Genomic DNA, 115,343 nt, shown 5'->3' on the forward strand with positions numbered 1-115,343 from the left:
TTCTCGTGCGAGCGCAATTCGCATGCGGTTTACATAGTCAGTCACGCTCATGCCGGTGTGCTCGTTGAAAAGCCGTGACAGATTGCGCGGGCTCGTCGCAGCGATCTTGGCAAGCGCCTCGACGGACCAGTTCTGCGACGGATCGGCACCGACGGTATCCTGAGCTCTGTGGATCGCCGGATGGAGGTGGTTTCGCCCTTCCAGCCACGGCGATAGCTGAGGATCACCGCCGGCCCGTCGCAGGTAGATGACCAGAGTGCGTGCCACGGCAAGCGACACGGCGTGGCCGACCTCTTTTGCGACAACGGCAAGCATGAGATCGATCCCTGCAGTGACGCCTGCACTGGTCAAGCGCTCGCCGTCCTCGACATAGAGCCGGTTTTCGCGGACGCGAGCGGTCGGAGCAAGTCGGACGAGATCCTGCAGCATGGAATGGTGGGTGGTGCATTCGTGTCCCTCGAGCAGTCCCGCGCGCGCCGCAAGCAAGGCACCGGAACAGATCGTCGCAAGCCGGATACCAGGACGAACGATCCCCCTCAGCCATTCAACGATTTCCGCTTCGAGAGCCGCGTCTCCCGGCGCAGCCTCAACCGCTCCGGCGAGCGGTTCATCCACCGCACCGGAAACAACGAGAAGTGCGTCATCGGGCAGGCGCGCTGGATGCGGGGAAATCCTGGCAAGGTCGAGACCGGTCGAACTTCGCACCTCAGCGGCAGGCCCGATGTAGGTCGGCACGAACCTTATCGATTCCTGTTCGAGATTGGCTCTGCGCAAGACTTCCATCGGACCTGCGATATCGAGCAGGAGCGCCCGCGGCGGCACGACCACGAAAACCGGGATGATGCGCCGGGGGCCTTCCCCCATTATGCGGCCGCCCGTGCTGCAAGCCCGTTGAGCACCTGCTCCACTGTAACGATACGAGCAAAACGATCGGCAAGAACCAATTCCGTGCGCGCCCTGATCTCGGCGGCACTCCACTCGCGGCCGGATGTATCGGTCATTGGAAAGGTCAGTGTCGCCTCGCCGACATAGTCGACCTCATAACCGAGGTCGGAGGCGTGCCTGGTCGTCGTCTCACAGCACTGCTCTGTGCGAATGCCGGAGATGATAACGCGCCGGATGTGGTTTTCAGTCAGCCAGACGTCCAGGCCGCTGCCAACGAGCGCGCTGTGGCGACGCTTGCGAAACACCGCATCCGCCTCGATCTGAAGCGGTGTCAGCGGTCGGACGAAACCCGAGCCTTCAGAGAAAACGCCTGACTCCTCGACGTGAAATATCTGGACGACCGGAAGACCGGCCCTTTTCGCGCCATCGATCAGCGCCTGCTGAGACGCGATGTAAGTCCCGATCTCATCTTCGCGAAAATAGGGTCGATGACGGAAGGATTCCTGGGCATCGATGACGAGGAGTGCGGTATCTGCAGACATGTGATTATCTCCAAGGATGAGCGTGAAGACAGCCTACCGACAACACCATACTGCGAAATGCCGATTGCGGACAGATAGCGGACAGATCACGCCAACACGAAGACCGAACACCGGAGGTTCCCATTCGTCGAATGGCACTCACACAGATTTGCTGCGCAATCACATCATCGGGCGTCCCGACATGACCGGCATCCGATGCGGAAGCGTCCGTCGGAAGATACGGATGCCGCGGATCGTTCTGTCCTTGATGCGCAGATTTCGCGTCGGCTGCCCATGTATCACCTCGTGCTGCAGCGATCCGTGCCAGGCAATCAACCAGCTTCGGAGCGCGATGACGACAGGGTCGTGCCGGGTACAAGCGCGCCAGTGTGTGAAGGCACATTGATCGCGAAGCGCCATCAACACGACTGACGGCGCGCTATCGGTCAGAAGGCGAGTTGGACCTTCATCGACCGATTTCGGTCGCCGGCCACCTCAAAGGCGCGGATGGCATCGTCCAATGGATAGGTCTCAGTCAACAGGGGCTTGAGATCGACGCGACCTTTGTTGATGAGGTCGATGGCAAGAGCGAATTCCTCGTGAAAGCGGAAGGTTCCCTTCATCTCGATCTCCTTGGCGACCACCGTGTTCTGCGGGATCGAAACATCTCCGCCAAGGCCGAGCTGGACGAGGATCGAGCGGGGCCGGAGAACTTCAAGCCCCGCACGGACTGCGCGTTCGTTTCCAGACGCTTCGAATTGGACGTCAAAGTAGCCCTTGTTTTCAGCGTATGCCGACAGCTTCTCAGGACTTTCCGCGACGTTGATGACGCGATCGGCCCCCACTTCCTGAGCCTTGTTCAAGACCGTATCCATAACATCTGTTGCGACGATCTCGCGGGCGCCGTGTGCCCTTGCAGCAATGATTGCGAGCGCACCGATCGGACCGCAGCCCGTCACCAGCACACGTTTGCCCGTCAGCGAGCCTGCGCGGTTGACGGCGTGCAGCGTCACTGCAAAAGGCTCGGCCATGGCGGCTTCGCCGATCGACACGCTTTCGGCGATCTTGTGGCACTGCCACGCCTCTGCAATCAAGCGCTCGCGAAATGCGCCCTGGATGTGCGGCATCGGCATGGCGCTGCCGTAAAAGCGCATGTTAAGGCAATGGTTCTGCTGGCCCTTCAGGCAATAGTCGCAGGCATTGCATGGCCGGCTTGGCGTGACGGCGACACGATCCCCCACCGCGAGATCCGAGACACCGCCGCCAAGTGCCTTGACGACCCCGGCCACCTCATGCCCGAGGATCATCGGCTCGCGAAGGCGCACCGTCCCGAAACCGCCGTGATTGTAGTAATGCAGATCGGAACCACAGATCCCTCCTGCCTCGATCGCCACTTCGACCTGACCGCGCCCCGGTGCCTCGACAGGCCGCTCCTCTATGCGAAGATCCTTGGCAGCGTGAATGACGAGAGCTCTCATTGATGTGGTCCTCAAATGACGGGGGTTGGAGGTGTGGCGCCGGCGAAGTGGGCGGCGAGATTGTCTCGCACCAGCCTGCCCATCGCCTTTCGGGTTTCTATCGTCCCGGAGGCGTGATGGGGCTGGAGGAGTACGTTGTCGAGCCCCAGGAAACGCACATTGAGCTTCGGCTCGCCTTCGAAAACATCGAGCGCCGCCGATCCCAGTGCACCACTTTCAAGTGCATCGAGCAACGCGGCTTCATCGATATTGGAGGCACGCGAGATATTGATGAGCATACCGTCGGGACCGAGCGCTTCGATGACATCCTTCGAAACGATGTGGCGGGTCGCCTGCGATGCGGCAAGCGTCACGAACAGGAAGTCGGAACGCGCCGCAAGTGCGACAGAATCGGCGACAAAGGCCATGCCCGCGGCATAGGGCTTCTCACTCACGTCTGAATAGGCAATGTCCATGTCAAACCCGCGAAGACGCTTGGCGACCTCGAATCCGATCCGGCCGAGCCCGAGAACACCGGCGCTGCGACCCCAGACTCGTCTCTTCAGCGGATAGAGCCCACGGTTTTCCCAGCTGCCGCCCCTGACCCAGGTCTCGGCGCCAATCATGCCCCGCGACTGGACAAGCATCATCGCAATGCCGAGATCGGCCACATCGTTGGTCAGGACGTCGGGCGTATTGGTGACGCGCACGCCTCTTGTCCGGCATGCACCAAGGTCGACGGCATCATAGCCGACCCCATAGACCGAGACGATTTCAAGCCCGGGCAGCTTTTCGATCATCGCCGCCGACGCACCGAGTTCGCCGCGTGTTGCGACGGCGCGGATACCGGCACCGTGGTCGGCAAGGAACTTCTCCTTGTCCTCGGCCTCGTAGAGTTTGTGGACTGTATAATCCCGCTCGAGTTCGACCAAGTCCCATTCCGGATAGGGTCCGACCAGAAGGATTTCAGGTTTTGTCATGGTTTCCTCCACTATCTTGATTATTCGTGCCGGCGGTTGGCAAGCGATGCGACGCTTGCCAGTGCAACCGAGACCATCCGTGCAAGCGGCTGGTCGATTTCGATCGTTACGACGTCGCGCTCGCCGAGAGGCAACTCCAGGGTGGTTAGCTGGCTGTCGAGGAGTGCAAGCGGCATGTAGTGACCCTTGCGACCACTCAGCCGTGCGGCTAGCGTCGAGCGATCGCCCTGCAGGAAGATGAACGAAAGAGGTCGGCCTGCCCTCGCCCGCAGGAGGGTTCGATAGGACCGCTTCAGTGCCGAACAGGAGATCACCGTCTCTTCGACCGCAGCAAGTTCGTCGCCGAGGGTCTGTAGCCATGGCCAGCGATCCTCGTCGTCGAGAGCCACGCCCGCCGTCATTTTCTCGATATTGCTCGCCGGATGACGGCTATCGCCTTCGACGAAGCGGTAGCCGAGATGGGATGCAAGAAGCTTTCCCACCGACGTCTTGCCGCATCCCGATACGCCCATCACCACGATGGGGCCGAGATGCGAGCTGGCGTTAAAGGCAAGTGGTGATGCCGCCGTCGACATAAAGCGTGTGTCCATTTACAAAGGAGGAAGCCTTGCCGGCAAGAAAGACAGCCGCGCCGACCAATTCCTCGACATTGCCCCAACGGGCGGCGGGCGTGCGCTTTTCAAGCCAGGACGAAAACTCCTCACTGTCGACGAGCGCCTGATTGAGCGGCGTCTTGAAATAGCCGGGCGCTACGGCGTTGATCTGGAGACCATATCTCGCCCAGTCGGCGCACATGCCGCGCGTCAAATTCTTCACAGCGCCCTTCGTCGCCGTGTAGGGCGCGATCCCGGGACGGGCGAGCTCGCTCTGAACGGAGGCGATGTTGATGATCTTGCCTCTTTTGCGCTTTATCATGTGGCGGGCGACCGCCCGACCGACATGAAACACGCTGGAAATATTGGTGCGCAGAAGCTGGTCCCACTTCTCGACGGGAAAGTCCTCGAGCGGCGTGCGGAACTGCATGCCGGCATTGTTGATGAGGATGTCGATCGGGCCGATTTCGTCCTCGATGCGGTCGACGCCAAGGCGTACCGCCTCGGCATCGGTCACATCGAAGTCGCAAGCCGACACAGTGGCGCCAGCCTCTTTTACGCTGCGTATGGCAGCGTCAAGTTTTGTCCGGTCCCGACCGTTGAGGACGATGTCGGCGCCGTGATCGGCAAGGCCTCTGGCGAGCGCAAGGCCGATGCCTTGCGACGAGCCGGTGACGAGCGCTCGCCGTCCGGAAAGGTCGAATAATGGAAAGCTCATGGACTGTCTCCGACCGCGTATGCGGCAATGCTGGACCGGCGCGTCAGATGTCGACGACCAGACCCTTCGCCTTCAGGACCGGCTCCAGCTTGCTGACCTCGATGACCGACTTACCCTGCTTGTAGGCCGCGATGTAGCCGGCTTCGGCGTCCTCGCGGGCCTGCGAAAGCCTGGCGGCTTCCTGCGCTTCCTGCCTACGCACGACCACTAGTCCATCGGCATCGCCGACAATGATGTCGCCGGGATTGATGATTTCGCCGCCGACGATGATCGGGTCGTTCACCGCCGCAATGGTTTCTTTAACGGTCCCCTTGATGCAGACGCTGAGCGAGAAGACGGGGAAACCAAGTTCCCTCAGCTGAAGCGTGTCGCGCACGCCGGTGTCGGTCACGAGACCTCCGATGCCCTTTGCAAGGCAGGCATTGGCAAGGACGTCGCCGAAGGAGCCGGCTTCTTCGTATTCGCCGGCCGAAACGACGATGATGTCGCCCGGCTTTGCGTAGTTGATGGCGAGCTGCAGCATGATGTTGTCGCGCGGCGCGCATTTCACCGTAAATGCCGGACCGCACAATTTCATGCGGTAGTCCACGGGCTTGAGGCGGGACGAGAGTGCGCCGCGGCGCCCCTGGGCTTCGTGGATGGTCGCGGGCGAAAATTTCGAAACGGCCTCGATGTCAGCTTTGCTGGGCCGTTCAGCGATATCTTTTATGTGGATCATGGATGCCTCACATCGTTGGCAGACGGCGGGCATATCCCGCCGTCTTTTCTCGTTGAATTGTCATCGGGAGGTTCCGAGACCGGTTGGTCTACGGGATCGGGTCAAACTTCAGCTGCGCGAGCGGCACGACCTTGTCGGTGCGGGTCATCTTGTACTCGGTGTTCAGGCCGAGCCACTTGTCCCAGATCTTGTTGATCTCGCCGGACTCGTCGAGCTTGTGCAGGATCTCGTTGATCTTGGCGGTCAGCGCCGGCTGATCCTTGGCCATGCCGATGCCGATCGGCTGGTAGAGCATCGGCTCCTCGATCATCCGCATTTCCTTGCCCTTGCTCTTCGATTCATTGACGAATTTGGTCGTCGTCATGGTGTTCGCCACCATGCCACGCGCCTTGCCCTGCTGAACGGCGAGATAGGCAGAGGCGGTGTCCTGGAAGGTCAGCGGATCGGATTTGTTGAGCTTGATCGACATTTCCGAGGTCGAACCCTTCGTCGAAGCGATGCGCTGGCCTGCATAATCGGCCTTCGTCTTGCCGGCATCGTCCGCCGGCACGATCAGCATTTCCTTGGCGAGATAATAGGGGTCGCTGAACTGGATCTGTTCGGCGCGGCTCAGCGTATAGGCCAGGTTGGCAACGGTGATGTCGACACGGCCGAGCTTGACCTCGGGCACGCGGGCTTCGACCGACACCGGCTTGATTTCCGCCTTGACGCCCAATTCCTTGGCGATGGCGCCGCAGAGATCGACGTCGAAACCAGCCATTTCGCGCGTCTTCGGATCGGGCGAAGCGAAGGGAGGAACGTCGGCGAAAGTCGCGCAGCGTAGGGTCTTCGCCGACATGATGTTGTCGAGCTGATCGGCTTTCGCGGGTACGGCGGCGGCCAATCCGGCGAATGCGACGGTGAGGCTTAGGCATTTCCAGTTCATTGCTGTTCTCCTTTGTTTTTGATGGTTGGTATCAATGCCTGAGATCAGCGAGGAAGCGCTGAGCCCGGGGATGGGCCGGATTGCTGAAAAAGTCTTCGGGTGTCGCCATTTCGATGATCTGGCCGGCATCGATGAACCAGATCCGATCCGCGACCTCGCGCGCGAAGCCCATTTCGTGGGTGACGCAGAGCATGGTCATGCCTTCCGACGCCAGGCTCTTCATCACGGCGAGCACCTCGCCGACCATTTCGGGATCGAGCGCGCTGGTCGGTTCGTCGAACAGCATCACCGGCGGCTCCATGGCAAGCGCACGGGCTATCGCCACACGCTGCTGCTGGCCGCCCGAAAGCTGGCCGGGATAGGCCCGTGCCTTGTCGGCGAGGCCGACGCGGTCGAGAAGCTTGAGCGCCTTTTCGTGTGCGACATCGGGCGCCACGCCTTTTACCCGGATCGGCGACATCGAGACGTTTTCAGCCACCGATAGATGCGGAAACAGGTTGAAGTTCTGGAATACGAAGCCGATCCGGCTGCGCATCGCGTTGAGCTCCTTCGCCCGCATCGACGCGTGGATGTTTTGCCCCTCGAGCGTGATCGATCCGCTGTTGATCTCTTCCAGGCGATTGATCGTGCGGATCAGCGTCGATTTTCCCGAGCCCGACGGGCCGCAGATGACGACCACCTCGCCGCGTGCGACCTGCGCATCGATGTCCTTCAGGACGGGATAGTCGCCGTAGCTCTTGCAGACCTGCGAAAGCCGGATTGTCTGCGATTCCTGCGCGGAAACTGACATGGTCATAGCTGCTCCGATACGATTTTCGACGGCGCGACCAGGGAGGCCGTGGGAACGTTGAGAAGTCCCGCACGTCGCCGCGTGATGCGTCGCTCGAGGCGATTTGCGAAGTAGGTGAGCGTCCAGCAGATGATGAAGTAGACGATCGCCAGGATGAGGAAGACCTGGAAGGGCTGCGTCAGGAGCTGGTTGTTGACCTGGCTTGCGGCAAAGGTCAGGTCCGGCACGTTGATCACATAGCCGAGTGTCGTGTCTTTGATCGTCGAGACGAAGGTGGAAATGATGCTCGGGATCATGTTGTAGAGCGCCTGCGGCAGGATGATGTAGCGCATCGCGCCCATATAGCTGTGGCCCAGCGCACGCGCGGCATCCATCTGGCCGGGTCCGAGCGCGACGATGCCGGCGCGGACTACTTCGCTGAGAAAGGCACTCTGATAGACCACGAGCGTCGTCAGCATCGTCACGAAGCTCGGCACATCGGCGCCGGTCATGAGCGGCACGAGGAAATAGCTCCACAGGATGAGCATCAGGAGCGGTACGCCCCGGGTGAAATAGACAAGCGCGGTGACCGGCCAGCGCAGCAGCCGCGATTTGGAGAGCCGCGCCACTGCGAACAGGATGCTCACCGGAAAGGCGAGAGCGATGCTGAGCGCGGAGAGGATCAGGGTATTGGCGAGACCGCCGAGCGGCCCGTTCGGATATTGGCCGATCAAGAGCAGCAGCCAGTAGTCGCGGATGATGGCGATCATGTCCTGGATCATGCGCGGGCACTCCTGGCAGGATCTGCGCGCATCGACAGATAGGCGCCGATGCTCATGATCACGAGCGAGAAGAAAAGGTAGAGAACCGTGCCGATCAGGTAGATCTCGAAGGTCCGGAAGCTGAGATTTTCGATTTCCTTGACGGCGTGCGTCAATTCCGACGCGCCGATGACGACCGCGAGACTGCTGTTCTTGAACAGGGAGACGCTGTGATTGATGAGCGGCGGCAGCGCATTGCGCACGCCCTGCGGCATGATGACGAAACGCATCGCCGAGACGTAACCGTGGCCGAGCGCACGGGCCGCCTGCATCTGGCCGTCACCGACCGAGCGCACGCCCGAACGAAGATCTTCGCTGAAATAGGCCGCCTGGCAGAGCCCCAGCCCGACCACCGCGAAGATGGCCTCCGCATTATGGCTTGCAAGCCATGTCGCGATGCCGCTCGGCATCAGCGTGAAGATCCCGAAATACCAGAGCATGAGCTGCACCAGGGTGGGGACGTTCCGGTGATAGGAAACGTAAGCGGCGACCAACGGATCGCCGAAGCGGAAGGGTGACAGGCGCAGGCCCAGCAGCAGAAGCGCAAGCGTCATCGCCAGCGACCAGGAACCGGCATAGATGATGAAGGTCATCTCGATACCATGCAGCAGCATGGCGGCATATTCCGGATTTCCAAGGATTGCCGAAAGGTCGAAACCGCTCACGGTTTTGGCTCCCCGGACCGATCCGTCTTCGCCGCGGGCTGCGGCTTAGCCGTTTGCAGACCGCCCATGACCTGCAGGGTCGGCGTGATTTCCATATGCCCGATGTTGACGGCGACGGGGGCTGAAATTGCGAAGGCGATCGCGTCGGCGATATCGCTCGCCTGCGGTAATTCGAAACCGTCGATGAACCGTTCCCGAACGCTGGGGTCATTGCCGTGGACGTGGTTGAAAATGTCGGTGGCGACACGGCCGGGGCAGATTTCGGTGACCCGCACCCGCTTGCCGAAGGCATCGATGCGCAGCTGGTTGGACAGCATGCTCACCCCGGCCTTGGTGGCATGGTAGGACGAGTTGCCGCCGAAATTGTAGGCGCCAGCGATCGACGAGATATTGATGACATGGCCGCGGTCTCGTGCCACCATGCCGGGCACCACGAGACGGCAGATGTGCAGGACGGCACGCAGGTTGACGTCGACGAGAAGATCGATGTCGCCTTCGTCGGCTTCGAGGAATTTCTTCGGCCGGTCGACGCCCGCATTGTTGACGAGAATGTCAAACTCAACGCGGCCGGCAAGGTCGGCAATCGCCTGGCGATCGGTCACGTCGATGGCGTGGGCGATGCAGCCTGTGCGGGCAGCAAGTGCTGCCAAGGCGTCGCCACTGCGGGCGACCGCGTGCACCTCGATGTTTTCGCGGGCGAACCGCTCCACGATCGCTGCACCGATACCGGAAGAGGCGCCGGTCACCAATGCTGTCTTGTAATCTGCGAATGGCATCTGCGTTCCCTTATTGTTGGCTTGGACCTTAGCGGAGCTTTGAACCCTTGCCTAAGACCGATTATGTCTGGAGTAATAAGCAACTCTTATGGATGCGGCTCAGGCGTCGACCCCCCCTCTCGCGCAGGGCTCCGCGCGATCGTTGTGGCCTGACGAAGCCGGCGGGCGGGCGCGTTGCAAAAGCGCGGCAGCTCTGTAAACATGCATCGCAAAGCCCGTAACGCACCGTCGCAAATGGATATAAGACGCCTCAAGTCCTTCATCGTCATCGTCGACAGCGGCAGCATCACGCGTGCAGCCGACATTCTGCATCTCGCCCAGCCGGCGCTCAGCCAGCAGCTTGCGGCGCTGGAGGACCATTTCGGCCAGAAACTGCTGATCCGCAGCCAGCAGGGCGTCAGCATGACGGATGCCGGACACGCTGTGTATCGACATGCCCAGATCATCCTCAGGCAGATGGAACAGGCCCAGGCCGATGCGGCCGCCGCCGGCAATTCGCTTGCGGGGCGTGTCTCGGTCGGCCTTGTCCCCTTCAGCAGCGCGGCGATGTTGTCGGTCGATCTCTTGTCCGAAACCAGGAAGCGCCATCCCGGCATTCTCCTGCATCTGACCGAAAGCGTCGGCCAGACCTATAGCCAGTTGATCATGAACGGCCGGCTGGAAATGGCACTGATCCATGGTGTCGGTCCGATCAAGGGCGTCCGTTTCGACCCGATCCTGAGTGAGGAATTCTACCTCGTCGCGCCCCAGGACTTCGCCATAGAAGCGGATGCCAAGCCAATCCCGATCGGCGCGCTTGACGGCATCCCACTGCTCTTGCCGCCGGCCTACAACTTCGTGCGCCGAGCCGTAGACACGGCATTTACCCGTAGCCGGATCAACCTGAAAGTTGTCGCTGAAGTCGAGGTCGTCAGAACGCTGGCGCGTGCGGTTGCAAGCGGCCTTGGGGCGACGATCATGCCGAAAGCGATCGCCGACCGTATCGTCGCGGAAGCAAGCGAGCCGCTCGTCTGCCGGCTCGTTTCTCCCCGCATCGAGGAGACCCTGTCGCTCTGCACGTCCGATCAGAATGCCCTGTCGGAACCCGCCCTTGCCGTTCGGGGCATTCTCGTCGAACTAACCGAACGCCTGAAGGTCTGAAAAGCCCGCCAGAGACGGGCCTTTCGAGCGCATCTGAACCGTCAGCGCATGTTGGCGCAGAACTCGGCAATACGCGCGCATCCTTCGCCCAGCATCTCCATGCTCGTCGCATAGGAGATGCGGAAATACGGGCTCATGCCGTAGGCCGCGCCCTGGACGGTTGCGACGTGGTGCTCGTCGACGAGCCCCATGACAAAATCGACGTCACCCTCGATCTTGCGGCCCCCCCTGGTGGTCTTGCCGATCAGGGAGGCCATGTTCGGGTATACGTAGAAGGCGCCTTCCGGCTTGTGGCAGCGCAGACCGTCGATCTTCGACAGGGCATCGACGACGTAGTCACGTCTTTCCCGATAGATCGCCGCCCTTTCCTTTAACAGCTCCTGAGGGCCGTTAAGCGCAGCGATCGCGGCGGCCTGGGCGACCGTCGAAATACCGCCGCCATTCTGGCCGTTGACGTTGCTGATGGCCCCGATCAGCGCCTTGGAGCCGCTGGCGCAGAAGCCCAGTCGCCAGCCGGTCATGGCATAGGCTTTCGAAACGCCATTCATCGTCAGCACCCGGTCGTAAAGTCTGGGTTCTACCTCGGCGATGGTGCAGAACTCGAAGTCGTCATAGACCAGATGCTCGTAGATATCGTCGGTCAGGATCCAGACATGAGGATGGCGCAGCATCACCTCGGCGATCGCCGCCATGTCGGCGCGCGAGCAGGCAGCCCCCGTCGGATTGTTGGGAAAATTCAGGATCAGCCATTTCGTGCGTGGCGTGATCGCGGCCTCGAGGTCTTCCGCACGCAGCTTGAAACCGGCCTGTTCGAAACAAGGCACGGCCACAGGCACGCCGCCCGCAAACTTGACGATGTCGGCGTAGCTCACCCATGACGGCGTCGGGATGACAACCTCGTCGCCGGGATTGCAGGTCGCAAGCATCGCATTGAAGATCACCTGCTTGCCACCGCCCGAGACGACGATCTGGCTGGCGTCATAGTCGAGGTTGTTGTCGCGCTTGAACTTTCCGGCGATTGCCGCCTTCAGGGCCGCGGTACCGTCCATCGGCGGATATTTCGTATCGCCGGCAAGTGCTGCGGTATGGGCCGCCTCGATGGCATGGGCAGGTGTTGGAAAATCCGGCTCTCCCGAAGACAGGCTGACGACCTTGATCCCCTTGGCGGACAATTCACGGGCACGCTGGGTCATTGCGGCTGATGCGGATACGGAAACGTTCTTCAGACGGTCGGCTATGGATGACATGGAACAGATCTTTCGCTCTTAGGATGGATTCGACGATCAGCGGGCGACGTCACGAGGCAAGTTCGGATGCGGGTGCCAACACTGCGCCGACGGCTTCGATTTCGTTGCGGATCAGGCTTGCGAGTTCGAGCGAGCCGGGGGTGTCGCTATGCACCAGGATGGACCGCGCCGGCGTCGCGATGACGCTGCCGTCGATCGCCTCGACGGTGCCCTCGAGAAGAAAACGGCGTACGCGTGCGCGCACCGACACCTCGTCCTTGACGAGCGCCCCGGCAAGGCCGCGGGCGACGAGATTTCCGGCCGCATCATAGGCGCGGTCGGCAAGGAAGAGCGCCAGCGTCCTCAGCCTGGCCCGCTTGGCCGATTTCTCGATCTCGCTGCCGGGCGTGACGAAAATCACCAACCTGTCGTCCACCTTTGCGATCGCGTCCATCATCAGGTCGGCCAGCTGCGGGTCCCGGTTGACCATGTTGCCCATCGCGGCATGGAAGCTGAAGTGAGCAACGCTCATGCCCTGCGCCCTGGCGATCGCCGAAAGCGCGCCGAGTTGATAGAGCAGTTGCTGGCGCAGCTCGTCCGGCTGGAACGACATCTCGCGGCGGCCGAAGCCGGCGCGATCGGGCAGGCCCGGGTGGGCGCCGATGCCGACGCCGTTTTCCTTTGCAAGACGGACCATGCGCCCCATCGTCTCGGGATCTCCGCCATGGAAACCGCAGGCGATATTGGCCGACGAGACGATCCTCATCATCGCTTCATCGTCACAAAGCCGATAGGGCCCAAACCCTTCGCCCATGTCGGAATTCAGATCGATCTTCATCGCGTCCTCCATTTCAACCCACCCGCCCCGTCAGCCGATCACACCGAGCGCTCGTTTGACCATCGCTGCGGTGCGCCTGACATCATCGACATAGCGGGTGACCGCCTGCTCGATTGCCCTGGCCTCGGCATGGGTCGCGCGAACGAACCTTACCCTGCTGCCGATGCGCGCCTGGCCGAGCCGCCACAGGTCGCTTTCGATCACACCCGCAATCTTCGGGTATCCGCCTGCCGTGTTTGCATCGCTCATCTGAATGATGGGCTCACCGCCCGGTGGAACCTGAACCACGCCAGGAACCACGCCGTGCGAGCGCATTTCGACAGGCACGCCCGGCTTGATCGGTTCGCCGGACAGCCGATAGCCCGTCCGGTCGCTCTGCGACGAGATCCGCCAGGCCTGGCTCCAGAACCGGTCGGCGTCGGCGCCGTAAAGCTCGTGCTCGCCGGCGACGATGGCACGAACCGAGAGCTCTCCATCGATGGGCTCGAGAAAGAGATCGCGCAGGGCGACCTCCGGCTCGATGACAGAGATGCCGCCCTTCGGGAGCGGCAACGCCTCGTCGGCGGCCGCGATCGGGAGCGTGTCGCCGGCAGTCAGCGGCCTGCCGCAATTGCCGCCGAACCCGCCGCGCAGCGTGGTGCTGCGCGATCCCATGAGGAGAGGCACGTCGAACCCACCGGCCACCATGATGTAGGCGCGTGCCAGACGACGGGGCTGCTCGATTTCCAGGACATCGCCCTTGGCTGCGCGATGTGTACACCATGGCGACAATGTACGTCCGGTGAGGCGTGGCCTGCTTTCCGCGCCGGTGACGACAAAATCCGCGTCGACGGCAAAACGAAGTTTGAACGGAAAGGTCTGCACTTCGATGGCGGCAGCACTCTCTGGGTTGCCAAGCAGAATGTTGCCGATCCTGACGGCGAGCGGATCCATGGCGCCGCTCGCCGAGACGCCGATGTCGCGATAGCCGGGCCGGCCGAGATCCTGGATCGTATTGAAGGGACCTGTCTGGACGATCTCGATCACAGTTCGATCCTTTCCGGCACGAAACGCACGCGGTCGCCGGGTGCCATCAAGGCGGGCGTCGACGACGTCGGGTCGAACATCTTGAGATCGGCATGGCCGATCGAATTCCAGCCGTTTGGCCCGGTCAGCATGGCGACGCCGGTTTGCATGCCGCCGATCGTAACGCAGCCCTTTTCCATCCGAAGCGACGGCACGGTCTTGCGTGGCATGTAGATGCGCGGGTCGAGGCCGTGCAGGTAACCGAAGCCCGGCGCGCTTCCGAGCGCAAAGACCCGGTAGGACGCTTCATGGTGGATCCGCACGATCTCCCGGTCTTTCAAGCCCGACAGGTCGCAAAGGGCGGGAAGATCGGTAGCGAATTCTCCTCCGTATTGAACCGGGATTTCGATCGTCTTACCGGCCAGATCGATGCTGCGGGCCTCCTGCCACGCGGTCTGCAACCGCTCGACGACAGGGGTCGGATCCTCCGGCGTCTCTTTCAGGATCGCCAGCAGATTGGTCATGCCCGGAATGACTTCCGCCACGTCATGCCATGTCGAAACCAGGCGCGACGTCGCCCAGATGAGGCGCTGCGCGGGAAGATCAAAGTCGCCCGGCGCCTCGAGCAGGAAGGATTTCGCCCCGATGAAGGAAACCCGCGCCCCGTCGCGAACGGCCGTCAGCGTCTCATCTCGCGGGGCATGGTTGTTGGGCTGTATCGTCATGTAAATTGCTCGAGTTCGAACAAGGGTTCGCCAAAGCCCACCAAGGCATCGGCATCGGCCAGGCGTCGCCGCACGATGGCCGCGCGACCGGCAGACAGAGGAAGGAGGATCGGCCCGACAGCAATGAAGCCGAGGATGTCGTCTTCGCTGACCTGGCGCTGCGAGCTGCCGTTTGCCTCGTCGCCCGGCTCCGACGGTCGAAAATGGCCGGCCAAAGGCGCCTTGAGGAGGAAAGTGGAAGCGGAGGCCTGCGGGGTGGTGGCCGAACCGGAAACCGCAACGTCCTTTCCCTTGGCAATAACGATCCGCAGATGGCCGCGGGGCGTGGTGATCTCCAGCCCCTCGACCCCTGCCCTTGTCAGCGCATCGGTGAGCGTGGCAATCGTTTCGGCGTCCGTAAGGTCGATTTTGCTCATGTCGACCTCCGCCGTGCGAGCCATTGTTCGAGATAATGGATATCCGTCTCGCCGCGGCCGAAGGCCTCGTCATCAAAGAGCGCGCGCAGGAAGGCAAGATTGGTCGAAATCCCACCGATCTCGGTTGCAGCCAATGCCTCGCGCATCCTGGCGATCGCCGCCGGTCGGTTCGGTGCATGCACGATCAGCTTGGCGATGAGGGAGTCGTAGTAGGGGGAAACCCTGTAGCCTTCACAAATGTGCGTATCCACCCGCACGCCCTCACCCCCGGGAAGTGTCAGACGATCGATCATCCCGGCTGACGGCAGGAAGCTGTCCGGATCCTCGGCATTGATGCGGCATTCGATCGAATGGCCGGTGCATCGGACCTCGGCTTGATCGATCTCCAGGCGGCAGCCCTGGGCGACCTTGATCTGCTCCTGGACGATGTCGAGACCGCTCGTCATTTCGGTGACAGGATGTTCGACCTGCAGGCGCGTATTCATCTCGATAAAATAGAATCTGCCGTCCTCGAAGAGAAACTCGAAGGTCCCGACGCCGCGATAGCCGATCTGACGGCAGGCCTCTACGCAGGCCAGCCCGACGGGATCGATGATCCGCGGCGAGATACCCGGGGCTGGAGCCTCCTCGACCACTTTCTGGTGGCGACGCTGCATCGAGCAGTCCCGATGGCCGAGCCAGAGGGCATTTCCGTAACTGTCGCAGAGGACCTGGATTTCGATGTGACGAGGATGTTGAAGGAACTTTTCCATGTAGAGCTCGGCCGAGCCGAAGGCCTGTCGCGCTTCTTCGCGGGTCAGCGCGACGGCCTCATGCAGCTGCCCCGCATCCGCAACGACGCGCATGCCGCGACCGCCACCACCGCCGGCGGCCTTTATGATGACGGGATATCCGATCTTACGAGCGGTGCGTTCGATCACATCCCGCTCTTCCGGAAGGGCCGTGTCCGGCCCGGGCACGCAGGGAACGCCGGCTGCGATCATCGCCCGCTTTGCGGCAATCTTGTCACCCATCGTTGCGATGGCCGAGGCCGGCGGTCCAATGAAGACGAGGCCGGCTCTTTCGATCGCCTCCGCAAAAGCCGCCTTCTCCGACAGGAAACCGTATCCGGGATGAATGGCGCCGGCACCGGTCAGCCGGGCGGCAAGCAGGATCGCATCCTGATTGAGATAACTCTTTGCCGCCGGAGCAGGTCCCACGCAGAGGAAGTGTTCAGCGTCGCGCCGGTATGGCGCCTGCCTATCGGCTTCCGAGCAGATCATGACGGTCTTGATCCCAAGAGCATGGCAGGCACGCTGGATCCTCGTTGCGATCTCGCCGCGGTTGGCGATCATCACGGTATCGAACCGGAGAGGCGCCGCTGCACTGTCGGAAGACTGCCTCATGCCGCGATCTCCGCAAGGAGGTCCCCGGTCTCCACCTCGCCGCCGTCGATCTCGGACAGATCTGTGATGCGTCCCGCGCACGGAGAGGTAATGCGGTTGAAGACCTTCATGGCCTCGATGATGAACAGCGTCTGACCTTCCTCGACCGTCTCGCCCAACTGCACGAACGCCGGTTCGCCGGGAGAGGGAGCGCGGTGGAGGATGCCAAAGACGGGCGCCCTGACTGTCACCGCGGCAGCGTCGGCTGTTACCGGTGCCGTAACCTCGTCCTTGGAAGGGTCAGATAAGACCGGAGCGGGAGCGGCTGCCTGGTCGTTGAGGCGAAAGATCCGGACTGTCGTGTCCTTCTGTGTGACCGTCAGCTCGGTGACGTTCGATCGCCCGACGAAGTCGATCAAGGTCTTTATCTTTTCCAGATCCATGAGCATCTCGGTATTTTGGAATGCAACTTCCAGCCGCGCCCGACGGCGACGACTGCATGACCATTCCCTAGCATGATGCTTGTGACGATGGGGTCAGACGAAGTTTTGATGACCGGCAATTTGCGCCGGCCGGCACCGGTGAGGCGCAGCTCGCAGAGAGCCCAATACTCGTCGGCTCCGACCTTTCGATGCGGAGTACATGTCTAGTCGGAGGTCTTTGAGAGTATCGCAACGCCTTGCGATCTCGCAGGATGATGAGACCGCGCCCACGGCCAGCCTATGGTTAAAAAAGCCTTTTCGCACAAGGGGTTGTGATGAACGAAACGGGAAAGTGGCAATGTCTTCGGTTCGTCGGCGATTCGTTCTGGCTTTGGTCGGATCGCACACAAGCCGATCCGCGGGGGCCGCCAAAAGAAATGAAGCGCAGCAGAAGCGGGAGCAACCGTCCGCGATCCAGGTCCTCCGCTTTCCGGTCTTACGCTTGCGATCCGACAATTTTTAGAGAGAGCGATGCTCGAACCGGCCGCCATTGGTCGATGCACCATCCAACCGACCCGCACATTGACGGGCCGGTTCGGTTGGGTGGCGAGACCAAGCCTCTCATTGGCATTAATGGCCTGTCATCTTAAGGACCGCTTCGGGAAGACGCCCCCCCCGTACCTTGATCTTCCGATTTGTCAGGCGGCTTAGCCGAGTTACACCCGTGGCGGAGCCTCGACGCCGGAATAGACCAGCACTTGATCCGGAAGACGCGCGCCCTTGATCTGGATCGCCGCCACGGCCTTGTTCAGTTCCGCGATCTCGTCGGGAACGAAGCTGACGAAAGCGGCACCGATGTTTTCCTGCATGTGCGGCATCTGGGTGCTGCCGGGGATCGGAACGATAAATGGCTTCTGCGCCATCAGCCATGCCAGAGCGATCCGAGCAGGCGTCACGCTCTTGCGTTCGGCCCACGTCCTCAACAATGCGACCAGAGCAAGATTGTTCGGCAGGTTGTCCGGTGCGAAGCGGCCTTCGATGCCGCGGATATCGCCCTCGGCAAACCGCGTCCGCTCGTCGATCGCGCCGGTCAGGAAGCCGACGCCGAGCGGACTCCATGGAACGAAGCCGATGCCTAGCTCCTCGCAGAGCGGCAGGACGGCGTCTTCCGGTCCCCGCCACAGCATCGAATACTCGCTCTGGATCGCGGTCAACGGCAATTCTGCGTGGGCGCGGCGAACCGTCTGGAGACCCATCTCGGAGAGACCCCAGTGGAGAACCTTGCCTTGCGCCTGAAGATCCTTCACGGCGCCTGCCACGTCTTCGATCGGAACGGCCGGGTCGACGCGATGCTGGTAGAGAAGGTCGATGCGGTCGGTCCGCAGGCGCTTGAGCATGCCGTCGACCGCGAGCTTGATGTGAGCCGGCCGACTGTTGAGGCCCGGCAGCCGCTTGCCGGTCTCCAGGTCGATGTTCCAGCCGAACTTCGAGGCGATGACCACCTTTTCCCGAAATGACTGCACGCCCTCACCTAGAATTCGTTCGACCTCGTGCGGCCCATAGGCTTCCGCGGCGTCGAAGAGCGTGACACCGTTCTCGTAAGCCGTCCGGATGATCGAGTGCATCTCCGTGCGCGTTGGAATGGTCGTCTGATAGGTGCGGCTCATGTTCTGGACGCCGATGCCGACGCTGGACACCTCCAGCTGTCCGAGCTTTCGTTTGCCGAGCGCCGCGCTCCCGGAAGCCGGGCTTGCAGTCATCGCCGATTGCGCCGCCGCTGGAGAGAAGCTGGCCTCCACCAGAGGCATGGCAGCGACAGATCCCGCCGCGCCGAGGAAACTGCGGCGGCCCATGTTTAACGTCTTCTCGTCCCTCATCGGAAATCCTTTCGAGCTCATGAGCGGTTCACGGGCCCGCAACATAGCCCTCGCCGATCTCCAGGATTAGATGGTATAATCCGCATCTCCCTATAAGCAGGACTAATGAATGCCGCACGAGAACTACAACGACCTCGCCGCCTTCGTGACCGTCGCGCGCGAAGAGAGCTTCACCAAGGCGGCCGTGAAACTGGGCATCTCGCAGGCATTGAGCCAGACGATCCGCGGTCTCGAGGAGCGTCTCGGCCTGCGGCTCTTGACGAGGACGACGCGACGCGTGTCTCCGACGGCCGCGGGCGAGCGGTTGCTGCAAACCGCCGGACCTCGGTTCGAGGAGATCCAGGCCGAGCTCATCGCCTTGAGCGCGATGCGAGACCAGCCGACCGGCATCGTCAGGATTACGGCAGGCGAGCATCCGGCGATTTCCGTCCTTGCGCCCGCGCTGGACCGGTTCCTTCCGGACAACCCCGACGTCACCGTCGAAATCATCGTCGACTACGGCCTGACCGACATCGTGGCCGAACGCTTCGATGCAGGAGTGCGCCTCGGCGAGCAGGTCGCCAAGGACATGATCGCGGTCCCGATCGGCCCGGAGGTGCGCATGGCGGTGGTCGGCTCGCCCGCCTATTTTCGGCAGAACCTGTGGCCGGAGACGCCGCAGGATCTCACGGCCCACAATTGCATCAACATGCGCCTGCCGACGCATGACAGCATCTTCGCCTGGGAGTTCGAGAAGGACGGCCGCGAACTTCGGGTCCGCGTCGAAGGACAGCTCGTCTTCAACAATCTGGCAATGCGCCGCGAGGCCGCCCTTCGGGGACTGGGGCTTGCCTACATGCCTGAAGATCAGGTGGACGCCGAGCTCAAGAAGGGAGAACTGATCCGGGTGCTGGAAGACTGGTGCGAACCCTTTACAGGCTATCATCTCTATTATCCGAACCGGCGGCACCCCTCGCCCGCGTTTTCTCTCGTTGTGGAAGCGCTCCGGGTTCGCAGATAACGCGCTAATCAACGCATCGTGATTGATAAGACAGACTTATGAGCACATGCGGATTTCAGTCGCTAATCCGCCCGCGTCCGCTCCTTTATTCTTCTCCGACGACCGAAGACTGCGGCTCTGCCTTGGGAGTGTCCCATACCCGCAGTCACTAGCAACGGGGAAGACATGACGAAGCAATCAAGAGCGCAGCAACTGATGGGGATGATCGCGCCCAAATTGGCCGAACTGACCGACAATGTCCTTTATGGTGACGTTTGGGAGCGGCAGGAGTTGTCGAAGCGCGACCGCAGCCTGATCACGGTCGCCGCTCTCATCGCCCTGAACCGTCCCGATCAGCTTCGATCGCATCTCGGCATCGCGCTTCAGAACGGAGCGACGAAGGAAGAGCTCAGCGAAGCCATAACCCACCTCGCCTTCTACGCCGGCTGGCCGAATGCGGTCACCGCAGCGAGTGTCGCAAAGGAAGTGTTCGAGGGCGTGTCCGAATGAAGAACGTCGCAGGCATTGTCGCAGGCGCATTGCTTTCCGGCTGCGCGGTGACCTTGATCGGATGGCAGGTCCACGCGGAGCAGAACCGCACGACCTTCCCGAATCTCGACAGCTTGATCCATTACACTACCGTCACGCGTGGCGAGGTCACCGAGCACATCATGACATCGCGCGAGGCGATCGAGGCTGTCAAGAACGGTCAGCCGGTTCCACCCGACACGCACGTCGTGCTCGTCGACTATAGGGAAGGTCAGGTTTTCCGCTACTTCGTCATGGAGAAGCGCGAGGGCTGGGGCGCGGACTACGACGACACCCGCAGGACTGGAGACTGGCAATTCCAATGGTTCAAGCCCGACAAGACGATCAACATGGCCGAGAATACGGCGCGCTGCCAGTCTTGCCATGCCTCGCGGGCCGACCGGGACTTCCTCTACACGCACAGCGACATGCGGCGCTTCGAATTCGAATGATGCCGCTTCCCGTTCGCCTGCTCCTTCATCTTGCCGCACTTGGCCTCCTCGTTGCGTGCCTCGCCTATTGGTGGCTGGGCAACCTTGCCCACGAGATATTCGGCACGCTTCTCTTCGCGCTGTTGATCACCCATATCGCCGTCAATCGCCGCTGGTACGGTGCCGCCCTGCGCGGCCGCTACGGCGTAACAAGGGTTTTCAACACGGTCACGATCGCAGGACTGGCCGTCACGATGGCGACGATGCTGGTGACAAGCGTCCTGATATCCCGCGATGTCTTCGCCTTCGCCTCCCTCGACGGGGCGTTCGGTGTTCGGGAGATCCACATGTTCACCGCATACTGGGTCGTGCTGATCGTCTCGGTGCATCTGGGTTTCCGATGGCGGATGGTAATGACGGTGCTTGCCAAGATGTTCTGCATCGTCAAGACGAACATTTGGCGCTCGGCGCTCTTGAGGGCGATGGTGGCCATCATCGCGGTGTTCGGCGTCAGGAGCTGCTTCGAGATGACCTTCGGCTCCAAGCTGATGCTGACCTACACGCTCGACATGTGGGATTTCAACGGTTCGACACTGGGCTTCTTCGTCAACTACGCTTCGATCATGGCCCTTGTCGCCACCCTGGCGCACTATAGCGCCGCGTTCATACACCGGCGCGAGCGTTTGTCAGAGGCGCGCGCCAACACTGCAGACGCTGGCGTCAGGCGGTCGTGAGGCGTCGGAGGTTTTTGCCGGACGAGCGCATCGACGCGCTCTTCTATTTCCTCGGCCGCGACCGCGTACAGCATGGGACAGAGACGGCAATCGCCGCGATGCGGACATTCGGCCGGGATGGCGGCCTCGCCATTTGGTTTGCACATAGGTCTTCTCCAGAAATTCTGGACCGGCAGCGGGCGAGCTTCTCCCGCCCGCTGCCGGCCTTTCAGGCGGCCAGTTGCAATGCGCCGGCGAGCTGCGCGAAGTCGCCCACCGAAAGGGCGGGGCGGACAGCGAAATCGATGACCGCTTGGAAGACTTCCGGTGGCGCATCCTTCTTCATGGCTCCGAGCAGCGCAGCACGCTCGGCCGGATTGATCGCCGGGATCATGATGCGCATAAATGCCATGCTCTTTTCCGGCGACAGGGAAGCGATGATCCGCATCTCGATACCCAGCATTTCATGGTCGGTGAAGTTGCGCCACAGAAGCGGCCCGGTCACCGTTTCCTCCTCATGCATATGCGCGAAGTCGTCGGCGATGTAAGCCGCGAAGGCGAGGTAAAGCTTACGCCCGCAGGCCGGCTTGTGCAGCGGCCAGGCATTTTCCCAGGCGACGACGAGTTCTTCCAGTTCACGGAAGGCAGTGCGGTGATCGTCGTGCTGTTCGTCGAGGGTGGTGGTGGAGAGGCCCTTGGCGGCGAGCGCTTCGTGGATGTGGTCATCTTCATGACCGACGTGGGAGGCGGCGAGCATCAGGTAGTGGCGCAGGTCCTCGATCAGGAAGCCGGTCTCCTCGGCATTGTGGAAATCGGCCGTGCCGAGGCGTCCGAGCAGGTCACAGCCGGCCTTGCGCAGGCCCTTGTGGACGGCGCCGTAGATATCGTAGCGGCTATTGAGATCGGGAATGCTGGTAAGCGAAAATTCGTGACTCATGACTGGTTTTCCTCTCTTTAGCCGGCGCCGCGTCTCTGTGCGCCGGGCGATGGGGAGGGGATAATCGAGGTACCTGCGAGGAGCATCCTAAAACCATCCTAAGCGATCGCCGCGATTGCTAAGAATATCCTAACTACTTATTATGACTTCGTAGTGGGGAGAAAAGCATTGCTGGGCTCGAAACTTGCGGAATTCATCGAAAGTCCCGTCATGATGCTGTTTGCGACGCGAGACGGGAGCGGCCGACCAATGATCGGCCGTGGGTCGGGCGTACGTTTAGACCGGTCGAGCGGACATCTGCAATTTCTTGCCTCGCGCTGCCAGTGGCCGAAGGCCGTGGGCGAGGCGTTGGTCGGGCGCCCGATCGCCACGACCTTTGTTCGGGCGGCCGACTACAAGGCCTGTCAAATCAAGGGCCAGATCCTGAATGCCGGCCCCGCGGACGCCGCCTGCCAGACGCTGGGCGAGGCCTATGTCGCCGAGCAGCTGGCGCGCATGCTAGCGCTCGGGGTCACCCGCATGCAGCTTTCCAGCACGCTGTCAGACCAGGATCTTGTCTGTCTGACGATTGAGCCGCAGGAAGTCTTCGAGCAGACGCCGGGGCCGGGCGCCGGACGCAGGCTGACGCGGGAAACCATGGCATGATCCCTCTCGAGCGGCTGCGTGACAGTTTCGAAGGCGTCATCCCCTCCGTTATCGCCACCACCGATGCCAATGGCATGCCCAACGTCTCCTATCTCTCGCACGTGCACTATGTCGACGAGACACATGTGGCGCTTTCCAACCAGTTCTTCTCCAAGACTGCCGCCAACGTGGTACGCAACGGGCTCGCGACCGTCATGGTGGTCGACGGCTATAGCGGCCAGCAACACGTGCTCGAACTTGTTTTCGAGCGCTCGGAGACGGAGGGCGAGGCCTTCGAACGCGTGGCAGTCCATCTCGCGATCCTCGAAAGCCGGATGGGCGGGATCATGAAGCTGCGCGCCCTCGACATTTACCGGGTGGAGGACTGCCAGCCGGTTCCGGCCGCCAATCCGCTCGTCGCGCCCGAGCCGCTGGTGCTGCCCGACCTGATGGGCAAAGTGGCGAGGCTTGCGGCGCGGATGTCGGGCTGCGCCGACCCCGAAACGCTGCTCGACATGACGCTCGAGGGGCTGGCCGAGCACTTCGGCTATGGCCATTCCATAGTCCTGGTGCCGGACGGCGAACGCGGGGGCCTGACGACGATCGCCAGCCGTGGCTACGAGCAGTTCGGCTTCGGCGCCGAGGTTGCAGCCGGGAGCGGCATCATCGGGGTCTCCGCCGAGCGCAGGAGCGCCGTCCGGATCACCGATCTCAGCCGCGGCCAGCGTTACGTCCAGGCGGTGCGGGCCATGGCCGGTATCGAGGACGCCGCCTCCATCCCGCTGCCGGCTCTCGAAAAGCCGCTGAGCCAGATCGCTCTACCGCTGGTCGCGCACTCGAGGCTCGTCGGCGTGCTCTTCCTGGAATCGACGGAACGCTTCACCTTCCGACATCGCGACGAGGAGGCACTGACCGTAGTGGCAGCACACCTCGCCACCGCCCTCTCCTTCCTGTCCGATGAGCGCGAGCGGGCCGAGACGGGCCGGCGCGACAGGGCCGGGCCACAGGTGGAGCACGTGCCGGCCGGTCGGCGGATTGCGGTGCGCTTCTACCAGCGCGATGGCTCGCTGTTTGTCGACGACGACTACCTGATCCGCGGCGTGCCGGGGCGGCTGCTGCTGCACTTTCTCGAAGACTATACGCGTAGCGGCAAGCAGGAGTTCCTGAACCGCGAGATTCGCCGCGACCGGCGCTTGCAGCTGCCGGATTTCAAGGACAACCTGGAGACCCGGCTGATCCTGCTGCGCCGGCGGCTGGAGGAAAAGGCCGGGCCGATCAAACTGGAACGTGCCGACCGGGGCCGCCTGCGGCTGACGCTCGCCGGTCGGCCCGAGATCGAGGTGATCGAGGACTAAGCCTTCAGCATGTTCCTTCGCCAAGGCAGCCACATTGGCGCGGTTTCGGGTGCAGCGAACCAGCCGGTTTCGGTCCTGACCGTCACCATCCTTTAATAGCCACCTCCATCTCGCAGACGAGGCTGAAGTGCTCCCTCCGCTTGGCGACGATCCGTAGGGCAGAAGCTGCCGCGAGTGAAGACAAGTCCCACGAGACAGCGGCCTCGAAGCTTGGAAAGCATCCGGCGTTTTCCTGAGTGATCGCTCGCAATCGGCGAAAAAACTGCCCGGTCACGATATCTGATCGCATCCGGCTCTGTCACATATCGATGACGAGCTCGCCTTTCGGCTGCGAGCAGCACAGAAGCACATTACCGTCCGCCGGGGCATCGATCGGATCGGGACGGTAGCACACTGCACCGGAAATCAATCCGGTCTCGCAGGTGTGGCAGACGCCTGTCCTGCACGACCAGCGCACCGGCACGTCGCATGCCTCCGCGAACTCCAGCAGATTGTTGAACTTCGGGTTCCAGGCGACGCTAAGACCACTGCGGGCAAACGAGATCAAGGCGCCAGCACCGAGAGGCCCGTCCGGCTGATGCGGTTGCCGGCTCAGCGAGGCCGCGATCCCTGGAGTGATGGACGCGGCCGATCCGAACATTTCGGTATGAATTCGGCCGAGCTCCACTCCGAGCTTCTCAATCCCTGCTGCAAGATCGTCCATGAAGCTTGCCGGCCCGCAGAGATAGAAGTCGCCGTCCAGCGGCAGGCGCAGCGACTGGATGACCGCCAGATCGAGGCGAGATCGCCTGTCGTAGTCAATACCTGGCTTATCGGCCGGATCGGGTGCGCTGTAGCAGACAAGGCTTTGCGCATCCGGAAGGATTTGTAGAAGCCCTCTCACTTCGTCCGCAAACGGATGTTCTCGTCCATTCCGGGCGCCATGGAGCCACCAGATTTTTCTGCCCGAGCGATCGACTGCCAGGGCGTGGAGCATGGCAAGGACGGGCGTCGCGCCAATCCCGGCGCTGAGGAGGACGATCGGCGTCTCGCCCTCGGCCAGCGTAAAGCTGCCGCGCGGCGCGCTTGCCTGCACCACCTCGCCGATGCCCAGCTCGTCATTGACATAGGCGCTGGCGACGCCGCGAGCTTCCCGCTTGATGCTCACTCTGTAATAGGCGTCATTTGACTGGCCCGACAAGGAATAGCTCCGCAGCAAGAGAGGAGCCCCTCTGGGCTGGAAACCGAGCACGATGAACTGTCCCGGAAGGAAGGCGGGCAGCCGCTTTCCATCCGTCGGCTCGAGCTCAAGAGACTTGACGCTTTCACTCTCGAGCGACATGCGCGACACTTTGAACGAGCGAAATCCCTCCCACGCCAACTCGAGACGCTTCTCCCCCGTAAGGCCAGCGTTTCCGGGCGAAGCCCCGTTTTTTGAAGATTGCTCCAGCAAGGACTGAAACGAGCGACGCCAACCGGGACTTAATGCGCGGATCCGCAATGCACGTTCCAATCGATCGCGAGGGTGACCAGGCTTGTAGAGAAGATCGTTGATGTCGGCGACCGTCATGCTGTCCTCTGCCGAAGCCACCTGTTCGACTTCGTCGCCCGCCTGAACTTTCCCTTCCTGCAGGACACGGAGGTAGAATCCCGGTCTTCGGTGCGAGACCAGCAGAGCAGCCATTTCTGGCAACCCCATCCGGATACCGAGCCGATAGCAGGTGACGCGAGGCTGGCTCACCTCGAAGACAGCTTCGCCGATGCGGTAACGGTCGCCGATGCAGACTTCGGCGTCTGGAAGACCATCGAGCGTGAAGTTCTCGCCGAACTGACCATAGACGAAATCACGTCGGCCCAGATGTTCCTCCCAATACCGGTAGGAATCCGTCTGGTAGACATAAACTGCGCGGTTCTCGCCGCCGTGGCCAGCGCGATCCGCCTGGCCGTCGCCGTCGATATTGAGGCGGCGCACCATGCAAGCTCCTTTGACCGGCGTCTTCCAGATCGCCGTATTCACCAGTTTCCCCTGCCACTCGATATCACGTGGCAGGCCGACGTTGACCGAAAGCAGATGAACCATAACGTTCCCTTTCGAAGATCATGACGATATTTCTCTGCCAGAAGACCGTCGCCCATGAGTTGAAATCCGCCCATGGCGCCCAGCAATCTCGGGTTCTGAAAGCTCAGTGCGTCGCACTCAAAGATGGTCAAAGGTTCCCGCTTCGTCTTTGTCCATAAGTGCTGAGCATCTGACCACATCGGCGGCCAGGATTGCAGATAATTTGCGCTCCATGTCTTGGCTCCCAATATGAACTCCGCGCTACAAATCGTATATGATTTTACCGCATGTTTCACGCGCGCCTGAATAGTCGCCCCGACGGGCGGAGTTACGATCCACAGAAGCGCGGTGGTGTTCCAAGCCTCTAAAGTCTCGTTTCACTCGAATCGATGCCAACTCATTTGATCCTCCAGTGGATCCGTAAAAGCGTTGCACTCAACAGCTGCAAATATAAGTAGGAGCCAAATCTCCGATGGAAATGCCAGATCAACTCCTGGTGGAAATCAACAGATTAGCTATACTTTACAATTCTTTCTTAAGGGACATAGTGCAGCAGGAGATGGCCGAGTGCCGGCGGCTGAAAGTTGGCGAAATCGATTTGGCCCAGCGTCCAAGGAAGTGCACGTGAACATGAAACCCTGCGAGCGCGTCAGTGGCGTAAACTACGCCATGGGCGCAAACAGTCGCTCAGGCGGCAGCTTGCCCAATTCATCCTTGCTTGGAGATATCCGTTGAGTTCCCTATTAACCGCAATGCGCTCCGCCACGAATGCGCCGACGGTTTTGACAGTCGAAGCTATTTTGGAAAATCGCTTTTACGCGCTCGCCCTGAAGGATGCGGCGCTGAAGCTAATTGCCATGCACGATGCCGCACCTCGTATCGTCCGCTATACCGCAGATATGAAGCGATGGTTGCTGACGCAGTCAATTCTGGCTTTTCATTTTCAGCGTGTCACGTCGCCGTCTCATCCGGGCCTTACGGCCGCCAAACTGAACGCCCTCATCGCCGAGAGTGACGTTGCTTCCAAGAACACGGCGTTCGCGCATCTCGCAGAGATGCGCAACTACGGTCTCTTGGTTGATACTCATGAAAGCGGGGACAGGCGTGTTCGCCAGCTCAGAATTTCCGAAACTGCCGAAACCTTGATTCGCGAGTGGTTCGACGAACATTTGAAATCACTCGACATGCTCGATCGGGGCACACGATTCTCACGATCATCCGCCGATCGGCGCCTGCTCTGGTATGCGCAGCCAAGAATGTCCCAGAGCCTCTTTCACGATCCAAACTGGACCAGCCCTCCGCAGACGGTGGACGCTTTCGTCCGAACTGCTTCCGGCAGCAACATCCTGCATGACCTGATGTCTCGCTTGCCCCCGGAAAGGGAACTGGAGCCGCGCATGCCTATTGGTCCTTTGCGCATCGGAGAATTCTTCAAGCGCTACGCCATCTCCCGGACCCACGCGCGGCGCCTTTTCGATCGCGCTCACTTGCTTGGGACTTGTGGATGGGAGCTCTCCAGCAACAGCGGTGATTTCTGGCTTGGGGCAGAGCTGATCCGCGACTATCGACATTGGCAGGCAGTCAAGTTTGCGGCCATCGACGAAGCGTTCGAATGGGCCTGTTGCCATGTACCCGAGCCGACCAATGAGCAACGAGAGGGTTGAGCTCTTGGCGTGGTCGCAATTCGCAGGGCCTGCGCAAGACCTAGAGGGCTTACATCCAGCTCAAACTACCTGCTAGGCCGAAATAGGCCTTGGACCAAATCCGCCCGATGGACTCAGCACCGCCAACCGGGCGATGTCTTATTCGGCCCCGCGCTCCCAATACCAGGCCACATACATATTCTTCCTGTCATGCCTTCGTGCCTTCAGGAACGTCCGCATGGCGCGTACATCTTCCTTTTCGCAGGCAAACCAGACGAAGATCTCACCCTCGGTGGCGGCAATGGCTTGTTTGGCTTCTTCCAGCAGAATGTCCTTGGCGCCGTCTGCGTAATAGCGCCGATGCAGCCAGCGCACGTCGAGTGAACCCGCCGAGAAGAATAGCTGCTCCTCCATTTCGTCAGCGACCTCGATAATTGCCTGCAGGCGCGTCCCTGCCGGCACTTCCTCGGCGATGCGGGCGATCGCAGGCAGCGCGCTTTCATCGCCTGCAAGCAGGATGGATTGCGCCGCCGGCAGATCGCCGCCGCCGGGACCGAGCAGTGCGACCTGCTGACCGGGCTCGGCGTCGCGGGCGAAATCGGCGCCGGGCGTTTTGATGCCGGGTGTCGGATGCTGCAGGAAATCGATCCAGAGTTCGCGCTTTTCAATATCGACAAAACGGATCGTGTAGACGCGCACCAGAAGTTCGTCTTTGCCTTCGGGCCAGGCGACACGGCCATCGGCCCGCAGACCCGGCCAGACCGGCGCCCTGCCCTTCGGCGGTACGAGCAGGCGGACATGCATGTCGCCGCCAATGAAAGGCGTCACGTCGGCGCAGGCAAATTTCACCCGGCGCATATGCGGCGTGACATCCTCGGCCGAAACCACCGTGGCCTCATGGATATTCGGCAGGACGGCAAGCGCTGCCGGATCAGACCAGGTGAGTTCAAGCGGGTCTTCGCCGGCAAAGTAGAACAGATGCTCTGCCAGCATGGTGCGGCTCATCTGCAGCGTCTTTTCCGAGGGGCAGGAAAGCTCGATCATGAGCTTCTTGTCCCGAATGCGGATTTCGGTCGTGCCCACCTTGCTCGTCAGAAGTGCGAGATCGGCGCTGCGCTGCACTTCGGCATGTTCGACGAAATGCTCGCAGATTTCGCCGAGCATGGCAGCAGCGTCCCTTGGAAGGGCAACACCCGAGAGCTTGAATTCCTGCGCCGTCGTCATCTGTTCTCCTCGTGGAATGCCTGTTGCGCCTCGTCCCCGCCCGCCGCCATCCGGTGGCGGCCGATCGGCAGCATGATCGGGCGGCCGGATGTGGGATCGGTGATAATACGGCTCTCGAGAGCGAAGACATGCCGCATATTGTGCTCTGTCAGCACCTCTTGCGGCGTCCCGGACACGTGCACGCGGCCCTCCGTCATGGCGACGAGATGGTCGGCATAACGTGCTGCAAGATTGAGGTCGTGCAGCACCATGACGACGGTCGTGCCGCGCTGATGGTTGAGATCGGTCAGGAGATCGAGCACCTCGACCTGATGACTGATATCGAGAAAGGTCGTCGGCTCGTCGAGCAGCAGAATTTCCGTCTGCTGGGCGAGCGCCATGGCGATCCAGACCCGCTGGCGCTGACCGCCGGAGAGCTCGTCGACGGGCCGCTCGGCGAGATCGGCAGTCTTGGTCGCGTTGAGTGCAGCATCGACAGCCTCGTCATCCCGACGCGTCCAGCGCGAAAACAGGCTGTGGTGCGGATGGCGCCCGCGGCTGACGAGATCGGCAACGGTGATGCCCTCGGGCGCGATCGGCGATTGCGGCAGAAGCCCGAGTGTCCGGGCAAGCTCGCGTGGTGGCGTGCGGTGGATCGACTTGCCGTCGAGCAGGACCTGCCCTTCGCGCGGCGAAAGCAGCCGCGACATCGAACGCAGCAGCGTGGACTTGCCGCAGGCATTCGCCCCGACGATGACGGTGATCTTGCCGGGCGGTACGGCGAGATCGAGCCCGTGCAGGATCTCGTCTTCGCCATAACCGGCCGAAAGGCGGGTGGCTGCCAGGGTGTGGATGGTCATAGCGAACCTCCTGTCCGGTTGACACGCACGATCAGGAATAGGAGGTAGGGAGCGCCGAGCGCACCGGTGACGACACCGACTGGATAGCGGCTCGGCAGCAGGAACTGGCCGGCATAATCGCCTGCCAGCACCAGCACGGCGCCGACAAGCGCTGCGGGAATGAGGATGGAGCCATTGTTGCCGACGATGCGGGCCGCGATTGGTCCCGACAGGAAGGTGACGAAGGCGATCGGGCCTGTCACCGCGGTTGCCGAAGCGATCATCCCGACCGCTGCGACGATGATAAGGATACGGGTGCGCGACACGCCGACGCCGAGGGCTGCTGCCGTATCATCGCCAAGCCGCAAGGCTTCAAGATCACGCGCGCGGCTGAGCAGGAGGCCGCCGAAGACGACAAGCGCAAGCAGCAATGGTGCTACCTGGCCAAGCTGGGCACCGTTGACGCTGCCTGTCAGCCAGCGGATCGCCTCCTGCAGGCTCCAGGCCGGGGCCTGCGACAGGATATAGGCAATGACACTTTCCAGCATCGCCGACACGCCGATGCCGACAAGGATGAGCCGCGTGCCGGCGACCCCGTTTCGAAATGAAAGCCCGTAGACGAGCAATGCCACACCGAGCCCGGCAATGACGGCGACGATGGAAACGACCGGCCCCTTCAGCGATAGAACGACGATCACGAAGACGGCGGCAGCGCTCGCTCCCGAACTGATGCCGATAATGTCGGGGCTTGCGAGCGGATTGCGCAGCATGATCTGGAAGGCGACGCCGCCAAGCCCGAAGCTCAGCCCCGCGAGAACCGCAAGCGCGGCACGCGGCAGCCGCAGCTGACCGACGGTGAAAGCTGCACCCTGCACATTTTCGCCGAGCAGGACCCGGATGACGTCGCCAGGCGGCGTAAAAGACTGGCCAAGCGACAGTGTCAGCGCAAAAAACGCCACGACAAGGCACAGTAGCAGGACGACCACGAGCCTGTGCCGGCGCGTCCGACGTCGGCGGCTATCGACGATGCGGTCAAGGGAAGATGCTGTCATCGTCACAACTCGCGCACCCGTTGACGCCTGACAATGGCGATGAAGAATGGCGCACCGATCAATGCCGTGACGATGCCGACATCGAGCTCGGCGGGTCTGGCGACGATACGTCCGACGACATCACCTGCAAGCAGCAGGCAAGCGCCGCCAATCGCCGAGAAAGGCAGAATCCAGCGGTGATCGACCCCGACCAGCAAGCGGCAAAGGTGCGGCACCACGAGGCCAAGAAAACCGATCGGGCCACAGACCGCGGTCGTCGCGCCACAAAGCAGGATTGCGCCGAGTGCCGCGATACCGCGGGCGAGTGCCACACGTTCGCCGAGGCTCGCCGCCAGTTCGTCGCCGAGTGCAAGCGAATTGAGCTTACGCGCCGACAGCAGGCTGATGAGGAAACCGGCAGCGAGAAATGGGAGAACGGGCAGGATGCGTTCGAATGTCGCCCCACCGACACCGCCGATCTGCCAGGAGCGGATGCCGCCGGCAATATCATTGCGCGGCAGCACGACGGCAATGACCATCGACGCAAAAGCGACCGACGTCGCCGCCCCTGCAAGCGCCAGTTTCAACGGCGTCGCCCCGCCGCGCCCGAGCGAACCGATCGTATAGACGAAGAGCGCCGAGCACCCGGCTCCGAAGATCGCCGTCCAGATATAGGCTTCGTTCGAGGAAATATCGAACCAGGCAACGGCGACCACGACAGCAAGCGATGCCCCCATATTGACGCCCAGAATACCGGGATCGGCAAGCGGATTGCGCGTCACGCCCTGCATGATTGCGCCCGCAAGCCCCAGTGCGGCGCCGGCGATGATGGCAAGCAGCGTCCGGGGCATGCGCACCGTCACTGCCGCCTGACCGATATTGTCGGCATGTCCGATCAGCGCCGCAAATATGTCGGTCCAGTCCACGTCACGGGTGCCGACAGTGACCGAGAGCGCACAGAGACAAACAAGCGCAACAGCCAGGCCGAGAAGCCAGAGGCTGCGTGCCTGGTTCGACCCAGCTGCCGCAGCAGGGCTGGATGATGATTTGAGGCGAGGCACGATCATTGCGGCTTGCTTGGAGACTTTATGGCGGCGTCGGCAAGCAGCGCCACGTAATCCTTAAGCACCCAGGAGATCGACAACGGCGTTGGATTGGCAGCCGTACCGATCGGGTCGCGGCCGAGTGTTACCAGCGCACCCTTGGAAACAGCCGGCATTCTCGCCATCAGCGGGTTCTTTTCCAGCGCTTCGAGCAGTTGCTGGTTTCCATAGGTGACGACGATATCGACGTTATCGAAGGAATCGATACGCTCGGCGCTGATCGATCCGGCGAATTTGCCTGGCGCGGATGCCTCCACGACGCTCTTTGGAGATGTCAGCCCGAGGTCGGCGAAGAATTTCACGCGCGTATCGTTGGTCGTATAGAAATTGACGGTGCTGAGATCGGTCGCATTGAGATGGGTGATGAACATTGCCGACTTGCCATTGAGCTCGGGATGAGCGGCGACCGTTTCCGCTATTTCGCCCTCGATCGTCTTGATCAGCGCCTCGCCTTCTGCCGCCATGCCGAGCCCTGCGCTGTCGAGGCGGATCATCTCGCGCCAGTCGGTCGACCACGGCGCTTCCGGATAGGCAACGACCGGGGCAATCTGGCTCAGCGTGTCGTAGTCGGCTTGGCTGAGGCCGGAATAGGCAGCCAGGATCACATCGGGCCGGGTCGCTGCGACCGCTTCGAAATCGATGCCGTCGCCTTCATCGAAGAGAACCGGCTTATCGGCATGCAGTTCCCTGAGCCTGTCTGCCACCCAGGGCAGCAGCCCGTCGCCGTCATCATCGCCGAAATTGGCAGCCGCAAAACCGACGGGCACGATGCCTAGCGCCAGCGGTACTTCATGATTGGCCCAGGCGACCGTCGCAACCCGCTCCGGCTTCCTGGCGATAACGGTCGTGCCGAAAGCATGCTTGATGGTGACGGGATAGGACGTGTTCTCATCCGCCCGGCTGGCGCCGGCCGCCACGGCAATGATCCAGATACAGGTCAGCGCCACTTTCGTAGCGGCAAGCAAAAAGCGCAGCATCGTGCGAACTCCGCCAGTTTTTAAGTTGACCTGCACTTTCAGGTTAATCCACCTGCGTCAACGGTGATGCCGCAGCCAAAGGACCATAGCGTTGAGATTTCCGTGGGATCGTACAAAACGCCGGAAATTTACAATACTGGACAACTACGCTCAAGTTAGTAGCCATCGCAAGGGACATCGAGCCAACCATCGCAGCCGCCGCTCCGGGAGGAATTCTCCCGCTCGTTTGGGCTGCCGGTATGCCGTTTAGAGCGATCCCCAAACCGGCATCCCATTCGGCACCCCAAGCCGAAGGGCCGTCATGGCGACACCAAATTGTGGAACGTGAACATGGACATCATAAGAACAGGCGCTCATTCGCGACAGGCCCTCCTGCGCACCCGGGATGCGGTCCTTTTGGGATGCACCGCGCTTGTCGCCCTCGCGCCTGGCATGGTGCTCGCGCAGGAGAGCGGAAATTCGAATACTGTCACCAATCTCGAGCCCATCGTCATTTACGGCAGTGGCCTCGATACCGACAATGACTCGAAATCGATCGTCGCGACCAAGACCATAAGCGGCAACGGCATGGCGACGGATCTTCTCGACACGCCGGCCTCCGTCTCCCTCATCACCTCAAAGGAAATCCAGGAGCGCGGCGCACAGGATACCGAGCAGGTTCTGCAATATACGTCTGGCGTCACCACTGACTTCTACGGCTCGGACGACCGCTTCGACTATTTCAAGATTCGCGGCTTCGACGCTTATACCTATCGCGACGGCCTGACGCTTGGCGACCCCTTCGGCGGCATCCGGGAAGAGCCCTTCGCCTTCGAGCGCGTCGAAGTGCTGAAAGGCGCCAACTCCACGACTTTCGGCGTTTCCGATCCCGGCGGCGCGGTCAATTTCGTGACCAAGAGACCGAAGAGCGAACGCTTCGGCCAAGCCTATGTGACGGGCGGTTCCTTCGACCATCGCGAAACCGGTGTCGATTTTGGCGACAACATCACCGAAGACGACACCTTCTCCTACCGCATCACCGGCAAATTCAAGCGCGCCGACGCGGAATATGACTATTCCCAGGACGACGAGAACTTCATCATGGGCGGTGTCACCTGGCGCCCGAGCGCCGATACCAATCTGACCGTGGTCTTCGACCATCTGGACAAGGACGGCGTGCCCGGCGGCGGCGGCCATCCGGTCGGCTCGGATTTTTCCAGAAGCCGCTTCTTCGGCGAGCCGGACTACAATTATCGCGACGTCAACAGGAACTCGGTCAGCGTCATGTTCGACCATGATTTCGGAAATGGCCTGACATTCAGCTCGAATGCGCGCTACAGCGACGCCAAAAGCAATTTCGGTTATGCCTATATTTCTTCGACGCCGACCAACGGATCGACGATTGCCGACCGCGCTTTCTTCGGCAATGAACAGGCGGCCGAAAACGTCATCATCGATACTCGCCTGCAATATGACACGAGCTTCGACAATATCGACAGCCGCAGCCTCGTCGGGTTGCAATACAATAACCTGCAATCCGACAATGACAGTTTTTACGGCCCGGCGCCAAGCATCGACTGGACGAACCCTGTCTATACCGGCGCGCCGACCTCGGTCCCCCTCTACCAGAGCCTGACCAACGACCAGAAGACCACCGGGCTCTACCTGCAGCAGGATCTGACCTTCTTCGACAGGCTGACGGCCTCTGTCGGGTTGCGCAACGACTGGATGGACCTCAATCAGTTGAACAATCTCTCCAACTCAACCACCAGTGCCGATCTCAGCGAATTCACCAAGCGAGCCGCCCTCTCCTACAAGCTCACCGATCAGGTTGCGACCTATGTCAGTTATGCGGAATCAGCACTGCCACCCTCGCTGACAGTCGATCCCGAGCGGGGCGAACAATGGGAAGTGGGTGTCAAATATCGGCCCGACGAATTCCCGGCACTCTTCAGCGCAGCGGTCTATGATCTCACCAAGAGCAATATCACCCGCACGAATCCGGCGACGGGCTTCCAGGAGACGATCGGCGAGGTCCGCGTGCGCGGCATCGATCTCGAAGCCAAGGCTGAAGTCACCGACAATATCAGCCTGACGGCCGCCTATTCCTACATGGTCTCCGATATCGTCGAGAACGGCACGCTCGGCAATGAGGGCAACGAAATGTCCTTCGTGCCCAATCACACCGCGTCGCTCTGGGTAAACTACGGACTTCCCGGCAACGGCTTTCGCGGCGACATGAATTTCGGTCTCGGCGCGCGTTATACCGGCGCCTACTACTTCAACGACGCCAATACCCAGTCGACGGGCAGCAGCATCGTTTTCGACGCGGCGTTCGGCTACAAGATCCAGGAAAACACATCCTTCGATGTGAATGTCACCAATCTCTTCGACGAGAAGCATGTCGCCTATGGCGGCTTCGGTGCGGATTTCTACAATCCGGGCCGGGCAATCTACGCAACTCTGCGCCAGACCTGGTAAGCGGCCGGTCCCGCCGACAGTCCTGTAGGCGGGAGAGTTTATCCGAGACGCTAGCGGAGCTGGCGCATCCGCCGCCATGCGGCGGGTGTGTCGCCAACGATCTGGCGAAAGACCTTGGTCAAATGCGCCTGATCGGAAAAACCGAGCTGAGCGGCAATATCGGCGACCGAAAGCTCGCTTTCGGTTAGAAGCGTCTTGGCATGGTCGATGCGCTTGGCGAGCTGCCATTGCAGTGGCGTCTTGCCCGTTGTCTGCTTGAAGACATTGGAAAACCAGCTTTCCGACAGACCTACCGTCGCGGCCATTTCTGCGACAGTCAGGCGGCAATCGCTGAGATGATCGACGCGGGCGATCAGCTTGTTCATCTGCGCCTGGGTCAGCCGACCGTTGACCTGTTCGGCGCCCTGCACTGGAATGTCCAGGAGACCGCTGACGATGCTTCCGACAAGGCTCTCACCAAAGATCTGGTGTTTCGACGGGTTGGAGACCTCGTCGACGACAAGGCGTGCAAGCGTTTCGATGGCTCCGGTATCCTGCATCTCGACCGGATTGCGTAGCGCCGTCATGGCCGCGGAATTGCCGACTGATGGCGCAAGATATCGCAATAGCCGATCCCTGTGCATATGCAGATTGAGATGAGAGAAGCGATGCGTGGCACCACTCGTCGTCCACATCGGCATGCCGGGCGGAACGTAGACCGCCCGCGTCATTGGCCGGTAGTGCTGCTGAAAATCGCCGTCGCGGTTGGACATGCGGATCTGCGACGAGACATCGCTAAAGAAGATCATGATGCGCGGATCGTCCGACAAGTAATAGCCCTTGGCGCCCGACTGGCTTTCGGCGTCCCAAAGGACACTGACAAGCCCATCGAACTGGCGCCATTTGACCGGCGCCATCACCCGGATGCCTTCTGTGTGCCAGACCATGGAATGCCAGAAACTCAAAACCAGAGACCGTCCTTATTCGGCATCCGCCATACCATCGTGCCTGTCAGCGGCACGAGCGCGCTCCCGGCAGCGATGCTCTGATATCTCTGCGGGAAGTGCGCATTTCACGCGCGCTTCTAAACCAAAATTAACATGAGTTCAATAATCATGTTTATTGATCGTGAAATACGCCCTTCACATAGGCAGCATTGATCCGCCAGGATCGCCCTGCAAACGGATCGGCCATATCTCCCTCGGGTCGCAATCATGAACATCGCTTCACGCGGATGGCCTGGTCCGCGCCTTGCGTTCAGCTCAGCGGCATCGCCACTGGTCGCATCGGCGCGCCGGTTGCTCCGCGCAACTTGATGCATGCACCGAAAAAGGCAAATTCGTAAAGCTTTTCACTGGCAAGCTCTTCGAGATAAGCCATCTCGAGGATCGGAACGCCCGCTTCCGCCAGCAGATAGGTATGAACAGGGAAGAAATTGAGCACGTGTGCCGAAGGCGTCTGCTCGAGCGTCAAATTGTCGGCGCCGATCATGATGGCACCGTGCTTGCAAATATACTCGGCACCCTCGCGATTGAGGCCAGGTGTATTCCTGGTGAAGGCCATGTCTGGCCATAGGAGCATCTGGCCAGTGCGTAGCAAAACGACATCGCCGGGCAGAATTTTTAGGCCCTGCTTCTTAAGGCAGTCTTCTATGTCGGCCTTGCCGATTGGATGGCTCGGCGGCAGCGTATCGACCCCATACATGGCCGCGATATCGAGAAGAATACCGCGTGCAAAAATCGGCGGATATTTTTCCGGGCCGCAGATATCCCAAGCCCGACTGCCGAGGTGATCCCGCGCCGTGAAACCATTGAAGATCTCGCCATTGTAACCGAAGTGGTTGAACGTATCGATATGCGTGCCGCAATGGGTGTACATCGAGATACTGTCGCCGGAATAGGCGACGAGCTCGTTCTGCTCGCGCCTCACGCCCATCGTGTTCGCGACGATCTCGCCCTGCGGTGTATGTGTCATCCAGATCTGGTAGGGCTGGTCGCCGGCGCCGAACCAGCCGGGCATGCCGACAAAATGGTCGACCGAGAGGTCGAATACCTTCGAGGCATCGGTGCGGCCGATAATCGCCGAACGCGACTTGGCGTCGATCAGGTTGAGCATGCCGATCTCGTCGTCGCTGCCGTAGGGGCTCTTCGTCACCTTATGGAATTCGGCATTGTAAGCGATGATCTTGCTCTTGGTCGCTTCGTCGACATAACAGGCCATGCACATTGCAGCTCTCCTTGTTCATGTTCGCAGCCGCCGGAGTGGCCGCCTTCAGATCGTTTCGCCTCGAATGACCGGTTCGGCAGAGAGCGCCACCGACAGCAGCCGCTCGTCGGCGTGCGCCAGCCCCGACAGCAGGAAGCCGACCGGCATGCCGGCGTCACCCGCGCCGCAGGGGATCGATACGCCACACCAGTCGAGGAAGTTGCCGAGCAGCGTGTTGCGCAGCGTCTTGCCATTGGTGGCAACGAAGAGTTGGTCATCGGTCTTCAACGGTTCGACCGGCGGCGCCACATGCGCGACGGTCGGGAAGGCGATCAGCCGGCCGCCGACCAGCCGGTCCACCGCCTCGATCAGCCGGGTGCGGGTAGAGAGAATGTCGAGATAGTGCGAAAGGGTGATCTTCTCGCCGAAGCTGGTGCGCGAGACCACGCGCGGGTCGATCAGTCCGGCGTCCGGCCCCGTGATCCGCGCCCGGTGCAGCCAGTAGGCCTCCGCCGTCACCAGGGCTCCGTGGCTGGCCATCAGCTGCAGAATTTCCGCAAAGGCCGGGATCTCCAGCCGCGTGAACACGACGCCGGCGCGCGACATACGCTCGACCGCCGCCTCGAAGGCTGCAACAACACCCGGCTCGGCATTGTCGAAGACGACGTTGGTGGGAATGACGACCTCCAGCCCGGCAAGTGGATTGCAACTGACCGTCGATGCCGTGGCTCCACGCATCGCCGCGTCGATCCAGACGGCATCCTGCACCGAGCGGCAGAGCGGCCCGAGCGAATCGAGGCTGCCGGCAAGCGGAAACACGCCGGCCATCGGATAGCGCCCACGCGTCGCCTTGTAGCCGACGATGCCGTTCAGCGCTGCCGGAATCCGCACCGAACCGCCGGTGTCGGAGCCGATCGAGACCGGCACGAGACCAGCCGCCACTGCCACGCCCGAACCGGAGGACGAGCCGCCCGGAATGCGGGCGACATCCGTGCTGCGGGGGTTTTTCGGCGTGCCGAAATGCGGATTGATGCCAAGGCCGGAAAAGGCGAACTCGCTCATGTTGACCCGGCCCGTTGCAAGCATGCCGGCTGCAGCGAGCGCAGAGACGACGGCGGCATCGGCCGCAGCCGGTGCCCGATCGCGAAGAAGCAGCCTGGATCCTGCCGCCGTGACGCTGCCGGCAACATCGAAGAGGTCCTTCCAGGCGACCGGAATGCCTTCGAACAAGCCGAGCGAACGACCGTCCTTCAGCCGCTTCGACGAGGCATGCGCCTCCGCCATTGCCCGCTCCCGCGTCAGCGAGATGAAGATCGCTTTGTCTTCATGGCCCTCGATCGCCCCAAAGACCTGCTCCGCCACCGCAACAGGATCGACGCTGCCGCCCTGGATGAGGGTGGACAACTGGGCGATCGAGAGGGAGCCGTAAGAGTGTGTCATTCTGTCGTTCCAGTTCTACTCACGCCGCCACGAACTGCATCCAGCGGCGCACGAGGTAATTGTGTTCGTCCATGGTCGTGTTCCAGACGGCGATCGAGTTGGCGCGCTGCCAGTAGGAGCCGCCGCTGCGCACCGCCCCCGCCTTGACCCGAAGGAGCCCGTCGGGGCCCGGCAGGTCAGTCGCGGCCGGCAGGCCTTCGTACCAATAGTCCCATTCGGCCGGCGTCATGTGCGGCCGCGAGCGTGCCGGCGTCGACATGTAATAACCCTGCCGGGCCACCACCGCGCCGGGCCAGCCGGAGATCCACCAGTTGAGATAATCGTAGGCCGCGTCGAGCATCCGGCCGGAGAGCCGCTTGGACAGGCAGAGGCCGCCATGCCAGGCGCGGTAACCCTCGGCGGGATTGGCGAGTTCGACGGGAAAGCCGCGCAGGTTCAGCTTGCTGATCCCGAGCGACCACATCGACTGGATCTGCGTATCGCTCTTCGTCATCAGGTTTGCAGCGTCCTCTGCCGAACGCCAGAAGCCGCGGAAAAAGCCAGCCTTCTTGCGCTCCTCTAGAATGTCCAACAACCGGTCGATCTCCTCAATGCTCATGTTGCCGAGATTGTTAAAGGTCATCAGCCCGGCCGACTGCGCCGCAAGTGCTGCATCGAAGATGCCGATCGCCGGCTCGTTGACGAGGGCTGCGCGTCCGTGCCAACGTGGATCGAGCAGTGCCGCCCACGAAGTCATCTGGTTGGAATTCGCCGCATCCTTCCGGTAGGCGAAGCTGTCGAAATTATGCGTCGTCGGCAGCATCGAAATGCGCTGCGAGGGCGTCTCGGCAAGCGCCAGGTTCGGCTGCACGAAAAGCTTGGTCACCGGTGCATCGCCCTGCCCGATCCGCGCATTCGGCCCGATGCGGCCCGTCTTGGTCAGATCGGTGATCTCGTCCCAGAGGGTGATCCGCTCTATGTCGATCGGCTGCACGGCGCGCCAGTACCAGACGATGTCGAGGTTGTGGAAGCACTGGTCGTAGATGTCATAGGTCATCGGCTCCAGCGCCGCCTTGTGCTGGGCGGTCATGAAGTCCTGATTGTCGAATTCGATGTCCATGCCGAGATCGCGCTCGGCACCGAGCCGGAGTTCTTCCAGCAGCGAAATCGCCGTGCCCAGGATGCGCAGCTTGATCCGACCCTCTGTATGGAGGGCGGGCGTCGGGAAACTCTTCGGCGTCGGCATTTTTCTCATGGCTGCATCTCCTCGACCCGTCGCAGCGCGCGCTGTGCCGCACCCAGCCCGTTAAAGGCGTTGAACGATCGCTCGATCGCCGCGGGCGCGATGCCATCGACGATGAAAACGATACGGGAACGCCGGTTCCCGCCTGGCCAGGATTGCATATGAACGGGCGGATGGACCAGATGCTGCACCCCGTGGACCGCCACGGGAAAGTCTTCGCCCTCGATGTTGAGAATGCCCTTGACCCGAAGAATGCGGTCGCCGTGGCGGTTGAGCAGCATGGTCAGCCAGATGCCGAAGGCTGTCCAATCGACCGTCCCTTCGCTCATCAGCACGAAGGACCGAATGCCGCCGGAATGTTCGCCGGCAAGAACAGGCCCCGGATCGTCGCAATAGAAGCCGCCCGGCGATTGCATGGCCTCGGCACGGCCGGTTGTCGTGTCCTCCAGCAGCCTGATGACATCGAAGACATCGTCCGTCGAAAGGACGATCGGCGCATCCGGATTGATCTGCCGGATCATCGCCATCACCCGCGCGACTTGGCCAGCCTCGACGATATCGGCCTTGGTCAGCACCAGAAGGTCTGCCACCGCCACCTGCCGCATTGGCTCGCGATAGGCGGCAAGCTGTGCCCCCGCATTGACGGCATCGACGGTGGCAATCACGCCCGAGGACCTGAAATGATGCCGCAGAACAGGATCGGCCTTCAGCGTCGAAAGAATGGGGAAAGGATCGGCAAGCCCCGTGCTCTCGATGACGATCCGGTCGAAGGGCGGGACGATGCCGCGCTCTCGCTTCGAATGCAGGTCGCGGATCGCGTCTGCCAGTTCGCCCCGCACCGTGCAGCAAAGGCAACCGGATTGCAGCAGCACCATGTTCTCGTCGATACGCTCAAGCAGGTGATGATCGAGCCCGACCTCGCCAAATTCGTTGATCAGCACCGCGGCGTTCGAGAGCACCGGATCGGTCAACAGCCGGCGCAGCAGCGTCGTCTTGCCGGATCCGAGAAAGCCGGTCAGCAGCGTGACGGGCGTGAAGGCCGGAAAAGCATCAGTCATGGCCGCTCGCCTCCAGCCGGTCGAGAAGCGGCTCGGCCAACGGATCGAGCGGCCGGCTCGCAAGCCGCTCGGCCGCCGGCCAGAGGTGTCCGAGATCCTCGATGATCTCGGTCTTTCCGGTCCGGGTCGACAGCAGGAAAGACGATCCCTGCCAGTCGGAGATAGAGAGACCGAAGGCATCGAGGATGCGGTTGGCGATTGCAACGCGGCGGGCGCGTTCGCGCCGCCGGTCGATCCGCTCGGCGGTGCGGGTATAGACCCCAGGCCGCGCGACCGCGTCGGCCCAGTGCTCGTTACCTCCCAGAACGCCGCAGAGCGAACACATTGCCTTTGCCTCTTACTTCTTGCGCGGGAAGCGTTTGGCGAAGTCGTCGGCGATTTCGTTCATCGTCACGAACTTGACGCCGGGATGCTTGATCATGTGGGCATAGAGACGCTCCAGCATCATGAGAACCTGCGGCCGGCCGGCGACATCAGGGTGGATCGTGATCGGAAAGACAGCGTAGTCCATCTCGCGATAGACCCAGTCGAACTGGTCGCGCCACATCTGCTCGATGTCGTGCGGGTTGACGAAACCGTGGCTGTTCGGCGCCTTCTTGATGAACATCATCGGCGGCAGGTCATCGAGATACCAGGACGCCGGGATCTCGATCAGGTCGGTCTCGTGACCACGCTTCAGCGGCACCATCCAGTCGGACGGCTTCTTCGAATAGTCGATCTTGGTCCAGCTGTCGCCGACGCGAACATAGTAAGGTGTGAAGTCGTTGTGCATGAGCGAGTGATCATACTTGATGCCGCGCTCGAGCAGGAGCTCATTGGTAACGTTGGAGAATTCCCACCAGGGCGCCACATAGCCGGTCGGCCGCTTGCCGGAAAGCTTGGTGACGAGGTCGATGCACTTGTCGAGCACCTCGGTCTCCTGCTCGCGCGTCATGGCGATCGGATTTTCGTGGGTGTAGCCATGGATGCCGATCTCGTGGCCGGCATCGGCGACGGCCTGCATCTGTTCCGGGAACGTCTCAATCGAGTGGCCGGGGATGAACCAGGTCGTCTTGATGCCGAAACGCTCGAAGAGCTTCAACAGCCGCGGGCTGCCGACTTCGCCGGAAAACAGGCCCCGCGAGATGTCGTCCGGCGAATCCTCGCCGCCATACGAACCGAGCCAGCCGGCGACGGCGTCCACGTCAATGCCGAAGCTGCAGAAGATTTCTTTTGCCATTGCGGGGGTCTCCTTGTGATGTTCTCGTTGGTCCGGCTTTGATCGGCCGGCTTTTCAGTGGGCGGGAATGACGGTGGCGTTTTCCGGCTTCCAGGCGAGCGCGACCGGCGCATCGACCGGAAAGGCGCCGGGCGGATACTTGTCGACATGGGCTTCGAGCGCCAGCATGCGTCCATCCGGCAGGGCGACCGAAAGATGCGAGATATGCCCGACCACGTCGAAGCGGCGGATCCTGGCATCGATGACATTGCCGCCGGAGGCCTGAGCGATCGCGTCACGGCCGCCCTTGTCGAGCGCATGCACCTCGATCGCTTCCGCAGGGATCACGACGCTCACCGCATCTCCGTCGGCGACCGCGCCATTGGCATCGCCGGTGAGAAGGCCGAGCGGCGTATCGACCACAACATGTCCCTTCTCGTGGCCCTTGACCGCCCCCCTAAAGATCGTGTTGCGGCCGATGAACTGCGCGACGAAAGGCGTGTTCGGCCGTGTGTAGAGCTGGTGCGGCGGACTAATCTGCTCGATCCGGCCCTGGTTCATCACGACGATTCGGTCGGACAGCGCCAGCGCTTCGGACTGGGCGTGCGTCACGAAGACGAAGGTCACGCCGAGTTCGCGCTGCAGCAGTTTCAATTCGCTCTGGATCGTCTTGCGCAAATTGGCATCCAGAGCGCCGAGCGGCTCGTCGAGCAGCAGGATGTCGGGCTCGACTACGAGGCCGCGCGCAAGCGCGATGCGCTGGCGCTGACCGCCGGAAAGCTTGTCGCATCGCTTGTCGGCCACATCTTCGAGACCGAGCTTTTCAAGGATGCGATCGACTTTCGCATTGCGCTGGGCCTTAGCCATGCCCTTCACGTCGAGGCCATAGCCGATATTGTTGCGCACCGTCATGTGCGGGAAGAGCGCATAATTCTGGAAGATCATCGAGGTCGGCCGCTGCGCCGGGCCGATATCGTTGATCCGCTCGCCCCTGATCATCAGATTGCCGGAAGAGATGCTTTCGAAACCGGCAATCATCCGCAGCGTCGTCGTCTTGCCGCAGCCGGACGGACCGAGAAACGCGATGAACTCGCCCTTGTCGACGGCGAGGTTGAAATCGATCACGGCCGGCGTTCCGTTATCGTAGACCTTGCCGATCTGGTAGAGTTCGAGGTCATGTATCATGGCGGTCATTCCGGGTTGCGGGTGGAAGGACAGGCGACCGGAGCCGCCTGCCAGGTGGCGCCTTCACCACATCGCAGATGAGATGAAGGGGCGCTGGGAGTAACGCATCAGGCGCTGAGGAATTCGTCCCACTTCTGGATGAGGTGATCGTATTCATCCGGCCACTGGTGCCAGTAGGCAACGTTTGCCGCGCGGGTCTCGAGCGAGCCACCATCACGCAGATCGCCTTCCTTGATGCCGCGTTCAGCAGCACCTACCCATGGCTTGCCTTCGTACCAGAAGGCGTATTTCTCCGGCGCCATCTTCTGCTTGATATTGGTTGTCGGTGAATAGTAGCCCTGCTCGGAAACCGTGATGCCCGGTTCGCCCGACAGCCAGTAGTCCGCGTAAGCGACAACGGCTTCCTTGTTCGGCGTGCCTTTCAGCATGGTGTTGCCGATGGACCAGGCGCGATAGCCTTCCTTCGGGATGGCGTATTTGCAGGGCTTTCCCTGCGCCTTGACGGCCATGACGGCCGGCTGCCAGGCGTCGCAGACGACGATTTCGCCGGAGGCAAGGAAGTTGACGAGTTCGCCGAAATCGCCCCAGAGCGCGCGGAACTGGCCATCCTTCTTCTTCGAGATGAGGAACTTCGCGGCCTCGTCGATTTCCGCAGCGGTCGGATTGCCGGGGTTCTTGACGTTTGAGAGGCCAAGCGTGTTCATCGCCATGACCGCCTGACCGAAAGCTGTCAGCGGGTCGGTGTTGAGGCCGGACTTGCCCTTGTACTTGCTGTCGAAGATCGCCGTCCAGCTGTTGGCTTCCTCGTCGGAGAGCACGTCCGGATTGTACCCGACGGAGTCGAAGTTGAAGACTGAAGGCACCATCCAGAGCGCCGTCTGCGTCTCGTCCGTCCAGATCTGGCCGACGATCTGCGCCTTGGCGTCGAATTTTGGATCGGGCTTGGTGAATATCTCGCGGATATTCGACCAGCTCTTCAGGCCCGAGGTTTCGATCGGGTCAGCATTGTCCGTCATGACGACGGAGGGAAGGCGCTCGCCGATCGTTTCCCAGACGTCATAGTCCTTCGAACCGGAGAGGATGCGGGTCTGCGCATCCGGGAAGGTCGCCGCCGTGCCTGATGTCGTGCCAACGCCGCTTGCCGTCTTGAACTCAGCCAGGATGCGTTCCTGCACAGTGACCGAAAGGCCGATTGTGCGCAGCTGTTCGCCGGCAAGGCCCGTGGCCTGTGCATAGGCTGCCCGCGAGGAGAGGAAGTGCGTGCCGCCGCCAATGGCAAGCGCCATGGCGCCCGCGGATCGCTTGAGCAGCGAACGTCGATTCATGTCCATCGAAATTGTCATTGTCGTTCTCCGGTTCTTTTGTTCCCCTGGATGGTCTTCATGACCACCCATCGTTCTCGTCCGGCCTCGGCGTCAGGGCGGGATCGGTCCTGACGCACCCTCCGTCAGTATCGGCCCACGAGGAGCCCCCCATCCACGACCAGCGTCTGGCCGGTCATGTATCTCGCGTTGTTCGAAGCCAGGAAGACGATCACGTCCGCGATGTCCTCCGGTTCGCCGAGCCGCCCCATCGGGATGAAGGCGCTTGCCGCTTCGGCGCCCTTCGGTCCCAGCGAATTTTCTTCCGAGAGAAGCTGTGCTGTGCGAATGTAGCCGGGTGCCATGCCATTGACGCGGATGCCGTCGCGGGCAAGTTCGACCGCCAGGCCGCGCACGAGGCCGACGACGCCGGCCTTGGCGGCGGAATAATGCACATGCTCGTCCCAGCCGTAGGCGACACCCATGATCGAGGAAAGCGCCACCACGGCGCCGGACTTGCGTGCCTTCATGCCCGGTACGGCGGCACGGACCACGCGGAAGATGCCCTTGAGGTCGATGTCGAAGGTCAGCTCCCAGCGGTCGTCATCGAGCACATCGAGCGGCGCCTTGTGGGCGATGCCGGCATTGGCGATGATCACGTCGAGGCGACCGTGACGCTTCTCCACGTCGGCGACCACAGCATCGACCGCCGACGTCGAGCGGACGTCGAGCTCCATGAATTCGGCCGAACCGCCCGCAGCCTCGATTTCTGCTGCTACAGCGCGCCCTTCGTCCTTCAGGACGTCGGTGACGATCACGTGGTCGCCGAGGTTGGCGAATGCCATTGCGGTCGCCTTGCCGATGCCGATTCCGGCGCCGGTGATCAGCACGATGCGGGGTGTCGAAGAAATCGCGATCATTCTGTTTTCCTGACTAGAGCATGACATCGCCGGAGTTCGGGCCAAGCGTTTGGCCGACGAACAGGCTGGCGGCGGGCGATGCGAGAAACGAAACGGTGGCGGCAACCTCTTCCGGCTCGCCGAAACGGCCGAGTGGCAGTTCGGCGGCCTTGCGGACACGCCATTCCTGCGAGAGTTCGCGCACCAGCGGTGTATTGATCGGCCCGGGGGCGACGGCATTGACGCGCACGCCGCGCTTTGAGACCTCGCGGGCGAGCGACTTCGTCATGCCGATGATCGCCGCCTTGGCTCCGGCATAATGGACGAGTTCGATGCCGCCGATCTGGCCGAGCTGCGAAGCGACATTGATGATGATGCCATCCCCGGAAACGAGCATCGATGGCAGAGCGAGCTTGGTCATGAGAAAGGTGCCGCGCACATGGATTGCAAACATCCGGTCGAAATCCGCAACCTCGAGGTTCTCAAACAGCGCCTGATGGACGATGCCGGCACAGTTGACGAGTAGTCGCGGATGGCCGAAGGCCGAGACTGCGACCTCGTAGATGCGTGCCGTATCAGTCTCGGAAGAGACGTCGCCAGCAGCCGCTGCCGCCGTGCCGCCAGCAGCCGTGATCTCCTCGGCCACCGCCTGCGCACGGTCTAGGTGGAGATCGTTGACGAGCACGGCGTAGCCGTCCTCCGACAGCCGGGCTGCAATTGCGCGGCCGATGCCGGATCCTGCACCCGTGACGATGGCAGAAGGTATCGACATCACGCCTCCTCCTGAATCGCGACGCGCTTGGCGCGGCGTATGGAAAGCATCATCAGGACGGCGTAAATGCCGAGCAGCGCGAAGGAGAAGATCGTCGTCAGCACCCCGAAGGCGAAGACGTTCGGATGCACTTCCACAGAGAAGGTGCCGTAAATGGCGAGCGGCAGCGTCAGGTCGCGGCCAGATGCAAACAGCGTGCGCGAGAATTCGTCATAGGACAGCGTGAAGGCAAAGAGCATGGCCGAGAGCACGCCCGGAAAGATCAGCGGGAATGTTACCTTGCGGAAGGTGCGTGCCGGCGACACGCCGAGCGACCACGACGCCTCCTCGACGCTCTGGTCGAAGCGGTTGAGGATCGCCAGCATGACGAGAAAGGCGAAGGGATAGGTGTAGACGACGTGCAGCACGAAGGCTGTTCCCCACCAGTGCCGGTCGATGCCAAGCGCATTGGCGACGAGCGCCATGCCGAGGCCGACCAGAACGCCGGGAACCATCATGCCGAGAACGATCAGGTAGAAGACGACACCAGAGCCGGGGAACCGGCGGCGGAAGGCCTGCGCCGAGGTGACACCGAGCACGGTGGAGACGATCATCGTCATCACCGAGAGCACAAGCGAGCGCACCAAGGCTTCGTTGATCGGCAGCGGTGCGATGCGCGACGGCGGCGTCAGACCGAAGAGATGCTTGTACCAATAGGTCGACCATTCGATGATCGGGAATTGCGGTCCGCCCTCCGGCCCTGTCTGGAAGGACAGAATGGCGAGCACCACCATCGGCGCGTAGAGAAAGATCAGGAAGAGCGCCGTGTAGACGCCGAGGGAGAACTTGATGCCGCCAGCCTGCATGTCAGAGCTCCTTCCTGAGGTCGACGACGCGCAGCAGTGCGGCGACGACAATGCCCATGAGCACGGTGAGCACGACGCCGACGACGGCGGCGAAGGCCCATTTCAGCGATCCGACCTGGGTGACGATGATGTTGCCGAGAAGGTTCACCTTGCGGCCGGAAAGGGCCGCCGCAGTCGCGAACTCGCCGAGAACCATGACGGAGACGAAGATCGCGCCGACCACCACGCCCGGCATGGTGAGCGGCAGGATGATGGTGCGGAAGATGCGCCAGAAGCCGGCACCGAGATCCTGCGCCGCCTCGATGACGCTCTGGTCGATGCGGCCCATCATGAAGGCGATCGGCCCGACCATGAAGACGCAATAGATCTGCGTCATGCCGATGATGACCGAGAGTTCGGAAAACAGCAGCACCTCGATCGGCTGGTTGATGATGCCGAGACCCTGCAGGATGAGATTGATCGCCCCCTCCTTGCCCAGCATCGGCCGCCAGGCGAGCACGCGGATCAGGAAAGAGGTCCAGAAGGGGATAACGCAGAGGACGAGAAGCGCCGTCTGGATCGTCTTGTTCTTGACAAAGAGACCAACATACAGCGCTGCCGGGTAGCCGACGACGAGCGTCGAGACGAGCACGATCAACCAGATCCTGACGGTCGTCCAGAGAGCGCTGAGATAGGTGTCCGTGGTAAAGAAGGTCACCCAGCTCTTGATGGTGAGATCAGGCGTGATCTTGAAGGTCGTCTGCGTCCAGAAGGACACGTATATCATCATCAGGATGGGCGTCACCAGGAAAAGCAACATCCAGATGACGCCTGGCGCCAACAGCCAGAGCGTCTTGCTGGATGCCTTCTTGACCGGTTCCACGACGGTTTCGGTATCGGCTGTTGTGGCACTTATCGACATTAATCAGTCTCCCGTCCCGCGCTGCGCGGCAAGAGTGTCAGGCGTAAACGAGGGCATCCCGGCGCTTCCAGACGAGCGCGTAGCGCGACTGAGGCGTACAGGCCGGCGGCTTGCTCCGGCTGAGGTGCGATTCCACCTCGAAGACGCGGCCGTCATCGAGCGAGAAGAAGGAGTTGATTGCGGCGCCCGAATATTCGTCGGCGACGAAGGTCGCCTCGAGCTTCACCTCGTCGTCGGCGACCGGCGCTTCGGTCGGGCGGATCGCAACATGGTCGTAGCGGATCGCGTAACCCGTGCGGTCGTCGCGGAACTGCGGCTCGTCGCCGAGTGGGAAAGCGCCGTAAGGCCCGAGGAAACTCTCGCCGGCTAGCCGGCCTTCGAAGAGATTGTAGCAGTTGAGGAAGCCCGCCACCGACAGCGATCTCGGCCGGTTGTAAATCGTGTCGGCGTCTGCCGCCTGCGCAATCCGGCCGCTGTCGAGCACCAGCACCATGTCGCCCATGGCAAGCGCCTCGCTCTCGCTGCCGGTCACGTGCAGGAAGGTGACGCCGCAGCGCTCGCGGATCAGCCTGAGCTCGCTGCGCATGCGGGCGCGAAGATTGGCGTCGAGCGCGCCAAGCGGCTCGTCGAGCAGCACCAGCGACGGTTCGGTTACGAGCGTGCGTGCCAGCGCCACGCGCTGCCGCTGGCCACCGGAGATCTGCGCAACGCCGCGATCCTCCAGGCCCGACAGACCGACGAGTGCAATCATGTCCTTGACCCTGGCCTGCACGATGGCGGGATCGGTTACGGGGTTTTCGACACGGTTTTCCAGCCCGAAGGCGATGTTCCCGGAGACTGACAGATGCGGAAAGAGCGCAAAATTCTGGAAGACGAAACCGATGTCCCGCCGGTGCGGCGGCATTGTCTCGATCCGCAGCCCCTTGAAAGTCACCGTGCCACGGTCCGGCTGCTCGAAACCGGCGATGACGCGCAGCAGCGTCGTCTTTCCCGATCCGCTCGGCCCCAGAAGAGAAACATAGCTGTCGTTCGGCAGCGACAGGTCGATGCCGTCGAGCGCGTTCAGCGTACCATAGGCCTTGGTAACACCTGCGAGCTTAAGAACCGAAGACAAGAGCCTCTCCATTTTGCACCAGCCATAGATCACTCGCCCTGCCGCCGCGCCTTGCGAAACGGCAGCCGGAACCGTTCGTGCGCAGCGAAGCACACGGCGGAAATCGATCGGCAGTCTGACGTTTTTTGTCGTTCACCTCAGGAATGCTTCTGGCGGCATCCCTATGCTGAATTGATGGCATAAATGATTTTTGTATTCAATAGACTTTTTTCTAAAACAGTCGACCTTTTGGGAAAGGCAACACGCAGCCGCAGATCGGCGGCATTGCATGAGAGGAAGGCCGAAAAGCAGGATATCGGAAGCTACATCATATATGCGCAGTTTTTGAGCGTATTTCTGCTATAAATCGCATACTTCTGCACCAAATGCGCTCTCATCGTGCAGCCGCTCGCCCCGTCCTCGGCCGTTTGCAACGCAAAATGGTCTGGACGACCATGGAGCAACCGCTCACCCAACGTCATAAAAAATGCAATTTTGGTATGCAAAAGACATTTATTTTGACATAGTCCGAAATGACAAAATAAACTAAAGAGAATTCCCGCTTTGTTGCCATCCGCTGTTGGATGGAGGATGCCCCGCCCGATGATACGCAATCTCCCAGGACAGACGGCCCAGCGTCGGTACGAGATTGCCGAGCACATCCTGCGCGACAACATCGTCGGCGGGCAGTTGCCGCTCGGTCTGGTCCTGCTCGAGGGGCCGATCGCCGACATTCTCCAAACGTCCCGCGCGCCGGTGCAGCGCGCCCTGCTTCGTCTGGAGGCCGATGGCCTCGTCCACCGCTTCCCGGGACGTGGCTTCCTCGTCGGTCCGCAGGATGCGGGTCTCATTCCGAACCGCACTGATATCAAGTCCTTCGGCCTTGTCATCGCCCAGCACGCCGACGAGGCGTTGCAGAGCCGCTCGTCCTGGGCGCGCATCTACAACACGGTGGAGCGCGACGTGGCCGGCTGCGTCGTCTTCGGCCAGTACCGCATCATCGAGATCGAACTCGCCAATCATTTCAAGGTCAGCCGCACGGTGGTGCGCGACGTCCTCAGCCGTCTGCAGGAACGCGGCCTCGTCCGGAAGAACCAGAGTTCCCACTGGATCGCCGGTCCGCTGACGGCGCAGACGATCAAGGATCATTTCACGCTCCGACGCATGCTGGAGCCCTCGGCACTCAAGGCAGGCGCTGCTGCCGTCGACCGCGAACGCCTGACCGAACTCTTCACCCGGCTGGCCGGTCTCGAAGCTTCGCAGCCGGTCGACCACCTCGAGAAACTCGAGGAACTTCAGGAACAGATGATCGACATCTGCGTGCTGACTACATCTAACGAGAAGACACGGGAGCTGATCCGCAACAACCTGCTCCCCGTCAACGCTGCCGAGCGGCTGCTGCGTCATCTCGGCTTGCCTGATGATCCGACCGCCATCACCGAGATGCGGCTGATCGTCGAGCTTCTCATGCGCGGCGCCGTCGACGCCGCCGCCGCCATGCTGGAGACCCATCTCGACGCCTCCATGAAGCGCATGATCGCCCAGATGAAGATCGTCGCCATCATTCCCGGTCCGAGCGTGACCGCCGATTACCTGACGCGCGTCGAGTGATCGGCCAGCCATCGTCGTCACCTCACGATAGGCTTTGGCGGAGGCGGTCGAGCAGCGTTGCCTGATCGGCCCTCGCCTTTAACGCCTGATCCATCGTCACCTCGACGAACCGCGCCGGCGTATGCGGCTGCAACTGACCGATAAGGTCCATGTCCGCCGAAATCACCGTGCCGACCATGAAATAGCCGCCGCCGGAGACCGCGTCGCGATGAAGGATGATCGGCTCCGTCCCGCCCGGCACCTGAATCGAACCGTAGGGGTAGCAGCTGTCAACGATATTCGACGGATCGGATCCGGCGCCGAAGGGCTGCTTGCGGTCCAGGAATTCGAGCCTGCGCCCACCACGGAAGCGGTAGCCCATGCGGTCGGCCTCAGGTGCCACTTTCCATTCGTCGGCGAAAAAGCTTGCCTTGGCGGCATCCGTCAACCGGTCCCAGTAGAGCCCCGGCAGTACGCGCAGCTCTGCCGGCGTTTCGGGCCTGCGCCGCAGCTCCTCGGCGACGCTTTTTCCGTCTTCGGCAAGGTCGGCCTTTCCGACAGGCAGTTCGTCACCGGCCGCCAGTGCCCTGCCTTTGTAGCCGCCGAGTGCGCCGATCGGATAGGTGGACCGACTGCCGAGCGCTTCAGGCACGTCGATACCGCCCGCGACCGCAATCAGGATGCGTGCGCCCGATTTCAGGAAATCGAAGCTCAGCACCTGGCCAGCCTTGACCTTGAAAGCCGTCCAGCCCGGCTGCGCCACGCCGTCGACCTTGGCCGGCATGTCGGCACCGGTGACGGCTACGAGCCTGTCCTCGGTAAATTCGAGCTTCGGCCCCATGAAGACCGCCTCGAGACCCGCGGCCCCTTCGCCGTTGCCGACGAGCAGATTGGCGGCGCGCATGGCGTAGCGGTCCATGGCACCGCCGATCGGGATGCCGAGGTGGAAATAGCCGGGACGGCCGAGATCCTGGACGCTCGTCGATAATCCGGGGTGCAGCACCTTAATGGTCATTGAGAATGCCCTCCAGCGCGGCGTTGTAACCGTCGATGTCCTTGCTGAATTCGCGCAGATCGAACCGGACCTCGCGGATCGGCGGGCTGAAGAGCCTCTTGTCGACCTCTTCGACCGCCGTGTCGTAACCGTCGCGATCGACCGGCTTGAACTTGACGATATCGCCGGGGCGGAAGAACACCATGAAATCGCGCAGGTAACTCGTTTGCTGCGTCGGGTCGAAGATCGGCATCGGCGTCACGCCGAACATCTGGTAGCCGCCCGCGCCACGCACCGAATAGATGCAGCCGAAGCAGCCGCCATGGCCGACCGTCAGTTTGGGCGTATCGGTGCGCGGCCTCAGATATTTCGGCACTTCGATCTGTCGCTGTCGCTCGACCATCTGGTACATGAAGGGCAGCCCCGCCACGAACCCGACCATCGACACGAACCAGGGGGAACCGGCATGCGCGGCGACGAAATCGTCAACACCGCCGTAGCCGTTGATCCGCGCGGCATAGTCGAGATCCGTTCCACCGGGCTCCTGATGCCGCTCGCGAAAGCGCATCAGCGTCTCATTCGTCCACGGATCATTGTAGAAGACGGGGATCTCGATGATGCGGGTCTTCAGGACCGGCTCGGATTTTTCCGCCACGCTCTCGATCGCCTTGACCTCCCGCAGGATGTCGTCCGGCTTGATGAGATCGGGATTGAACCTCACCTGGAACGAGGCATTGGCCGGGCAGATCTCGGTGACGCCCTTGATCTGGCTTTCCCGGACCGCTGTCGCCATGGACAGGCTCTTGAAGAAGGCCTCAAGCGACATCTCGTTGCTGCACTCGACGAAGAGGTGTTCGTCACCTCCGAACGTATATCGCGCAGGCATCAGGCAACCTCCTGGGTCCGGCCGGCCAGAGCGGGAAAATCGTGCTCCAACCATTGTTCGAGAAAGCGAGTGTGGAAGGCACCCTTGGCGACGCTTGCGTCACGGGCAAGTGTCAAGTGCAGCGGCACCGTCGTCGGCACGCCTTCGATCGCAAGTGCCGCGAGCGCCGTGGCGAGCTTTTCGAGGCAGGTCTCGCGTGTCTCCGCGTGCACGATCAGCTTGCCGAGCAGGGAATCATAAAAGGGCGGGATCGTGTAGCCCTCGTAGAGCATCGTATCGAAACGGATGCCTTCGCCTTCCGGGACGGACAGCGACGTGATCGTGCCCGGCGATGGCTGGAAGGCATTGAACGGGTCCTCGGCATTGATGCGGCACTCGATCGCGTGGCCGCTGGCCACGATGTCTCGCTGAGTGACCGAAAGAGCTGCACCACCCGCGACCTTGAACATCTCCTGCACCAGGTCGAGCCCCGTTATCATCTCGGTCACGGGATGCTCAACCTGGATGCGGGTGTTGACCTCGATGAAATAAAAGGCGCCCGTTTCGTCGTCGTAAAGATATTCGACGGTGCCGGCGCCGCGATAGCCGACCTCGCGTGCAAGCGCCACGGCGCTCATGCAAAGCCGCTCGCGCATGTCAGCAGGCAGCAGGAAGGCGGGCGCCTCTTCCCACACCTTCTGGCGCCGCCGCTGCAGCGAGCATTCGCGTTCGAAGAAATGCACGAAATTCTGCCCGTCGCCGAAAATCTGCACCTCGACGTGCCGGGCGCGGCCGATGACTTTTTCCATATAAAGCCCGCCGTCGCCGAAGGCGGCCAGCGCCTCGGCCGAAGCCAGCGGAAACTGCTGTTCCAGCTCGGCGATGCCATCGACGATCCGGATGCCACGTCCGCCGCCGCCAGCCGCTGCCTTGATCATGACAGGAAAACCAATCTCGGCTGCAAGCAAACGCGCCTCGTCGAGCCCGGCGACCCGACCGTTGCTGCCGGGCACCGTCGGCACGCCCGCGCGTCTTGCCACCTGCCGCGCCGCCACCTTATCGCCGAGCGTGCGGATCGCATCGCCGGAGGGGCCGATGAAGATCATGCCGGCATCGCGCACAGCATCGGCGAAGTCGCCGTTTTCGGACAGAAAGCCGTAGCCTGGATGCACGGCATCGACGCCGGCCGCCTTTGCGGCGGCAATCACCGCCTCGATGTTCAAATAGGATTTCTTCGGTGCAGGCGGGCCGATGTTTACCGCCTCATCGGCCAGCTGCACCGCCAGCATGTCCGCGTCTGCTGCGCTGTGCACCTGCACGGTCCGGATGCCGAGCGCCTTCGCCGCCTCGATGACGCGAACGGCAATCTCCCCGCGATTGGCGACGAGCACCGAGCCGATCGTCATGCCTCGACCTCCGCGATGACCTGCCCAGCCATGACAGGCTCCTCATTGTCGACGAGGAAGGTAATCGCCTTGCCGTTAACACCGGCCGGAACTTCCTGGAATGTCTTCATGACCTCGATGACGCCGATCGTCTCGGCCTCGGCGACATCGTCGCCATCCGCTTTGAAAGGTGGCGCATCCGGAGCGGAAGCCCGGTAGAAGGTGCCCGGCAGGGGTGAACGGATTTCAATCTTGCTCATGGTCGGTCTCCGCAAAGTCTAATGGCCAAGGATCTGCGACACCGGCGCGATCCGGATTCCGGCACCGACCAGCAGCTCGCGCACGCTGAGAACGATATCGAGCGCGCCGAGCGTATCGGAATGAAAGCAGATGGATTCAAATTCGATGTCGATGTCGTTGCCCGTGACCGTGCGGACCTTGCCCTCCTGGCAGGCGCGCAACACTTTCTGCGCCAGCACCATCGGATCGGGACGGCCGGCATCGCGGGTAAAGACGATCGAGCCGCTGTCGTCGTAGTCACGATCTGCATAAAACTCGCGCACGACAGGCTGTCCGGCATCAAGCGCTGCCCTGTGCGTCGCCGAACCGCCCATACAGAAGACAAAAGCGTTGGGCGAGACGGTGCGCATATACTGGACGAAGATCTGCGCCAAATCCGGATTGACCGCCATCTCCATGTAGAGCGCTCCATGCGGCTTGATATGCTGCACCGACACGCTGTGGCGGCGGGCGAACTCACGCAGAGCCCCCACCTGATAGATGATGTCGTTGACCAGCTCCTTGCTGCTGGAGACAATCTTGCGGCGGCCGAAGCCCTGCAGGTCGTTATAGCCGGGATGCGCGCCAACCCCGACGCCATGGGCGGCGGCAAGTGCCACAGTCTCGTCGATGAGGTTCGGATCGCCGGCATGGAAGCCGGTGGCGATATTAGCCGAGCTGATGTGGGAGATCAGCAGCGAATCCTGCGTATCGCCGATCCGCCAGCGGCCGAAGGCCTCTCCCATATCGCAGTTGATGTCGACGATGTTCTTCAAACTGTCTTTCCGCCGTTGTCATCTGACAAAACGCTACGCGACAAAACGGGATTTGAAAAATTCAATTTTCACGTCATCATTATCGAGAAATCAGATACCTACGCCCAAATCACAGGCAAAAAATACATGTTATATTCCAATAACTTGATTCCATTTCGCCTCGAATGCGCGAGGGGCGCGCATAAAGCAAATGCAGCCAATCGAATTTATTGACGCCGATTTCAGATAATTAGATGGGAGATGCAGACCATGAGCCTCAGCTTCCGGCAGCTCCGCTATTTCGTCGCAACCGCCGAGCAGGGACAGATCTCCTATGCGGCGACGCAGCTCTCGATCTCGCAGTCGGCAGTGACCACCGCAATCAAGGAGCTGGAAAAATCGATCGGCGTTTCTCTTTTCATCCGCATGCCGCAGGGCATGGAGCTGACCGCCGCCGGCCGGCAGTTTCTTTCCTATGCCTACGAGATCCTTGCCAAGGTCGATGAGGCAACGCATCTGAACTATGTCAGCAGCGATATCGAAGGAGATCTGACGGTCGCGGCGACCTACACCGTTATCGGCTATTTCCTGCCACTTCACATCGAGCGCATGCGCCGGCTCTACCCCAAGCTCCGCATCCAGCTCTACGAGGTGAACCGCGAGTCGATCGAGGAAGGCCTGCTTGCCAACCGTTACGACATTTCGGTGCTGCTGACCTCGAATATCCTGAATAGCGCGCTCACCACGGAGACGCTTTTGCGTTCCGTCCGCAGGCTTTGGGTGCCGGCGCAGCATCCGCTGCTGAAGCGCGTGGGCGTCGGTTTGCGGGATATCGCCGAGGAGCCCTACATCATGTTGACCGTGGACGAGGCGGCCTATTCATCGCTGAAGTACTGGAGCACGACGCCCTATCAGCCGCAGGTGATGCTGCGCACCTCGTCGATTGAGGCGGTGCGCTCGATGGTCGCCAACAGCCTCGGCGTCGCGATCCTGTCTGATATGGTTCACCGCCCCTGGTCGCTGGAGGGCCGGCGGATCGAGACCGTCAATATCAAGGATCCTGTGCCGCCGATGGATGTTGGTCTCGCCTGGCGCGCCAACATCGAGTTCACACCGGCCATGCATGCCTTTCGCCGGTATTTTCAGCAGGCTTTCGGTCTGCCGGGCACCAATGCATGAATTTTGCCTTTTGAAGCAACCGCTGGTGCGCCTGAGTATCCGGTATCTCGAACCGCAGACCCGTCTCACCCCACGTCGCCGAGTTCCTCGTGGATGCTCGCGACAATCTCGGCGCGCTGCTGCGCCGACTTGCCGGCCTGCGCGGCATAGGTCAGCGCCAACAGCCGGATCGCGCTCGATATGGCGGTGTGCGATGGCCCGAGAGCGAAGCTCGCCACATGGCAGGGCAGCACAACCCTGGAGTAGCGCTGGGCCTCCAGCATCGAGGTCCGATCGGTGATGGTAATGACGTTGAGCCGGCTGGTCTGAGCATAGCTCAATATCGGCTTCAGCACCGACTGGTGCGGCGGTAGCGTGATCAGCAGCAGCACGTCCTTCGGCCCGGTCATCGCCAGATCTTCCGCCCACGAGCCTTGGTTGATGCCGAGGATCATGACGCTGTGGCGGAGCCGCGAGAGCAGCAGCCGCGCATAGCGGGCGAAACCTTCCTCCGGCCCAAGACCCAGCACCCAGACGCGCGGCGCCGCGGCGATCAGCTCGGCCGCCTCGCGCACCTTGTCAGAGCGCAATTCCTCGAAGGTCTTGGTGAGGTTTCTCAGTTCCAGTTCCAGATGCGCGCCGATGGTACGCCCCATCGCCACCTGTTCGGAATTGGTGACGGAATATTCGTAGGGCTCGGTGCGGTTCCGTTCCTCGCGCGCCTGCAGCTTCACCTCATTGAAATCGGCATAACCGAGATGCTGGAAGAAGCGCGCGGCAGTGGCCTTCGACACGCCGGCCATCTCAGCGATCTCGGTTGCCGAATGGGTGAGGATGTCGTCCTGCCGGTCGAGGATCAACTGGGCGAGCTTCTGCTCGCCGCTTGTCAGCCGCGAATAGCGTTCCTGAATGCGCAAGACCAGACGTGTAGCCATATGACCATTCGATTCCTTCGGCTCCCATAAAAAAGACTAGCATGCCTCTTGCAATAGTGAAACTGATGTTTCATCATCATGAAACAATGAAACAACGGGCCGCCGCATGTCGCAATCCCGCATCACGCGTCAACGCATATGGGAACGTCTCAAGGGTGTGGCGCGGGCCGATACGCGGTTTCACATGAACTTCGCCGATTTCATCCCGGATTTCGACGGCGTGGAGGCGGCAACCGACCGGATCGAGGCGCTCGCTGCGTTCCGCGGCTGCAGACTGGCCTTCGTGACGCCCGACAATTCCACGACCGAGCTGCGCCGCCGGCTGATTGCGGCGCGTGTACCGATGGTGACGGCAACCTACAACATCCAGCGCGGCTTTCTCTACCTCGCGCCGGACGCCGTGCCGGAAGGCGCCGAGCCTTATGCGGCCTGGCTCGACGGTATCGAACATTTCGCCAAGCCGGTGACGCTGGAGGACATCGCGGCACTCGGTCGCTTCGACTTCATGGCGACGGGCGCCTCCGCCGTGTCGGTGGATGGCGTGCGCTTCGGCAAGGGTCACGGCTTCTTCGATCTCGAATGGGGCATGTTCACCGACCTCGGGCTCGCGCGCGACACGACGCCGGTCGCGGCCATCGTGCATGACGTGCAGGTGGTCGAGGATCACCTGCAGATGAACGAGACCGACATCCCCGTCGACCTCATTGCCACGCCCACGCGGCTCATCCGCGTCGAGCGCCCGGGCCGCCGTCCGCGCGGCGTGAAATGGGAGCTCCTGACCACGCAGGAGATTCAGCAGATACCGCCCCTCAGCGAGCTTGCCCGTATCCGGGGCGTCGCATGACCGTCCTCCAACACCAATAAAAAGGGAACAGATCGCATGAACCTCACCATCGACAGGCGCCGCTTCCTGGCGCTCATGGGCGCCGCAGCAGCCTATCCGGCCATGAACCGGATCGCGAGCGCCGCCTCGCCTTTCACCTTCCAGGCCTCCTGGATCAACGATGCCGAATTCGCCGGCTATTTCACCGCCGCCAACAAGGGGTATTATAAGGACGAGGGGCTGGACCTCGCCTATCTTTCCGGCGGTCCGGACGTGATCCCGGAAAGCACCATCATCGCCGGCAAGGCCGACCTGACGCTGACGACGCCCGACACGACGATCAAGGCGATCGTCGAGCAGGGCGCGCCCTTCAAGATCATCGGCGCCCAATACCAGAAGAACCCGATCGGCATCGTCTCGCTCGCCAAGAATCCGATCAAGGAGCCGAAGGACCTGATCGGCAAGACGCTCGCCGTGCCGCCGGTCAATGTCATCTCCGTCGAGGCGATGCTGAAGATTTCCGGCGTCGACAAGTCGAAGGTCAACATCGTCCCCTATGCCTATGACCCGACCCCGCTGATCAAGGGCGAGATCGACGCGTCGCTCGATTTCACCACCAACGTGCCCTTTACCATCAAGCAGGCGGGCGAGGACGCGACGTCCTTCCTGCTCTACGACTTCGGCTTCACCATCTTCAACGATACGATCGTGGTGACGGAAGAGGCGCTGAAGACCAAGCGCAAGGAAATCGTCGCCTTCCTCAAGGCCTCGAAAAAGGGCTGGGAAGAAAACCTGAGGGACCCGGCCGCCTACCCGCCGACCTTCGCCGAGACCTGGTTCAAGGGCACTGGCCGCTCGATCGAGAACGAGGTCTATTTCAACACTGCACAGAAGCCGCTGATCGAGGCCACTACCGGCATCTTCTCGATGACCGACGAGGCCATCGACGCCAACATCAAGGCGCTGGCCGAGGTCGGCATCGCCGCCAAGCGCGAACACTTCGACACATCGGTGCTTGCGGAGATCGCATGACCGAAGCCTCCGGCATCCGGTTCGATGACGTGTCGCGCTCCTTTGCGGGGCGCGGCGCGAGCGTCCAAGCGCTCGACCACGTCTCGCTGGATTGCCCGGCGGGATCGTTCACGGCGGTGATCGGGCCATCGGGCTGCGGCAAGTCGACCATGCTCCGGATCGCTCTCGGCCTCGATGCGCCGGATGGCGGAACGGTTTCCGTCGCGGGGCTCACCTCGTCACAGGCGGCGCGCGCGGGCATCACCGGGGTCGCCTTCCAGGATGCGGCGCTGATGCCTTGGCGGACAGTCGAAGACAATATCGCACTGCCGCTCGACGTGCTCGGCATTGCCCGCCGCGACAAGGCCGACAAGATCGCCGGGCTGATCCGGTTGGTGGGGCTTGCCGGTTTCGAAAAAGCGCTGCCCGGCGAACTTTCGGGTGGCATGCGTCAGCGCGTCGCCATCGCCCGGTCGCTGGTGACCGATCCCAGGGTCCTGTTTCTCGACGAGCCCTTCGGAGCGCTCGACCAGATCCTTCGCCGGCAGATGAACGTCGAGTTGCAACGGATCTGGGTGGAAAGCGGAGCGACAACGCTGCTCGTTACGCATGGTATCGATGAGGCCGTGTTCCTCGCCGACCGGGTGGTGGTAATGCAGAGCCGGCCGGGTCGGATCGGCCGGATCATCGATATCCCGCTCCAACGCCCGCGCAGGCCAGATATCTTCGCCAGCGCTGAATTCCATCGCCTCGAGGACGAGATCGCCGGAGCGCTCGATGGCCATTGAGGCGACCAAAAGCCACTTCGCAACTGCGCGCAACTGGCTGATCTTGCTCGTCGCGTGGGAACTGCTCGGGCGCTTCCAGCTTGTGGCGGGCGGTGCATTGCCGGCCCCGACCAACGTGCTCATGCGGCTGTGGACCGACCGCACCGATTATCCGCCGCATATCTGGGCGACGCTCGAAGGCGCGGGACTGGGCTTCATTGTCGGCAATGCGCTCGCCATTGTCGCCGGCGCGGTCTTTGCGCTGTTTCCAGCCGCCGCCCGGCTGGGTCGCGGTGTCAACATCGCGCTGTTCGCGCTGCCGCCGATCGCGATTTCGCCGCTGCTCGTGCTGACCTTTTCCGGCATGACGCCGCGCGTCGTACTCGCAGCGATCGGTTGCTATTTCGTCACCATGACGGCGACCGTCACCGGCATCACCCAAGCCGACAACCGCGTGGTCGATGTGGTGCGCGCCTATGGCGGAGGCCGCTGGAAGATCCTCGCACTCGCACAGGCCAGGTCGGCCCTGCCTTCTATCTTATCAGGATTGCGCATCGCAGCCCCCAATGCCGTGCTCGGCTCGATCCTCGCGGAATTCGGTGGAGGCGGGCGGTTCGGGCTGGGAGTCTACCTGCTCGGCTCGCTCGGCCGGGCGGAACCTGACAGGCTCTGGGGCATCGGGCTTGCCGCGACGCTGATTGCGGGGCTTGCCTATGCCGTCTTCTCGCTGATCGCCTTGCATTTCACCGGCGCGACGAAGGCGGTGACTGTGCCCGCGACGCCGCCCGGCATGGCGCGGCGGAACTGGCCGTTCTGGCTCAGTGCCGCTTTGGGGATCGGCTCGATGCTGCTTCCCGTCGCGCTCTGGTGGCTGCTGCTGGTGTTAATGGGCACGCCCACGATGATCGCCAAGACGCCGGCCGGCCTTTTCGAATACCTCTTCCTGCTGCCGGGCTCCGGCGCGTCGCAGATGCGGCTGCTCTTGGCGCTCGCCGAAACCCTGCCGATGACGCTGGTCGGCATGGCGTTCGGCATCGCGTTTGCCTTTGCGCTCGCCATCACCTCCGTCGTTCGGCCGGGGATTGTTCGGACCTTCCTGCCGGTGGCGCTGGTCACGCAGACGATGCCACTCGTGGCGCTGACACCATTGCTCGTGCTGCTTCTCGGCCGGGGACCGTCAGTGATCCTCTGGATCACGATTTCGGTGACGTTCTTCCCGGCTTTCGTGACAATGGCGCAGGGGCTCTCGCTTGTGCCCCGCGCCGCGCTCGACGTGCCGCGCGCCTATGGCGCGAGCCCCTTCACGCAGCTGAAACTGGTGTCGGTGCCAGCCTCGCTGCCCTATCTCTTTGCCGCCACGCGACTCGCCGTGCCGCGCGCGCTGCTCGGCGTCATGATCGCCGAATGGCTGGCGACAGGCACCGGTCTCGGCAACCTGCTCAACCAGTCGCGCGGCTATCTCGACTACGGCATGATCTGGACGGTGGCGGTGGTCTCGGTCCTCATCTCCGTCCTCTTCTATCAAATCGTCGTCTTCATCGAACGGCAGGTGCTTGCCCGGCGCGGCATGCGGACCGCCGAATAGACCAAGGAGAGCCTTCACATGGATATCGTCGATCACAAAGCCTCGGTGCGAGAGCGGGTCTGGAGCGAGCTGCGCAAGGTGGCGGTCCCCGACAGCCGCTTTCATTACGATTTCGGCGAGTTCATTGCGGATTTCGAGGGTGGAGAGGCAGCCGTCGCCCGGCTCACGGACCACAAGTTCTACAAGAATGCCAGGCTGATGTTCATCACGCCGGACAACTGCCTCGACCGGTTGCGGCATCAGGCGCTCATCGACGGCAAGACGGTTCTGATGACCACCTATTCGATCAAACGCGGCTTCTGGCTGCTCAATCCGGCCTGGATCTCGCCCGACCTCTACCTCTATGCCTCGACGTTGGACGGCATGGAGCGCGTCGGCCAGCCCGTCATGCTGAAGGATATCGCGAAGATGGTGCCGGTCGATTACATGGTCACCGGCACTGGCGCGATCAACCATGAGGGCGTGCGCTTCGGCAAGGGGCACGGCTTCTTCGACGCGGAATGGGGCATGCTCTATCAGCTCGGCCGCATCTCAACGGATACGCCGTCGGCAGCCGTCGTGCATGATTGCCAGGTGCTTGACGAATGCCTGACGCCAGATGTCTACGACACCGTCGCCGATGTAATATTCACGCCGACCCGCACGATCGAGGTCCGGAATCCTCACAAGCCGACCTGCGGCATCCTCTGGGACCGGCTCGACCCGCATATGTACGAGACGATCCCGCCGCTGCAGGAACTCAAAGCGATGGGCCTATGACAGACGAGGATGATCCACTGACGCGCCACCTTGTCCCCGGAATCATTGATATGGACAGGCAGAACCGCGCAGGCAATTCTTCGCTCCGCACTTGTACGTGTTGGCAGTAGCAAAGGTAAAACGTCTTGATCTGAATCGAATTGCCGACCACGTTTTGCAATCAGGAAAAGCTGGATCTAGAATTCGCTCCCTGCAGCCGCGAACGGGAGCGAGTGACACTCAGACATATCACCACTCGCGGCCACGGCGCGGAAAACGTTTGGCTGCGAAGGAGAATATGAGCCCATCCGGCACCTTGAAATATGGAAACCTTCGAAGCAAGCTGGTTCCATGAGCGCTCATAGCCGTTTTGCCCCTCCGAATCCTGCCCCAAACGCTGTCCGACGTCGCAGCCTTCTTCGGCGACTGGGAGACGGAGGGTTAAGGCGCCTCATGACGATCGTCGCGCCGGCAGGATATGGGAAGACGTGTCTTGCAGCGCAGTGGCATGACAACCTGCTTGCATCCGGTCAACAGGTCGTCTGGGTCGGGCTCGATGCGGAACACCGCAACCAGAGCCAGTTCATCCTCGTTCTCCTAGAGGCGTTCGACCGGCTGATGCCCGGAGATAGAATGGCACGCGATACAGCAAGCCTGTCCTCGGCCGCCCTACTCGGTATCCTGGCAACACGGCTTCGTCGTTTCCCTGCCCCGCTCATCCTCTTTCTCGACGACTATCACTTTGCCCAGACGGATGCGACAGAATCGGTCATTGCACGACTGGTGGCTGACAGCACGCTCGAACATTTGAAATTCGTGCTGATCTCCCGAAGCGCTCCGCGTTTTCCGATCTCGTCCTTGCGGCTCAATAACGACCTGAAACAGGTCGGCGTCAGCGAGCTGGCGTTTTCGGACGTGGAAGCGGAGGAATTCTTCGCCGGCAACGGCATCGGGCTGACTGCCGACCAGATTGGCAGCCTCAACAGGCGCACCGAGGGCTGGGCGGTGGCGCTGCAGATGGTGCGCGTGCTGGTGTCCGACAATATCGAGGCGGATGCGATCCTTTCCTATTTTGACGCCGGAACGGCGGAAATGGGCAGCTATCTTTCCGAACAGGTCTTCGCCAATCTGCCGGCACGCACAAGGCGCTTCCTGATCGAGACGGCGGCCTTGCCGGCACTCAATCGCGAACTGGTCTCAGCCATCAGCGACGAGGCGGACGTTTCGGCGACCTTTCAGGATCTCGCCAGGCTTGCCCTGCCGATCGCCGTCCTGGGCGGCCAGGGCGGCTGGATCCGCTATCATCCGGTTTTCAGTTCGTTCCTCAAGGAAGAGGCCGAGCGTCAATATGTCGATACGCGGGTCACGCTACAGAGGGCTGCCCGCTGGTTCGAACAGCAGGGTGATTGCGACAGTGCCGTGCGACACGCGCTGTTGAGCGGCGAGGCCAATCTTGCTGCGCGCATTGTCGAAGCCGCGGGGGGCTGGCGGAGGGTCTACGCCACGACCCGGGGCGGCACCACCATGTTTCAGGCGATCATCGACAAGGCCGCCGAGATCGATCTCAGCCGTTTCCCGCTGACGACGCTCGGTCTTTCGGTCGTCAGCGCAAAGGCAGGGCAGCTCAACGCAGCCAATCACTACCTGGCGATCGCCGAACACGGCATAGCGCAGAGCAGTGAGGCGCTGGCTGCCGATTTGAGGGTCGTGCGCATACTGCTCTCGCTTTACACCGATCGTTCGGCCAGCAACGCGGATCTCTCGGCGCTGGAGGACGACCTGATGAAGCGCGAGGGAATGGAACTGATCCACAGAGCCCTCGCGCTCAACATGCTCTGCTACAATTGCCTGATCCGCGGTGACCTGGAACGGGCGCTGCATTACGGGCACCTCGCCATTCACGCCTTCCGCGACGGCAATGCCGATTTCGGCGCCATGCATCTTTATACCCATGTCGGCCAGGCTGCCTATTTCAGCGGAGACTGTGCCAAGGCGGCCGAGGCCTATAACCGATTGATCGCCGAAGCACAGCGTAATATCGGCATCGGAAGCGATCTCGATGCCGTGGGCCAGGTGCTGAAGGCGGAGTTGCTGTCGATGAACGGCCACGAGGATACGGCTGAGGCGATGCTCGACTGGGCGCTGCCGCATCTCGAACGCCACGATACCTGGTTCGATTTGCTGGCCGCAGGCTTCCTGGCACAGCAGCGCGTCCTGCTTCTCAAGGGTGACCAGGTCGCAGCCCACGCCGCGATCGACCGGGTTCATGCCGCCGCTGGCCGCCGTGGCTTCGACCGTCTGACCTGGCTGGTCGAAGGGGAGCGTGTCAGGCTCCTGCTCGCCTTCGGCGATATAGAGCAGGCGATGCGATATGCCGAAACCAAGGGCATGGGGCGCAAATCGGTGGGTTTGGACAGGGCGAACGACCTTGCCATCCATCCGCGCGGCACAGTCCCGGCTCTGCTCTGGACACGCATCCACCTTGCGCTCGGCGATTTCGTCAGTGCCCGCGGGTGCCTCTCGCAACTGATCGTCCGGCAGGTCCGCAAGCCGAACGTACCGCGCGCGATCGAACTATCGCTGCTGGATGTGGGCCTCATGGTAGCCGAAGGCCGGCAGGACGAAGCTGCCGCCCGGCTCGGCGACCTCGTCCTTGGTGTCTCGCTCGGCGACTACCGAGCGATCTTGTGCGTCGAGGGTGACGGCTTTGTCGACACACTTCGCGCGCTGGCTTCTGACGTGTCAACGCCTGACATCGTCGGACGGCGGCTAGCACAATCCCTCGGCGAGGAGTGGCCGAGCCGCATCGGTTTCAGCCGCAAGAATGCAGCCGAGATCCAGACAGCCAGCGGGCTTACCGATCGGGAACGGAGTGTGATGGAACTGCTGAGCACTGGCCTCAGCAACAAAGAGATCGGCCGCAGGCTCGACATGAGCGACAACACGGTGAAGTTCCATCTGCGCAACATCTACGCCAAGCTCAACGTCTGCACACGCCTCGCGGCAGTCAACGTCGCGCGGGATCGGGGCGTTCTGGCCGGGCGCTGACCCACCCGAATGGGTGGGACAATTCGGGCTCGTCCTATCCATCTGACCGGCTATCCAACCTCGAGCAATGACGCTTACTCTGTGCCTGCCAATCTATGCAGCGATACGTGAGTAAGATGACTTCTGTTACAGATTCCATCGATCCCGTCACCCAGGAAATCGTCGAGGGCAAGCTCGCAGCAACGGTGGACGAAATGGGCATCGTCATGGCCCGCACCAGCATGAGCCCAGTCATCTACGAGGTGCTGGATTTCGCCTGCGGCTTACTCAGCGCGGAGGGCGAACTGGTCGCGCAAATGAACGGCATCACACTGTTTACCGGCACGTTTGGCGCCCAGGTCAAGGCATTGATCTCCCGCTTCGAGGGGGATATGGCCGACGGCGACGTGCTGCTGACCAACGATCCTTATGCCGGCGGCACGCATGCCTGTGACTTTGCCGTGGTCAAACCCATCTTTGTCGCTAACGAGATCGTCGCCTACGCGATCAACGTCGCGCATTATCTCGATGTCGGCGGCTCTGTTCCGGGCAGCCTTGCACCAAATGCGACCTCGGTCTTCCAGGAGGGCCTGCGCCTGCCAGGCGTCAAGATCGTTCGTGGGGACGTCTTCTCCTCGGAGCTGATCCATATCATCAGCGAGAACGTCCGGCTCCCGGAAATCGCCATTGGTGACTTGACCGCACAGATCGCCACGGTGCGGGTTGCGGCGCGGCGAATGTCGGAACTTACCGGCAAATATGGTAGCGCCACTGTCAAGGCGGCTTTCGCAAACCTGATCGCCGCCAGCGAGAAACAAAGCCGCACAGCGATCGCCTCCCTGCCCGATGGTACCTACCATGCGACCGATGTCATCGACGGCGACGGCGTCAGTGACGGCCCGATCGAGGTGAAGGTCGCGGTCACGATCAAGGGCGACAGTATCACTGCGGACTTCACCGGTTGCCCACCGGCCGTGGCAGGGCCGATCAACTGCGCGAGGGGCGCGCTGGAATCGGCGTGCCGCACCATCATCAAGGCACTTGTCGGTCCGCAGGCGCCATCAAACGAAGGCTGGTTCCGCCCGCTGAAGGTCGTCGCACCCGCTGGCACCATCTTCACCGCAGAAAAGCCCTCACCCACCGGCTGGTATTACGAGGGTTCGGTCCACGCGTCGGAATTGGTCTGGAAGGCACTGGCGCCGCTGATGCCCTCCCGTTTTTCGGCCGGCTCCTATTCCAGCCTCTGCGTCGTCTATGTCTCCGGCAAGGATGCCCGCGGCCAGCCCTTCATCCATATCGAGCCCCAGCACGGCGGCTGGGGCGCGAGCGAGGATCGTGATGGGGCCAACGCGGTGATCGCGCTGACGGACGGCGATACCTACAATTATTCGGTCGAGGTGATCGAGGCCCGCTATCCGCTGCTCGTCAAGCGTTACGGTTTCAACACCCAGGCGGGCAGCGGGGCGGGAAGGAGACGCGGTGGCTTTGGCATCGTGCGCGAATACGAGATCCTGTCGCAGGACGCTTCGGCCTATTGCAGCCTCGGCCGTACGAAGACCCTGCCCTGGGGCATGAACGGCGGCATGCCGGGTTCGGCGAACGTGCTGCAGGTGGCGTCCGCCAAGGCAGCGGATTGCCGGGATTACGGCCGCGCGGCCCATATCGATCTTTCGAAGGGCGACGTCCTTCGCATCGTGACCGGCGGCGGCGGCGGCTGGGGTGATCCGCGCGAGCGCGAACCTGACCTGATCGAGCAGGACCTCGACAACGGTTTCGTCACGGAACAAGCGGCCGCTGAGGCTTATGGATATCGCAGGAGGACAGCGGGATGATCAGGCTGGCGACCGATGTCGGGGGAACCTTCACTGACCTCGTCGGCTATGACGAGCGAACAGGCGAACTATTTACCGCAAAGAGCCTGACGACTGTCGACGATCAGTCACTCGGCGTTCTCGCAGCGATCACAATGTCGGAGCAGCGGGATGGGCTGCGGGCACGCGACGTGACGTTCTTTGCTCACGGCGGCACAACGGTCATCAACGCCATCACCGAGCGCAAAGGTGTACGCACCGCGCTGGTCACGACAGCAGGTTTTCGCGACGTCCTGGAAATCGGACGCGGCAATCGCCCTGACCTCTATAACCTGCAGTTCCACAGTCCGGAGCCTTTCGTCCCGCGCCATTTGCGCTTTGAGGTGCGAGAGCGCATCGCCTCAAGTGGCAACGTCCTCACACCTGTCGAACTGGACGATCTGCGGCCGATTATCCAGAGCTGCCGCGAGCAGCAGGTGGAGGCGATCGCAGTGCTGTTTTTGCACAGCTACGCCAATCCCGAGCACGAGATCTTGTGTGCCGATATCCTAGCTGATGCGCTTCCGGAATTGACGGTTTGCGCCAGTCATGAGGTTTCGCGGCAATGGCGCGAATACGAACGATCGAACACTGTCGTGCTCAACGCCTATGTGCAGCCGATCATCCGGCACTATTTTGCGCGGCTCGAAGCAGCGCTGACCGATCGCGATCTGACCTGCCCCTATTACGCCATGCAGTCCAACGGCGGCATCTCCACCTTTGACCAAGCCACTCGTAGCCCACTCACCCTGGTGGAATCCGGGCCGGCCGGTGGGATTGCGGGTGCCGCACGCATCGGCGCCGCAATCGGCGAGAGGGAAGTCCTTTCGCTCGACGTCGGCGGAACGACGGCGAAATGCTCGCTGATCCATGACAGCAGACCGACGCTCAATGCCGAATATCGTCTGGAACATACACGTATCGAGCCGGGACACGCCGTGCAGGTTCCGGTCGTCGATATCGTCGAGATCGGCTCTGGCGGCGGGTCCATCGCCTGGATCGACGAGCGTGGTGCGTTGAGAGTCGGGCCGCACAGCGCCGGCTCCACGCCGGGGCCGGCATGTTATGGACGCGGCGGGACGAAACCGACCCTCTCCGATGCCATCCTGACCATCGGGATCTTCGACCCGGCCAACTTCGCCGGCGGCACCATGGCGCTCGACATAGCCAAGGCGGCACAGGCAATTGCGACCATCGCCAATCCGCTCGGCATGTCAGTGGAGGATGCGGCGATGGCGATCATCGAGATCGCTCATGCCAACATGATCAACGCCTTGAAGCTCGTGACCGTTCAGCGCGGCCACGACCCGCGCGACGCGGCCTTCGTCGTCAGCGGCGGCGCCGGCCCAGCCCTTGCCGCACGGCTCGGCCGCGATCTCAGCGTCAAGGCGACGGTGGTGCCACCGCATCCGGGCATTTTCTCCGCCTGGGGCATGCTCGCCGCAGAGCCGCGCGCCGATTTCCGAGCGACATGGTTTTGCCCTCTCGATGAGGCGGCGGTCTGCGAGCTGAGCCGCCGCTTCTTGCAGATGGAAGAGGAGGCCATCGCTTATTTCGCCAAGGGCCGGGATGCCGCGATCCAGTTCACCTATCGTGTCGAGGCGCGCTATCGCGGCCAGGAGCACGGCGTGTTTGCGCTCTTCTTGCGCGGAGATGATGCGGCCGCTTTCGCCGACCGTTTCCATGCCGCCCACGAGAAGGCCTATTCCTTCCGCCTGCCCGGCTCCCCGATCGAGATCACTACGCTGCACCTCGAAGCCGTGCTGAGCGGGCCGGTGATAGCACTGCCGAAGATGCTGCGAGCCGGACGCAGCCTGGAGGCGGGCCGCACCGGAACGAGAAACGTCTATTTCGGCACCACGCGCGGCTGGCTGAACTGCCCAGTATTCGACCGCAGCCGGCTGCCGGCCGGCGAAAGGTTCGAAGGGCCGGCAATCATCGAGGAGGCGACGGCGACAACGCTGGTACTCGAAGACCAAGTCATCGAAATGACGGAAACCGGCATTCTCGTGATCCGCGAAGGGAGCCCCACGGCGCGCTGACATGGCCATATCGATCGAAATCGACGATGTCATTAAAAGCTACGGGCCGGTCACGGCCGTCGACAGTGTGTCGCTGTCGATCGCCGCTGGCGAGTTCTTTACCTTGCTTGGCTCGTCAGGCTGCGGAAAGAGTACGCTGCTGAAGCTGATCGGCGGTTTCGAGGCGCCAACGTCCGGACGCATCGCCTTCGACGGCAAAGACATGGGCGCAGTTCCGGCAAATCGCCGACCGGTCAATACCGTCTTCCAGGGCCTCGGTCTTTTTCCGCACATGACCGTCGCGCAGAATATCAGCTACGGTCTGAAACTGAAGGGCATGTCGGGCGGTAAGCTCGATGCCAAGGTCAACGAGGCGCTCGAGCTTGTCGAACTTTCCGGCTTTGGCCCGCGTGACGTCAATCTTCTCTCTGGCGGCCAACGGCAGCGTGTGGCGCTTGCCCGAGCATTGGTCATGGAACCCGGTATCTTGCTGCTGGACGAGCCGCTAACCGGGCTCGACGAGCGGCTGCGCCAGCAGATGCGCGATGAATTCGGCCGCCTGCACAAGCGAACCGGCGCGACTTTCGTCCTCGTCACCCACAATCAGGACGAAGCCGTGAGCCTGTCGGACCGCATGGCCGTCATGCACGGCGGGCGGATCGCGCAGGTGGACACGCCGGCTGCCTTCTACCGCACGCCAGCCAATGCATTCGTCGCCCGGTTCGTTGGCATCGATTCCCTGCTGCGGCCGGAGGCGGTCCGCGCAGGCGGCGGTCGGGGCGAAGCGGTAGTGGCGGGGCAGAGCCTCCCGGTACGGATCGCCGGGCCGATCGACCCACAGGTGAGCCTCGTCGCGATCAGGCCGGACCGCCTTTCGCTTGTGCCGGATCCGGCGGGAACCGACGGCAAGCTGGAACTGACGCTGACTGAAACGACCTTCCGCGGGCTGCATCGCGACGTCAGGCTCGCCTTTGCCGATGGACAGTCGGTGCTGGTGGCGCTGGACCCGGATCTCGAACCGCAGCCGCCGGGCACGCGCGTTTCCGTCTATCTCAAGCCGGACGCCGCAGTGCTGATCGCGGCCGGCGGCGCCTAGCCCGCGTCACAGGAGAGACAGAACGACAATCGAAAGACCTAACAAAAAGGGGAATGACGATGACAAAACGATATGACAGGCTTTTATCCTCCAATGCCAGCAACGTGCAGCGCCGCCAGTTCCTGGGGCTTATGGGAGCGGGTGCCGCGGCATTTTCGCTCGGTGGCCTCGGCCTTGCCGGGCGGGCGCAGGCAGCCGACACGGTCGCCTTCTGGGCGACAGCGACGCTCGATATCGGCGACAAGTGGCAAGAATTCGCTTCCCAGGTCGGCGTAAGCCCGGAATTCACCGACAACGGCAACGATGTCGGTCCCGTCGTCGCTCGTCTTGCCGCCGGCAATGCCAACGACCTCTTCGACGTCGGGGGCTTCCAGGGTGGAGCGGAAAAGGAACTGGCGCGCCAGGGGGCAATCATTCCCTGGGACCTTTCGAAAATCCCGAACTACGAGGGTGTCTGGCAATGGGCCAAGGACATCCCCTATCTTAAGCATGACGGCAAACAATACGGCATTCCGACCGTCGTCAATGCCGACTCGATCATCTACCGGCCCGACAAGCTCGGCAAGGTCGACAGCTATGGCGTGATCTTCGATCCCAAGCTGAAGGGTCGCGTCGCGATGGAGGACGCCTGGATCAACAGTGCCGTCTTCACGGCCATGTATCTGAAGGAAAGCGAGAGCAAGCCGATCGCGGATCCCGGCAACCTGACGGAATCCGAACTCGGGATCGTGATGGAATTTCTGATCAAACACAAGAAGGACGGGCAGTTCCGTACCTTCTGGAACGGCTGGGAACAGGGTGTTCAGCTCGTCGCCGACGAGGAAGTCGATGCCATGACAGGCTGGGAGCCAATCGTCTACGAGGGGCGCAAGCGGGGACTGCAGGTCGAATATGCAGCACCCGTCGAAGGCTACGAAGGCTGGGGCAACAATAGCGTACTCCTGAAGGGCGCTGGCGAGCGCGGCGTCTCGGATTCCGCTCATAAATTCGTCGATGGCCTGCTCGGTGGTCTCTATGGCTGCGAACTCGGCAAGGCGCGCGGTTATCTGGTTCCGACGGACAAGAATGTCGAATACGCCAAAGCGCATTCCGACGAATACAAGCCGCAGGATGTTCAAGCGCTCGGCGACCATGTGAAGGCCAAGTTCGCCGGCAAGGTCTACTGGCAGAATTGCCGGCCGGATAATTTCCAGCTCTACGAGGAGTGGTGGCAGAAGCTGCGTAACGCCTGACCGGAGCTGTTCAACCAGACCAGAACGTTCGCGGCGGCTTGATGCCGCGAACAGTCCTCAGCCGAGGTTCAGACATGTTCCGCTCATTCCGCTCTCCTGCCCTGCCGCTGATCTCGCCACCGCTTTTTGCCATCATCGCCTTCGGCCTGGCGCCGCTGGCGGTGGTTGTCACATGGAGCTTTTGGACCTGGGATGCCTCGACCTACTGGATCAAGCCGGATCTAAGCTTTGCCGGCTACGTCGCGATCCTCGATGCAGGGCGCTGGACCGTCATTCTTTCGACGCTCGCGAAAGCATTGGGCACGGCGCTGCTCTGTCTGCTGATCGCCTACCCTTCGGCCTATGCGGTGCATTTCCTCGCCGGCCGCAGACTCGCGGTCATCCTGCTCGCGCTGATGACGATCCCCTTTTTCACGTCCTATCTTATCCGTTCCTTCTCCTGGCGCCTGGTGCTCGGACGCACCGGTGTCGTCAATACCGGGCTCCAAGAGCTTGGGCTGACCACAGCGCCGATCGACTGGCTGCTGTTCAGCAACTTTGCCGTCGTCATCGGCCTCGTCGCCTCCTACCTGCCGTTTGCGACCTTTCCGCTGTTGCTCTCGATGCGCCGGCTCGACACGACCGTGCTGGCCGCCGCCCGTGACCTCGGGGCCGGTTTCTGGAAGACGCTGACGACGATCATGATACCGCTCACCATGCCAGGCATATTCGCCGGCTTTCTGTTCGTATTCGTCATGGTCGCCGGTTCCTCTACGGAAGTGCAGATGCTGGGTGGCGCCGGTGCCACCATTATCTCGGTGATGATCAACGACGTGATGCGCGTTGCGAACTTTCCGCTCGCATTTGCTATCTCCACCGTCATGCTCGCCGCGATCTTCGCGCTCGTCCTGATCGGCAACCGCCTGTTCGGCCTTGCCTCCCTGTTCGAGGATCGCACATGACGGCGCATTCGGAGGGCCGAGCGAACCGTTTCCTGATCTGGGCGCTGACGATTGCCGGGCTCGTCGTCATCTATGCGCCGCCGCTTTACTTGCTGGCAGTCTCGTTCAATCCCGCCTTGCAGCCCGGTCTGCCGAACCTCTCGGACATCACGCTGAAATGGTACGCCGCGCTGCCGCAGGACCGGGCACTTGTGGCCGCGCTGCAGCAATCAGCAATCATAGCCACCCTGACAGCAGTGCTCGCGACGCTGTTGTCTCTTGCCGCAGCGCTCGCCTACTTCGAGCTCCATCGAAACCGCACCGCCTGGTTTCTCACCGTCATCCTGCCGATGTTCGTCCCGGGCGTGATCCAGGGTCTGGCGCTGTCGACCGTCTTCACCCGCATCGGCATCAAGGCGTCCATGCTGACCGTGACGGCCGGCCACCTGCTCTGGGCAATGCCCTTCGCCTTCATCGTGATCCTGACGAGTTTTGCGGCGGTCAAGCCGTCTTACCTGATGGCGGCCGCCGACCTCGGCGCCAGCCGCTGGCGGCAGTTTCGCGACGTCACGTTGCCGTTGATCCGTCCTGGCCTGGTCAGTGCCTTCATCTTCTCGTTTCTGCTCTCGCTCAACGAGTTCACCCGATCTTTCTATCTTGCCGGCCGACAGAACACGCTGCCGGTCGTCCTGTTCGGCAAGATGAACGCCGGGGCCTCGCCAACGATCTATGCGATGTCGGGGGCGATATTCATGCTGTCAGTGGCGCTTGTTTTTCTGATCGCGCTCAAGCTTGCCGCGCGCGGCAAGCCGAATGGATAGCACGCGTTGGCATGCTCCTGCCCGGAACGAACGATTTTGATCGCTGCCGCTGACGACGGGCAGAACCTCTGTGCCACACGGATGGATGATCCTATCGCCCCGAAGCGTCGACTGGCTGGCAAAAGAAGGACGCGTAGCCGGCAAGCAGCCCGATCTTGGCCGCGATAAATGAAACGGGGGCAGGCCACCGCGAAGGATGCGCGGCTTCGTGCTCCAGCACGCTGCACTAATGGGTAGAGGAGCCCGAGGTCGACAACGGGCGGCAACGTCAACCAGGCAGCGCATCTTCTAGCAAATATTCGCGACGCTACGACCTACGGGGATCGCGACAACGGCGGTGGGGCGATTCCAGTAGCCGCAATAAAACTGCATAAAACCAAATACACCGCTGCAGCGGCATGCACTAGGTTTTCTCATCATCGTTGTGAGGAAAGCCTCGTGTCCACGCAAACCATACCGGCGAAGGAAATTCTCGTCTTCCTTCCTCCGGCCTCCGCTCAAGTCGTCGCCACCAAACTCGCGGAATGTGGCTATTCATGCACTGCTGTATCGACGATCCCGGACGTTTTCGACGCTCTGCGTTCGGACAGCTATTCGCTTGCGATTACGACGCGCTCGGAAATCGACCTTTTACGCAACATCCGCTCCATACCCGTTGTCAATCTGGAGATTTTCTTTCACGCCGAGCCATCCAGCGATGGCCCGCTGTTCACGTCAAAACGCTTCGATGGGAAGGCATTCATCCAACGGGTCGAGTGTTTGGTTCGACCGATATCCACAAGGGGTGAACATGCAGCCGTCGAGCCCCTCAACGGCGCGGCGCGGGCTGATAGACCCTCTCGGTGGTGGACCAGGGCCAAAAGTCTGCTGGGTCTGCCGCGCCGGAGCGCGGGAACGACAGATGTACGGACCCGGTAGCGCGCAACCTTCCAACCTGACGGTGTGCCGTTCGGTGCCCCTAACCCTGCTGCAATCGCGGATCGAACAGGACCTGCCGCAATGAATGTTAAGCAATTCCCTTCAAGGGAAAGGCTTCGCAAAAGCGAGCTTTCGCGCATTGCAGCTCCGAAACAGGAACTGTGCCTTTTGGTTGGATGTCTTACGATGTTCTGGTTGATAAGTGCCGCTTCCCTGATCGGTTACATCACCCTGACCCTATTTCTGTCGGTGGCGATCGGCCGTATTGTCCAGAATGTTGCGAGAGTGTTTGCGGAGAGGCTTCCAAGGCGCTCGCAGCTGAGGCGATATATCGTGATGGGCACGTCGGTCGTCTTGTTTTCCTTAATGACAGTCCGCGGATGTTACCTTGCTACTGTAATCGTAGATTTCGTATTTCGGTCCGACCCTTTCGAAATGCGAAGCAGCCTTCCAAATTGACATAGGATACCCGAGCCATATCGAATTGGTGTCCGGCATCCTTTCGTTGGCCTTCTGCGGGTCAGTGGCGCAATGTTTTGCAACATTTTCGAATATAGTTTTGCATGCGACCGCATAGAATAAGAGGAGTGCGTGGCTTATGAGGCCTAGCAATCCAACCCGCTTGCCGAATTATAGACTTGAAGAGATAGTTGATCGACATGGCAACGTCCCACCCGCCGCCAGCAAGAACTGCAGCGCTCGAATTGACAGTCCCTCCGCAAGCCCGAATTCTCATCGTGGAAGACGACAGCGATATTGCAGGCATGCTGGTCGATCTCGTTAAGGGCCATGGTTTTCAGGCCGTCTCGGTGGCGGGCGGAACGGAAATGGATCGAGTTCTTGCCAACCAGAGTTTTGATCTGGTCCTGCTTGACGGAATGCTGCCCGGGGAAGACGGCTTCAGTATTTGCAGACGACTGCGATCTTCCGGAAGAACGCCGATCCTGATGCTTACGGCATTACGGGAAGATATAGACCGCATCCTGGGGCTTGAGCTGGGCGCCGACGACTACGTCACGAAACCGTTCAATTCCCGCGAGTTGGTGGCCCGCATCAAGAATCTTCTTCGAAGGACCTCCGATCACAGGGAGTCAGCAGCAGAGCTCGGCCCGCTGACGTTTTCGGGATGGAAGATTGACCCGCGAAGCCGTCAACTGTTCGATGCGGAAGGCGCCCAAGTCTCCATGACGACGGCGGAGTTCGACCTACTCTGGGCTTTTTGCTGCCATCCGAACAAGGTTCTCACCCGTGAACAGCTTTTGGCGATGACGCATGCTGGATCGGCTGGGCCGATCGAGCGTAGCATCGATGCGCATATCAGTCGTGTCAGACAGAAGATCGAACCCAATCTCAAGGATCCGACCTTTATCAAAACAGTCCGGCTTGGAGGATATCTCTTCGCATCCAAGGTCGAGCGAATAGCATGAAGGCGCTCCGCACCGCCTCAATCCGCAAACAACTCCTCTTCCTAGCAATCCTGCTCGTTGTCCTGGTATCTTGGATCGCGGCCGTGTCTGAGCCCTTCATTTATGGAAGGCATGACAAGGGGATCGAGATCGGCCTGTTCTCGGGTCGCGTAGAAATGGTCCTTGAGCTATTTGGCCGTAGCCGGAACCCGCAGGAAGAGGATGCAGCACTTCGCTTCTCTGCGGCGCTCGGTATACCTGCACAACGGAGTTCGCCGTCACAAGCCTCAATGTTTTATCACACGGGAACAGCAACGAACGAAGTCGCCTTGCGGGTGAAAGAGCTGATCAATGATGGTATTTTGACGTCGTTGAGAAACGCATTTGGTCGCGGGGGCAGGAGATCCGCACTGGTCGTTAAGGTCGACGATCACCGTGCGCTGTCCTTTGAGCTGCCGCAATTTCCGAGCAGCGTCTGGCTGGTGCCGGCTGTGGCCAGTGGCCTTCTGAAGATCGTCATTCCCCTTATATTGCTTGCCTATGTCGGTGGATGGCTGATCACTGACCCTCTCGTCCGGTTTGCTGCCGCGGCGCAAAGGGTGAGCATGGATGACAATTCGGAGGAACCCTTTAAAGCCGAGGGAGCTCTAGAGATTAGGAGCCTTGCTGCGTCCCTCAATATCATGCAAGGCCGAATTCAGACGATGCTTCGCGATCGAACAAGAGTACTGCGCGCCATCAGTCACGACCTTCGGACTCCATTGACCAGGTTGCGAATGCGCATCGATCGATCGAATGAGCCTGAACTGAAGGAGCTCATGCTGGCCGATATCGGCGTGCTGTCCTCTCTGATTGACGCCAGCCTCGGCTTTCTGGACAACAGATTCGAGCCTCCGCGCAAAGTGGATCTGTCGAGCTTGCTTCAAACGATCGCGGACGATTTCGCAGATACAGGTGTCGACGTGCGTTACATTGGTCCACGGCGCCTGAAATATACCTGCATGCCCCAAGGATTAACGCGAGCGGTCACAAATCTCATCGATAACGCTTCCAGATACGCTCAACACGTTGAAATCAAGCTTCGTCATGAACAGGACGATGGCGTTACAATAACGGTATCCGACGATGGACCGGGTATTTCTGACGAATTGAAGAAGAAGGTTATCGAGCCGTTTTTCAAGGCGGACGAATCGCGGCAGACGGGTGGCAAAAGCGGCGGGTTCGGCCTCGGACTGACGATCGCCCGAGGCATTGTGACGACAGGCCATAAGGGGGAGCTCAGGTTGCTTGATCGAGAACCGAGCGGGCTTGTGGTGGAGATCCGGTTGCCATCTGTACTGCCGCCGGAATCCGCGGAAATTCCGAGCGGTATCTTCAAGGCTTAAACCCGGCCAATCGATCGCGAACATTTCCTAACATTACAGAAAACACAGTAACGCAACTATCAGGTATCGCTCCTTCCAGCCACACGCGCCACTCGGCGTTTCACCGGCTGGAGCCAGAACATTGAAGATCACGTTTAAAGCCGGCATTGCCCTCATTCTTGCCAGCTCCGCGCTCGCGAGCTGCACCACCACAGATCCGACAGCCTATACTGGGCTAGCTTCGGCGGCTCACCTCAAGCCGAATCCTGCCGATCGCACAGGCCGCGTTCCATATCGGTATAACAGTAATATCGACTGGAAGCATTATGACAAGGTCATCGTCGACCCGGTGACCATCTACCGGGGGCAGGACAACCAGTTTGTCAAAATCAGCGAGACGGACAAGGCTGCTCTTGCGAGCTATATGCAATCCCAATTCGCGGCGAAGCTTGGAGCGCGGTTTTCCGTCGTCGGCACGCCAACTCCGGGCACCTTGCGAGTGCACCTGACATTGACGGGGGCGAAGACGACAACTCCGGTTCTTGGACCCTTCTCACATCTTGATGTCGGAGGAGGTGTCTACAACGCAGTTCAGGCGGCGCGCGGCAAGGAAGGTTCCATGACCGGTTCAGTCGCCTATGCCGTAGAAATCTACGACGCGTCCAGCAACCAGTTGCTATCGGCCTATGTCGCCAAGCAATACCCGAACGCCATGAATGTCGGTGCCAGTTTCGGTGCGCTGAAGGCTTCCAAGGTCGCAATCGACAAGGGCGCCGACGCCCTTCTCGAGCAACTGCGTTAGCGTGAAAGCTCCATCGATCGCAGCGGCTGTCGTCACAACATTTCTCAACAACAAACGACACACCGCAATAGCGAAGAGAGGCATTGTCGTTTCTGTACCTGTCGGTTTACCCGGGAGATCTCAACAGGTTTCGAGAAACACAAAGAGATAGCTCCAGCGCCATACACAAGCAGGAGTGGCGCGCCCGGATCGCCTTAACGATCTTCAGTCGAAGGAGAAAGTCAATGAAACGCGTTAGTATCCTGATTGTGGCGGCGACCCTCGACGTGGCTGCCGTTGCGCCCGCCTTCTCACAGATCGTAATCTATGGGGACCAATATTCCGATCCCTATTCCGGGGACAGAAATGCGGAGGCAAGCTTCCTTCACGCCTGGAACCGCAATCATGATGCCGAGAACCGTTGGTATGGCCGGCGGGCCAACTTTGGGCCCGATGACGTGATAAGTTTGCTCGAAGATCGTGGTTACAGGGTCAGAAATATCGAAGATGTCGGCGAGCGCTATCTCGTCCAGGCCTCGCGCGGCGGTGACGATCTGCTGGTTAGCGTTTCGCGTTCTGGTGACATCATGGGTGTGGTCCACGACCGACGTTGAAGAGCTTGATAATGGCTACCTTCAACAGCCTCCTGCGCCGCTTAAATCCGGGCGATCTGGACCGGCTTTTTCAACACGACAGGCTTCCTTGGATCGAACCTGCGCGTCTGTCTCCGCGAAAGGATAGGACATGACAAACTCCCATGGCGGCGATTTACTGCCGCCGCCTTATGCCTCGAACGACGGTGTCATTCGTGCCGAAAGGGTGTGGCGGCATCGATACGACCTTGATCTGACCGCCTCCAGGCTGCGTTCAAATCGTGCACGGTTGTCGACAGGCGCGATCGCCGGACTAGCTGCGGCCTGTGTCGTTCTTTATGGCCTTCAGGGTTCATTGCAGGATTTACCTCCCAAAGGCAAACCTCCTGAAGAGCCCGCAATTGGCAAGTTATTTCAAGTAGATAGATCCGCAATTCAGAGAAATGTTGATGCCTCTTCCGCTTTCAGCAACGTAGTTGAATCGGACATCCCGCCTCCAACTGCCGTTGTTGTTCCAATAAGGCGTCCAGTGCGTCAGCCGCTGGTCGCCAGGAAAGCCGAGGGCGCAAATGCGGCTCTGACCATAGTGCCGGCAGACGTTGTTCGGTTTGATCGATGCAATCCAGAATGTGAGACGCGGGACCCGCTGGTTATTGGTTCTCAGCCGACCGAATTCGCCCCGAAAGATGTCACGCTGAACATACGCACTGACGAGCACGGGTCGAATCTATCCGCACTACGAGGCGCTGGATATGTGCTCGATCGCACGGCTGCCCTTCCGTTCGCAGCCCTCAAAATGGGGCGAGATGCGATCGGGAAGATAGCCGGGCTGGAATAAGTGGGGCGAAGCGACTCATCGATCCTTCATCGCCGTGCGCAGGCGACTACTGTTTTCCGCCGAGTGCCTTCACAAACAATTGCGCGAACGCCTTCGCATCAACGCCCGTGACGATCGAGGAGTTCGGTGATCGTCCTGCAACATGTCGCTCGCTTACAGCGGCGATCACTTGTCCAGCGGTTGCGCCACCGTCGGTGCAAATGGAGACATGTGCCCGCACAGTTTCGAACATTTCGGGCTTCAACATCCAGGCAATCGCCGCGGGATCGTGCAGGCACGGATCTTTCGAGCCGTAGTTGATCAGCAGATGCGCCGCTTCCTGTGCGACGGCCGTACCGATCTGCTGCACCTGATGGATCATATCGGCTGTGACGACGGCCTGGCGCGTGACGTCGAGGCCGAGCATGGTGAGCGGGATACCGCTGTCGAAAACGATCGCTGCGGCATGAGGATCCACGGCAAAGTTGAACTCCGCAAGCGGCGTCGTGTTGCCGGGGCAGAATGCAGCACCACCCATGATGGTGATGGCGCTGAGGAATTCCGGCAGTTCAGGATCGAGAAGCAGCGCTAGCGCCAGATTGGTCAGCGGGCCGGTCGCGCAGATATGCAGCTTTCCTTCCGCTCGTGCGATCCGCGAAATTTCATTGGCCGCATGACCGGGCGCAAGCGGCATCGTCGGCGCGGGCAACGTGCTGCCGGCAAGGCCGTCTGAACCATGCATAATGGAAACGCGACCCCGCGAAGCCATGATCGGTCGTGCAGCGCCGGAATAGACCGGAATATCCTGGCGTCCAGCCAGTTCGAGAATGCGCCTCGCGTTGTTCAGCACCGGCTCAAGCCCCACATTGCCGGCGACACAGGTTACAGCGATCATGTCCAGCGCATCCGGCCGACCAAGCGCAAGCAGCATGGCGAGCGCATCATCAGCGCCAGGATCGCAATCATAGAGAAAACGCAAGGCGGTCATCGCTTAGCTCCCTGGATCAATCCTTGTCGGCCAGGAAGCGGGCAGCTTCCGCCGACCAGCCGAAACGGACCGTCGAGCCGACGGCCACATCGCCGGCCTGGGCTGGTGCGCGGGCAATGATTTCTTGTGCATCGGCATCGATGATGACACGCAGTTCCGAACCGCCGTAGACCGTTTCGCGCACACGCCCCTCACAGAAACCTTCGCCAAGCGTGATCATTTCGGGGCGGACGACGAGCGCGCCCTTGGCCCCTTCGGCCGGAGCGGCACCGGCGATCGGCAACGCGCCAATAGCCGTTTCAAGCGCACCGGCCTTGACCGTGCCGTGAATAATCGAGGACACGCCGATAAAATCCGCCACGAACAAGTTCTCGGGCTCGTCGTACATCTGCCGGGGCGTGCCGAGTTGAGCGATCTTGCCGTTGTTCATCAGACATATGCGATCGGAAAGCGCGAGCGCTTCCTGCTGGTCGTGAGTGACGAAGATGATCGTGGCACCCGTCTCGCGGTGAATGCGCTTGATCTCGATCTGCATCACTTCGCGCAGTTTGGCATCGAGCGCGCCGAGCGGTTCATCCATCAGAATAATGGCCGGATCATAGACGAGGCAGCGGGCGAGCGCCACGCGTTGCTGCTGGCCGCCGGACAGCTGCGAGGGGGAGCGTTCGGCCGCATGGGCAAGCCCGACGGTTTCCAGCGCCTTGGCCACCTTGGTACTGATTTCGGCCTTCGGCAGGTTGCGCATCTTCAATGCAAAGCCGACGTTTTCCGCCACCGTCATATGCGGGAAGAGCGCGTAGTTCTGGAACACGACGCCAATGTCGCGCTTATTGACCGGTGCGTGGGTCTGGTCCTTGCCGTCGATTACGACGGTGCCAAACGTTGGTTCCTGCAGGCCGCAGATGAGCTGCAGGAGCGTGGTCTTGCCGGAACCAGAAGGTCCGAGAAGCGTCAGAAGTTCACCCTTTCGAACTTCGAGATCGACGTGATCGAGTGCTGTGGTCTGGCCGTAGAGCTTGGCAAGCCCCTGAACCTGAAGCTTGATTTCCGGCGTGTTGGCAGAAGCGGCTGACATGTCGAAAGTGGTTCCTTTGGTCGTGATTGGAGAGGCAGGTGCACGCATGTCAGCGCGGCCTTGCCTTTTCGGCGATGACGAAAAGCACTGTCACCACCGCCACGATGAAGACCGAGGCCGCAGCCAGGGTCGGGGAAATGCTGAGAATGATATCGTCCCACATCTGCTTGGGCAGCGTCTGCTTCACGCCCGCACCGACGAACAGCGCGATGGTGAGTTCCTCGAAAGAATGCAGCAAGCCGAACAGGAATGCCGCCACGGCACCGCCCTTTACCAGCGGCAGAAGCACGAGACGGATCTGCTGCCAGCGGCTGGCGCCAAGCGTTGCTGCCGCCTGCAGCAAACGCCAGTCGACGCTGCGGAAGGTGGTGAGCAGGATCACGAACACGACCGGTATTGCGGACAGCGTGTGGCCGAGGATGATGCCGGTATCGGTGGCGATCAGACCGACCTTCGCGAGCACGTAGAATAGCGACACGCCGATCACAATGTTTGGCACGACCATGGGCAGCATGAAGGAGAGGAAGATCAGGCCACCCGCCTTGCGCCGCGTGCGCGCCAGGCCATAGGCGGCCATGCCCGAAATGATCGTAGCGAGAACACCGGTGACGATAGCGATGACGGCGGAACGCGTGGTCGCCCCCATCCACTGGTCGGAACCGATATAGGCCTGGAACCAGCGCAGCGAAAAGCTCTTGGGCGGGAATTCAAGGAAGGTCGAGCCGGAAAAGGCCATCGGCGGGAAGGCGAGAACCGGTACGATCATCACGGCAATCACGATCCAGACGAAGACGATGAAGAAACTGCGACTGAGGCGCGCCGGCAGCAGGCGAGCGACGAAATCGCTGCCGGCAGCGCCGATCTCGATGATCAAGCCGCCGATCGCTCCGATGATACCGCCGCGTCTTGCGACCGCACCATTGCCCGATACGGCCGACATTCCGAAGAAGCGGTCATAGACCGCGATGGTGATAAGCGTCACCGCCAGAAGCAGCGCTGCAAGCGCACCGGCAAGCCGCATGTTGAAGAGTTTCTGCACCTGCGTGATCATCATCTGGCCGATGACGGTCTCGCTCGGCGATCCGAGCAGAGCCGGCGTGATGAAGAAGCCGAGACCCATGACGAAGATCAGCAGGCCGGCGGCAGCGACGCCAGGCATCGAAAGCGGCATGAAGATGCGCCAAAAGGACTGGCTGCGGCTTGCGCCCATCGTCATTGCAGCGGGCATCAGGCGCCCGTCGATGGCCAGCATGGTCGGCAACATGGTGAGGATGGCGATCGGCAGCATGGCATGCGCCATGCCGAAGACGACGGCACCGCGACCATAAAGCAGGTTGAGCTCGGTATCGAAACCCATGCCGGTCAGCATCTGCGCCACAATGCCTTTGCGGGCCAAAAGCACGATCCAGGCAAAGTTCTTGAGAAGCGGGCTCACCCAGAAGGGCAGCAGGACAAGCCACATGGCCATGCGCCGGCGCCGCTCCGGCATGCCGGCCAGCCAGACGGCGATCGGATAACCGACCAGAAGACACACGATGGTGACTTGCGCCGAGATGGCGAATGTGTTGGCAAGGACCTTCACATAGACCCCCGCCGAGAACATCTGCTCGTAGACGGTCAGATCGAAAGCGCCGGTCTTCGGGTTAACGAAGGACTGCCAGATCAGCGCGCCGGCCGGCAGGATCAGCAACAGCGCCATATAAACAAGCCCCGGCGCGGAAAGCCACAGGCTGTCGAGCCTCAGGCGCTGCCGAGAGAATGTGTTGTTGGCGGAGAGTTCAGCCATGATGGTCCCGTTCGTTGAAATGGCCCGTCCGCATTTTACGGAACCGGGCCACCCATTGTCAGATACGGAGCCCCGCCGAAAGGCGGGACTTGAAGATCGGGTGGTCTTTCAAGCTGAAATCAGCTCAGGATCCACTGCTCGAAACGCTGTGTCAGCTCGTCCTGATGTTCTGCCCAGTAGGCGGCATTGAGAACTGTCAGGCCCTTGATATTGTCTGGCGCCGTCGGCAGCAGAGCCGCCTTTTCTGCGCTCAGATGCTCGTAGGCCTTCATGTTGGTCGGGCCGCAGGCAAGGATGTCCGTATAGGCAGCCTGACGCTTGGGATCCAGGCACCACTCGATGAACTTGCGGGCGAGATCGGCCTTCTCGGTATTGCCGGCGATGGTCCAGCCGTCGATGTTGAACAGGCCGCCGTTCCAGACGATGCCCGCCGGTGCGCCGGCATTGATGGCGGCCTGCGCGCGGGTCGACCAGGTCGACATCAGGTCCAGTTCGCCGTCCTTCAAAAGCTGGGTCGCGTGGGCGCCGGACGTCCACCAGATGTTGATGTGGGACTTGATCTTGTCAAGGCTCTTGAAGGCGCGCTCGACGTCGAGCGGATAGAGCTTGTCGAGCGGCACGCCATCGGCGAGCAGCGCCATTTCGAGCGTCGTGACCGGGCTGCGCCACAGGCCGCGGCGGCCCTGGAAGGCTTCGGTGTTCCAGAAATCGGCCCAGCTTGTCGGAACCGTCTTTACCGTATCCTTGCGGTAGCCCATGGCCAGCGCGAAGATCGCGACACCGGCAAAATCCGGCTCGAACGTGTGAGGCGTGAAATCGTCCTTGTTGGGCACTTCGATGTTGAGCGGCAGCATGTAATTGTCGCCGAGTTGGCGGATGCGCAGCACGTGCTCCGGCGTCATCAGGGCGACGTCGAACAGCTTCGTGTCCGTATCGATCGCCATCTTGTACTGCGGGATCGGGTCGGGCTCGTTGGTATTGGTCTGGATGATGACACCTGTCTCGGCAGCAAAGGTGTCGTAGAAGGCGACCTTGAAGCCTTCGTAGAAGGCGCCGCCCATGTCGCGCACGACCAGAGTTTCGCCGGCAAATGCGCGGTTGCCTTTCAGAAGCGCCGGAGCAGCAAGCGCCACGGCAGCAAGCCCGGTGGTCGTCTTTATGAAACCACGGCGTGATACGTTGTTATTCATTTTTACCCTCCGGTATTTTTGTTTGACCTTCGTCAACTCTACTTTTCCCGTCGCCGCGGCTTCGGTAAATTACATTTTTCCGTGCATCTGCTTTGGGACATACGAAGCAAGCAGGCGACGGCTTGCGCAAAAGCGAATAACGGCGGCAGCGAGCACCGCATCGCAGACGGCAAGCTGCGTTTCCTCGATGAATTCGTCCGGGCGATGTCCCTGGTCCATACTGCCAGGCCCGCAGATCACCACCGGCACGTCCAACGCCTGCGCAAACAGCCCAGCCTCCGTTCCGAAACTGACACGGCATTCCTTGCTGCCTTTCGGCAGGGACGAGGCAAAGGCCTGAACCACAGGATGGCTTCCATCAATCGAGTGGCCGGGATAATTGCCGGTGATCTCAATATCGATCGATGCTTCCTTAAATCGCTCCCTATGCGGGGCAACGCTGGCGGCGCCGGCCTTGCGGACCTGCTCGGCTAGAGCAAGAGGATCGTCCGCCGCCATCATCCGGCATTCCATCAACAGTTCAGCGTGATCCGGCACGAGATTGACCGCAGTTCCGCCCGTCAATTTGCCGACATGCACCGTTGCATAGGGCACGGAATAACCCGGCTCACGCGGGCCGCGGGCCTCGATCTCGTCCTGCAAGCGCCGCAGGCTCGCTATGAAGTCCGTGGCGATATGTAACGCATTGAGAGCTAGCGGCGCTTCAGCCGAATGGCGTGGAACGCCGGTGGCCTTCACATGGAAAGCCATCTTGCCCTTGTGACCAAGGCCGAGCTGCATCGATGTCGGCTCACCGACGACGATCAGATCCGGCAGGATGTCGCGAGCAGCGATTTCCTCAAGCATCGGCCTGACGCCGACACAGCCGATTTCCTCGTCATAGGAGATGGCCAGCCACAGCGGAGCCGCCAGACTTTTGATTTCGATCGTCTCGGCCAGCGCCAATGCCGAAGCGACAAACCCCTTCATGTCGGTCGTGCCGCGCCCGTAAAGTCTGCCATTCTTCCGGGTCAGGTTAAAAGGAGGCACCGTCCAGTCCTGTCCGGCGACCGGCACCACGTCGACATGCCCGGAGAGCATCAGCCCGCCGGGTGCGTCCGGGCCCAGACGCGCCAGAAGCGCCGCCTTTTGGCCGGTAGCATCGTAGAAGCGCTCGCAGACGGCGCCGGCACTCGCCAACGCGGTCTCGATCTCCTCGATCAGCGGCAGGTTGGTGTCCGAACTGACGGTGGGATGGGCAACCAGTCGCTCCAGCCAATCCTGCGTCGAGGTCACAGTTTTGCCTCCGCCTCGTCCATTGCGGCGTTGATCTCTGCAATCAACCCGGCAACCTCGGCTTCCGGAATGGACAGACGAAGACGGCGCTCGAGCGAGGTGAAAATACCGAAGAACGAGTTCGAGCAATGCGTGAGCATGCGCATCGCATCCTCCTTCGAAATATTGCAGCGGTTCGTCAGATAGGTGCAGATGTGCTCACAGGCGATGGCGTTCGGCAGCACATAGGCCGGCTGCGTATCATAGGCGATCCGGCGGAACGGCAGGACCGAAGGCTTGATCGTCAGATGGGCGGAGAGTTTTGGATCGCGCGAAGAGGCACCGACGACAAGGCGCGCATCGACGCCTTCCAGCACCCAGCGCCCAAGCGCCGGATCCCAGATCGCCAGATCAAGACCCTTGATGGCAAGTTCGATCCGCTTGCTTTCGCCGGGCGCCAGCACCGGCTTGGCAAAACCCTTGAGTTCCTGCGGCGAACGCTTCAGCCGCTTGCCGGGTGCCTGCAGATAAAGCTGCGCGACTTCAGCACCTGCCCGGTCACCCGTATTGGTCACGGTGAAGGTGACGGTAATCTCGTCGCGAAGCCCGATCTGCGCCGATGACACCGTGAGGTCGGAATAGGCGAACGTCGTGTAGCTCAGGCCGTGGCCGAAAGCGAACAGGGGTTCGATTTCCCGCAGATCGTAGGCGCGGTAGCCGACATGGATGCCTTCGCTGTAGATATGCCGGCCGTTTTCACCCGGGTAATGCAGGAAGCCGGGTACATCGGCGAGACGCTTCGGGAAGGTAACGGACAGCTTGCCGGACGGATTGACCTTGCCGGTCAGCACGTCGGCGACGGCACCGCCCATCGCCTGGCCAGAATAGAAGGTGACAAGCACTGCCTTGACATCATCGACCCACGGCATTTCTACCGCATCCGGGCAGGCGATCACCACCGCCACCTTATCCGACACCGCTGCAAGAGCGGCGATCATCGCGTCCTGACCGGGGCCGAGCGCCAGCGTGGTTCTGTCCGAACCCTCGCCATCATAGGCACCTTCCGTCGACGTATAGACCAGAACCAGATCCGCCTTGGCCGCGAGCGCCAGCGTTTCCGCATCTGCCTCCTCGCGGAACGTCAGAACATGGCCTGTTCCAATAGCCCGTTCCAGCTGTTCCAGCGGCTGATCGACCATCGTCGGGATGGTGGTGGCGCAGCCGGAGCCTTGAATGACCGGGGTGCCCGCATCACGACCGACCACGAGGATATTTCTCATACCCGGCCGAATCGGCAGGAGACCTTCATTGCGCACAAGCACCATGGAAGCCGCGGCCATCGCGCGCGCTTCGGCATGATGTTCCTCCGCGGTATAGACCGGCAGCGGCGCCTTTGCACCTTCGTTGCAGCGCTTGATCATGTCCAGCATACGCCGGCATGACAGGTTCGCGACCTCCGCCGGAACAGCGCCGCTGTCTAGCGCTGCGAGAAGATCGACCTTGCGACGCGGGCTTTCCGGCATGTCGAGATCGCCACCGGCCATCAGCGACACAGGACGTTCCTTGATGCCATGCCAGTCCGAAACGACGGCGCCGTCAAAACCCCAGTCCTTGCGCAGGACCTGATCGAGAAGCCACGGATCCTGCGAGGTTTGGACGCCGTTCAGGCGATTGTAGGAGGACATGATCGTCCAGGGCTTGGACTGCTTGATGGCGATCTCGAAACCCTTGAGATAGATTTCCCGCAGCGCGCGTTCTTCGACGATACTGTCCATTGTCGTACGCTCGACTTCGGAATTATTGCAGGCGAAATGCTTGAGCGACGTGCCGACGCCCTGGGACTGAATGCCCTCGATGACGGCAGCCGACAACTTGCCGGTGACCAGCGGATCTTCCGAATAATATTCATAGGACCGGCCGGCAAGCGGCGTGCGGCGCAGGTTGATGCCGGGGCCCAGAAGCAGATTCACGCCCATGGCACGGCATTCCTGGCCGAGCAGCACGCCCAGCCGCTGCATCAGGCCTTCGTCCCAGCTGTTGCCCATGGCCGAGCCGTTAGGGAAGCAGGTCGCCGGCTTCATTTCGCCCCATGCGATGGCGACGTCGCTGGCGCGCTGGTTGACCACCGACAGGAAGGCATCGAGATCCATGCCGCCACGCTCGTCGCTGTCGATCTGCGGAATCGAGTAGCGCACACCATACGTTCCGTCGGTCATGACGATCGGCTTGATGCCGTAAGCGGGAACCGCCGCGGTCTTCCACATTCCGAAACCGGAAAGGAGATCGACCTTTTCCTGATTGGTCATCCTTTCGACGATCGATGCGATTGTCTGGCTTGCGGACTGGCTCTTCTCTTGCATGCTGGACTCCGTGATGCGGCACGCCGCGCTGGTCAGGCGGCGTTTGGCGCGCACACTGTCAGCCGACGATCAAAAAGAAAAATAGGATATTCGGAACTGGTGCTTTGAAAAAAGCGAGCCTAGCTCTGGCTGGTGCGACGCAGATTGAGGATCGGAGCTTCCATGCCGGGCACGTAATTGTCGGAAATGAGGTTGCTGCAATGCTCTTCGAAGGTCCGTACAAGCCGGGTGGACACCTGTTGCCCGACACGGATCAGGCCGATGCGCATCGGCTTGTGTTCACCGGACAAACGAAGACTGACGAGCCGCCGACCATCCAGCGCCGCCTTGTTTTTGGGCCGGACGTTGGCGAGCGTGTAGCCATAGCGGTTGCCGACCATCGTGCGAATGACTTCCTGATGCTGGATCTGTGCGACGATATTCGGGTTGGCGCCGGCTGCCGCAAAAAGCCCTAGGAAATAATCTCGAGAGAGCGGCAGATCGAGAAGAATGAATTCATGCTCCTCGAGTTCGGCCAGCGAAATCGCGGAGCGTTCCGCCAGCGGATCGGTTTCGGCCACCTGAACGTAAGGCGGCAACTCCGCAAGCGGCGTAAACTCAAATCCCTCCGGAATCAGCAGGTCATAGGAGAGCGCGATATCCAGCTCGGCCCGCTCCAGCCGCGTCAGGAGCGTTCGATGATCGGCGACTGTGGGCCTTACGGTGACACCGTTATAAGCGGCTTTAAAACTCTGGCTGACCTCTGGCAGCAACATCGGCGCAAAGGTCAAGAGACAGCCGAGTGACAAAGTTCCGCGGACCTGATCCGTCGCCTCAGAAGCCGCCGTGTAGAGATTTTGCACCTGCTCGATGACCGTCTTGGCTTGCAGCAACAGCTTCTGGCCGGCAGGCGTCAGCGACAATCCCTGGGCATGGCGCCTCAAGAAAAGCTGGGTGTTGAGCTCGATTTCAAGCTGGGAGATTGCAGTCGAGATAGAAGGTTGCGAAACGCGGATACGGTCCGATGCCAAAGTGATCGAACCGGCCTCGGCCGTCGCGATGAAATATTCGAGTTGACGCAGTGTGAAGCGCATTTGAGGCCCTGATGCCAAGTGTCATGCCCAAAGGGCTGACGCGTATGCCCATGCCAATGCGAAGGCTACGGAGGTCAGCTTAATATTTGCCATTTGCTAAAATGTAAATGTTCTCCCGCGCTCTGCTTTCGGCAATCCTAACCAGTGCTGCAGCAAATCGTAATTTTCCGAATGCCAACCGTTCGCTAGAGCGGAACGATAGCTGACTCCGATCGGCGGGTCGTGGCGAAACAGAAGAGGGCGAGTGCATGTCAGTCGAGAAGATCCATACGCTGGTTGTCGGAGCCGGCCAGGCAGGTGTGGCGATGAGCGAGCATCTCAGTCGCCACGGCATCGACTACATCGTCCTTGAACGCGGACGCATCGCCGAACGCTGGCGTTCGATGCGCTGGGATTCGCTCGTTGCCAACGGGCCCGCCTGGCACGATCGCTTTCCCGGCATGAACTTTCCTGGCGACCCGGATTGCTTCGTGCCCAAGGATGCCGTCGCCGATTATTTCGAAGCTTATGCCGACATGCACAAGGCGCCGATCCACTGCGGCGTCGACGTGACCAAAGTCGAACGGCTTGAAGACCGCCCCGGCTTTCGCGTCGAAACATCGGATGGCGTGATCGAGGCCCTCAATGTCGTCGCGGCCACCGGACCGTTCCAAAGCCCGAGCATCCCGCCAATAGTACCTGCGGACGCCGGTACTATGCAGATGCATTCGAGCGATTATCGCAATCCCTCCCAACTTGCGGAGGGCGCCGTGCTGGTGGTCGGCGCCGGCTCGTCCGGCGTCCAGATCGCCGAGGAACTGATGCTTTCGGGACGCAAGGTCTACCTTTCCGTCGGCCCGCACGACCGCCCTCCCCGGGCCTACCGCGGCCGCGACTTCGTCTGGTGGCTCGGCATTCTTGGAAAATGGGATGCACAAGCGCAGGCTCCCGGCTCCGAGCATGTGACCATTGCCGTTAGTGGTGCGGGCGGCGGCAAGACGATCGATTTCCGCCGCCTGGCGGCGCAAGGCATGGTGCTTACCGGCATGACCGGCGCTTACAGTGACGGATCGCTGTTCTTTGCCGACGATCTCGCCCGCAATCTCGATCGCGGCGACCAGAACTATCTGGCGCTGCTCGACGAGGCCGATGCCTTCGTGACGCGCAACGGCCTCGATCTGCCGGAAGAACCGGATGCACGTATGCTTGGGCCGCAGGTCGACTGCGTGACGAACCCGCTGAAGGAACTGAACTTGCAGGATGCAGGTGTCACGACGATCATCTGGGCAACGGGCTTCGTCTCCGATTACAGCTGGCTGAAGGTGAACGCTTTCGACGATGCCGGTCGCCCCAAGCATCAGCGTGGCGTTTCCGCGGAAAAGGGAATCTATTTCCTTGGCCTTCCGTGGCTGTCCGGGCGAGGGTCCAGCTTCATCTGGGGCGTCTGGCACGACGCGAAACACGTGGCCGACCACATCCTGATCCAGGACAATTATCTCGCCTATGCGCCGAAGAACTGATCAAGGCCGCCGGTGCGCCGGCATTTAGCAAGAATAATCCTATGGAGAAGAGAATGGCACATACGCGCATTCGCACGTTTAATACCAAAGAAACCTACCCGGAGCAGAACCTTGACAACGACCTCTGCCAGGCCGTTGTTGCCCGCGGCACGATGATCTTCCTGCGCGGCCAGTGCCCGCAGGATCTCGACACCGCCAAGAACATCGAAAGCCATGACCCGGTCGAGCAGACCCACAAAGTCATGCAGAACATCCGCCAGCTGGTACAGGAATCCGGCGGCCAGATGGAACATGTTACCAAGCTGGTTGTCTATCTGACCGACGTGCGCCACCGTCAGGCGGTGTACCGGACCATGGGCGAATACATCAAGGGCGTTCACCCGGTCTGCACCGGCCTCGTCGTGGTGGCGCTCGCAAGACCGGAATGGCTCGTCGAGATCGACGCAACCGCCGTCATCCCGGACTAATATCTGACCGATGACATTGGTGCCGGCCAGCGAGGTTGGCCGGCACAAATCCATGCCGAAAACAATATCCCACTGTCCTGATACAGGAGTTCCCATGACCTTCTCCATCGCCGCTCGCTGTGAACAGACCGGCCAGTTCGGAGTGGCGATTTCGTCATCTTCTCCTGCTGTGGCCGCGCGGTGCGCATGGGCTCGTGCCGGCATCGGCGCGGTTGCGACACAGAATGTCACCAATCCAGCACTTGGCCCAAAAATGATCGAGGAACTTGCAAACGGCGCGAGCGCGACAGATGCCGTCGCTGCGGCGCGACAGAGCGATGATTTTCCGGACTATCGCCAGTTGCTGGCAGTGGATGCGGAAGGCAGGACGGCCATTCATTCCGGCACCAACGCTCTTGGGATCTGGACCTCAGCCACCGGTCATCAGTGTATTGCGGCCGGCAACTTACTGGCAAACGACGGCGTGCCGAAGGCGATGGTCGACACGTTCGAGGCAGCGACAGGTGCTTTGGGAGACCGGCTGATCGCGGCGCTCAAGGCGGCCGTTGATGCGGGCGGCGAAGCCGGCCCGGTCCATTCGGCAGGCCTGCTTATCGTCGACAAGGAATCCTGGCCTTATGCCGAACTGCGGATCGACTGGCTTGATGAGGGCTGCCCAATATCAGCTGTAGCCCACGCATGGGAGATCTATAAACCACAAGCTGCAGATTACGTGACACGAGCACTCAACCCGATGGCTGCTCCGTCATACGGCGTGCCTGGCGATGAGTGACCGATGGTCTTTTCGGATGCTGTCCAGACCAAAGACACTGTTCTTGTGACGGATTAGATCCGACATGCGTGCGGCTTCTGCCTGGGTTCAGCCTTGCGCCTTTACGCGTGCCTCAGAAGCGATCGAACGCGTCACGATGCCATCGCATAATGCCGATTTTCTGAGATGTGAGCGCTGCTTGTCCGGAACCGGTACAGCAATTCCGCGAGGTTCTCAGTTTCCTGCGTCAGATTCTGAGCTGCAGCCGTGGTCTGTTCGACCATCGCGGCGTTTTGCTGAGTTACCTTGTCCATCTGGTCGCCGGCGGCCGAGACCTCGCGCAGGCTTGTGGCCTGCTCGCGGGCGGCCACCGCGATCTCGGCGACCGTTGCATTCATCGCTGTCACCTGCTCGACGATCTGTTCGAGCGAGACGCCGGATTCGCCGACCAGTTCGACGCCCGTCTTGACCTGCATCGAGGAGGTGGAGATCAGTTCCTTGATCTCTCTTGCCGCATTGGCCGAGCGCTGGGCGAGTTCGCGCACTTCCTGGGCGACGACGGCAAAGCCCTTGCCGGCCTCACCGGCGCGTGCGGCTTCGACGCCGGCATTCAGCGCCAGCAGGTTGGTCTGGAAGGCGATCTCGTCGATGACGCCGATGATGTTGCCGATCTTCGACGAGGAGTTCTGGATTTCCGTCATTGCGGCGATGGCGCGGGAGACGATCTCACCACCCTTTTCGGCGTTGGTGCGGGCCGTCGCCACGACAGCCTGGGCGCGGCTGGCGCCTTCCGCCGTTCCGTTGAGGCCGCGGGTGACATCACCGAGCGCCGCGACCGTTTCTTCCAGCGAAGCGGCCTGCTGCTCGGTACGGCGGGCGAGATCGTTGGAGGCGGTAGAGATTTCCGCAAGGCCGGACCGGATGGTCGTGACCGCGCGAATAACGGAACCGATCGCTTCTTCCAAGCTTGCGACCGAGTTGTTGAAGTGATCGCGGATCCTGACGTAGCGGTGGTCGACTTCGCCGACGCGGACCGAGAGATCGCCCTTCGAGAGCGCATCCAGGCCGACCGAAATCTGGCGGAAAGCATGCTCCATCACCTGTGCGTCGCTGAGGCGCTCGGCTTCCTGGCGCAGCCGCTCTTCTTCGGCAGCGAGGCGGGCGCGCTCGGCATTGGATTCGGCGATCAGCTTGGCGCGACCGGTCTCCTGGAAGACCTTCAGCGAACGCGCCATGGCGCCGAGCTCGTGACGATGCTCGATGCCCTTGATCACGATGGCGTCGTCGCCGCGGGCAAGCCGCTCCATGGACTGCGCCATGCCGCGAACGGCGGAGGCAATCAATCGGCCGACGAAATAGGAGAGCAGGAGGCCGATGACGATCAACAGGCCACTGATGACCAGCGTCGTGCCGGTCGCGGAGGCGACCGTTGCTTCGACCGAACCGTCCAGGTTCTTCTGCGCGCCGGTCACGGTCTCCTGCAGATCCTTGAACGCGCCCGATATCTTCGGCGCGAGCACGTTGAGCTGCGTCTGACGGATATTGCCGGATGCCTGCAGTACTTCCTTCAAATCGCTGAGGCGGGCCGTGTAATTCTGCATGAGCTGGCCGGCGCCCATGAGGCGCTTCTTCTGCAGCTCGTTCTTCACCGCCTTGGCGGCGGCATCGTTGAGCGCCACCGCCTCGGCGAGCGCTGCCTGCGCCGTATCATAGGCGGCGAAATCGTCCGAATGCACGAAACGTTCGGAAAAATAGAGGCTGCGGTTCAAGGCCTCCAGCGTCTCTGCCGTCATGTGCTGCAGGGCCACGTCATTCTGGCGCCAGGCGCTGCGCATGACGTCGTTGAGCGCGATGCTGGTCCAGGGGCCGAATTCGGTGACCTTGGAAATCAGCATGTCACGTCGGGCCTGAAGGGCAACGATCTGTTCGAACGCCTTGCCATAGGCGGCAATGTCCTGACGGATTGTCGCAAGACCGGACTGCAGGTCCTTGTTATCTGCAAAACGCGGATCGCCCGCCTCGAAGGCTTTGACGCCGGCGCGGAAGCTGTCGACGACGGCCTGCGTCGGCGTGGAGCGGAAGGCTTCCGCCGACATCTGGATCTCGTGCAGTCTGTCGCTGTAGTCGGAGATGGCAAGGCTCTGGCCTGCCGTAGCGCGATAAGAGGTGAAGATCGCAGCAAGCCCGTTCATGCCGGAGATCGCGCTGACGGTAAGAAGGCTCATCAACAGGATCAGCGGTACGAAGCCCGAGGTGATCTGCGCGCGGATGCCGAATTTATTCCAGAAATGCAACATGATAGGCCTCTTATGCTCACTGGCTCTTCGGCAAATATTTGGAGATGTTCTCAGGCGTCACGAGTTCGAAGGGAACGTTGTTTTCGCGCGGCACCTTCTCCTTGTTGGCGAGCTTCACGGCAGCGTCGACTGCGGTCGCCCCCTGCCCGACGGCGCTTTGAAGAATGGTGACGTCGAGATCGCCGGCCTCCATTGCGGCAAGCGCGTCGTCGGTTGCATCGACCCCGGCGGTGACGACGTCCTTCATCGGCATACCGGCCTTCTTCATGGCGCGGATCGCACCGAGTGCCATCTCATCATTGTTGGCGATAACAGCGTCGAACTTGACGCCGGCCGCCAGCCATTCTTGCATCTGCTGATCGGCATAATCGCGCGACCAATAGGCGGCCTGCCGCTCGACGATCTCAAGGCCCTTGCATTCCGGCGTGGCGATGACATCAGATATATCCTGAGTGCGGGCACGGGCGGCCGCGTGGAAGGGTTCGCCCATCAGCACGACGACGCGGCCCTTGCCCTTGAGGAGCGCGCAGACCTGCTTCGTTTGGAGCGTCCCCGACTCCTTCTCGTTCGAGGCAACCACCACCTGATTTTCCGGCAGGTCGAGCAGGTTGGAGGGGACGTTGTTGATGTAGACCAGCGGAATGCCTGCGTCTGCTGCCATTTTGGTCATTTGCGGCCCGAGGTCGCCATCGGAGACGGCAAGGATGATGGCGTCGACTTTGTCGGCAATGAGCTTCTGGACCTGCTTCTTCTGCAGCTCATTGTCGCCCTTGGCATTTTCGGTGACGAGCTTCAGTCCTGATATCGTCTGCCCGTGGTTGACGACGCCGTTCAGCAGCGCCGTTCTGAATTTGTCGAGATCGGACATCGAGACGCCGATTGTCTGGGCGCCGGCGGCGGAGATCGACATCGCCAAGACTATGGATGCGAGCGTGGCAGTCTTCACAGAATTCCCTCCGCGATTTGGATAGAGTCGGATCGTTACAAATCTTGGTAAATTTTGCCTTTCATTCGCAGAGAGGTGGCCAAGGAAATTTAGCGGTTGAGATAATTGGCTTCAGGCTCATGAACACGGCAGTCTACGGAAATGGGATGAACCGCGCCGGGTTTGCTGGAGGCTCCAATTTCTGAGGAGTGGAGCCGATATGAACGAGACACGAACAGATTTTCAGACAGTTTCTTCGCTTGTGCGTGAGTATTGTCTGTTTAAGCTATGTTGAAAATATTATTAACCATCTTCCTTCATCTTGTTTTCTGCGAGTGTCGCCGTCGAAAACAAAGAAGAAGTGAACCCAACGGCACTCCGGATTTCGCTCATATTTCGCCGCCTTGCGATCTCTACGTCGCGCGGGTCGCTGCATCTGGAGGACTGCAATGAACTTTCGATTTGGTATCGGTGCTCGCCTGTATGCGGGTTTCGGTTTTCTGCTTCTTTTGATGATTGGACTGACGCTCTTTTCGGTCTCGAAGATGAATGACGTCAACCATGATCTGATGCAGATCAACGAGGTGAACAGCGTCAAGCAACGCTTCGCCATCAACTTTCGCGGCAGCGTGCACGATCGCTCGATTGCGATCCGCGATGTCGTGTTGCGCGAAGACCCGGATGGGCGCCAGGCGGCAATCGATCTGATCGCCAAGCTTGCGGCGACTTACGCGGAAAACGAGCAGAAGATGAATGCCATGATCTCGGTGCCGGGCGCGGCTACCGAGCCTGAAAAGGCGATCGTTGCGGAAATCGCCGATATCCAGGCGAAGACCAATCCGGTTGTCGCTGATATCATTGCCCGGCAAATGGCCAACGATGGCGTTCAAGCCAAGAAGATCCTGCTCGATCAGGCGGCGCCGCTCTTCGTCAGCTGGCTCAAGGCCATCAACAAATTCATCGACTATCAGGAGAACCTGAACAAGTCGGTCGGTGGTAACGTCAGCAGCGTCGTCGCAGGCTTCCAGGCGCTGGCGCTCGGTTCGTTGGGTTGCGCGGTGCTTCTTGCCGTTATGGCCGCATTCCTGGCGACCCGGTCGATTACCTTGCCTATGGCGAAACTCCAGCTTGCCCTCACACGCATGGCTAAAGGCAATACCGAGAGCACCAGCGATCTCGAAGCGCGCGGCGACGAAGTTGGCGATCTGGCAAAGGCTGTCGGTGCCGTGCGTGACGCGGTGACCGCAGAGGCAGAGGCGCGTGCCGAAGCCGATGCCCGACGTGCTGCCAACGAGAATGCGCAGCTCGAGGCAAGAGCGGCAGAGCGTGAGGCGCTGTCGTCGCAAACCAATGATGCAGTGCGTCAGCTGGGGCATGCTCTCGAAGAGATGGCGGCCGGCAATCTCGACGTCCGTCTCGACAGGCCTTTTGCGGCGTCGCTGGACATGCTGCGCGTCAACTTCAACAATTCCGTCCAGCAGCTTCAGAAGGCCTTACAAACCATCAGCGAAAATGCGCTTTCAATCGATGCAGGCGCCCGAGAAATCAGCGATGGTTCCAACGATCTTGCGCGGCGGACAGAGCAGCAGGCGGCATCGATCGAGCAGACCGCTGCGGCACTTGACGAAATCTCGACGACTGTCCAGGACTCCACTCGTCGTGCCGAAGAGGCCGGCAGCCTTGTTGCCAGAACACGGGCCAATGCCGAGCGTTCGGGCGAAGTCGTCAAGCGCGCGGTCTCAGCGATGAGCCAAATCGAGAGCTCTTCCAACGAGATCAACAACATCATCAGCGTTATCGACGATATCGCCTTCCAGACCAACTTGCTCGCGCTGAATGCCGGTGTCGAAGCTGCCCGTGCAGGAGAGGCCGGCAAGGGTTTTGCGGTTGTCGCGCAAGAAGTTCGCGAACTGGCGCAGCGCTCTGCCAACGCAGCCAAAGAGATCAAGCAGTTGATCAGCAATTCCGGCGATCAGGTGCGCTCCGGCGTGACACTCGTCGGCGAAACAGGAACGGCTCTGAGCGAGATCGTCAGCGAAGTGCAGGAGATCAATCGACATGTCAGCTCGATCGTCGAGGCCGCGAAGGAACAGTCGACCGCATTGAAGGAAATCAATGCGGCTGTGAATTCGCTCGATCAATCGACGCAGAAGAATGCGGCAATGGTGGAAGAGACATCCGCTGCCAGCCACAAACTTGCCGATGAAGCCAGCTCACTGACAGGCCAGCTGTCCAAGTTCCGCTTCCAAGGCTCCGGTGGACTGGTAGCTTCCCATCGAACGCCACAGCGAAACGCGCCGGTCACAATTGTTCGCAAGGTGGCATCCACCTTTGGCGGTGGTGCGGCAGCCGAAGAATGGCGTGAGTTTTAAGATAGGTCGTCGCTATTCAAAGCCCAAATCGGTTCGAGCCCAGGCGATGCAGATTTCGCTGGGGCTCGAACATCTGAGCGCCAAGGAGAAAACGGCGCGTGAAGAGCATGAGTTTCTGATACGCAATAATGCCGACCTTCTCGCCTTCGTCCAAGCATAGCGCCATGTGTCGGGCGCCTCATTTCGGGTGCCCGATGATGGTTGCGGCTTTAGTGGTCGCCAAAGTCACTGATCAGAATTTCGCTAATTCCGCTTCTGGAAAGCAGCACTCCTATCCGCCGTTCGGACTTGTCATCTTTGACCTTTTTCGACGTGTTGGAGGTTCGAAAGCGGTGAATGCCTCAGTTCCGCGCTTTCGACTTCCGTACCTTGGTGCTTTCTCATGCAGTGCTGCAAGCGGATACGATGCAGGTCGCTGTCCCCACGGACGGAGACCAGAACTACCGGCTGTGGGCCGCCGCGGGCATCACATTGTCGGGGATCGGGCACAGATAGGCTTTGCCGCTGGTCTTTTCCTGCCACTCGGCCGTCGCTGCTGCCAGGAGGTCGGATGACGACATCAATGCGAGACCCGTTGTCGCAAGCGTCTTGGCCGCATGCGCCATGGCTTTGTGCGCAGCCGGGCTTTTTCCCTGCGCGACGACCTGCCAGGTATGGGGATTGGTGCCGATCGCCCAGGCTGGCGCCCAGCATTGCGCGGTCGGCGTCACCCAGCTGACGTCGCCGACATCGGTTGATCCGGCCCGGAAATGCGATTGTCCTTCGAAATCGCGCAGACCGGTGTGCAAGGGCGTCGAGCCATCGACCTTGGCATTGGAGAACACATCACCCTTGATTTGATAGAGGCGGATGCTGCTCCTGATCGCCTCCTGCGTGAACGTGTCCTGGATTTTCCTGGCAAACACGAGGTCGGCCTCGTCGAAGGCTATCGGCCCGAGCGCGACCATGTTCTCGTGCATTGCAGTTTCAAGCGTGATGTTGGGAAGAAGGTTCGTCGAGGCGGTGTCGAACACGATCTCGACCTCGGTTTCGGTCATCATCGCCGCACCTCGCGCAACTTTCTCGACGCGTCCGGCAAGCTCAAGCGCCTGCGGCATGTCGGGCGCCCTGATCAGATAGAGAACCTCGGCGCTGGCCTGCACGACATTGGCCGCCCTGCCGCCGGTATCGGTGATCGCGTAGTGAACGCGACAATCCTGCGGCATGTGTTCACGCAGGAAATTGACGCCGACATTCATGAGTTCGACCGCATCGAGCGCCGAACGGCCGAGATGGGCGCCGTTGGCAGCATGTGCCGCGACGCCCTTGAAGCGATAGTAATATTCGAGAACGGCAAGATTGTTCGTCGAACGAACACCGTTGAACGGAGCCGGATGCCAGGTCAGGGCGACATCGACGTCATCGAATGCGCCGTCACGAACCATGAAGGTCTTGCCGGAACCGCCCTCCTCTCCCGGGCAGCCGTAGTAGCGCACCGTTCCGGGCAGGTTGTTCTCCTTGAGGTGGCGGGCAAGCGCAACCGCCGCCATCAGCGACCCGACGCCAAGCAGATTATGCCCGCAGCCGTGGCCGGTCGCTCCCGCTACCGCAGGACGAGGCTCGGCCAGGTTGGCGGCCTGGCTCATCCCTGCCAGGGCATCGAATTCGCCGAGGAAAGCAATCACCGGCTGGCCGATGCCGGATTCGCCGATGAAGGCCGTTTCCATGCCCGCGACGCCGCGGCGTACGGCAAAGCCGTTTTCCTCGAGCGTCCTTGCCAGCAATTGCGAGGAACGCCGCTCCTCGAATTTCAGCTCCGCGAAATCCCAGATACTGTCGCTGAGGGCGATATAATCCGGTTTCATCTTTTCGATCGTCGCGACAATGGAGTTGAACGCGTCAAGATTCATGGCATTTCCTCGCTGTCTGTCCTGCCGCCACAGGGACGTGTTGCACCGGACCCGGCAGGGCTGCCTGCCGGATCTCCTGTTGACTGTCGAAGTGGGGATCGCCGCGCCTGGGTGCGGCAGTTCAGGCTCAATTGTCGAGCGAAACTTCCCAAAGACGGGCATTCGACTGCCAGACGGGCTGGCCCTTCAGCTTCTTGGTCGCGCCCCAGACATCCACCATGTCATAGAGGAAGATGCCCGGCATTTCCTTGAGCATCAGCGTGTGAAACTCGTCGAAGATCGCCTGACGCTTCGTCTGGTCGGACTCCGCATAGGCGGCCTTCATCAGCTCGACTGCCTTCGGGTCATCCCACATCAAAGAAGCGTTCTTGTCCTTGTTGCCGACATAGAAGCCGTACATCAGCGCCGGATCGAGCCGCGGCGCGACCGATTGCGAGATGACCTGATAGTTGCCTGATCGGCGGCGATCGACCTGCGTCGCATAGTCGAGCACCTCGATCTGCACGTTAAGGCCTGCCTGCTGCATCATGGCCTGCGCCATCACCGCAGCCGGGAAGCTTGGCACGTTGCTGCGCTTGTTGGCGATGATGGTAATCGGTTCGCCCTTATAGCCGGCCGCCGCAAGCTCCTTCTTCGCGGCCTCGAGGTCGTAGGACAGACGCTTCTTCTGGACATCGTCGAAATAGAGCGAATCTTGCGAAACCATCGAACCATTGGCCGTGCCGGAGCCATTGGAGGCGGCCTCGACGAGCTGGTCGAGATCGAGAGCCATCGCCATAGCGCGACGAACACCAGGCTTGCTAAGGACTGGATCCCGCGTCTGGATGTAGAGCAGGTTTTTGCCATTGTTGCGAGCGACGATCAGCTGCATCGCGTCGCTCGTCTTGAATTCGGGAATGAGATCCGGCGAGATCTCCGCGGTATCGAGCACGCCGGACTGAAGACCGGCCTTTACGGTCGAAGCATCGGGAATGACCATGAATTTGATGCCGTCAACGAGAGGGCGCTTGGAGCCGACCATACCGTCGGGCTTGCCGTCGTTCTGGGGCGAGACATAATCGTCGAACTTGGCGAGATGGATATACTCGCCCTTCTTCCATTCATCCCATTTGAAGGGACCGGTGCCGATCGGCTTGACGAAGCTTCCGTCCGCGCCGACCGATTCCGGCGAGATCATCCCGGTGTAACCGCATTCGGGGCGCGACATCAGGCCAAGGAAAACCGCCGATGGCTTTTCCAGCGTGATGGTGACGGTCGAAGCATCGACTGCCTTGACCGCCGTAATATGCACGCTGCCGTTACCGTCGAAATCAGCAAGGCAGGTCCATTTCGTTTCGGGCTTGAGATAACGGTTCCAGTTCCACACGACGTCATCGGCAGTCAATTTCTTGCCGTTGTGGAATTTGACGTCGTCACGCAGTTTGAAGCTGTAGGTCAGCCCATCGGCCGAGACGTCGAAGCTCTTTGCCAGCAGCGGCTTGACCTCGCCATTGTTGGCATAGCCGACGAGCCCTTCGACAATATGCAGGATGACGCCATCGGTATTGCCGTCGCGATTGACGCCCGGATTGTTGCTGCGCAGATCGGAACTTTGAGCCACGACGATGTCGCGAGCGTCTACCACGCTGGTCATCGCCATCAACATGGTGCCTGCAAGAAGAAGCTTATGCATTGTTCTACCCTCTTTTTATGGATCGTTAGGATCGGAGTTCATCCCAGCAGGCGCGTGAAAGCCTGCCGATGGTTTCAAGCGCGACCGTATAGCCAGGGGTGCCGTCCGGCATTTCCTGCGGTACGTCGTCGGTATAGGCAGCGATGATGTAGAAGGGGGAACCGTCGCGATAGACGATACCGGCATTCATGCGGCCACGCTTTCCCGTGCCGCCCTTGTGGGCGACGAGCGCACCGAACGGCAACCGGGAGGGAATGGCATAGCGCAGAATCTGGTTCTTCAGGGTTTGAAGCGCATAGGCGCACAGCGCCTGCGAGCAGCCGAGCCGGTCCGCGGCTTCCTGCGAATTCTGCGCATCCAGGATGGTCTGCAGCAGATAGACCTGATCGCGCGCCGTCGTCGTGGTGACGGCCTTCAATGAATGATCGGGCGACAGCGCTAAGGGAGGGATGAGGAAGCGATGGTTGGTGCCCGTCAAGCCGATCGATTTGCAATAGTCGTCGACCTCTTCGAGCGTCAGCCTTTCGAAGACCATCTTGGTGCAGACATTGTCGCTCAGCACCATCATGCCGGTGATGGCATCGCGCAGCGATATGACGATGCCGGGCGTCAGATAGCGGAACATCCCGCTCGCCACTTCCTCGGCGAAACGCTTTTCGTAAATAATGCGTTCGTCCAGATCCAGACGGCCTTTATGCGCAGCCTTCAAGGCCGCCATCATGATCGAGGTCTTTCGGGTGCTGGCGGAGGGCGTTTCCTCGTCCGCACCCCTGCCGATCGTTTCACCGCTGCCGAGCGCACGCACCATGAAGCGCGTCACGAAAGGCTGGGCATCGCAGATCGCGTTCAATCGCTCCGCAAGCTTTCCGGATTCAATCATCGTCGTCATGTCAGTTCTCCAGGCGCCATTTGAGGGTCACGCCGCCCTGACTATTGTGGTCCAGAGCGGGGATGGCCGAGAGAAGCCGTTGCGTATAGGCCTCCTTCGGGCTGTCGAAAACGGTATCGCGATCGCCCTCCTCGATGATCCGGCCGTCCTGCATGACGACGACGCGATCGGCCACCTGTTCGACCACGCCGAGGTCGTGGCTGATGAACAGGCAGGAAAAGCCGTAGCGTTTTTGCAGATTGGACAGGAGTTCGAGAACCTGCGCCCTCACCGTCACGTCGAGGGCCGATACCGGTTCGTCGGCGATCAGGAATTTCGGCCGGCGCGCAATCGCGCGGGCAATCGCTACGCGCTGACGCTGGCCGCCCGAAAGCTCATGCGGGTAGCGCTCGGCATAGTCGGCGCCAAGCCCGACTTCCTCCAGCGTCTCCAGGGCGCGCTTGCGCTTTGCCGCGGTGTCGAGATCAGGAACGAGCCGCAGCGCCTCCTGCACAAGCGCGATGATGGTCATGCGCGGATTGAGGGAGGAATAAGGATCCTGAAACACCATCTGGCAATTCAGCCGATAGTCCATCCAGTCGTCGTCGCGGCTGCGTCCCTTGAAGCGGATATCGCCTTCGCTCTCCCGGACCAGTCCGGCAATGGTGCGGCCAAGCGTGGTCTTGCCGGAGCCCGAACCGCCGACCAGGGCAACGACTTCGCCCTCGTAGATATCGATGCTGACGCCATGCAGCGCCCGTTTTGGCACTGCCTTCTTCATCAGCGACCGCCGGCCCCCATAATCGACGACGATATCCCGCGCCGAGACCATCGGCGCCTTGCTCTTGTCGATCGTCCGCGTCTCTCCACGGAACGGCAGGGAGGAAAGCAGTTTCTTCGTATAGGCACGCTGCGGTGCGTCGAGCAGATCGGCGGTGCGCCCTTCTTCGACGATCCCGCCCTTTTCCATAACAACGATGCGGTTTGTGTAGCGGGCAACCATCGGCAGATCGTGACTGATCAGCAGCACGGCAGTGCCTTCCGCCTGCGTCAGTTCCACCATCAATTCCATGACGTCGCGCTGGATTACGGCATCGAGCGCCGTCGTCGGCTCGTCGGCGATCAAGAGCGCCGGTTTCAAAAGCATGACCGATGCCAGCATGATGCGCTGGCGCATGCCACCCGAGAATTCATGCGGATAGGAAGTGAGCGCCCCGGCTGGATCGCGGATCCCGACCCGGTTCAGCATGTCGAGGATCCGGCTGCGCCGTTCTTCCTGCGAAAGTTTCGTATGTAGCTGCAACCCTTCTTCGAGTTGGCGACCGATGGTCATCGAGGGATTGAGCGAGGTCATCGGTTCCTGGAAGACGACGCCGATTTCTGCACCACGCAATTGGCGCAATTGGGCGCCGTTCATGGAAAGCACGTCGCGTCCCTTGTAGGCAACAGAGCCGCCGATCACTCTGATGGGCGCCGGCAGCAGCGAAATCAGGGCGCGTGTTGCCAGCGTCTTGCCCGATCCGCTTTCCCCGACAATGCCGAAGATCTCGCCTGGCGCGATGTCAAAACTGACGTCCTTGACGACCTGCACACCGGTCCCAGTGACATGAAGCGACAGGTTGCGGACATTCAAAAGCGTTTCACTTGTCATTTCAGTCCCCTCATCCGCGGATCAAGCTTGTCCCGGAGGGCGTCGCCCAGAAGATTGATGCCGAGGAGCGTCAGGGCGATCGCCAGGCCGGGGAAGAGACCCAGCCAGACCGCCTGCTCGATGAATGGCCGCCCGGCGGCCAGCATGTTGCCCCAAGTCGGCGCCGGCGGCGGAACGCCGAGACCGAGAAAGCTGAGCGCGCTTTCCGAAAGGATCGCCCAGCCGAACATCGAGGTCGCAAGCACGGTGATCGGGGCGACGCAATTGGGAAGGATATGGCGGAACATGGTGTAGAGCTCGCCATTGCCCATCACCTTGGAGGCCTCGATGAATTCCCGCTCGCGCAGCGACAGGACGGCGCCGCGGACAACGCGGGCCATCGAGGGAGAATAGGCAATGCCCAGCGCGAAGATGATGCCATATTGGTTGGCGCCGAAGACGGCGAGCAATCCAAGCGCCAGAAGGATGCCGGGAAATGCGAGAAGCGCGTTGTTGACGGCCATGATGACTGCATCGATCCAACCGCGGGCGTAACCGCTGACGAGACCGATCAGCGTGCCGCAGACCGTCGCGAATGTGACGGTCAAGGTGCCGATCCAGACGCTCGCCCGGGCGCCGACGATCAGGCGGCTGAGCACGTCGCGGCCGAATTCGTCGGTTCCGAGCCAGTGGGCGCTGCTCGGCGCCGCCAACCGTGCCGTGAAGCCGAGCTTCATCGGATCATAGGGGGTCCAGAAAAGGCCGATCGCAGCGGAGATGAGCAATGCGGCAATCAGAATGCTGCCGATGAAGCCGTTGAACGTGACGTTTTTCATTCGGCGACTACCCGCGGATCGAACAGGGGATAGAGCAGGTCGACGACCAAATTGACCAGCACATAGGAAAGCGAGACGAACAGGAGGCAACCCTGGATAACGGGGTAATCGCGGGCAAAAATGCTGTCGACCATCAGTCGCCCGAGCCCCGGAATGGTGAAGACCGTCTCGATGACGGCAATGCCGCCGAGCAGATTGCCAAGGATCAGGCCGATGACTGTCCAGGTCGGGCCGAAGGCGTTCTTGAAGGCGTGCCGCCAAAGAACGGCGCTTTCGGAAAGCCCCTTGGCCCGGGCGTGGGTAATATAGTCGAGACGCAGCACTTCCAGCGTCGAGGCGCGTGCCATGCGGATCAACACACCCATCTCATGAATGACGAGGGTCATGATCGGTAGCACGAGGTAGAGCAGGCCGCCGGTAACGTTGCTGCCGATCGAGACATAGCCCAGGACCGGTAACCAGCCGAGTTTCAAGCCGAAGAAAAGCAGGAGGAGGAGTCCGAGCCAGAATGTCGGGATCGACAGCAGGATCGTGGCCGTGCCAACGAGTGCCAGGTCCGTCAGACTGTTCTGCCGCCAGGCGGCGATGACCCCGGCCGGCACGGCGACGAGGCTCGCCAGAAGGACGGCGATAACGACGATTTCGGCGCTGACCAGAAAACGTGATGCGACGAGTGGCAGAACCGCCTCGTCATTGACGATCGAGCGGCCGAAGTCACCCTGTATGACATTGGCGGTCCAGATCAGGAACTGTTCTGGCAGCGATTTATCGAGGCCGAGTTCCGAGCGCATCGCCGCGATCTGATCCGGCTCAGCCATGTCCCCCAGCATCAGTGCCGCCGGATCGCCGGGTATGAAGCGGATCAGCGTGAAGACAGTCACCGAAACGAGGACGATCGTCGGCAATGCCATCAGAAGGCGGTTCAAAACGAATTTCAGCATTTTTGTTCCCCGCGATGGGCGACGGACAGTGCCCGGCGCCATCGGTTTCGTTGCCGAAGACTATGATCGAATGAAGAAATATCCGCAATATTATGCGATTTCGTCATAAGTCTATGCGGAATGCGACCGCAACCCAGGCGGTTGCGTTCGAGGCGAACTTCAGGCTAAAAATTTGATTTCAAATGTCTTTTTGGGAAATCTGGATCTGTTGCTTCAAGGCATCGCTCAGAGCGTGGGCGGCAATCGAGAGCGGCGTCCCGACCGCCCTCGCCAATCCGAATTCCTGGGTCGCGCGTGGCACGAAAGGACGGTGAACCACCGGCAGGTGGCGATAGAGATTCGCATAAAAGCTGCTGATGATGGTTACCCCGAGTCCATGCGCGACATAGGAACAGGCAGAACTGTTGGTATGCGTCTCGATCTTGACGATCTGCTTGACCCCGGCCCGCTGGAAGGTCTGGTCGAGCGCCATGCGGTTCGGCCGTTGGCGGCCGATCAGAATGAGAGGAACGTCGCGCAAATTCCTGACCGTGATTTCCTCCAGTTTCGCAAGGGGATGATCCTTCGGAACGACGCAGACGCTTTCGCCGGTCGCAACGCGCTCGACCTCAATGCCCGGTCCGCTCTCGCCCTCCATGCGCAGAAAGCCGAAATCGATCACCCTCTGCTCGACGAGCTTGTTGATCGCAGTCGTCGTCTCGAAGAAGGTTTCGATCCGCACGCCCGGGAAATCCCTTATGTAATCGACCAGCATTGCCGGCGCGAAATGCTCCCACATGCTGCTCGGCAGGCCGATGCGGACGATCTCCGGGCCGGCGGCGCCGCTTCTCAGATCCTCCGCGTGGCCCGACATCCGATCGACCGCGAGCAAGATGTTCTCGGCATCGCGGGCAAGAAGCAGGGCCTCGGGGGTGGGAACGAGACGGCCTTTGTCGCGGACGAAAAGCGACATCGAAAGGTCCGCCTCGAGCTGCTGGAGGAGGCGGCTGACGCCGGACTGGCTGAGACCCATCGTTTTTGCCGTTGCAATCGTCGACCCCGTCGCGAGAAGCGTGCGCAGGACTTCCAGTTGCTTGATATTCATGCGTTTGCGATCCCCCGGGACGGTCCAAGCACCGTCATCATGCCCAGTCCGAAATGCTTTGAAGGAAAAGGCTGGCGGCCTTTGGCATCGGAAATTTCTCTCCGCTGATCAGCGCGTAGGCAACCGCCAGTTCCGGTTCAAGCGGAATGAACTGCAGCGGCAGCGTCGCATATTCGCGGGCGATGATCTCGCTGACCAGCGCAATGCCGAGCCCCTGTGCGGCCAGCGCGCAGGCACTCGCCACCGAATGTGCTTCGAGCAGAGGACGTTGACGGATGCCGGCCTTGTAGAACAACGCTTCCAGCTCATGGCGAACCGGTCGTTCCCTATTCAGCATGATCAGATCCTGTCCTTTCAGGTCACCGATCGACAATAGGCCGCTGCCGGCCTTGGGATGATCATTGTGCAGGACGCAAATGATCCGCGACGACAGGATCTTCTCCTGTTTCAAGCCCGGGCTCATCAGCGGCAGACGCGCGAAACCGAGATCGGCCTCGCCGTCGGCCACCATCCGTTCTATTGCGAGATAGCTGCCGGATGCGACTTCGACGCGCATCGGACCATTCGCTGCGAAAAAATTCTTCACCAGCTTCGGAATGCGCGTCGAGGAAAGGCTGGCGGGAAAGGCGAGCCGCAGCATGATCTCGCGCGATCGGCCGCTATCGAGCTCCATCGCCGCCGTTTTCAAGGCGCGCAGCCGGTCGGAAATGGCTCGGATTTCCGGGCCGAGCTGCATCCCCTCGCGGGTTGGTTGAAGCCGGTTCTTTTCCCGTTCGAAAAGCCGAACGCCGAGATAGTCTTCCAGCTGCTGCAACAATCGGCTGGCGTTCGATTGCGAGATCCCGAGCTTCATGGAAGCGGCGATTGTTGAGCCTGTCGCGGCAATGGCATCATAGGCCTCGATATGCTTCAGGCTGATCGCCGCACTCGTGTCTCGTGCCATTCTATCTCCAACACCGATAGCCCTACCCGCAAACCGCATAAGATTGCGAACCTGCGGAAAGTTGAACATTTTCCGCGCAGAACCAAACTCACGGAAAGACTTTCGTCAATGGCCACCATTCTCCGGAAGATCGCAGACCAGATCCTGTCGCGAAGGACGTTTTCGATCCGCGCCGTGGACCGGGCAAGAGATGCTGCGGTTGACACCATCGGCTGCATGATTGCAGGCAGGGAAGATGAAAGCGTTACCGCGCTCACCTGCGCCTTCGATGGAGAAATCGCCCAAGGCGGCAAAGCGCGGCTCATCACGGGCGGCTCCGCCTCACCCTCGCTCGCCGCGCTCATCAACGCGACCGCGGCGCATGCGCTCGATTTCGATGACAATTTCCATCCGGCGCGGGCGCATGCTTCCGCAGTGCTGGTGCCAGCGCTGCTGGCGGTTCTGACGAGCGGCAAGGTCACGAGCGGAAGACGGTTTCTTGAGGCCTATCTGGCCGGGCTGGAAGCGCAGGCGGCGGTCGGCTTCGGCGTCAATCCCTCTCACTACAACAGGGGCTGGCACGCAACGGCTACGGTCGGCAGTATCGGGGCCGCGGCTGGCGTGGCACGGCTTCTCGGCGCCGGCGAGAACGGCTTGGTCGCGGCGATGAGCCTTGCGACGAGCTTCGCCTGTGGCCCAAAAGGGCAATTTGGCACGACCGCCAAACCGCTTCATGCCGGCATTGCCGCGCGCAATGCCGTAGATGCGGCGCGCATGGCGCTTGCGGGCATAGGCGGACGGCCGGATATCCTCGAACGGCCGCAAGGCTTCCTCGATCTCTTCGGAGGCGATGATGCCAAGAGCTGGGAGGGTCTGACATTCGAGGAGGAGCATATCATCGAAAGCCGGGGCGTGGTGACCAAGCGCCATCCCTGCTGCGCCTCGACCCATCGCGCGATCGACGCGCTTCTGGATCTGAAGCAGGAACATGGGCTTTTGGCGGGCGACATTGCCAGGATCGAGACGAAAGTCGGCATATCCGCTGCCCGCAACCTCGCTTATCCCGACCCTACCGACGAGATGCAGGCCCGCTTCTCGATGCAATATTGCCTGGCGACAGCTTTCCTCAAAGGCTCCCTTAGCCTTTCAGACTTTACACGGCACGAGATCGAACGGCCGGAAGTCCGGGAATTCATGCCGCGCATCGAAATGCAACCCTATTCGGCTGAAGAGGAAAGAGGCGTTGAACGCCTACCGCACATCGTCACCATCACAACGCGCGGCGGCCGCATTTACAGGAAGTCCCGCTTGCACGCCAGGGGTTCACTCGAAGCGCCGTTGAGTGATTACGAGCGCGAAGCCAAGTTCACGGATTGCTTGCGCTGGGGAAATAGGGACAATTCCGGCGCTTTTTATCCCCGCCTTCGAGACCTAACGGATTTTGAGAACCTAGCTGACGACAATGCATTCTGGAACTTGATCGCAGATGCTCATCCAGAAAAACAATGATTGCCATCAGCCGATCCAATTTGGATTGAAGTTGCTGCGGCAAAAGCTTTCTAGCAGACAGCTTGGGTGGAGCGCCTTTTGATCTGTTCGCCTTGAGTGGATACGAAACTTAGGCGCCCTTATTGGAGGTTCGACAGCGAATTGCTAAACCGGTGAAATCTGTGACCGCCTCCGCAAACGTCCGTTCAATTCCGCCCGGGCCATCGTTGTCACCTATCTCTCAGGTCGAGCACATGCGAACGAGCCCGGTGGAAAGAATGTCGGGTTTCCGCAAGCTGAAGGAATTCTCTGTCTAGAGGTGGGGTATCCGGTCGTGCTTGCGGAACTGCGGCAAGTCGGTCGCCTTCTGCTCGATCAAGGAGATAAGTCTCTCAACTGTGATCGGCAGGGGTACGCCGGTTGCTGTGATGACGCCCCAGTAGAATGGGATGTGAAACGCAAGCGGCAGGATGGCGATGTCTTTGAGGGGAAGGCCCGTAAGCGTCACGGATTCGACTATCCCAATCCCGAGCCCTGACCGAGCCAGGGCCAACGAAACATAGGTCGCGTTACTATCAATCACGCCGCCGATTTCGACTGAATGCTCCGCGAGTGCTTTATCGATTCTCATCCTAAGCCGATAGGGGTTGGCAGATGCGATCAGGCGGCGACCTTTCAGGTCCTCAGCGCGAAGGAGCTCAAGACCGGCCAACGGATCGCTTGCGGCGACAACGGCAACGCAGGGCACTTCACCGACCCAATGCACGTCCACCCCTGGATTATCCAGCGGGAGACTTGCGATGCCGACATCGGCAGTACGGGCCACAACCGCCTGAACGACATTTTCAGAGGACGTGCTCTGAAGGTGGACATGGTCTGGGAATTGGTCCGCAGGAAGTTCTTTCAAAGCGAGCGGGACGATGCTCGCCGCGAGAGCAGGGATCGAGGCAACCTCGACAGAGGTCACCCGTGTTGCCTCGATTGCCCTTGCGCGTTCGCTGATCGTACGCAAACCGCTTAAAAAAAGCTCGGCTTGCGAAAAAAAGGCGACCCCCTGCTCGGTTGGCGCAATCCGAGGGCCGTTTCGATGTAGGATCGGAAATCCAAGTTCCTGCTCGAGATCTTGAATGAGCCGGGTGATTACCGGTTGTGACTTGCCGAGCGCCTTGGCCGCTCCGGTCATGCTGCCGATCGAAATCACAGCGACAAAGGCTTCAAGCTGTTTCGTATCAAGATAGTCAACGGGCATCTGAGAGAACCTTGGATTGGCAAGACCAGGGGCAAAGCAGTTATCCGAGATGGATCCCCGGACGCCCTCCAGGTGCCCGATTGTACCCATAAACGGATCTGCTCCTTGGATGCTAGAGCCGGCACACAACACTGGCATTCTCCAGCATCATGATCCGACGCTTATGAAACTGCGGTTTCGACTGCTCGGATCACGAAGGCGGCACTGCCCAGAGCGCCGTTCGGCAATCAAAAGGATCGATCTGGACATAGAAAATATCCCTTTCAATGCGCAAGACATGCGGCATAGCGGCGGAATATTCGGGCCACGTCCCTGAAAGCGTTTCGGGTACCGCATCTCGGATGAATGAAACCCAGACGTCATGGACCGCTTCTGCGAAAGTCGGGTCGGTGACGGCCTGACGGGATGGCAGATGGCCCACGTCCATGCCGCTACGATACCAGACTTCGCCGACTTCCCCGCCGTGCGGCGCGCCGAGTTCATCGGCTTCGATAGGACCATAGAGATACTTGTAGACCGGCTGATGCGCCGCATGCAGCCGGGCGAAGCGTGTGGCTGGATTCTGGAAGACGAGATCACCGCCGACCGCCCTCCAGATGCCGCGCGGAGAATGATCCGGCAGGACCTCGCGGTAGCGCCGGACGATTTCAGCGCCCGTCAGACCCATGGGCAGCACGCGTTCATGCAGCAGGCGGGCCGCGAGTTTGAAATCCATCTCCGGCTGCGCCGTCGCATGGGTGACGTATTCGCCGGTCGTGCAGCCGATCATCATCGGCACGGACGCGGTCTCGCCGCGTGCGGCCGCGTCTTCGGGATGGCGCGGAAGTGAGGCGCCGTCGATCACCGGAACGAAAGGCACGCCGAGCATCGAGGCGGAACCGTCCCGCACGAAATCATGCTGTTCGTAGGATTCGTTGCAGAGATCCCGTTGCGCGACGAGAAGCTTCTCGAAGGACACGTGCCGAAGTTCAGCTTCGGTGACCTGCAAATAGTCGAGCATGCGCCTGGTGAGTTTCTGCGCGTCGCCCATCGTGGAAACGCCCGTGCTTGCGCCGCTCTGCGGTATCGCCCGGGCGAAAAGCCCATGGGCGGCGGGCATCGCCATGACCGCCGCAACCGAAAACCCGCCGGCAGAGCGTCCTGCAAACGTCACCCGCTTCGGATCGCCACCGAAAGCCGCAATGTTGTCGCGTACCCACTCCAGCGCGGCGATCTGGTCCAGAAGGCCGCGATTGTCGGGCGAGCCGTCGTTCAGGTGCAGGAAGCCGAGCGCACCAAGCCGATAGTTGACTGTTACCTCCACGATGCCGCTGGCGGCGAAAGCACCGCTCTGCAGCACGACCTCGTTTGCCGAGCCCACGGCATAACCGCCGCCATGAATCCAGACTAGGACCGGCGCGAAGCCGGTGACGGAGGGCGTGCGGATATTGACCGTCAGGAAGTCCGTGCCGAATTCCAGCGTCGAGGCGGCAGCCTTGCCGACAGGACCATAGGTCGGAATCTGCGGGCACACCGCGCTGAGCGTCTTGGCGGAGCGAATGCCGGACCAAGACGGGACGGGCTGCGGCGCCGCAAAACGCCACTCGGGGGTGATGGGGGCCGCGTAGGGAACTCCGAGAAAGGCGGCATAGCCGTTCTCTTCGAAGCCCTCAACTGTGCCCGCATTCGTTTCAACCCGCATGTCAGAGCGCCCTGCGCAGGCCGATCAGCTTCTCGACCGCGACCACCACCCCGACCGAGATCAGGATCAGGATGACGGAGAGCGCCGCGATCTGTGGATCGGTGGAATATTCGAGATAGTGATAGATTTCCGTCGGCAGGGTCGAGGCCTTGACCGATACGATGAAGAGCGAGATCGTCGCCTCGTCGAAGGAGATGAGGAAGGCGATGACGCCGCCGGCGATCACGCCCGGACGTACCAGCGGCAGGGTAATGCGCCAGAATACCATGCGCGGTGAGGCGCCATGCACGAGCGCTGCCTCCTCGATGCGGATATCGACCGACATCAAACTCATGGTGATCGTCCGCACCGTGTAGGGGATGGTGATGCCGAGATGAGCGAGCACGATGCCGGGATAGCTATCGAGCAATCCGAGCGGTGCGATCACCAGCATGATGCCGACCGCAAGCACGATATGCGGCACGAGGAACGGAGCAAGGATGAGGAAATTCATCGCCGCCTTGCCGCGGAAATTGTAGCGCGCCAGCGAGAGCGACAGAAGCATGCCGGCCGAAACCGCGACGATGCCGACGATCGCCCCGATGATGAGGCTTCGCCAGAAGGCCGAAATGAACTTGACGTTGTAAAAGACCTTCACATAGGAGCCGAAGGAGAAGCTCTCCGGCGGGAAGGCCAGATATTGGCGCGTATCGAACGAGATGATGAAGACGATGATGATCGGCGCCAATAGGAAGAGATAGAGTAGCGTGATCAGCGTGTTCCAGGCGATACGGCCAAAGAGTGCGTTTTCCTGCATGGCCGGCCTCACATTTCGAGGGCGCGCAGGGCGCGCTGATAGAGCAGGATGACACTGCTGAAGAGCACCAGCAGCATAACCGACAGGGCCGCCGCCAGCGGCCAGTTGAGCGTCACGGTCGCCTCGTTGAAGACCTCCGTGCCGAGCACGAAGACGCGTCCACCGCCCATCAGCCTCGGTGTCACGAAGGATGAAATCGCCAGGACAAAGACGAGCAGCGCCGCGGTCAGCACGCCCGGCAGGCTAAGCGGCAGGATGATGCGCGTGAACACCCTGAAGCGGTCTGCCCCGAGCAGCGCCGCTGCTTCCTCAAGCTGCGCATTCAGCCGCCCGAATCCGCTCAGCATGGCGAGAATGGCATAGGGCATCAGGATTTCGATCAGCGCGACGGTGGCGCCGAAACTATTATTGGTCAGCTTGACGACACCGTCCGTCAGCGACAGCGTCTGGAGGGTGCTATTGATGACGCCCCGGTCTCCGAGGATGACCATCCAGCCATAGGTCCTAACGACTGAAGACGTCAGAAGCGGCGCGACGGCAAGTGCGGTCAGGACGCCGCGCAAACGGCTTTCCGTGCGCACCAGAAAGAGGGCGATCGGGTAGGACAGAACCACCGCGAAGATTGCCACGTTGAAGCCGAGCAAGAGCGTGTTCCAGGCCACACGCCAGTAGAACGGGTCGAACAGCACGGCGGAATAGGATTGAACCGTCCAGTCGCCGCCGCCGAATGCGCTCATCGTAGAAGACGCGAACGAGGCTCTGAACAGCCATATCAACGGCAGGAGAAAAGTGATGAACAGAGCGAGGAGCCCCGGCAGAAGCAACATCAACAGGACGCCGCGCGGTACATTGGCCTTGGGAGACGCAGCAGCTGGGAGGGCGACCGTGCTCATGACGAGACCTGCCCGACCAGCGTCACGTCTTCCGGAGCGACGGCGAGCGTCACTTCGCTGCCCTTTTCGGGCAACATGCCGGCATGGGTCGGAAGGTCGGCCTGAAGCAGCCTGCCGCCACAGCGAACGTTGAGCGTCAGCATCTGGCCACGATAGACGATGTGCTCGACGGTGCCGGTGAAGCTGTTCGGCTGGCCGGCATTGCGAGCGAGCAGCAATCTGTGGGGTCGGATCATCAACTTGACCGTCGATCCGAGCGCAGCATCTCCGACGAAGCGCAATGCCTTGAGGCCTTCGACGACGGCAAGACCGGCCTCGGCCACCTTGCCTTCGAAGAAGGTTCCCGCACCGATAAAGGAGGCGACGAATTCGGTCTGCGGCCGGTCGAAGATCTCGCGCGGCGTGCCGATCTGCTCCAGACGACCGGCGGACATGACGGCCAGGCGGTCAGCCATCGACAGGGCCTCGTCCTGGTCGTGGGTAACGAAGATGGCGGTTACGCCCGTGCGCGCCTGGATATCGCGGATTTCGTCGCGCATCTCGTCACGAAGCTTGGCATCGAGATTGGAAAGCGGCTCATCGAGCAGCAGCAGATCCGGCTCGATCACCAGTGAGCGGGCGATCGCCGCCCGCTGCTGCTGGCCGCCGGAGAGCTGGCCGACCTTGCGCTCGCCGAGCCCAGTGAGCTTGACGAGATCAAGCGCCTTCTTGACGCGCTCCTCCCGTTCGGTCCGGCTGATCTTGCGCATTTCGAGCCCAAACGAAATGTTCTCGGCAATCGTCATGTGGGGAAACAGGGCATAAGCCTGAAAGACCATGCCCATGTTGCGCTTGTAGACGGCGATAGACGAGACGTCCCTGCCGTCGAGCCTGATAGCGCCGGACGTCGGGGCGACGAGACCGGCAATCATGCGCAGGATCGTGGTCTTGCCGCAGCCGGAAGGACCGAGCAAGGCCAGCATCTCGCCGCGCGGCAGCGAGAAACTGACGTGGTCCACGGAAGGCTTCTGGGCGCCTGGATAGGTCTTCACGAGATTGTCGATGATGACGTGATGATCTGCCATGACTGCCAGTTTCCTTCAAATGGATCAGTTGAGTGCGATGACTTCGCGGTTGATGCGCTGGATCCAGGCCGAGTATTTTTCGGCGACGAAGTTCCAGTCGAGCGACATTTGGGCGGCCTGGGCTTCCTTCGAGCCGTAGATGCGTGCGGCAACGGCATCCGGCAGCTTCACCTTGCTGTTGACTGGACCATAGAAGCTCTTCTCGGCGAAGGCCGCCTGGGCTTCCGTGCCGAGCGCATAGTTGATGAAGAGCTGGGCCGCCTCGGCATTCTTGGAATTCTCCACGAGGCCGATGGTGTTTGTCTGGCCGATCGAGCCCTCCTTCGGGGCCGCAACGCCGATCTTGCCGCCCTGCGTATCATGCAGGTATTGAGCGCGTCCGTTCCAGCAAATCGACAGATCGACTTCACCGCTCTGGATCACGGCATAGCAATCCGGCGCTGGCTCCCAGGTGGAAACGTTCGGGGCGATCTGCTTGAGCATATCTAGGGCCGGATCGATGCTCTGCTTGTAGTCGGTGCCCTTCAGCTTATCGAGGATCGGCAGCAGGATGACGCCGCGGGTATCGCCGAGCTTCGCAGCAATCTTGCCCTTGTATTTCGGATCGGTCAGGTCGTTCCAGCTGGTCGGCGGCTGCTTGACCGTGTCGGTGTTGTAGAGGATTGCCAGGTTGTCCTGCGAAAACGCGACAGCCTTGTCACCGTCGAGGCGAGCCCAGGCAGGCATCTCGTCGAGCACCTTCACCTTGGCCGGATCGAGCTT

Annotated in this window: 104 protein-coding genes and 1 pseudogene (2 of these 105 cut by a window edge); 34 read left to right on the top strand and 71 right to left on the bottom strand. The window is 61.1% G+C overall.

Annotated features, from left to right (window positions below; all coding sequences use genetic code 11):
• The 12 genes from PMI11_RS01485 to PMI11_RS01540 form a co-directional block, all read right to left on the bottom strand.
• Nucleotides 1–864: the 5' portion of a GlxA family transcriptional regulator gene (locus PMI11_RS01485; RefSeq protein ID WP_007812532.1), read on the bottom strand. 138 nt of this gene lie to the left of the window's left edge; 864 of the gene's 1,002 nt are visible here — the first part of the coding sequence; it begins with the start codon at nt 862–864; the stop codon falls past the left edge of the window.
• Entirely contained in the window at nt 864–1,427 is a 564-nt protein-coding gene (locus PMI11_RS01490; protein WP_007812534.1) for an isochorismatase family protein, read from the bottom strand. The genes PMI11_RS01485 and PMI11_RS01490 overlap by 1 nt, the downstream gene beginning before the upstream one ends.
• 425 nt (nt 1,428–1,852) lie before the next feature.
• The gene (locus PMI11_RS01495; RefSeq protein WP_007812536.1) at nt 1,853–2,884 is read right to left on the bottom strand and encodes an L-idonate 5-dehydrogenase; all 1,032 of its coding nucleotides are present in this window, start codon (nt 2,882–2,884) and stop codon (nt 1,853–1,855) included.
• Nucleotides 2,885–2,895: 11 nt separating this feature from the next.
• On the bottom strand, nt 2,896–3,843 hold the full coding sequence (locus tag PMI11_RS01500; RefSeq protein WP_007812538.1) for a 2-hydroxyacid dehydrogenase: 948 nt from the start codon (nt 3,841–3,843) through the stop codon (nt 2,896–2,898).
• A 20-nt stretch (nt 3,844–3,863) separates the two neighbouring features.
• Nucleotides 3,864–4,418, bottom strand: coding sequence for a gluconokinase (locus PMI11_RS01505; protein ID WP_007812541.1), 555 nt, complete (start codon nt 4,416–4,418; stop codon nt 3,864–3,866).
• A complete protein-coding gene (locus PMI11_RS01510; RefSeq protein ID WP_007812544.1) occupies nt 4,387–5,154 on the bottom strand; it encodes an SDR family oxidoreductase in 768 nt (255 codons plus the stop codon). Before PMI11_RS01510 ends, PMI11_RS01505 begins: the two co-directional genes overlap by 32 nt.
• A 43-nt stretch (nt 5,155–5,197) precedes the next feature.
• Nucleotides 5,198–5,872, bottom strand: a complete 675-nt coding sequence (locus tag PMI11_RS01515) for a 4-carboxy-4-hydroxy-2-oxoadipate aldolase/oxaloacetate decarboxylase (RefSeq protein WP_007812547.1) — start codon at nt 5,870–5,872, stop codon at nt 5,198–5,200.
• A gap of 88 nt (nt 5,873–5,960) precedes the next feature.
• A complete protein-coding gene (locus tag PMI11_RS01520) occupies nt 5,961–6,797 on the bottom strand; it encodes an ABC transporter substrate-binding protein (RefSeq protein ID WP_007812549.1) in 837 nt (278 codons plus the stop codon).
• Between the two features lie 31 nt (nt 6,798–6,828).
• Nucleotides 6,829–7,593, bottom strand: a complete 765-nt coding sequence (locus PMI11_RS01525; protein WP_007812551.1) for an amino acid ABC transporter ATP-binding protein — start codon at nt 7,591–7,593, stop codon at nt 6,829–6,831.
• Complete coding sequence (locus PMI11_RS01530; protein WP_007812552.1) at nt 7,590–8,348, bottom strand: amino acid ABC transporter permease; 759 nt, start codon at nt 8,346–8,348, stop codon at nt 7,590–7,592. Before PMI11_RS01530 ends, PMI11_RS01525 begins: the two co-directional genes overlap by 4 nt.
• A complete protein-coding gene (locus PMI11_RS01535; protein ID WP_007812555.1) occupies nt 8,345–9,052 on the bottom strand; it encodes an amino acid ABC transporter permease in 708 nt (235 codons plus the stop codon). Before PMI11_RS01535 ends, PMI11_RS01530 begins: the two co-directional genes overlap by 4 nt.
• A complete protein-coding gene (locus PMI11_RS01540; RefSeq protein WP_007812557.1) occupies nt 9,049–9,828 on the bottom strand; it encodes an SDR family oxidoreductase in 780 nt (259 codons plus the stop codon). The genes PMI11_RS01535 and PMI11_RS01540 overlap by 4 nt, the downstream gene beginning before the upstream one ends.
• A gap of 234 nt (nt 9,829–10,062) precedes the next feature.
• Here PMI11_RS01540 and nac point away from each other — a divergent pair, with 234 nt between their 5' ends.
• On the top strand, nt 10,063–10,968 hold the full coding sequence (nac, locus tag PMI11_RS01545) for a nitrogen assimilation transcriptional regulator NAC (protein WP_007812559.1): 906 nt from the start codon (nt 10,063–10,065) through the stop codon (nt 10,966–10,968).
• A 41-nt stretch (nt 10,969–11,009) separates the two neighbouring features.
• On the opposite strand, the gene PMI11_RS01550 is transcribed toward nac, so the two are convergent.
• The 8 genes from PMI11_RS01550 to PMI11_RS01585 all read right to left on the bottom strand — a co-directional run bounded on the left by PMI11_RS01550 (nt 11,010) and on the right by PMI11_RS01585 (nt 18,841).
• On the bottom strand, nt 11,010–12,215 hold the full coding sequence (locus PMI11_RS01550) for a pyridoxal phosphate-dependent aminotransferase (RefSeq protein WP_007812561.1): 1,206 nt from the start codon (nt 12,213–12,215) through the stop codon (nt 11,010–11,012).
• A 49-nt stretch (nt 12,216–12,264) separates the two neighbouring features.
• Entirely contained in the window at nt 12,265–13,032 is a 768-nt protein-coding gene (locus PMI11_RS01555) for a 5-oxoprolinase subunit PxpA (protein ID WP_007812564.1), read from the bottom strand.
• Nucleotides 13,033–13,062: 30 nt separating this feature from the next.
• Entirely contained in the window at nt 13,063–14,058 is a 996-nt protein-coding gene (locus PMI11_RS01560) for a 5-oxoprolinase subunit C family protein (RefSeq protein ID WP_007812565.1), read from the bottom strand.
• Nucleotides 14,055–14,762, bottom strand: coding sequence for a 5-oxoprolinase subunit PxpB (gene pxpB / locus PMI11_RS01565; protein ID WP_007812567.1), 708 nt, complete (start codon nt 14,760–14,762; stop codon nt 14,055–14,057). The genes PMI11_RS01560 and pxpB overlap by 4 nt, the downstream gene beginning before the upstream one ends.
• A complete protein-coding gene (locus tag PMI11_RS01570; RefSeq protein WP_007812570.1) occupies nt 14,759–15,178 on the bottom strand; it encodes a hypothetical protein in 420 nt (139 codons plus the stop codon). Before PMI11_RS01570 ends, pxpB begins: the two co-directional genes overlap by 4 nt.
• On the bottom strand, nt 15,175–16,563 hold the full coding sequence (locus PMI11_RS01575) for an acetyl-CoA carboxylase biotin carboxylase subunit (protein WP_007812571.1): 1,389 nt from the start codon (nt 16,561–16,563) through the stop codon (nt 15,175–15,177). The genes PMI11_RS01570 and PMI11_RS01575 overlap by 4 nt, the downstream gene beginning before the upstream one ends.
• Nucleotides 16,560–16,985: an acetyl-CoA carboxylase biotin carboxyl carrier protein gene (locus PMI11_RS01580; protein WP_007812574.1), complete on the bottom strand. Its 426-nt coding sequence runs from the start codon at nt 16,983–16,985 to the stop codon at nt 16,560–16,562. The genes PMI11_RS01575 and PMI11_RS01580 overlap by 4 nt, the downstream gene beginning before the upstream one ends.
• Nucleotides 16,986–17,680: 695 nt before the next feature.
• Nucleotides 17,681–18,841 carry an aldo/keto reductase gene (locus PMI11_RS01585; protein WP_007812575.1) on the bottom strand — a complete coding sequence of 387 codons (1,161 nt, stop codon included), beginning with the start codon at nt 18,839–18,841 and terminating at the stop codon, nt 17,681–17,683.
• A 109-nt stretch (nt 18,842–18,950) separates the two neighbouring features.
• Here PMI11_RS01585 and PMI11_RS01590 point away from each other — a divergent pair, with 109 nt between their 5' ends.
• The 4 genes from PMI11_RS01590 (at nt 18,951) to PMI11_RS01605 (ending at nt 21,513) form a co-directional block, all read left to right on the top strand.
• Entirely contained in the window at nt 18,951–19,841 is an 891-nt protein-coding gene (locus PMI11_RS01590; RefSeq protein WP_007812577.1) for a LysR family transcriptional regulator, read from the top strand.
• Between the two features lie 165 nt (nt 19,842–20,006).
• Nucleotides 20,007–20,330 (top strand): carboxymuconolactone decarboxylase family protein, encoded by a 324-nt coding sequence (locus tag PMI11_RS01595; RefSeq protein ID WP_157179577.1) that lies wholly within the window; start codon nt 20,007–20,009, stop codon nt 20,328–20,330.
• Nucleotides 20,327–20,800: a cytochrome P460 family protein gene (locus PMI11_RS01600; protein WP_007812582.1), complete on the top strand. Its 474-nt coding sequence runs from the start codon at nt 20,327–20,329 to the stop codon at nt 20,798–20,800. The genes PMI11_RS01595 and PMI11_RS01600 overlap by 4 nt, the downstream gene beginning before the upstream one ends.
• Complete coding sequence (locus PMI11_RS01605; RefSeq protein WP_007812584.1) at nt 20,797–21,513, top strand: DUF4405 domain-containing protein; 717 nt, start codon at nt 20,797–20,799, stop codon at nt 21,511–21,513. Before PMI11_RS01600 ends, PMI11_RS01605 begins: the two co-directional genes overlap by 4 nt.
• A 208-nt stretch (nt 21,514–21,721) precedes the next feature.
• Here PMI11_RS01605 and PMI11_RS01610 read toward each other — a convergent pair whose 3' ends face one another.
• Entirely contained in the window at nt 21,722–22,429 is a 708-nt protein-coding gene (locus PMI11_RS01610) for a hemerythrin domain-containing protein (protein ID WP_007812587.1), read from the bottom strand.
• A 168-nt stretch (nt 22,430–22,597) separates the two neighbouring features.
• On the opposite strand from PMI11_RS01610, the gene PMI11_RS01615 reads away from it, so the two are divergent.
• Together PMI11_RS01615 and PMI11_RS01620 are read left to right on the top strand one after the other, a co-directional pair.
• Entirely contained in the window at nt 22,598–23,074 is a 477-nt protein-coding gene (locus PMI11_RS01615; RefSeq protein ID WP_037070536.1) for a hypothetical protein, read from the top strand.
• On the top strand, nt 23,071–24,408 hold the full coding sequence (locus PMI11_RS01620) for a GAF domain-containing protein (RefSeq protein WP_007812591.1): 1,338 nt from the start codon (nt 23,071–23,073) through the stop codon (nt 24,406–24,408). Before PMI11_RS01615 ends, PMI11_RS01620 begins: the two co-directional genes overlap by 4 nt.
• Nucleotides 24,409–24,706: 298 nt before the next feature.
• Here the strand turns inward: PMI11_RS01620 and PMI11_RS01625 are convergent, their stop codons facing one another.
• A complete protein-coding gene (locus tag PMI11_RS01625) occupies nt 24,707–26,467 on the bottom strand; it encodes an MOSC and FAD-binding oxidoreductase domain-containing protein (protein WP_007812593.1) in 1,761 nt (586 codons plus the stop codon).
• Nucleotides 26,468–26,499: 32 nt separating this feature from the next.
• Nucleotides 26,500–26,680 (bottom strand): annotated as a pseudogene (locus tag PMI11_RS37955) (adenylate/guanylate cyclase domain-containing protein); the annotation flags it as partial.
• A gap of 497 nt (nt 26,681–27,177) precedes the next feature.
• Between PMI11_RS37955 and PMI11_RS01630 the strand changes: the two are divergent.
• Nucleotides 27,178–28,110 (top strand): hypothetical protein, encoded by a 933-nt coding sequence (locus PMI11_RS01630; RefSeq protein WP_007812595.1) that lies wholly within the window; start codon nt 27,178–27,180, stop codon nt 28,108–28,110.
• A 138-nt stretch (nt 28,111–28,248) separates the two neighbouring features.
• Here the strand turns inward: PMI11_RS01630 and PMI11_RS01635 are convergent, their stop codons facing one another.
• From PMI11_RS01635 to PMI11_RS01655, 5 genes are read right to left on the bottom strand one after another with little or no spacing between them, the layout of a single operon-like run.
• On the bottom strand, nt 28,249–29,313 hold the full coding sequence (locus tag PMI11_RS01635; RefSeq protein ID WP_007812597.1) for a DUF2218 domain-containing protein: 1,065 nt from the start codon (nt 29,311–29,313) through the stop codon (nt 28,249–28,251).
• Nucleotides 29,310–30,152 carry an ABC transporter ATP-binding protein gene (locus PMI11_RS01640; protein ID WP_007812599.1) on the bottom strand — a complete coding sequence of 281 codons (843 nt, stop codon included), beginning with the start codon at nt 30,150–30,152 and terminating at the stop codon, nt 29,310–29,312. Before PMI11_RS01640 ends, PMI11_RS01635 begins: the two co-directional genes overlap by 4 nt.
• Entirely contained in the window at nt 30,149–31,183 is a 1,035-nt protein-coding gene (locus tag PMI11_RS01645; protein WP_007812600.1) for a FecCD family ABC transporter permease, read from the bottom strand. Before PMI11_RS01645 ends, PMI11_RS01640 begins: the two co-directional genes overlap by 4 nt.
• 2 nt (nt 31,184–31,185) lie before the next feature.
• Nucleotides 31,186–32,229: a FecCD family ABC transporter permease gene (locus tag PMI11_RS01650; protein WP_007812602.1), complete on the bottom strand. Its 1,044-nt coding sequence runs from the start codon at nt 32,227–32,229 to the stop codon at nt 31,186–31,188.
• On the bottom strand, nt 32,226–33,242 hold the full coding sequence (locus tag PMI11_RS01655; protein WP_007812604.1) for an iron-siderophore ABC transporter substrate-binding protein: 1,017 nt from the start codon (nt 33,240–33,242) through the stop codon (nt 32,226–32,228). The genes PMI11_RS01650 and PMI11_RS01655 overlap by 4 nt, the downstream gene beginning before the upstream one ends.
• A 330-nt stretch (nt 33,243–33,572) precedes the next feature.
• Between PMI11_RS01655 and PMI11_RS01660 the strand changes: the two genes are divergently transcribed.
• Nucleotides 33,573–35,702 (top strand): TonB-dependent siderophore receptor, encoded by a 2,130-nt coding sequence (locus PMI11_RS01660; protein WP_007812606.1) that lies wholly within the window; start codon nt 33,573–33,575, stop codon nt 35,700–35,702.
• 50 nt (nt 35,703–35,752) lie between these two features.
• Here PMI11_RS01660 and PMI11_RS01665 read toward each other — a convergent pair whose 3' ends face one another.
• The 14 genes from PMI11_RS01665 to PMI11_RS01730 all read right to left on the bottom strand — a co-directional run bounded on the left by PMI11_RS01665 (nt 35,753) and on the right by PMI11_RS01730 (nt 49,821).
• Entirely contained in the window at nt 35,753–36,646 is an 894-nt protein-coding gene (locus PMI11_RS01665) for a helix-turn-helix domain-containing protein (RefSeq protein WP_157179578.1), read from the bottom strand.
• A 292-nt stretch (nt 36,647–36,938) separates the two neighbouring features.
• Nucleotides 36,939–37,907, bottom strand: a complete 969-nt coding sequence (locus PMI11_RS01670) for a cyclase family protein (RefSeq protein WP_007812610.1) — start codon at nt 37,905–37,907, stop codon at nt 36,939–36,941.
• Nucleotides 37,908–37,952: 45 nt separating this feature from the next.
• Nucleotides 37,953–39,326 (bottom strand): amidase, encoded by a 1,374-nt coding sequence (locus PMI11_RS01675; RefSeq protein WP_007812613.1) that lies wholly within the window; start codon nt 39,324–39,326, stop codon nt 37,953–37,955.
• A 19-nt stretch (nt 39,327–39,345) separates the two neighbouring features.
• Nucleotides 39,346–40,560, bottom strand: a complete 1,215-nt coding sequence (locus PMI11_RS01680; RefSeq protein ID WP_007812615.1) for an ABC transporter substrate-binding protein — start codon at nt 40,558–40,560, stop codon at nt 39,346–39,348.
• Complete coding sequence (locus PMI11_RS01685) at nt 40,557–41,606, bottom strand: CobW family GTP-binding protein (protein WP_007812616.1); 1,050 nt, start codon at nt 41,604–41,606, stop codon at nt 40,557–40,559. Before PMI11_RS01685 ends, PMI11_RS01680 begins: the two co-directional genes overlap by 4 nt.
• On the bottom strand, nt 41,599–41,931 hold the full coding sequence (locus tag PMI11_RS01690) for a hypothetical protein (protein WP_007812618.1): 333 nt from the start codon (nt 41,929–41,931) through the stop codon (nt 41,599–41,601). The genes PMI11_RS01685 and PMI11_RS01690 overlap by 8 nt, the downstream gene beginning before the upstream one ends.
• Nucleotides 41,932–41,943: 12 nt before the next feature.
• The gene (locus PMI11_RS01695) at nt 41,944–42,825 is read right to left on the bottom strand and encodes a polysaccharide deacetylase family protein (RefSeq protein WP_007812620.1); all 882 of its coding nucleotides are present in this window, start codon (nt 42,823–42,825) and stop codon (nt 41,944–41,946) included.
• Nucleotides 42,826–42,879: 54 nt separating this feature from the next.
• Nucleotides 42,880–43,989: an ABC transporter ATP-binding protein gene (locus tag PMI11_RS01700; RefSeq protein WP_007812623.1), complete on the bottom strand. Its 1,110-nt coding sequence runs from the start codon at nt 43,987–43,989 to the stop codon at nt 42,880–42,882.
• Between the two features lie 107 nt (nt 43,990–44,096).
• Nucleotides 44,097–45,332 (bottom strand): ABC transporter substrate-binding protein, encoded by a 1,236-nt coding sequence (locus PMI11_RS01705; RefSeq protein ID WP_007812625.1) that lies wholly within the window; start codon nt 45,330–45,332, stop codon nt 44,097–44,099.
• 104 nt (nt 45,333–45,436) lie between these two features.
• Nucleotides 45,437–46,210, bottom strand: a complete 774-nt coding sequence (locus PMI11_RS01710; RefSeq protein WP_007812628.1) for an SDR family NAD(P)-dependent oxidoreductase — start codon at nt 46,208–46,210, stop codon at nt 45,437–45,439.
• A 13-nt stretch (nt 46,211–46,223) separates the two neighbouring features.
• Nucleotides 46,224–46,961, bottom strand: coding sequence for an SDR family NAD(P)-dependent oxidoreductase (locus PMI11_RS01715; protein ID WP_007812631.1), 738 nt, complete (start codon nt 46,959–46,961; stop codon nt 46,224–46,226).
• Nucleotides 46,961–47,806 carry an ABC transporter permease gene (locus PMI11_RS01720; protein ID WP_007812632.1) on the bottom strand — a complete coding sequence of 282 codons (846 nt, stop codon included), beginning with the start codon at nt 47,804–47,806 and terminating at the stop codon, nt 46,961–46,963. Before PMI11_RS01720 ends, PMI11_RS01715 begins: the two co-directional genes overlap by 1 nt.
• 1 nt (nt 47,807) lies before the next feature.
• A complete protein-coding gene (locus tag PMI11_RS01725) occupies nt 47,808–48,707 on the bottom strand; it encodes an ABC transporter permease (protein WP_007812634.1) in 900 nt (299 codons plus the stop codon).
• A 37-nt stretch (nt 48,708–48,744) separates the two neighbouring features.
• Nucleotides 48,745–49,821, bottom strand: a complete 1,077-nt coding sequence (locus tag PMI11_RS01730) for an ABC transporter ATP-binding protein (protein ID WP_037070540.1) — start codon at nt 49,819–49,821, stop codon at nt 48,745–48,747.
• 570 nt (nt 49,822–50,391) lie between these two features.
• Here PMI11_RS01730 and PMI11_RS01735 point away from each other — a divergent pair.
• Nucleotides 50,392–51,411, top strand: a complete 1,020-nt coding sequence (locus tag PMI11_RS01735; protein ID WP_085990518.1) for a GntR family transcriptional regulator — start codon at nt 50,392–50,394, stop codon at nt 51,409–51,411.
• 22 nt (nt 51,412–51,433) lie between these two features.
• On the opposite strand, the gene PMI11_RS01740 is transcribed toward PMI11_RS01735, so the two are convergent.
• From PMI11_RS01740 to PMI11_RS01760, 5 genes are read right to left on the bottom strand one after another with little or no spacing between them, the layout of a single operon-like run.
• Entirely contained in the window at nt 51,434–52,405 is a 972-nt protein-coding gene (locus PMI11_RS01740) for a 5-oxoprolinase subunit C family protein (protein ID WP_007812641.1), read from the bottom strand.
• On the bottom strand, nt 52,395–53,270 hold the full coding sequence (locus PMI11_RS01745; RefSeq protein WP_007812643.1) for a 5-oxoprolinase subunit B family protein: 876 nt from the start codon (nt 53,268–53,270) through the stop codon (nt 52,395–52,397). The genes PMI11_RS01740 and PMI11_RS01745 overlap by 11 nt, the downstream gene beginning before the upstream one ends.
• On the bottom strand, nt 53,270–54,655 hold the full coding sequence (locus PMI11_RS01750; RefSeq protein WP_007812646.1) for an acetyl-CoA carboxylase biotin carboxylase subunit: 1,386 nt from the start codon (nt 54,653–54,655) through the stop codon (nt 53,270–53,272). Before PMI11_RS01750 ends, PMI11_RS01745 begins: the two co-directional genes overlap by 1 nt.
• The gene (locus tag PMI11_RS01755) at nt 54,652–54,894 is read right to left on the bottom strand and encodes an acetyl-CoA carboxylase (protein ID WP_007812648.1); all 243 of its coding nucleotides are present in this window, start codon (nt 54,892–54,894) and stop codon (nt 54,652–54,654) included. The genes PMI11_RS01750 and PMI11_RS01755 overlap by 4 nt, the downstream gene beginning before the upstream one ends.
• An 18-nt stretch (nt 54,895–54,912) precedes the next feature.
• Nucleotides 54,913–55,689: a 5-oxoprolinase subunit PxpA gene (locus PMI11_RS01760; RefSeq protein ID WP_007812651.1), complete on the bottom strand. Its 777-nt coding sequence runs from the start codon at nt 55,687–55,689 to the stop codon at nt 54,913–54,915.
• A 249-nt stretch (nt 55,690–55,938) separates the two neighbouring features.
• Between PMI11_RS01760 and PMI11_RS01765 the strand changes: the two genes are divergently transcribed.
• Nucleotides 55,939–56,847 (top strand): LysR family transcriptional regulator, encoded by a 909-nt coding sequence (locus PMI11_RS01765; RefSeq protein ID WP_007812653.1) that lies wholly within the window; start codon nt 55,939–55,941, stop codon nt 56,845–56,847.
• Nucleotides 56,848–56,912: 65 nt separating this feature from the next.
• Here PMI11_RS01765 and PMI11_RS01770 read toward each other — a convergent pair whose 3' ends face one another.
• Nucleotides 56,913–57,761, bottom strand: a complete 849-nt coding sequence (locus PMI11_RS01770) for a MurR/RpiR family transcriptional regulator (protein ID WP_007812656.1) — start codon at nt 57,759–57,761, stop codon at nt 56,913–56,915.
• 106 nt (nt 57,762–57,867) lie between these two features.
• Here PMI11_RS01770 and PMI11_RS01775 point away from each other — a divergent pair, with 106 nt between their 5' ends.
• The 18 genes from PMI11_RS01775 (at nt 57,868) to PMI11_RS37195 (ending at nt 79,552) form a co-directional block, all read left to right on the top strand.
• Complete coding sequence (locus tag PMI11_RS01775; protein WP_007812657.1) at nt 57,868–58,605, top strand: 5-formyltetrahydrofolate cyclo-ligase; 738 nt, start codon at nt 57,868–57,870, stop codon at nt 58,603–58,605.
• Nucleotides 58,606–58,641: 36 nt separating this feature from the next.
• Nucleotides 58,642–59,616, top strand: a complete 975-nt coding sequence (locus tag PMI11_RS01780) for an ABC transporter substrate-binding protein (RefSeq protein WP_007812660.1) — start codon at nt 58,642–58,644, stop codon at nt 59,614–59,616.
• Nucleotides 59,613–60,383 (top strand): ABC transporter ATP-binding protein, encoded by a 771-nt coding sequence (locus PMI11_RS01785; protein WP_007812661.1) that lies wholly within the window; start codon nt 59,613–59,615, stop codon nt 60,381–60,383. The genes PMI11_RS01780 and PMI11_RS01785 overlap by 4 nt, the downstream gene beginning before the upstream one ends.
• A complete protein-coding gene (locus tag PMI11_RS01790; protein ID WP_007812664.1) occupies nt 60,373–61,947 on the top strand; it encodes an ABC transporter permease in 1,575 nt (524 codons plus the stop codon). The genes PMI11_RS01785 and PMI11_RS01790 overlap by 11 nt, the downstream gene beginning before the upstream one ends.
• An 18-nt stretch (nt 61,948–61,965) precedes the next feature.
• Complete coding sequence (locus tag PMI11_RS01795; RefSeq protein WP_007812667.1) at nt 61,966–62,706, top strand: 5-formyltetrahydrofolate cyclo-ligase; 741 nt, start codon at nt 61,966–61,968, stop codon at nt 62,704–62,706.
• A gap of 432 nt (nt 62,707–63,138) precedes the next feature.
• Entirely contained in the window at nt 63,139–65,733 is a 2,595-nt protein-coding gene (locus tag PMI11_RS01800) for a LuxR C-terminal-related transcriptional regulator (protein ID WP_007812669.1), read from the top strand.
• 116 nt (nt 65,734–65,849) lie between these two features.
• Nucleotides 65,850–67,544, top strand: a complete 1,695-nt coding sequence (locus PMI11_RS01805; protein ID WP_007812672.1) for a hydantoinase B/oxoprolinase family protein — start codon at nt 65,850–65,852, stop codon at nt 67,542–67,544.
• Nucleotides 67,541–69,604, top strand: coding sequence for a hydantoinase/oxoprolinase family protein (locus PMI11_RS01810; protein ID WP_007812674.1), 2,064 nt, complete (start codon nt 67,541–67,543; stop codon nt 69,602–69,604). Before PMI11_RS01805 ends, PMI11_RS01810 begins: the two co-directional genes overlap by 4 nt.
• Before the next feature lies 1 nt (nt 69,605).
• The gene (locus PMI11_RS01815) at nt 69,606–70,679 is read left to right on the top strand and encodes an ABC transporter ATP-binding protein (protein WP_007812676.1); all 1,074 of its coding nucleotides are present in this window, start codon (nt 69,606–69,608) and stop codon (nt 70,677–70,679) included.
• A 59-nt stretch (nt 70,680–70,738) separates the two neighbouring features.
• Complete coding sequence (locus tag PMI11_RS01820) at nt 70,739–71,911, top strand: ABC transporter substrate-binding protein (RefSeq protein ID WP_007812678.1); 1,173 nt, start codon at nt 70,739–70,741, stop codon at nt 71,909–71,911.
• A gap of 74 nt (nt 71,912–71,985) precedes the next feature.
• Nucleotides 71,986–72,852 carry an ABC transporter permease gene (locus tag PMI11_RS01825; RefSeq protein WP_007812680.1) on the top strand — a complete coding sequence of 289 codons (867 nt, stop codon included), beginning with the start codon at nt 71,986–71,988 and terminating at the stop codon, nt 72,850–72,852.
• Nucleotides 72,849–73,652: an ABC transporter permease gene (locus PMI11_RS01830; protein WP_007812682.1), complete on the top strand. Its 804-nt coding sequence runs from the start codon at nt 72,849–72,851 to the stop codon at nt 73,650–73,652. The genes PMI11_RS01825 and PMI11_RS01830 overlap by 4 nt, the downstream gene beginning before the upstream one ends.
• Before the next feature lie 438 nt (nt 73,653–74,090).
• The gene (locus PMI11_RS01835; protein WP_007812684.1) at nt 74,091–74,570 is read left to right on the top strand and encodes a hypothetical protein; all 480 of its coding nucleotides are present in this window, start codon (nt 74,091–74,093) and stop codon (nt 74,568–74,570) included.
• 659 nt (nt 74,571–75,229) lie between these two features.
• Nucleotides 75,230–75,997: a response regulator gene (locus PMI11_RS01845; protein ID WP_007812686.1), complete on the top strand. Its 768-nt coding sequence runs from the start codon at nt 75,230–75,232 to the stop codon at nt 75,995–75,997.
• Nucleotides 75,994–77,361, top strand: coding sequence for an ATP-binding protein (locus tag PMI11_RS01850; RefSeq protein ID WP_007812688.1), 1,368 nt, complete (start codon nt 75,994–75,996; stop codon nt 77,359–77,361). The genes PMI11_RS01845 and PMI11_RS01850 overlap by 4 nt, the downstream gene beginning before the upstream one ends.
• A 121-nt stretch (nt 77,362–77,482) precedes the next feature.
• Entirely contained in the window at nt 77,483–78,142 is a 660-nt protein-coding gene (locus PMI11_RS01855; protein WP_007812689.1) for a DUF3313 domain-containing protein, read from the top strand.
• 224 nt (nt 78,143–78,366) lie between these two features.
• On the top strand, nt 78,367–78,735 hold the full coding sequence (locus PMI11_RS01860; RefSeq protein ID WP_007812691.1) for a hypothetical protein: 369 nt from the start codon (nt 78,367–78,369) through the stop codon (nt 78,733–78,735).
• A gap of 130 nt (nt 78,736–78,865) precedes the next feature.
• Complete coding sequence (locus PMI11_RS37195; RefSeq protein WP_007812693.1) at nt 78,866–79,552, top strand: hypothetical protein; 687 nt, start codon at nt 78,866–78,868, stop codon at nt 79,550–79,552.
• A gap of 46 nt (nt 79,553–79,598) precedes the next feature.
• Here PMI11_RS37195 and PMI11_RS01865 read toward each other — a convergent pair whose 3' ends face one another.
• The 7 genes from PMI11_RS01865 to PMI11_RS01895 form a co-directional block, all read right to left on the bottom strand.
• The gene (locus PMI11_RS01865) at nt 79,599–80,519 is read right to left on the bottom strand and encodes a nucleoside hydrolase (protein ID WP_007812695.1); all 921 of its coding nucleotides are present in this window, start codon (nt 80,517–80,519) and stop codon (nt 79,599–79,601) included.
• A 16-nt stretch (nt 80,520–80,535) separates the two neighbouring features.
• The gene (locus PMI11_RS01870; RefSeq protein WP_037070553.1) at nt 80,536–81,594 is read right to left on the bottom strand and encodes an ABC transporter ATP-binding protein; all 1,059 of its coding nucleotides are present in this window, start codon (nt 81,592–81,594) and stop codon (nt 80,536–80,538) included.
• A 49-nt stretch (nt 81,595–81,643) separates the two neighbouring features.
• Nucleotides 81,644–83,380 carry an ABC transporter permease subunit gene (locus tag PMI11_RS01875; RefSeq protein WP_007812699.1) on the bottom strand — a complete coding sequence of 579 codons (1,737 nt, stop codon included), beginning with the start codon at nt 83,378–83,380 and terminating at the stop codon, nt 81,644–81,646.
• A 119-nt stretch (nt 83,381–83,499) separates the two neighbouring features.
• Nucleotides 83,500–84,570, bottom strand: coding sequence for a polyamine ABC transporter substrate-binding protein (locus PMI11_RS01880; RefSeq protein ID WP_007812701.1), 1,071 nt, complete (start codon nt 84,568–84,570; stop codon nt 83,500–83,502).
• Between the two features lie 69 nt (nt 84,571–84,639).
• Nucleotides 84,640–85,845, bottom strand: a complete 1,206-nt coding sequence (argE, locus tag PMI11_RS01885; RefSeq protein WP_007812703.1) for an acetylornithine deacetylase — start codon at nt 85,843–85,845, stop codon at nt 84,640–84,642.
• The gene (locus PMI11_RS01890; protein ID WP_007812705.1) at nt 85,842–88,184 is read right to left on the bottom strand and encodes a glycoside hydrolase family 3 C-terminal domain-containing protein; all 2,343 of its coding nucleotides are present in this window, start codon (nt 88,182–88,184) and stop codon (nt 85,842–85,844) included. Before PMI11_RS01890 ends, argE begins: the two co-directional genes overlap by 4 nt.
• Before the next feature lie 119 nt (nt 88,185–88,303).
• Nucleotides 88,304–89,257, bottom strand: a complete 954-nt coding sequence (locus PMI11_RS01895) for a LysR family transcriptional regulator (protein WP_007812707.1) — start codon at nt 89,255–89,257, stop codon at nt 88,304–88,306.
• A gap of 248 nt (nt 89,258–89,505) precedes the next feature.
• On the opposite strand from PMI11_RS01895, the gene PMI11_RS01900 reads away from it, so the two are divergent.
• From PMI11_RS01900 to PMI11_RS01910, 3 genes are all read left to right on the top strand, one after another.
• On the top strand, nt 89,506–90,756 hold the full coding sequence (locus PMI11_RS01900) for a flavin-containing monooxygenase (RefSeq protein WP_007812709.1): 1,251 nt from the start codon (nt 89,506–89,508) through the stop codon (nt 90,754–90,756).
• Between the two features lie 53 nt (nt 90,757–90,809).
• Nucleotides 90,810–91,223 carry a RidA family protein gene (locus PMI11_RS01905; protein WP_007812711.1) on the top strand — a complete coding sequence of 138 codons (414 nt, stop codon included), beginning with the start codon at nt 90,810–90,812 and terminating at the stop codon, nt 91,221–91,223.
• Between the two features lie 94 nt (nt 91,224–91,317).
• Nucleotides 91,318–91,995 carry a DUF1028 domain-containing protein gene (locus tag PMI11_RS01910; protein ID WP_007812713.1) on the top strand — a complete coding sequence of 226 codons (678 nt, stop codon included), beginning with the start codon at nt 91,318–91,320 and terminating at the stop codon, nt 91,993–91,995.
• Nucleotides 91,996–92,126: 131 nt separating this feature from the next.
• Here the strand turns inward: PMI11_RS01910 and PMI11_RS01915 are convergent, their stop codons facing one another.
• On the bottom strand, nt 92,127–94,271 hold the full coding sequence (locus PMI11_RS01915) for a methyl-accepting chemotaxis protein (protein WP_007812715.1): 2,145 nt from the start codon (nt 94,269–94,271) through the stop codon (nt 92,127–92,129).
• A 16-nt stretch (nt 94,272–94,287) separates the two neighbouring features.
• The gene (locus PMI11_RS01920; protein WP_007812716.1) at nt 94,288–95,217 is read right to left on the bottom strand and encodes a substrate-binding domain-containing protein; all 930 of its coding nucleotides are present in this window, start codon (nt 95,215–95,217) and stop codon (nt 94,288–94,290) included.
• Between the two features lie 428 nt (nt 95,218–95,645).
• On the opposite strand from PMI11_RS01920, the gene PMI11_RS01925 reads away from it, so the two are divergent.
• The gene (locus tag PMI11_RS01925; protein WP_007812718.1) at nt 95,646–97,568 is read left to right on the top strand and encodes a methyl-accepting chemotaxis protein; all 1,923 of its coding nucleotides are present in this window, start codon (nt 95,646–95,648) and stop codon (nt 97,566–97,568) included.
• A 440-nt stretch (nt 97,569–98,008) separates the two neighbouring features.
• Here the strand turns inward: PMI11_RS01925 and PMI11_RS01930 are convergent, their stop codons facing one another.
• The 8 genes from PMI11_RS01930 to PMI11_RS01965 all read right to left on the bottom strand — a co-directional run bounded on the left by PMI11_RS01930 (nt 98,009) and on the right by PMI11_RS01965 (nt 107,500).
• Entirely contained in the window at nt 98,009–99,457 is a 1,449-nt protein-coding gene (locus tag PMI11_RS01930) for a M20 family metallopeptidase (protein WP_007812723.1), read from the bottom strand.
• Between the two features lie 127 nt (nt 99,458–99,584).
• Nucleotides 99,585–101,129: an ABC transporter substrate-binding protein gene (locus tag PMI11_RS01935; protein WP_007812725.1), complete on the bottom strand. Its 1,545-nt coding sequence runs from the start codon at nt 101,127–101,129 to the stop codon at nt 99,585–99,587.
• A gap of 25 nt (nt 101,130–101,154) precedes the next feature.
• Nucleotides 101,155–102,018 (bottom strand): serine hydrolase, encoded by an 864-nt coding sequence (locus PMI11_RS01940; protein WP_007812726.1) that lies wholly within the window; start codon nt 102,016–102,018, stop codon nt 101,155–101,157.
• 1 nt (nt 102,019) lies between these two features.
• Nucleotides 102,020–103,648: an ABC transporter ATP-binding protein gene (locus PMI11_RS01945; protein ID WP_007812728.1), complete on the bottom strand. Its 1,629-nt coding sequence runs from the start codon at nt 103,646–103,648 to the stop codon at nt 102,020–102,022.
• On the bottom strand, nt 103,645–104,463 hold the full coding sequence (locus tag PMI11_RS01950) for an ABC transporter permease (RefSeq protein ID WP_007812730.1): 819 nt from the start codon (nt 104,461–104,463) through the stop codon (nt 103,645–103,647). Before PMI11_RS01950 ends, PMI11_RS01945 begins: the two co-directional genes overlap by 4 nt.
• Nucleotides 104,460–105,404: an ABC transporter permease gene (locus PMI11_RS01955; protein ID WP_007812731.1), complete on the bottom strand. Its 945-nt coding sequence runs from the start codon at nt 105,402–105,404 to the stop codon at nt 104,460–104,462. The genes PMI11_RS01950 and PMI11_RS01955 overlap by 4 nt, the downstream gene beginning before the upstream one ends.
• Nucleotides 105,405–105,582: 178 nt before the next feature.
• Complete coding sequence (locus PMI11_RS01960) at nt 105,583–106,488, bottom strand: LysR family transcriptional regulator (RefSeq protein ID WP_007812734.1); 906 nt, start codon at nt 106,486–106,488, stop codon at nt 105,583–105,585.
• Nucleotides 106,489–106,525: 37 nt separating this feature from the next.
• Nucleotides 106,526–107,500 (bottom strand): LysR family transcriptional regulator, encoded by a 975-nt coding sequence (locus PMI11_RS01965; RefSeq protein ID WP_193385587.1) that lies wholly within the window; start codon nt 107,498–107,500, stop codon nt 106,526–106,528.
• Between the two features lie 39 nt (nt 107,501–107,539).
• Between PMI11_RS01965 and PMI11_RS01970 the strand changes: the two genes are divergently transcribed.
• Nucleotides 107,540–108,919 carry an MmgE/PrpD family protein gene (locus PMI11_RS01970; protein ID WP_007812739.1) on the top strand — a complete coding sequence of 460 codons (1,380 nt, stop codon included), beginning with the start codon at nt 107,540–107,542 and terminating at the stop codon, nt 108,917–108,919.
• A 292-nt stretch (nt 108,920–109,211) separates the two neighbouring features.
• Here PMI11_RS01970 and PMI11_RS01975 read toward each other — a convergent pair whose 3' ends face one another.
• The 6 genes from PMI11_RS01975 to PMI11_RS02000 form a co-directional block, all read right to left on the bottom strand.
• Nucleotides 109,212–110,147 (bottom strand): LysR family transcriptional regulator, encoded by a 936-nt coding sequence (locus tag PMI11_RS01975; RefSeq protein ID WP_037070555.1) that lies wholly within the window; start codon nt 110,145–110,147, stop codon nt 109,212–109,214.
• Between the two features lie 190 nt (nt 110,148–110,337).
• Nucleotides 110,338–111,828 (bottom strand): carboxylesterase/lipase family protein, encoded by a 1,491-nt coding sequence (locus tag PMI11_RS01980; protein ID WP_007812743.1) that lies wholly within the window; start codon nt 111,826–111,828, stop codon nt 110,338–110,340.
• Nucleotide 111,829: 1 nt separating this feature from the next.
• Nucleotides 111,830–112,624, bottom strand: coding sequence for an ABC transporter permease (locus PMI11_RS01985; RefSeq protein WP_007812745.1), 795 nt, complete (start codon nt 112,622–112,624; stop codon nt 111,830–111,832).
• An 8-nt stretch (nt 112,625–112,632) separates the two neighbouring features.
• Nucleotides 112,633–113,517 carry an ABC transporter permease gene (locus PMI11_RS01990; RefSeq protein ID WP_007812747.1) on the bottom strand — a complete coding sequence of 295 codons (885 nt, stop codon included), beginning with the start codon at nt 113,515–113,517 and terminating at the stop codon, nt 112,633–112,635.
• The gene (locus tag PMI11_RS01995) at nt 113,514–114,581 is read right to left on the bottom strand and encodes an ABC transporter ATP-binding protein (protein WP_007812748.1); all 1,068 of its coding nucleotides are present in this window, start codon (nt 114,579–114,581) and stop codon (nt 113,514–113,516) included. Before PMI11_RS01995 ends, PMI11_RS01990 begins: the two co-directional genes overlap by 4 nt.
• 24 nt (nt 114,582–114,605) lie before the next feature.
• Nucleotides 114,606–115,343 carry the 3' portion of an ABC transporter substrate-binding protein gene (locus tag PMI11_RS02000; RefSeq protein ID WP_007812751.1) on the bottom strand. It continues 345 nt past the right edge of the window, so only the last 738 of its 1,083 coding nucleotides appear in the window; the start codon falls outside the window, past its right edge; it ends in the stop codon at nt 114,606–114,608.

The organism is Rhizobium sp. CF142, from assembly GCF_000281145.1.
Lineage (GTDB): Bacteria > Pseudomonadota > Alphaproteobacteria > Rhizobiales > Rhizobiaceae > Rhizobium.

Bases quoted from the DNA above. Each gene is read 5' to 3' on its own strand.
- PMI11_RS01490 (WP_007812534.1), bottom strand. From the start codon at position 1,427: ATGTCTGCAGATACCGCACTCCTCGTCATCGATGCCCAGGAATCCTTC.
- PMI11_RS01495 (WP_007812536.1), bottom strand. From the start codon at position 2,884: ATGAGAGCTCTCGTCATTCACGCTGCCAAGGATCTTCGCATAGAGGAG.
- PMI11_RS01500 (WP_007812538.1), bottom strand. From the start codon at position 3,843: ATGACAAAACCTGAAATCCTTCTGGTCGGACCCTATCCGGAATGGGAC.
- PMI11_RS01505 (WP_007812541.1), bottom strand. From the start codon at position 4,418: ATGTCGACGGCGGCATCACCACTTGCCTTTAACGCCAGCTCGCATCTC.
- PMI11_RS01510 (WP_007812544.1), bottom strand. From the start codon at position 5,154: ATGAGCTTTCCATTATTCGACCTTTCCGGACGGCGAGCGCTCGTCACC.
- PMI11_RS01515 (WP_007812547.1), bottom strand. From the start codon at position 5,872: ATGATCCACATAAAAGATATCGCTGAACGGCCCAGCAAAGCTGACATC.
- PMI11_RS01520 (WP_007812549.1), bottom strand. From the start codon at position 6,797: ATGAACTGGAAATGCCTAAGCCTCACCGTCGCATTCGCCGGATTGGCC.
- PMI11_RS01525 (WP_007812551.1), bottom strand. From the start codon at position 7,593: ATGACCATGTCAGTTTCCGCGCAGGAATCGCAGACAATCCGGCTTTCG.
- PMI11_RS01530 (WP_007812552.1), bottom strand. From the start codon at position 8,348: ATGATCCAGGACATGATCGCCATCATCCGCGACTACTGGCTGCTGCTC.
- PMI11_RS01540 (WP_007812557.1), bottom strand. From the start codon at position 9,828: ATGCCATTCGCAGATTACAAGACAGCATTGGTGACCGGCGCCTCTTCC.
- nac (WP_007812559.1), top strand. From the start codon at position 10,063: ATGGATATAAGACGCCTCAAGTCCTTCATCGTCATCGTCGACAGCGGC.
- PMI11_RS01550 (WP_007812561.1), bottom strand. From the start codon at position 12,215: ATGTCATCCATAGCCGACCGTCTGAAGAACGTTTCCGTATCCGCATCA.
- PMI11_RS01555 (WP_007812564.1), bottom strand. From the start codon at position 13,032: ATGAAGATCGATCTGAATTCCGACATGGGCGAAGGGTTTGGGCCCTAT.
- pxpB (WP_007812567.1), bottom strand. From the start codon at position 14,762: ATGACGATACAGCCCAACAACCATGCCCCGCGAGATGAGACGCTGACG.
- PMI11_RS01570 (WP_007812570.1), bottom strand. From the start codon at position 15,178: ATGAGCAAAATCGACCTTACGGACGCCGAAACGATTGCCACGCTCACC.
- PMI11_RS01575 (WP_007812571.1), bottom strand. From the start codon at position 16,563: ATGAGGCAGTCTTCCGACAGTGCAGCGGCGCCTCTCCGGTTCGATACC.
- PMI11_RS01580 (WP_007812574.1), bottom strand. From the start codon at position 16,985: ATGGATCTGGAAAAGATAAAGACCTTGATCGACTTCGTCGGGCGATCG.
- PMI11_RS01585 (WP_007812575.1), bottom strand. From the start codon at position 18,841: ATGAGGGACGAGAAGACGTTAAACATGGGCCGCCGCAGTTTCCTCGGC.
- PMI11_RS01590 (WP_007812577.1), top strand. From the start codon at position 18,951: ATGCCGCACGAGAACTACAACGACCTCGCCGCCTTCGTGACCGTCGCG.
- PMI11_RS01595 (WP_157179577.1), top strand. From the start codon at position 20,007: ATGACGAAGCAATCAAGAGCGCAGCAACTGATGGGGATGATCGCGCCC.
- PMI11_RS01600 (WP_007812582.1), top strand. From the start codon at position 20,327: ATGAAGAACGTCGCAGGCATTGTCGCAGGCGCATTGCTTTCCGGCTGC.
- PMI11_RS01605 (WP_007812584.1), top strand. From the start codon at position 20,797: ATGATGCCGCTTCCCGTTCGCCTGCTCCTTCATCTTGCCGCACTTGGC.
- PMI11_RS01610 (WP_007812587.1), bottom strand. From the start codon at position 22,429: ATGAGTCACGAATTTTCGCTTACCAGCATTCCCGATCTCAATAGCCGC.
- PMI11_RS01620 (WP_007812591.1), top strand. From the start codon at position 23,071: ATGATCCCTCTCGAGCGGCTGCGTGACAGTTTCGAAGGCGTCATCCCC.
- PMI11_RS01625 (WP_007812593.1), bottom strand. From the start codon at position 26,467: ATGGTTCATCTGCTTTCGGTCAACGTCGGCCTGCCACGTGATATCGAG.
- PMI11_RS01635 (WP_007812597.1), bottom strand. From the start codon at position 29,313: ATGACGACGGCGCAGGAATTCAAGCTCTCGGGTGTTGCCCTTCCAAGG.
- PMI11_RS01640 (WP_007812599.1), bottom strand. From the start codon at position 30,152: ATGACCATCCACACCCTGGCAGCCACCCGCCTTTCGGCCGGTTATGGC.
- PMI11_RS01645 (WP_007812600.1), bottom strand. From the start codon at position 31,183: ATGACAGCATCTTCCCTTGACCGCATCGTCGATAGCCGCCGACGTCGG.
- PMI11_RS01650 (WP_007812602.1), bottom strand. From the start codon at position 32,229: ATGATCGTGCCTCGCCTCAAATCATCATCCAGCCCTGCTGCGGCAGCT.
- PMI11_RS01655 (WP_007812604.1), bottom strand. From the start codon at position 33,242: ATGCTGCGCTTTTTGCTTGCCGCTACGAAAGTGGCGCTGACCTGTATC.
- PMI11_RS01660 (WP_007812606.1), top strand. From the start codon at position 33,573: ATGGACATCATAAGAACAGGCGCTCATTCGCGACAGGCCCTCCTGCGC.
- PMI11_RS01670 (WP_007812610.1), bottom strand. From the start codon at position 37,907: ATGTGCATGGCCTGTTATGTCGACGAAGCGACCAAGAGCAAGATCATC.
- PMI11_RS01675 (WP_007812613.1), bottom strand. From the start codon at position 39,326: ATGACACACTCTTACGGCTCCCTCTCGATCGCCCAGTTGTCCACCCTC.
- PMI11_RS01680 (WP_007812615.1), bottom strand. From the start codon at position 40,560: ATGAGAAAAATGCCGACGCCGAAGAGTTTCCCGACGCCCGCCCTCCAT.
- PMI11_RS01685 (WP_007812616.1), bottom strand. From the start codon at position 41,606: ATGACTGATGCTTTTCCGGCCTTCACGCCCGTCACGCTGCTGACCGGC.
- PMI11_RS01690 (WP_007812618.1), bottom strand. From the start codon at position 41,931: ATGTGTTCGCTCTGCGGCGTTCTGGGAGGTAACGAGCACTGGGCCGAC.
- PMI11_RS01695 (WP_007812620.1), bottom strand. From the start codon at position 42,825: ATGGCAAAAGAAATCTTCTGCAGCTTCGGCATTGACGTGGACGCCGTC.
- PMI11_RS01700 (WP_007812623.1), bottom strand. From the start codon at position 43,989: ATGATACATGACCTCGAACTCTACCAGATCGGCAAGGTCTACGATAAC.
- PMI11_RS01705 (WP_007812625.1), bottom strand. From the start codon at position 45,332: ATGACAATTTCGATGGACATGAATCGACGTTCGCTGCTCAAGCGATCC.
- PMI11_RS01710 (WP_007812628.1), bottom strand. From the start codon at position 46,210: ATGATCGCGATTTCTTCGACACCCCGCATCGTGCTGATCACCGGCGCC.
- PMI11_RS01715 (WP_007812631.1), bottom strand. From the start codon at position 46,961: ATGTCGATACCTTCTGCCATCGTCACGGGTGCAGGATCCGGCATCGGC.
- PMI11_RS01720 (WP_007812632.1), bottom strand. From the start codon at position 47,806: ATGCAGGCTGGCGGCATCAAGTTCTCCCTCGGCGTCTACACGGCGCTC.
- PMI11_RS01725 (WP_007812634.1), bottom strand. From the start codon at position 48,707: ATGTCGATAAGTGCCACAACAGCCGATACCGAAACCGTCGTGGAACCG.
- PMI11_RS01735 (WP_085990518.1), top strand. From the start codon at position 50,392: ATGCCCCGCCCGATGATACGCAATCTCCCAGGACAGACGGCCCAGCGT.
- PMI11_RS01740 (WP_007812641.1), bottom strand. From the start codon at position 52,405: ATGACCATTAAGGTGCTGCACCCCGGATTATCGACGAGCGTCCAGGAT.
- PMI11_RS01745 (WP_007812643.1), bottom strand. From the start codon at position 53,270: ATGCCTGCGCGATATACGTTCGGAGGTGACGAACACCTCTTCGTCGAG.
- PMI11_RS01750 (WP_007812646.1), bottom strand. From the start codon at position 54,655: ATGACGATCGGCTCGGTGCTCGTCGCCAATCGCGGGGAGATTGCCGTT.
- PMI11_RS01755 (WP_007812648.1), bottom strand. From the start codon at position 54,894: ATGAGCAAGATTGAAATCCGTTCACCCCTGCCGGGCACCTTCTACCGG.
- PMI11_RS01765 (WP_007812653.1), top strand. From the start codon at position 55,939: ATGAGCCTCAGCTTCCGGCAGCTCCGCTATTTCGTCGCAACCGCCGAG.
- PMI11_RS01770 (WP_007812656.1), bottom strand. From the start codon at position 57,761: ATGGCTACACGTCTGGTCTTGCGCATTCAGGAACGCTATTCGCGGCTG.
- PMI11_RS01775 (WP_007812657.1), top strand. From the start codon at position 57,868: ATGTCGCAATCCCGCATCACGCGTCAACGCATATGGGAACGTCTCAAG.
- PMI11_RS01780 (WP_007812660.1), top strand. From the start codon at position 58,642: ATGAACCTCACCATCGACAGGCGCCGCTTCCTGGCGCTCATGGGCGCC.
- PMI11_RS01785 (WP_007812661.1), top strand. From the start codon at position 59,613: ATGACCGAAGCCTCCGGCATCCGGTTCGATGACGTGTCGCGCTCCTTT.
- PMI11_RS01790 (WP_007812664.1), top strand. From the start codon at position 60,373: ATGGCCATTGAGGCGACCAAAAGCCACTTCGCAACTGCGCGCAACTGG.
- PMI11_RS01795 (WP_007812667.1), top strand. From the start codon at position 61,966: ATGGATATCGTCGATCACAAAGCCTCGGTGCGAGAGCGGGTCTGGAGC.
- PMI11_RS01800 (WP_007812669.1), top strand. From the start codon at position 63,139: ATGACGATCGTCGCGCCGGCAGGATATGGGAAGACGTGTCTTGCAGCG.
- PMI11_RS01805 (WP_007812672.1), top strand. From the start codon at position 65,850: ATGACTTCTGTTACAGATTCCATCGATCCCGTCACCCAGGAAATCGTC.
- PMI11_RS01810 (WP_007812674.1), top strand. From the start codon at position 67,541: ATGATCAGGCTGGCGACCGATGTCGGGGGAACCTTCACTGACCTCGTC.
- PMI11_RS01815 (WP_007812676.1), top strand. From the start codon at position 69,606: ATGGCCATATCGATCGAAATCGACGATGTCATTAAAAGCTACGGGCCG.
- PMI11_RS01820 (WP_007812678.1), top strand. From the start codon at position 70,739: ATGACAAAACGATATGACAGGCTTTTATCCTCCAATGCCAGCAACGTG.
- PMI11_RS01825 (WP_007812680.1), top strand. From the start codon at position 71,986: ATGTTCCGCTCATTCCGCTCTCCTGCCCTGCCGCTGATCTCGCCACCG.
- PMI11_RS01830 (WP_007812682.1), top strand. From the start codon at position 72,849: ATGACGGCGCATTCGGAGGGCCGAGCGAACCGTTTCCTGATCTGGGCG.
- PMI11_RS01845 (WP_007812686.1), top strand. From the start codon at position 75,230: ATGGCAACGTCCCACCCGCCGCCAGCAAGAACTGCAGCGCTCGAATTG.
- PMI11_RS01850 (WP_007812688.1), top strand. From the start codon at position 75,994: ATGAAGGCGCTCCGCACCGCCTCAATCCGCAAACAACTCCTCTTCCTA.
- PMI11_RS01860 (WP_007812691.1), top strand. From the start codon at position 78,367: ATGAAACGCGTTAGTATCCTGATTGTGGCGGCGACCCTCGACGTGGCT.
- PMI11_RS37195 (WP_007812693.1), top strand. From the start codon at position 78,866: ATGACAAACTCCCATGGCGGCGATTTACTGCCGCCGCCTTATGCCTCG.
- PMI11_RS01865 (WP_007812695.1), bottom strand. From the start codon at position 80,519: ATGACCGCCTTGCGTTTTCTCTATGATTGCGATCCTGGCGCTGATGAT.
- PMI11_RS01870 (WP_037070553.1), bottom strand. From the start codon at position 81,594: ATGTCAGCCGCTTCTGCCAACACGCCGGAAATCAAGCTTCAGGTTCAG.
- PMI11_RS01875 (WP_007812699.1), bottom strand. From the start codon at position 83,380: ATGGCTGAACTCTCCGCCAACAACACATTCTCTCGGCAGCGCCTGAGG.
- PMI11_RS01880 (WP_007812701.1), bottom strand. From the start codon at position 84,570: ATGAATAACAACGTATCACGCCGTGGTTTCATAAAGACGACCACCGGG.
- PMI11_RS01890 (WP_007812705.1), bottom strand. From the start codon at position 88,184: ATGCAAGAGAAGAGCCAGTCCGCAAGCCAGACAATCGCATCGATCGTC.
- PMI11_RS01895 (WP_007812707.1), bottom strand. From the start codon at position 89,257: ATGCGCTTCACACTGCGTCAACTCGAATATTTCATCGCGACGGCCGAG.
- PMI11_RS01900 (WP_007812709.1), top strand. From the start codon at position 89,506: ATGTCAGTCGAGAAGATCCATACGCTGGTTGTCGGAGCCGGCCAGGCA.
- PMI11_RS01905 (WP_007812711.1), top strand. From the start codon at position 90,810: ATGGCACATACGCGCATTCGCACGTTTAATACCAAAGAAACCTACCCG.
- PMI11_RS01910 (WP_007812713.1), top strand. From the start codon at position 91,318: ATGACCTTCTCCATCGCCGCTCGCTGTGAACAGACCGGCCAGTTCGGA.
- PMI11_RS01915 (WP_007812715.1), bottom strand. From the start codon at position 94,271: ATGTTGCATTTCTGGAATAAATTCGGCATCCGCGCGCAGATCACCTCG.
- PMI11_RS01925 (WP_007812718.1), top strand. From the start codon at position 95,646: ATGAACTTTCGATTTGGTATCGGTGCTCGCCTGTATGCGGGTTTCGGT.
- PMI11_RS01930 (WP_007812723.1), bottom strand. From the start codon at position 99,457: ATGAATCTTGACGCGTTCAACTCCATTGTCGCGACGATCGAAAAGATG.
- PMI11_RS01935 (WP_007812725.1), bottom strand. From the start codon at position 101,129: ATGCATAAGCTTCTTCTTGCAGGCACCATGTTGATGGCGATGACCAGC.
- PMI11_RS01940 (WP_007812726.1), bottom strand. From the start codon at position 102,018: ATGACGACGATGATTGAATCCGGAAAGCTTGCGGAGCGATTGAACGCG.
- PMI11_RS01945 (WP_007812728.1), bottom strand. From the start codon at position 103,648: ATGACAAGTGAAACGCTTTTGAATGTCCGCAACCTGTCGCTTCATGTC.
- PMI11_RS01950 (WP_007812730.1), bottom strand. From the start codon at position 104,463: ATGAAAAACGTCACGTTCAACGGCTTCATCGGCAGCATTCTGATTGCC.
- PMI11_RS01955 (WP_007812731.1), bottom strand. From the start codon at position 105,404: ATGCTGAAATTCGTTTTGAACCGCCTTCTGATGGCATTGCCGACGATC.
- PMI11_RS01960 (WP_007812734.1), bottom strand. From the start codon at position 106,488: ATGAATATCAAGCAACTGGAAGTCCTGCGCACGCTTCTCGCGACGGGG.
- PMI11_RS01965 (WP_193385587.1), bottom strand. From the start codon at position 107,500: ATGTTCAACTTTCCGCAGGTTCGCAATCTTATGCGGTTTGCGGGTAGG.
- PMI11_RS01970 (WP_007812739.1), top strand. From the start codon at position 107,540: ATGGCCACCATTCTCCGGAAGATCGCAGACCAGATCCTGTCGCGAAGG.
- PMI11_RS01975 (WP_037070555.1), bottom strand. From the start codon at position 110,147: ATGCCCGTTGACTATCTTGATACGAAACAGCTTGAAGCCTTTGTCGCT.
- PMI11_RS01980 (WP_007812743.1), bottom strand. From the start codon at position 111,828: ATGCGGGTTGAAACGAATGCGGGCACAGTTGAGGGCTTCGAAGAGAAC.
- PMI11_RS01985 (WP_007812745.1), bottom strand. From the start codon at position 112,624: ATGCAGGAAAACGCACTCTTTGGCCGTATCGCCTGGAACACGCTGATC.
- PMI11_RS01990 (WP_007812747.1), bottom strand. From the start codon at position 113,517: ATGAGCACGGTCGCCCTCCCAGCTGCTGCGTCTCCCAAGGCCAATGTA.
- PMI11_RS01995 (WP_007812748.1), bottom strand. From the start codon at position 114,581: ATGGCAGATCATCACGTCATCATCGACAATCTCGTGAAGACCTATCCA.